The organism is Microbacterium sp. ET2, assembly GCF_030347395.1.
Taxonomy (GTDB): Bacteria; Actinomycetota; Actinomycetes; order Actinomycetales; family Microbacteriaceae; genus Microbacterium; species Microbacterium albipurpureum.
The window spans coordinates 1359719-1470740 of sequence record NZ_CP128170.1; the positions used below are offsets into that span (position 1 = coordinate 1359719).

Sequence of the window (111022 nt, forward strand, 5' to 3'; positions counted from 1 at the left end):
GGTGGGGTCGATGTTGGAGACCTCGGTGCGCCGGGCGAGCGTGGATGCCAGATAGGTCGTCGGCTGAGCACCCGGCGACGACGGGACGCTCACCGGCAGGCGACCGCTCGGGTTGATCCGGCCGCTCAACACGCCCGCGATCGCGCCCGCCCCCTCCTCGCCCGGGAAGAACGCTTCGATCACCGCGGCGGACTCGTCCACCGCGCGACCCAGGGCGTAGGGGCGCCCGGCGAGCAGGACGACGATCGCGGGGATGCCCGCGTCGATCACGGCGTCGAGCAGCTGCTGCTGAGCGCCGGGCAGGTCGAGCGATGCCGCGTCGCATCCCTCCCCGCTCGTCCCGCGCCCGAAGAGACCGGCACGATCACCGAGAGCGAGGACGACCACGTCCGCGGCGCGTGCCGCGGCGACGGCGGCGTCGATGCCGGTGGTCTCCCCGCCGTCGACGCTCGTACCGATCTCGTGATCGACTCTGGCGCCGGGGAACTCTTCGCGCAGCACCTCGAGGAGCGTGGGGATGCGGATGCCCAGCTCCGTTCCGGGATGCTGCGTGACGACGTGGGTCGGGAAGGAGTAGCAGCCGAGCATGGCATACGGATCGTCCGCGTTGGGACCGATCACGGCGATCGACGCCGGTCGGTCGAGGGGCAGCGTCCCGTCGTTGCGCAGGAGCACGATCGCCTCCTCGGCCAGCCGCCGTGCCAGTTCGCGGTTGCGGGGCGGATCGAGATCGACCGTGCCGCGCACGGACTCGGGCGAGGACAGATCCGCCTCGGCCAGGGCCATGGGCACCGCCGACCAGTCTGACGCGAGCAAACCGAGCTGCTCCTTCTGCCTCAGAACCCGCCGAAGAGCCCGATCGACGAGCGCTTCCTCGACGATCCCCTCATCGACCGCACGCCGAAGGGGCTCGCCGAACGTCTTGACGGTCGGCAGCTCGACGTCGATTCCAGCCTCCAGCGCCGCACCCGCGGCATCCCCCCAGGAATAGGCGACGCCGTGGAGGAGCTTCAGGAACGCGACGGAGAAGTAGTCGGCGACAACCGTCCCCTCGAAGCCCCACTCCTCGCGCAGAAGCTCCGTGAGGAGGGTCCGGTCGGCTGCGGTGGGCACGCCGTCGAGGTCGGCGTACGAGTTCATCACACTGCGGACGCCACCCTCCCGAATCGCCATCTCGAACGGCGGAAGGAGCACGTCCTGCAGTTCACGCGCACCGATCGACACCGGGGCGAGGTTGCGGCCGCCCTTGGAGGCGGAGTAGCCGACGAAGTGCTTCAGCGTCGCGACGACGCCTGCCGACTCGAGACCCGACACGTACGCAGTACCGACGGTCGCGACGAGGTGCGGGTCTTCGCCGATCGTCTCCTCGACACGGCCCCACCGCGCATCCCGCACGACATCCAGCACCGGCGCGAGGCCCTGGTGCACGCCGACCGATCGCATGTCGTCACCGATGCGACGGCCCATGCGTCCGACCAGCTCGGGGTCGAAGGTCGCCCCCCAGCTCAGGGGCACGGGGTAGGCCGTCGCACCCCAGGCGGCGAAGCCCGCGAGGCACTCCTCGTGAGCCACGGCCGGAATTCCGAAGCGGGATGCCCCACGAAGGCGCTGCTGCGTCCGCATGAGCGAGAGCGCCGCCACCCCGGCATCGACCGGCTTCGTGCCGAACGGTCGCGTCAGCTGCCCGAGGCCCGCCGGCAGGAGCGCGTCGAGGTCGACGGCCTCTTCGACATCGTGCTGGTGGGGCGCCACGTCGCCGCCCTCAGCCGACGCGCCCACCCACACTCCGTAGAGCTGCGCGAGCTTCTCCTCCAGCGACATGCGAGAGACGAGCAATTCGACGACGCCACCGGTGACGTCGCCGGCGATGGCGTCGGGATCGAGAGCACGTGCTCCGGCGGCGATGCCCTCATCGGCGTCGTTCGGAACCGGAATCGAAAGTTTCATATCTGCGCCTTCACAGTCATGCGATCAGGACGCGCGCCCACGATTCGGACTCACGATCGTACGAAACAGGCAACACGAACACTTCGCGGACCGCTGAGCATTCCGCCGCCATTTTCCCGATCAAGAGGCAAAAAACTTGTGGACTCGGCTCCCCCTCGTCGCTAGGTTAACGTTTACATTACACGCGACAGTTTCGAAGGAGAACTGTGAAAAAGACATTGTCGTCACTTGCCGCTGTGGCGCTCACGGGAGCGGCGCTCGCCGTCCCCGCAGCCGCAACAGCCAATGACGCGACGGCGATCGACCTGCAGCCTGAAAGCGTGCAGCAGACGATCGACGGCTTCGGCTACTCCGCCGCGTTCCAACGCACCCATCGCCTGAACCTCCTCTCCGACGAGAAGAAGGCCGAAGCGGTCGAACTCCTCCTCGGCGACACCGGCGTCGATCCCTCGATCCTGCGGCTCGGGATCGGCGGCCAATCGACCGGGCCCTACGACTGGATGCTGTCCATTCAGCCCGACGACCCCGGCGGGCCGGACGCCGAGCCGAACTACCAGTGGGACGGTTACGACAACGGGCAGGTGTGGTTCGCGCAGGCAGCCGAAGCCGCCGGCGTCGAGTACATCTACGGCAACGCCTGGACCGCACCCGGCTACATGAAGACGAACAACAGTGCAGCCAACGGCGGCACCCTCTGCGGACTGTCGGGAACGGCGTGCCCAGGTGGGGACTGGACGGATGCCTACGCGAACTACCTCGTCGCGTGGGCGGACTTCTATGCCGATGAGGGCGTCGGGATCGACGGGATCGCCTTCACCAACGAGCCCGACTACACCTCGTCCTACGAGTCGATGCGCTTCACTCCGCAGCAGGCGGTGGAGTTCACCAAGACTGCCGGACCGGTCTTCGATGCCTCCGGCTACGACCTCCTGTGCTGCGAGTCGTTCGGCTGGAATCAGGGTAAGAACTATCACAGCGCCATCCAAGAGGACTCCGAGGCTTCGCAGTGGGTGGACGTCTTGACCGCGCACTCGTACGCCAGCCGCTCCGACTCGGCATTCGAGACGGACAAGCCGCTGTGGATGTCGGAATGGGCGGCCTCGGTCGCCGGTCTGACGGAGTTCAACGCGAACTGGGACGGTAACCCGGGCGCAGGCTCGGACGGCATCCGCATGGTCGATCACATGATGGACACCCTGATGAGCGCCAACGCGACCGGATACCTCTGGTGGCTCGGCGTGAGCCAGGGCGGCTCTGGCTCGCTCATGGTGGTCGATCCCGAGAACGACACATTCACGGTGGGTTCGCGCCTCTACGGCATGGCCGCCTTCAGCCGGTTCATCCGGCCAGACGCGGTGCGCTTCGACGCCGTCCATGCGATCGAGGGCGTGAAAGTCGCTGCCTTCGACAACGCCGACGGCAGTCGGGTGGTGCAGGTGCTGAACAACAACACCGCCTCGGTGTCGACGGACATCGACATCGACAGCCAGCCGACCGCGTACCTCAACGACCAGGCAAATCAGCTGGTCGAGACCGAGGGCATCGCGACCACGGCGGACGGACGCACCACTCTCGAGCTTCCCGCTCGATCGCTGGTGACGCTGGTCGTCGAGCCCGGGGCATCCGAGGGCGACGGCGAGGGTATCCCCATCGAGGCGACGGTGCCCGGGCCCGGCGAGCCGGGTTCGCTGTCGCTGACGGTGGCCGACTTCGGAGCGGGAGTCGTGCTCAGCCCCGGCGAGAACGCCGGCGACCGCATCCGCTTCGAGGGCGAGCTTCCCGTCGTGACGGTCACCGACTCTCGCAGCGAAGATCAGGCGGGCGCCGGAGGGTGGGCGGTGTCGGGCCAGTCGAGCGATTTCACCGCCGGCGGCGAGACGCTCGGCGCGGAGCATCTCCAGTGGACGCCCGAAGTGCTCACCCCTCGCCCTGGGGTCAGCGCGGGCGATGCGGTGGCGACGGTCATGAGCGGCGGGCCAGGCCTTGCAGATCCTCAGCGTCTGGGCGACGCCGCCCCAGAGGGGCGATTCGGCTCCACGCAGCTCGGGGCGGACCTCGCGCTCGAAGCCCCGGTGGACACGCCGGCGGGCACCTATGAGGGTGTCCTCACGGTCACCCTCTTCCCCGAGGACTGATCTCCCCACCGGCGCGGCCTGCCTCTGACGCAGGCCGCGCCGGTTCCTCTTCCGCGTACGACCACGGAGCCCCGATGAACGCCACCCACGCTTTCCGCCACCTCGCGGCAGCCTCACTCCTCACGTTCCTGACCCTGGCCTCGCCCGGGTTCGCGGCCGCTGCCGAGAACACCTCCGGCACGACCTGGACGCTGTCCCCCGCCGGCCCCGACGGCGCCGACGAACGGATCTCCCTCCGGCACGTGATGGAACCGGGCGCGAGGGTGGACGACCGCGTCGCGCTGACGAACTTCACCCCCGGGCCGGCGACGTTCGCGGTGTACGCGAGCGACGGCGTGGTGACCGCAGACGGCAACTTCGACCTTCTCCCGCCCGGTGAGACGCCTGTGGACGCGGGCTCCTGGATCGACATCGGCGCGGTCGACGGGCAGGACCCCCTGCCCAATGAGCCCCTCACGATCGAACTGCCCGCGGGCGGCTCGGTCGTCATCCCCCTGACGATCACTGTGCCCGAGAACGCGTCGCCAGGCGACCACCCCGCGGGACTCGTCGCCCAATTCGTCCCCGGCGATGGCGCCGGAGTCGAGATGGCCAGCCGTGTCGGGGTCCGCGTCCATCTGCGGGTCGACGGTCCCGTCGTCGCGTCGCTCGACGTCGATCAGGTCGAGGCCACGTACGAACCATCGTGGAACCCCTTCGCTCCCGGCACGGTGCACGTCGCCTACAGCCTCGGCAATTCGGGGAATGTCCGTCTCGGCGCAACATCCACCGCCACCGTCACGGGGCCATTCGGCATCGCGCCCTCCTCGGCGTCGGCATCCACACGAGAAATCCTCCCTGGGCAAGAGGCCCACCTCTCGTCATCCTTCGACCTCTGGCCGCTCGTGCTCGGATTCGGCGAGGTGCAGGTCACACCGCAGGTCGTCGGCGAGGACGCCCTGGCCGACGCGGGCACGCCGCAGACGGCCACCCTCACGGTATGGACCGTGCCGTGGGCACAGCTGTGCCTCATCGCAGCCGCCGTCCTGATCACCTTCGCCGTGCTGCGTCTGAGACGTCGGTCCGCCGCGCAGACGCAACGTCGCATCGACGACGCCGTCGCCCAGGCGCTGACCGCCGGCGTCCCGGAGACAGGCGAACAGCGTGATCAGTCTTCAGGCGCCCCCGTGGAGGCGCGAACGGCGAGACGCGGATGAAGGGAGCGGTGCATGCCGCCTTCGGGCGTGCCCCCGCGGGCATCGATCCGCTCCAGAAGCAGCTCGACGGCGGCATCGCCGAGCTCCCGCAAGTCGGCGCCGACACTGGTCAGGGGCGGGGAGGCGAGCCCCGTCACGAAGGTGTTGTCGAATCCGACCAGGCTCACTTGATCAGGCACCCGGATGCCCGACTCCGACCACTGCGCCAGCATCCCCAGTGCGACCAGGTCGTTGTAAGCGATCACAGCGGTGGCCTCGGTCCGCAACGCCTCAGCCGCAACCGCACGTCCTCCGGCAGAGGTGGGCACGGCGTCTGCGATCTCCACCAGCACAAGGTCCGGCAGCGCGGCGGCGGCCGCTGCGATTCCTCTCGACCGCCGGGCCTGCGACCACGACGTCGCGGGCCCGCCGACGTAGGCGATGCGGCGGTGGCCGAGACCGTGGAGATGCTCGATCGCGGCTCGGCCGGCGGCGGACTCGTCGATCGTGACCGATGGGGTGGCGGGGCCCGTTTTCCCAAGGTCCCGGTTGATCAGGACGCAGGTGTTCTCCGCCACGACCTCTGCGAGCCGGTCGTCCGAGAGGCGGGAGGAGACAAGGATCAGGCCGTCGATCTGCGAGCGCAGCGCACGGATCTCCTCGTCCTCGACATCGGCGCGCTCGGTCGTGTCCACGACGACCAGGCCGTACCCGCGCTCGCGCGAGGTCGCCTGCGCGCCCTTGGTCATCGACGAGAAGTACGGGTTCTCGATGTCGGGCACCACGAGCGCGATCACCCCCGTCCGGCCGCGACGCAGGCTTGCCGCGGCCCTGTTGGGCCGATATCCCAGCTCATCGATCGCGGCGAGCACCCGGTCACGCGTGTCACCTGAAACGCGATGAGGCTCTCGCAGTGCGCGCGACACGGTGGCGATCGAGACTCCCGATCGCGCCGCGACGTCGTGGACGGTCACCATGTCGAACGGACACCTCACTAGCGGTTCAGGGCTCCATCATCCCAACCTCTAGCGGCGGAACGCACGATGGACACTAGGATAATAACGTTTACATACCCAAGGAGCCCTCCTATGCCGGTCCACGGCGGCGACGACGCCCCCTCTCCCCAGCCGCGACTGCACCCCGATCGCGCCCTCCCGGTGGACCCCGGTGTACGGCGGATCGCGCGCACCATCCTGTCGCGGACAGCCACGCTGCCGATCGTGTCGATGCACGGTCACGTGGACGCGGAGATGCTGGCGCGAGACGAGTCTTTCGCGGACCCGTCATCGCTCCTGGTCTCGCCCGATCACTATCTGATCCGAATGCTCGTCTCGCAGTCGACGACGCCCGGACCGGTTCGCGATTCGGGTGTTCGCACAGTCGCCGACCTCGGTGCGGGGGCGTCGCGTGGTGCGGCCGTCGAGAAGGACCCGCGTGCGATCTGGCGACGCTTCTGCGCGGGATGGGCCGCCCTGCGGGGGACGCCCACCCGCTACTGGCTGGAACATGTGCTGACGGAAGTCTTCGAGGCTCCGCACAAGCCCTCTCCCGACACCGCCGACCTCCTGTACGACCACATCGCCGATCGACTCACCCGACCCGACTTCCGTCCCCGCGCGCTCTTCGAGCGGTTCGGAATCGAGATCCTCGCGACGACCGATCCGGCGACATCGACTCTCGATGCGCACGCCCGCCTGGCAGCCGAGGGCTGGGGGAAGCGGGTCATCCCCACCTTCCGCCCCGACCCACTTCTCGAGCCCGCTCGCGGCGATTGGATGCGGCAGCTCGGGACGTTGAGCAGCAGCGCGGACATCGATGCGCACACGTACGAGGGGTACCTTGCGGCACTCCGGGCCCGACGGCGGGCCTTCGTCGACGCCGGGGCCCGCGCCACGGACCACGGCCACCGGTCGGCGGCGATGACACCCCTGGATCCGACCGATGCCCGCAGGCTCTTCGATGCGGCGCGCGTGGGCGAGATCGACGCCGCGGACGCGGCGGCCTTCACCGCGCACATGCTGTTCCAGATGGCCGAGATGTCCACCGAGGACGGACTGGTCATGCAGCTGCATCCGGGGGTCATGCGCGACCACGATCGCGGTGTCGCCGAGCGATTCGGTCACGACATCGGCTACGACGTCCCGGTCGCGGGTGAGTTCACCCACGCGCTGCGACCAGCGCTCGAGGCGTTCGGTCACCATGAGAACTTTCGCCTGATCGTCTTCACCGTCGACGAGACCCTGTACTCGCGGGGCTCGCCCCGCTCGCCGGCGTCTACCCGGCGCTGCGCCTGGGTGCACCATGGTGGTTCCTCGACACACCCGATGCGATGCGGCGGTTCCGCGAGGCGGTGGGCGACACCGCCGGGCTGCGGAACACCAGCGGCTTCGTCGACGACACACGCGCCTTCTGCTCGATCCCCGCGCGCCATGACCTGTCGCGTCGCATCGATGCAGGGCACCTCGCGCGCCTCGTCGCCGAGCACCGCCTCGATCTCGACGAGGCGATCGAGTCGGCAGCGGAACTGGCCTACACCCTGCCCCGCGAGAGTTACCCCGCACCGCGGCGCCCATCGGCGTCCGAACCCGCCGCCCCCGCCGTTCCCGCGACCGTCCCGCACCATGCCGCGGCAGCAGCCGAGGCGGTCGCGTGACGAGTGCGGCGCGCATCCGCTCAGCGGAGGTCCTTGTCGCCAGTCCCGCCCGGAACTTCGTCACGCTGCGCATCACGACCGACGACGGGGTCGTGGGCCTGGGCGATGCGACACTCAACGGCCGTGAGCTCGCTGTCGCCGCCTATCTGCGTGACCACGTCGCACCCCTGCTCGTCGGTCGCGACGCGCACCGCATCGAGGACGTGTGGCAGCTGCTCTACCGCTCGGCGTACTGGCGTCGCGGTCCGGTCACCATGACCGCTGTGGCGGCGGTCGACATGGCGCTGTGGGACATCAAGGGCCGGATGGCGCAGATGCCCGTGTACCAGTTACTGGGCGGCGCCTCGCGAGACGGATGCCTCGTCTACGCGCACGCCTCCGGCGCCGATCTCGACGACCTCGGCGACTCCGTGCGCGCCCGTCTCGAGGAGGGCTACCGCGCAGTGCGGCTGCAGGTCGCGGTGCCGGGGATGGGCGGGGGGTACGGGATCTCCTCGTCACGCGCCAGCGGCGGCCGATACACCTACGAACCGGCGAAGCGCGCGGGTCTTCAGATCGAGGAAGGATGGGACTCGCGGCGCTACCTGCGCTTCGCTCCCCACCTCTTCGCATGGGCCCGCGAAGAGTTCGGCCCCGAGCTCATGCTCCTCCACGACGTGCACCACCGCCTGACCCCGATCGAGTCCGCGCGCCTCGGGCGCAGCCTCGAGCCCTTCGACCTGTTCTGGCTGGAGGACTGCACACCGGTCGAGAACCAGGAGGCGTTCCGTCTGATCCGGCAGCATACGACCACCCCCCTCGCGGTCGGAGAGGTGCTGAATTCGATCTGGGATTTCCGGACGCTCATCCAGGAGCAGCTCATCGACTTCGTGCGCGCCTCCGTCACCCATACCGGCGGCATCACCCACCTGAAGCGCGTGTTCGAGTTCGCCGCGCAGTACCAGGTCAGATCGGGAAGTCACGGACCCACCGACATCTCCCCCGTCGGGATGGCGGCCGCCCTGCACCTGGGCCTGGCCATTCACAACTTCGGGATCCAGGAGCACATGGCCCACCACGACCTCACCCACGAGGTGTTCCGCACCTCGTACCGATACGCCGACGGGTTCCTCCACCCCGGCAATGCGCCGGGTCTCGGCGTCGAGTACGACGACGCCGCCGCGCAGGCGTTCGCCTATTCGCCCGCGCTTCTGCCGGCCGCGCGCCTGACCGACGGCACCGTCCATGACTGGTGAGACGCGGCCCCGCAGACAACCATCCCTGATCAGATCGAGGAAACAATGACCACGTCCGCATCCCATTTCGAAGCAGTTGCCGACGGGCACCCCATGTGGCTGCCCGCGGCCGTCGCCGGTGAACTCCGCGGCCGCACGGCGACGATCCTCGGCGAAGGCGTGGTGATCGACACGCTCCGCGCCGAGATCGCGCGCGCAGGGATGACGGAGGTCTCCGCGGACGCCGACCTCGTCATCGCTCCATCCGGCACGGTCGAGGACGCACCCGACGGGCTCGGCCCGGAGGCCTTCTTCCACCGCGTCCGCGGAGGTCGGACGGTGATCACCTACGGCGGCCCGAACGGCGGCCTCTACGGGTGGTTCCACCACCTACGCCACCTCGCCTGCGGGAGTGGCGAGGCGGCGGCCACCCACGAACCGCTGCACGAACTGCGCATGCTCGACCATTGGGACAACGTCGCGGTGCACCCCCACATGGGTCAGGTCGAGCGCGGCTACGCGGGCGGATCGATCTTCTACGACGACGGGCGGCTGCGCGAGGATCTCTCCCGGGTCCACGCCTATGCCCGGCTTCTGGCATCCGTCGGCATCAACCGCGTCACGATCAACAACGTCAATGTCGGACGCCGGGAGGCGCGCCTGCTCACCGACGATCTCGGCACGGTCGAGCGTCTGGCGGCGATCTTCCGCCCCTGGGGGATCCGCACCCACCTGTCGATCAACTTCGCCTCCCCGCTGGCGCTGGGGGAACTCGACACCTCCGATCCTCTTGAGCCTGCGGTGCAGAAATGGTGGACGGATGCCGCCGCCCGCGTCTTCACCAGGATCCCCGACTTCGGCGGCTTCCTGGTGAAGGCCGACTCGGAGGGACAGCCGGGGCCCTATGCGTACGGGCGCGACCACGCCGACGGCGCGAACATGCTGGCCCGGGCCGTCGCCCCCTTCGACGGCCTCGTGCACTGGCGCGCGTTCGTCTACAACCATCACCAGGACTGGCGCGACCGCACCACCGACCGGGCGCGCGCCGCGTACGACACCTTCGTCCCCCTCGACGGCCGTTTCGACGACAACGTGATCCTGCAGGTGAAGTACGGGCCTCTCGATTTCCAGGTGCGAGAGCCCATCTCACCGGTCATCCCCGGGATGACGCGCACCCGCGTCGCGCTCGAGCTGCAGGTCACGCAGGAGTACACCGGCCAGCAGCAGCACGCGGTCTATCTCGGACCGCAGTGGAGCGAGATCCTCGCGTTCGAGCCGACCGGAGACGGCACGACCCTCGCTGAGACGGTGCGAGGAGGGATCGCCGCCGTCTCGAACGTCGGATCCGATGACTTCTGGACCGGCCACCCCCTGGCGCAGGCGAATCTCTACGCCTACGGGCGTCTGGCCTGGGATCCGACACTCGACCCGGGGATGATCCTCGACGAGTGGATCGCGCTGACGTTCGGGGCCGACGACCGGATGCGACGAAGCATCCGTTCGATCCTGGATGACTCGTGGCGGACCTACGAGATGTACACCGCGCCGCTCGGGGTGTGCTTCATGGTCAGCCCGCTGAACCGCCACTACGGTCCCGATGTCGACGGCTATGAGTACTCCGCCTGGGGCACCTATCACTTCGCCGATCGCGACGGCGTGGGCGTGGACCGGACCGTGGAGACCGGGACCGGCTTCGCAGGCCAGTACTCCGAACCGTGGGCGAGCCGCTACGAGTCTCTCGACACCGTGCCGGACGAGCTGGTGCTCTTCTTCCACCACGTGCCCTACACCCATCGCCTCCACAGCGGGGCGACGGTGATCCAGCACATCTACGACACCCACTTCGCGGGCGTCGAGCGAGTTGAGGAGATGGCCGTGATGTGGGAGGAGCTCGAGGACCGGGTTCCGTCCGATCTGCATCGCCGCGTCAGAGATCGCTTCACCGAGCAGCGGCGGTCGGCGATCGAATGGCGCGACCAGATCAACACCTACTTCTGGCGGAAGTCGGGCATCGCCGACGAGGTCGGACGCACGATCTACTGACGGCGCTCCCCGCGCCAGCTCTTCGGAGTCGGCGCGGGGGTCAGCCGTTGTCCGCGATGAACCGCTGGGTGATATCGGCGACCATCGGGCGGGCATTCGCCCCCGCGAACGCGGCGAACACGACCGCAGCGAGCGCCAGCATCCAATCGGATCCGAACGCCACGACCGCTGTCGCCAGCACGAGATACGACGCCGAGCCGAGCGTCACCAGCGGCTTGGCGGCCAGGTAGTACAGGGCGAGCCGCGCGAGGTCGCGCGCGCGGAAGCGGAAGAACGACGCGATCGTGAGGGCGTGCGACGCCCACAGCGCCACGACGACGAGGAGCACGATCGCGGCGCCGGTGAAGAAGAGGTCGACGCCGGCGGCCGCACCGAAGGCCACGGTCGTCCCGAGAACGGTGGCGATGGCGAGTGCGGGGACCCAGACCCAGAGCACGTCGCCGACGTTGCGCGCGTACGCCCGCCAGAACCTCGGCCAGACGTTCGGCTCCTCCGCCGTCGTCCGGGCCGCCAACGTGGAGACCGCCGCCGAGAACGCGGGGCCGAGCGGCAGAAGACACAGGGCATACAGCGGGATGTTGCTCGCATCCCGCTCGAGCAGGAGGATCCCCACGAACCCCGGAGCGGAGGCGAGGAGGAAGCAGCCTTCCACGACGAGGTACCAGTAGATCACCGTCGTCGCGCGCCAGAACGCGCCCTGGCGCGGGTCGGGAGACGGTGCGGACGGGTTCACACGCTCCATCCTGCCGGGGCTCGCCCGATCGGCCATCAATCGACCTCGATCACGGCCACGCCGTTGGTGCCCAGGCGCAGCGACGCACCGACGGAGAAGACGACACCGGTCAGCACATCGACCCCCTGGAACGGCGAGGCCACGTCGACCTCGGCCCCGCTGTGATTGAGCACGAACTCGTAGCGACGGCCGTCGACCTCGCGCGTCGTGTGCTCGAGATCCCGTACGTCGGCGAAGACGCCGAGCAGCCCCTGCTCCTGGAGGGCGTGGCGGATCACCCAGTCGACCCCGCGCTGGTCGAGACACGTGCCGACGTACCAGGCCGAGCCGTCTCCGATCCGATTCCGGGTGACCGCGGGGGTGCCCGCGTAGAAGTCCTGCGTGTACGAGCCGACCGACTCGGCACCCTCGGGGATCACCAGATCGAAGACGAGGGATGCCTCGCTGTGCACCTCGTGCTCGCCGGGACGCGAGAGCATCACCGTGTTCGTCTGCGTCGGGGGCAGCGAGTCGGTCTCGTCGACACGCACTCCGACGATCGGCGCGAGGGGACCCGGAACGTCGAGGAGGAAGGCGTTGTCGTCCTCGTCGACACGCCCGGAGAGCACGGTTGTCACGATGGTGCCGCCGCGCCGCGCGACTGTTTCCAGCTGGGCCGCCGTGTCGCCCTTGACCATGTGGAGGAACGGCGCGACCACGACGTCGTAGCCCGACAGGTCGGCGGTGACCGGCACGACGTCGAGCACGGCTCCGGCCTGCCACAGGGCTTCGTGATAGGCGACCATCTGCTTCTCGTACGAGACGAACCGGCTGGGGCCGTCCGAGATCGCCAGGGCCCACCATGAGTCCCAGTCGAAGAGCACGGCGACCCGGGAGGGCGTCCGCGCCCCCAGCAGCCGGTCTCCGACCGCCGCGAGTTCGGCGCCGAGATCGGCGACCTCACGGAACGCGCGGGTGTCGGTGCGGCCGGCGTGGTTCAGCACGGCGCCGTGATACTTCTCCGACGCCCCTTTGCTGTGGCGCATCTGGAAGAACAGCACGGAGTCCGAACCGTGGGCAACCGCCTGCCATGACCAGAGCCTCATCTGACCGGGTCGCTTGACCGGGTTGTAGTCGCGCGTGGACGTCATGGTCGGCGTCTGCTCCATGAGCCAGAAGGGCTGCCCGCCCTTGATGCCCCGCATGAGCGCGTGGCTGAGCGCCTGGCGCGAGACCGGAGACCCGTCGGTGGGGTAGTTGTCCCACGAGGCGAAGTCGAGGTCGTCCGCCCACCGGTGGTAATCCAGGTGACGGTAGATCGCCATCATGTTGGTCGTCGCGGGGAGATCCGAGTGGGCTCGTATGGCCTCCTTCTCCTCGCGGAAGGAGGCCCGGATGTTGTCGGTGTTGAACCGGTGATAGTCGAGGGTGATGCCCTGGAACGCGGTGTGATCGGGGCTCTTCCAGTGTTCGGACAGGATGTTCGGCGGCACGATCTGGCTCCAGTCCGTGAACCGGTGCGACCAGAAGTCGGCGTTCCACGCATCGTTGAGCCGGTCGAGCGTCCCGTACCGGTCTCTCAGCCACAGGCGGAACTCCCCCGCGCACAGCTCGCAGTAGCAGAGCCCGCCGTACTCGTTGTTGATGTGCCACGCGACGACCGCGGGATGATCGGCGTACCGCTCGGCGACCCGGCCGGCCAACGCCGTGGCGAGCCGGCGGTAGTTCGGCGAACTGGCGCAGGCGTTGTGGCGCACGCCGTACCGGTGGCGACGTCCTTCGAAGTCGACGCGGCACACGTCGGGGTACGCCGTTGCCAACCACGGCGGTACGGCGGCCGTGCCGGTCGCCAGGCACACCTTCCGACCCTCGCCCTGTGCCCTCTCGATGATGCGGTCCAGCATGGAGAAGTCGTAGGTCTTCTCGTCGGGCTGTGTACGTGACCAGGAGAAGACACCGACCGTGAGCAGATCGATACCGGCGAGATCGAATGCGCGGTGGTCTTCGTCCCACACCTCCTCGCTCCACTGCTCGGGGTTGTAGTCGCCGCCGTACGGGATCTTGCTCAGGCTGGGAAGTGTCATGGTCGGTCTCTCTCCTCCGCTGACGGGAACGGCCTCGCGTCCTAGCGGACGCGAGGCCGTTGCCGACGGGGTCAGTTGCTCTCGGCGTAGCGCTCCTGCGCGGCGTTGACGATGTCGAGGTACGCGGGCATGTTCATGCCCTCGAGCTCGGCCACATAGTCGTCCCACTCGTCCATCGACCGCTGGCCGAGGATGAATGCCGAGGTGTTCTGCCAGACGTGGTCCTTCAGAGAGGATTGGTAGAGCGAGACCTGCTCACGCTCGATCTCGTTCAGCGGCGCCGGCGGCGGCAGCTCGAGGACGTCCTTCGACGACATCGACTCGACGAAGTCCAGCGCTTCGGGGCGGAGCATCGAACGGTCCAGAGCGACGGTCGATCCGTGCACGAGCGTGAAGACGCCGTTGGAGAATCCGTAGTCGGCCTGCAGGTTCTCCGGGGCGTCGGGGTTCAGACCCATCGCCGTGATGTTCTCGTTGAGAACCCAGGTGTCCTCACCGTCCTTGTCGTAGGTCACACCCTCGACACCCCACTTGGCGAACTCGAGCCCCTCGTCAGAGTAGTACAGCCAGTCGAGGAACTGCAGCATGGCCAGGAAGTTCTCCGAGTCCGCGGCCTCGGACGAGAGCATGAAGCCGCTCACGAGCCGCTGGCCCGACTGGAAGTTGTCGCCGGCCGGACCGGCGGGAACGCGGATCATGCCGATCTCGGCATCCGTGCCGAGCTCCTCGATCGTGGAACGGTAGCGGACGATCTCCTGATCGTTCGTTCCCATCGCCAACGCCTGACCCGACGCGAACTTCTGCAGAGCCTGGTCGTCGTCTTGGGTGATCGCCTCGGGGTCGAGGAGTCCCTCCTCGACCAGCATCGCGTAGTACTCGACCATGTCGCGGTATCCGTCGCTGGCCCCGGCGTACTCGAACTCCTCGCCGTTCCACCACAGACCCTGGCCGAAGCCCCATCCTCCGGTGGTGCCGAAGTTCGGCGACACGAAGCCGAGCGTGCCCTCGATCGGTCCGTTGGCCGACCACCGGTCTGTCATCGGATACAGGTCGGGATACGCCTCCTTGACCGTCCGGAGCTGCTCGGCGAATTCCTCGAACGACTCGGGCTCGAGGCTGAGGCCCAGCTCCTCCCAGATGTCCGTGCGCACGGCGTAGGAGTACTCGGGCCGCGGCTCCTCACGGAAGCCGGGGAAGAGGTAGTACTTGCCGTCCTCCTGGCGCAGGGCGTCGAGGTCGGGCTCCATCCCCCACTTCTCGACCTTGTCCATGTAGTTCGGCATGTACTGGACGAAGTCGCTCGCGGGGAGGATCGCCCCGCCCGCCACGAATGAGACCTCCTGACCCGGATAGGTCACCGAGACGATGTCGGGTGCGTCGCCCGCGCCAATCACGAGTGATTTGCGCTGATCCCACTCCGAGAGGGGAGCGCTGACGATGTCGAACGTGACGTTCTGGTTCGCCTCGAGCTCTTCGAAGAGCAGCCAGTTGTCGTCGATCGGGTAGTTCGGGTGGTCGCGGTAGAACAGACCGAACTCGACGGGCTCGGTCGCGGCGAAGGTGTCTCCCACCCCGTAGTCCTCCATCGCCCCGACATCCTTGCCGGTGAAGTCGAACTCGCCGCCTTCGGCGGTGCCGCCGTCGTCGGAGGCGGCGCAGCCGGTCAGCACCAGGGCGCCGGCGGTGAGCAGCGCACCGGCGAGAACCGCGCCGCGTCGCGCGCGTCCCTTCGGTCGAATCTGCTGTGTCATCGGGATTCCTTTCTGGGGGTGTGGATCGCGTATCTGCGGGTCACTGCTTGACGGAGCCGAGCATGACGCCGGAGACGAAGTACTTCTGGATGAAGGGGTAGAGACAGACGATGGGAAGCACCGTGAGGAGCATCGTCACGGCCTTGACGTTCGCGGCGACCTGCGCGGATTCACCGGAGCCCATGCCTGCTCCGAGAGATTCGCCTCCGGTGGCGGCTGCCAGCAGGTTCCGCAGGTAGACGGTGACCGGATACAGCTCGGATTGATCGAGATAGAGGAAAGCGGTGAACCATGAATTCCAGAACGACACCGCATAGAAGAGCACCATCGTGGCGATGACAGCCTTGCTCAGGGGAAGAACGATGCGAAGAAGGATGCCGTAGGTCGTCAGCCCGTCGATCGCCGCCGCTTCCTCAAGATCTTCGGGGAAGTTCTCGAAGAAGGCCTTCATCACCAGGAGATTGAAGATGCTTATCGCGTTCGGGATCACGATCGCCCAGATCGTGTTCTTGAATCCCAGGGTGTTGATCAGGATGTAGTTCGGGATGAGCCCGCCGTTGAAGAACATGGTGAACACGGCGATGCCGATGAAGAACGCCCGGCCCTTGAGATGCCTCTTCGACAGCGCGTAGGCGAAGGACGTCGTGAGCACCATCGCGATGGCGGTCGCCACGACCGTGTAGACCACCGTGTTGCCGTAGTTCCGCCAGAACAGCGGGTCACTCATGACATACCCGAAGGTGGTGACATTGAACCCCATCGGGATGAGATTCACCTGCCCGGAGTTGATGTACGCCTCGGAGCTGAACGCCTGAGCGATGACGTTCAGGAAGGGGTAGAGGGTGATGAAGCAGATCGCCACGATGAGGACGGCGTTGATCACTCGGAACACCGTGTAGCTGCGGGAGTCCTTGATGCCGCCCTGCATGGAAGGTCGGAAGATCCTGTCGGCGCGCCGCCGGACCGGAGTACGGATGCTGGAGGTCACCACAGGCTCGTCCCCACTGCTCGGCGCGAGATCGCGTTGGCGGAAAGAATCAGAGTCAGACCGATGAGCGCCTCGAAGAGGCCGATCGCCGTGGCGTACGAGAAGTTGCTCGAGATGATGCCGACCCGATAGAGGTACGTGGATATGACATCGGCTGTGGGATACAGCAGGGGGTTGTACAGCAGCAGCACCTTCTCGAAACCGACGGCCATGAATGTGCCGATGTTCAAGATGAGCAGCACGATCATCGTGGGCCGGATGCCCGGCAGCGTGACGTGCCAGATCTGGCGCCAGCGACTGGCGCCGTCGATGCGCGCGGCTTCGTAGAGCTGCGGGTCGATGGTGGTGAGTGCTGCGAGGTAGAGAATGGTCCCCCACCCGACCGTCTGCCAGATCTCGGAGCTCACGTATATCGTGCGGAACCATTCCGGCAGCTGCATGAACGGGATGGCCTCGCCCCCGAAGAACTCGATCCCCTGGTTGATGGAGCCGCGAAGTGCGGTGAGCTGGAGGACCATTCCGGCCACGATGACGATCGACATGAAGTGGGGCAGGTACGAAATGGACTGCGCGATGCGCTTGAAGCGCCGCGACCGCAGCTCATTGAACATCAGCGCGAGGATGATCGGCAACGGGAATACGATCGCGAGCGTCACCCCGCCCAGGATCACCGTGTTCCAGAAGGCCCGCCAGAAGGTCGGGTCGTTGATGAACAGCTCGACATAGCGCAGACCGACCCACTCATCGCCGAACATGCTCCCGCCAGGACGGAACCGGCGGAATGCGATGACATTGCCCGCCATCGGCACGTAGCGGAAGATCAAGAGGAAGATGATCGGAAGGACCAGCAGCGAGTAGAGGCGCCAATCGCGCTTCAGTGCCTTCCGCCAGGTACGGCGCTGCTTGGGCGGACGGGAACGCCCACCGTGGCCGGCCTTGTGATGCTCGTCCTCGGCCTCTTCGCGCAGCTCGATCGCGTCGGCGATGACGACGTTGCTGTTGACGGACACTGCGCTCCTTTGCGGGTGGTCAGCTCTCAGAGAGGCTTGCTGTTTCGAGGGGGAAACTTTCGTCTTCCCCTGCGATACCCGATGACGCTAACCTCTGGAAGGATCGATGTCAACGTTTTCATTCGATCTCGCCTCAGGGATACCGCCGCGTCCGGCGGATCACGAAACGATGGGAGAACCCCCGCAATGGCGCGCTTCGACCTGCCGGAATCACAACTCCGGACCTACCGTCCCGACGTGCCCGAACCTCCGGGCTTCGACTCCTTCTGGCGGGAGACGCTGGCGGACGCCCGTGCGCAGGCCACCGGCATCCGGCGCACTCCCGCGACCGCTCCGCTGGATCTGGTGACTGTGGAGGACGTCCTCTTCCCGGGCTTCGCCGGCGACCGCGTGCGGGCCTGGCTCGTGCTTCCCTCCGGTGCGCCCGAACCGCTTCCCGCCGTGGTGGAGTTCGTCGGGTACGGCCGCGGTCGCGGCCTGCCGCACGAGCGGCTTCACTGGCCCGCGGCCGGATTCGCCCAGCTCATCGTCGACACGCGGGGCCAAGGATCGACGTCGGGCACCGGCGGGCAGACGGCGGATCCCCACGGGGCCGGTCCGGCAACCGCGGGCTTCTTGACCCGTGGCATCGAGAATCCCTTCGACTACTACTACCGACGGGTGTTCACGGATGCGGTACGCGCTGTCGACGCCCTTCGTGAGGTGCCGGAGGTGGATCCGTCGCGGATCGCGGTGACCGGGAACAGCCAGGGCGGCGCAATCGCCATCGCTGCCGCTGGCCTGTCCGAGGGACTCGTGGGCGCGCTTCCGAACGTGCCGATCCTGTGCGACCTCCCCCGTGTGATCGGACTCACCGACGCCGACCCGCACGCCGAGCTCACCAGGTACCTCGCCGTCCACCGCGATGCGACCGAGCGGGTCTTCGACACGTTGTCTTACTTCGACGGCGTCGCCTTCGCCCGCCGCGCGACGGCTCCGGCGCTGTTCGGTGCGGCGCTCATGGACACCATCGCACCCCCCTCGGGCGTCTTCGCCGCCGCGAATCAGTGGGGCGCCGGTGCGGAGACGATCACCTATGCCTGGAACGGTCACGAGGCGGGTGAGGGCGCGCACTGGGTGCACCAGGCGGAGTGGCTGCGGGCACGAGTGCGACAGCTCGCCGCGGCATCGGTGGCCGCCCGATGACGCCGCCCCCTCCGCCACGTCTGACCCGCGACGCGCTCGTCGAGGCCGGTCGCGCCCGTCGCCCCGCGCCCATCAGGATCGTCCACATCGGCATCGGCGCCTTCCACCGCACGCATCAGGCCTGGTACACCTCCCGCGCCGGTGATGCGGAGAACTGGGGAATCGCCGGGTTCACCGGACGCAGCCCTGGGGTGGCCGATCAGCTGGCCGCCCAAGGCGGGGTGTACACCTTGGTCGAGCGCGGGCGGGACGGCGATCGCTTCCATATCGTGGACAGCATCAGTGAAGCGCGCGCCTCCGTGGATCTCGACCGCTTCGTCGCGCTGGTCTCGGCACCCGCGACGTCAGTCGTCAGCATGACGATCACCGAAGCGGGCTACTACCTGGCTGCCGACGGACGTCTCGACACCGATCATCCCGACGTCGTCGCCGACCTGACGGCCCTCCGGGACGGCCGCCCGGGTGTCCTCCACACGCCCGCTGCGCGGCTGACCCTCGCCCTGCGCGATCGAGCCGCCAAGGGAGCCGGTCCGATCGCCGTGGTGCCCTGCGACAACCTGCCCGACAACGGCCGCGCGATCGAGCGTTCGGTCACCGATGTCGCCGTCGCGCTCGGCTGGGATCCCACCGCATGGCAGGTGTCGTTCGTCTCCACGAGCATCGATCGCATCACCCCCCACACGACGCCAAATGACCTTCGCGCGGTCGAGGACGCCACGGGCTTCCGCGACGAGGCCGCGGTGGTGGCCGAGCCATTCTCGGACTGGGTCCTTGCCGGTGACTTCCCCGCAGGACGTCCGCGCTGGGAGGACACCGGCGCGCGCTTCGTCGGCGACATCGCCCCCTTCGAACGCCGGAAGCTGTTGATGCTCAACGGCGGGCATTTAGCGCTCGCGTTCCGAGGTCTACTCCGCGGCTGCACCACGGTGGCCGAGGCCATGGGTGATCCCGCTTGCCGAGTAGCACTCGACCGGTTCTGGGACGAGGCGGAACGCGCCGTCGGAGCCGGCGCGGAGACCGCAGGCTATCGCCGCCAACTCGTCGAGCGCTTCGAGAACGACCGCATCGGTCATCGACTCGACCAGATCGCCGTGGACACCGCCACGAAAGTGCGGCTGCGGGTGCTGCCCGTCCTCTCCGCCGAACGAGAGGTCGGGGGCCTCGCGGACGGTGCGCTCGGCGTTATCCGCGATTGGTCTGTCGGCGCCCGCCGCGGGGCGTTCCCCGCGGGGATCACGCGGCTCGACGATCTGACGTCGGGCGCGACATCGGTCGACCGCGAACTCATATCGGCTGCGATCGTCGCCAGCTGAGCCACCGCATCCATCCGCGAAGGAGACCGCCATGAACATCGAACGCGCCGAAGTGATCGTCACGAGCCCCGACCGCAACTTCGTGACCCTGAAATTGACGACCGACGACGGCCTCACCGGCCTCGGCGACGCCACCCTGAACGGGCGCGAGCTCGCGGTCGTCTCCTACCTGCGCGACCACATCGTGCCGTTGCTACTCGGCCGCGACGCGCACCGCATCGAGGATACGTGGCAGTTCCTCTACCGCAGCGCTTACTGGCGGCGCGGTCCGGTCACGATGGCCGCGATCGCCGCCGTCGACATGGCGCTGTGGGATATCAAGGGCAAGGCTGCCGGCATGCCGGTGTACCAGTTGCTCGGCGGCGCCTCGCGCACCGGGTTGCTCGCCTATGGACACGCCTCGGGCAAAGAGCTGCCGGAGTTGTTCGACAGCATCCGGGCGCACCAGGAGCAGGGATACCGCGCCATCCGTGTTCAGACCGGAGTGCCCGGCCTGACATCGATCTACGGCATCGCGTCGAACGCGACGTACGAAGCCAACACGGATGTGCGCTACGACCACGAGCCTGCCCAGCGCGGAGCGGTGCCTGCACAGGAAGACTGGGACACCCGGTCCTACCTGCGCCACGTGCCCACGGTCTTCGAGGCCGTCCGCCATGAGTTCGGTGCCGAGATTCCCCTTCTGCACGACGCGCACCATCGGCTGACTCCGATCCAGGCAGCGCAGCTCGGCAAGAGCGTGGAATCTTTCGATCTGTTCTGGCTGGAGGACTGCACCCCTGCCGAGAACCAGGAGGCTCTCCGCCTCGTTCGCACGCACACCACCACGCCGCTTGCGATCGGTGAGATCTTCAACACCGTCTGGGACTATCAGCAGATCATCCGAGAGCAGCTCATCGACTACGTCCGATCGGCGGTCACACACACCGGAGGCATCTCCCACCTGAAAAAGGTGCTCGACTATGCCGCTCAGTATCAGATCAAGTCGGGGATGCACGGCCCCACCGACATCTCCCCAGTAGGCATGGCCGCCGCCATGCACCTCGGTCTGTCGATCCACAACTTCGGCATTCAGGAATACATGCAGCACGGGGAGAAGACGAACTCCGTCTTCCGCACGTCTTTCACCTGGGAGGACGGCATGCTCCATCCCGGCGACGAACCGGGTCTGGGCGTGCACCTCGACGCCGATAATGCCGGGCGCTACCCGTACGTACAGGCTTATCTGCCGTACAACCGTCTCGCCGACGGCACGGTCCACGACTGGTGAGAGCGGCCGACGGGACGCGTTCTATGATCACGCAATGAGCACAAGCGGCACGCGCGTCACGCTGGCGCAGCTGGCCGAGGAGGCCGGGGTCTCGATCGCGACGATGTCGAAGGTCCTCAACGGCCGGACGGATGTCGCCTCGGCGACCCGGGCGCGGATCGAGCAGCTCCTCGCAGAGCACGGCTACACCCGCCGTGCGGCCAGCCGACGCAGCGACTACGTCGAGCTGGTCCTCCACGAGCTCGAGCCGAGCTGGTCGGCGGACATGATCACCGGGGTGGAGACCGTCGCGGCGGAAGCGGGGCTGTCGACCGTGCTCACGCTCAGCGGCGACCGGCACGCACCCGGCGACGAGTGGATCGACGGCGTCCTGCGCCGGAGCCCGGCCGCCGTCATCCTCGTCTTCTCGGACCTCGCGCCCGCCCACCGCGACAAACTCAAGCGGCGCGGCATCCCGTTCGTCATCGTCGACCCGTCCGGCGATCCGGCCGCCGACGTGCCGGCGGTCGGATCGGCGAACTGGACGGGAGGCCTCGTGGCCACCCGGCACCTCATCGAACTCGGACATCGGCGGATCGCCGCCATCACCGGACCTTCCGACGCGCTGTGCTCCCACGCGCGCCTCGACGGCTACCGCTCGGCGATGAATGCCGCGGGGCTCCCTGTCGATCCGAATTGGGTGCGCTTCGGCGACTTCCACCCCTCGGGCGGCGAGGTGTGGGCACGTGAGCTCCTCGCTCTCGAGGAACGCCCGACGGCGATCTTCGCGGGGAGCGACCTGCAGGCGATCGGCGTCATCGCCGCGGCACGGGCAGCCGGGCTGGACGTCCCCACCGACCTGTCGGTCGTCGGGTACGACGACATCGCTCTGGCGCGCTGGTTCAGCCCGCAGCTCACGACCATCCATCAGCCGCTGCGCCGGATGGGCGAGGAGGCGACCCGGCTCGCGCTCCGGCTGGGCACGGGCGGCCAGCCGGAAACGCTGCGCATGGATCTCGCCACTCACCTGGTGGTGCGGGAGAGCACGGCGCCGGCGCAGCCGCGACCCGACGCCCGAGCGGCCGTCGAAACTTAAGTGACGTGTTTCGTAACGTTTAGATGAGGAAGGCCCTCACCCCGCTTCTGCGCACATAGGTTTGCGACCACGACAAACCCCGCGCAAAGGAGCGTATTCGTGAGACGACATCGTGCTCGATCCGCTGCAGCCGCCGTCCTGGCAGCCGCAGCTCTGATCGTCGCCCCCCTGTCGGCCGCCTCCGCAGCCGACACCGTCATCGCCTCGGCCGACTTCGAGGACGGCACGACCGGCGATTGGATCGCCAGCGGAGGAGGTGAGAACACCCTCTCCGTCGTCGACCTCGACGGCTCGCAGGTCCTGCAGGTCGCCGACCGCGCCGACGATTTCACCGGCATCCAGAGCCCCGCCGGGATCTTCGAGGCAGGAACGACCTACAGCGTCTCGGCCCGCATCAAGCTGGCCGAAGGCACCGCAGACCAGTCGGCGCGCTTCGTGATGAAACCGGCCTACACGTGGATCGGGCCGACCACCGCCACCGCCGCCGACTGGACCACCATCAGCGGCGAGTACACCATCCCCGCCGACGCGAACCTGCCCGAGCACCAGCTCTACATCGGTACGGGCGACGCCGAGTCGGGGACGTTCACCTACTACCTTGACGACCTCGTCGTCACGGCGCTCGACACCGATCCCGCCGAGCCGACCGAGCCGACCGACCCCGGCACCCCGCCGGTGACCGGTCCGACCGCGCTCTCGAACGACTTCGAAGAGGGCCTCGGCGGATGGGTTCCGCGCGACAGCGGCAGCGGCGCCCCGACGGTGGCGCTCACCAGCGACGATGCGCAGCAGGGCACCCAGGCGGCAGCTCTGACGGGCCGCACCTCGCAGGGCTCGGGCTTCGGCCACGACATCGCCGAGCTCCAGGCCGACACCACCTACGAGGTCACGGCATGGGTGCGCTTCGGCGCTGGTCAGCCGACGAGTCCGGTCTGGCTGAGCCTGCAGCGCGACTACCAGGGGGCGACGACGTTCTCGACACTCGCGCAGTTCGCGGACGTCACCAACTCGGGGTGGACGCAGGTGCGGGCATCCTTCCCTCTCCAGGCGTTCGACACAGGTCTGCTCTACTTCGAGACGGACTACAACGGCACCAACACGTCCGACCTGTACTTCGACGACATCCAGGTGAGCGTCCCCGAGCCCGGCGAGATCCAGGACCTCACGCCGCTCCAGGACACACTGGACGTCCCGGTGGGTGTAGCGATCGACAGCCGGGAGACGACGGGCGTCGCCTCGGAGCTGCTGCTGCGCCACTTCGACCAGATCACGGGTGAGAACTACATGAAGCCCGAGGCCTGGTACGACGCGAACGGCCAGTTCCGCGCCAACCCCGAAGCCGTCGCGCTGATGGACTTCGCCGAGGCCAACGACCTCGCGGTGTACGGGCACGTGCTGGTGTGGCACAGCCAGACGCCGGCGTTCTTCTTCGAGGCAGCCGACGGCTCACCGCTCACCACGAGCGATGGCGACAAGCAGATCCTGCGGGACCGCCTCCGCGAGCACATCTTCAACGTCGCCGAGTGGCTCGCCACCGAGTACGGCGAGTTCGGCGGCACCAACCCGCTGAACGCGTGGGACGTGGTCAACGAGGTCGTCTCCGACGGCTCCGAGTACGCCGACGGCCTCCGTCGAAGCGAGTGGTACCGCATCCTCGGTGAGGAGTTCATCGACCTGTCGTTCCAGTACGCCGACGAAGCGTTCAACGACGTCTACGCCGCCGACGGGACCGACCGCCCGGTGACCCTCTTCATCAACGACTACAACACCGAGCAGTCGGGCAAGCAGGGGCGCTACCTGGCGCTCGTCGAGCGGCTCCTCGAGCGCGGCGTGCCGATCGACGGTGTCGGACACCAGTTCCACGTGAGCCTGGCGATGCCCGTCTCGGCACTGGAGCAGGCGATCACGACGTTCGCCGACCTGCCGGTGACCCAGGTGGTCACCGAGCTCGACGTCACCACGGGAACCCCGGTGAGCGAAGCGCTGCTGATCGAACAGGGCTACTACTACCGCGACGCGTTCCGGGTGTTCCGCGAGAACATCGACGAGCTCTACAGCGTCACCGTGTGGGGCCTCACCGACGGTCGCAGCTGGCGCTCCGCCAACGGCGCTCCCCTGCTGTTCGACGACGCCTACCAGGGAAAGCCCGCGTACTTCGGCGCCGTCGATGAGGAGCTCCCCGCCCGCCAGCGCAGTGCGTTCGTCTTCGGCGGATCGGTGCCGGTGGACGACACCGCGACGACCTCGGCCGAGTGGGAGCGTCTGCCCCTGCTGCCGATCGAGCAGACCGGAGCGTTCCAGCTTCGCTGGGAGCCCGGCACCCTCACCGCGTATGTCGAGGTGACGGATGGATCGATGGATGACGGCGACGGCGTGACCTTCGACGTGGGCGGCCAGCAGTACGCCGTCGCCCGCGATGGGGAGGGCGACGTGTCCGCGTCGGTCACCGAGACCGAGACCGGTTACCGGGTCGTCGCGGCTCTCCCTCTCGGCGACGCCGATCTCGGCGAGGTGGTCCGCTTCGACGTGCGCATCGCCGACGGCGACTCCTCCGCCGGGTGGAACACCGCGGGCGAGCTGGGGAACCTCACGCTCGTCGAGCCGCTGTCCTTCGTCGAGGTCGTCGAGGCGTCGGAGACGCCGACCATCGACGGCGCCGTGGATGACGCGTGGGCCGCCGCGAACGCCGTGACCACCGACCGTCAGATCGAGGGCACCGCCGGTGCCACCGCATCGGTGCGGACCCTGTGGCAGGACAACGCCCTGTTCGTCCTCGCCGAGGTCGCCGACCCGGTGGTCGATGTCTCGGGTTCGGATCCCTGGATCCAGGACTCCGTGGAGATCTACGTCGACGCCGGCAACGTCAAGAACGGCTCCTACCGGTACGACGACACCCAGATCCGCATCAGTGCGGCCGGCGCGGTGTCGTTCGGAACCGGGGACGAGGCGTTCCAGCGGAACCGCGTGGAGTCGCAGGTGACCACCGTCGACGGCGGTTACGTCGTCGAGGCCCGCATCAGCCTGCTCGACTCGGGCGGCGAGGGGACGTTCCACGGTCTGGACTTCCAGGTCAACGACGCCTCCGACGGCGCGCGCACCGGCATCCGCAACTGGGCCGACCCCACCGGCGCCGGCTACCAGTCCACCGCCCGATGGGGCGTGGGAGAGCTGGTCGCCGCGGACGACACCACGCCCACCGAGCCCGGTGAGCCCACCACACCGACCGAGCCGGGCGCACCCGGTGAGCCCGGTACGCCGACCACGCCTCCGGCGCCGGGCGGATCGGACGGCGGCGCGGCGGACGACCCGGGCAACCCGCTCGCCTCGACCGGCGGCGGCCTGCCGATCGGCCTGGGCCTCGCGGGCCTGCTGGCCCTGCTCGCCGGCGCGATCCTCGTGCAGCGGCGACGGGAGCGGATGCAGGGCTGAGGCGCATCGTCCCCCGGGGTGCCCCGCGTCCGTTCGGGCGCGGGGCACTTCCCCTCTCGCAGTGCGGTGCCCCGCGTCCGTCCGGGCGCAGAGCACCCTTCTCCCTACACTGGAGCGATGAGTCTGGTCGGGCCCGGCGGTCGACAGCGGAACCTGTCGACGATCCTGACGCTGCTGCATCGCCTCGGCCCGCTCTCACGGGCGAGTCTCACCGAGGCCACGCGACTCAATCGATCGACGATCGCCGACCTCGTCGGTCAGCTCGTCCGCCACGGTCTGGTGACCGAGCGCGCCCCCGACCCGGCCCGCCGGGTGGGGAGGCCCTCGCCGATCGTCGCGGTCTCGCCGCGGGTCGTCGCGGTCGCCGTGAATCCGGAGGTCGACGCGATCACGCTCGCCGTCGTCCGCCTCGATCAGACGACCGTGATCCGCGAACGCCATGAGGTCGACCGGCCCCCGACTCCCGAGGAGGCCACCGCTCTCCTCGCCGCGCGGTTGGAGGCGTGGCGCCGCGGCGTGCTCGCCGACGCCGCGATCGTGGGGATCGGCCTCGCTGTGCCGGGCCTCGTGCGTGCCTCCGACGGTCTGGTCCGTGACGCCCCCCACCTGCACTGGCGCGATGTGCCACTCGGCGACCTCGTCGCCGAGGCGACGGGCCTGCTCACCCGGGTCGCCAACGACGCCAGCCTGGGGGCGATGGCCGAGCACCTCTTCGGAGCGGCCCGCGGCGTCGACGACGTCGTCTACCTCAACGGCGGCGCGAGCGGCATCGGCGGCGGCCTCATCGTGGGCGGTGTCACGGTGGGGGGCTCCGGCGGGTACGCCGGCGAGTTCGGTCAGAACCGGCCCGGGATCGCCGACGGCGCAGACCGGCTGGCCGCCGACGGCGTGCTCGAAGACGAGGTCAGCAGGTCGCGGCTCCTCGCGGCCGTCGGGCTCGATTCCGCCGACGAGCCCACCCTCGCCGCCGCCCTCGCCGACCCGCCTGATCCCGGCACCCGCGCCGCCGTCTCGGCCGAGGTCGAGCGGCAGCGCCGCATCCTGTCCACCGCCCTCGCCAACGCGGTGAACGTCCTGAACCCCTCCGTGGTCGTGCTCGGCGGGTTTCTGGCGACCATCGCCGACGTGGATGTCGCCGGCCTTCTCGCGCGCGTGCGTGCGCAGGCGATGCCGGCGGCGACCGAAGACCTGCAGCTGCGCCTGGCCTCGCTCGCGGAGGACCGCCTGCTCATCGGCGCGGCCGAAGTCGTCTTCGACGCCCTCTTGGCGGATCCGTCGAGCGCTCTGGAGCTCGCCGGATCCGTCGATGTTGACGCCGAGGTCAGCGCGGCGGCGGTGCCGTCGTCCCCCTGACCACCAACCGCGTCGCCAGCCCCACGTGCGTGGCGTCGAGCGTGTCGCCGTTCATCAGCGCGACCAGCATGCCGGCGGCGGTCGCACCGAGCCCCTGCATCGGCTGACGCACGGTCGTCAGCGACACCGGCCCCTGCGTCGCGTCGGGGATGTCGTCGAACCCGATCACCGAGAGGTCGTCGGGGATTCGCAGTCCCATCCCCGCCGCGACGTCGATGAGGCCGAGCGCGGAAAGGTCGTTCGCCGCGAAGACGGCGGTCGGCGGGCGGTCCTGACCGAGAAGCCCGCGGGCCTGCTCGCGCACCACGTCGGGCTGGTACATACCGACCCGCACGAGCGAGGGGTCGTAGGCGACGCCGGCATCGGACAGAGCGCGACGGTACCCGGCGTCTCGGAGGATGGATGACCGGAGGTCCGGGCGCCCGGCGATGAAGCCGATGCGCCGGTGCCCCAGTTCGAGCAGGTACCGGGTGGCCTCGCGTGCACCGGCGAAGCTGTCGGATTCGACCGTGGGAAGGTCGGCACGACCGGTGTGGGGGTCGACGGCGACGATCGGCACCTCGGCGCTCGCGCCGACCACCGTCGGGGTGACCATGATGACCCCGTCGATCAGCGTTCCGCTGAGCCTGCTGAGCGAACGGCGCTCCCAGCCCTCGCCGTTCTGCTGACGCGAGCCGCTGTACGCCAGGAGATCGTAGTGCGTGTCGCGCAGAGCCCGTCCCACGCCCTTCATGATCTCGGCGCTGAACGGCTCGAAGTCCGCCACCAGCACCCCGATGACGCCGGTCCTGCGCGATCGCATGCTCGAGGCGACGAGGCTCGACTCGTAGCCGAGCTCGGCGACGACCTGCAGCACGCGCTCCACGGTGTCGGGGGCGACACCGTACCGGCCGTTCACGGCTTTGGACACCGTCGCCGCCGAGACACCCGCGGCGCGGGCGACATCGGTGATGGTCGGACGGGAACCCATGGGGGGATGCTAGCGCCATTGAAACTGTTTTCGAAAACGTTTGACACTTTTCCCTCCGTTACGAAGACTGGACGCCGTCCGGGTCCCGACAGCAGCCCGGAATTCGCATCGCACCTCGAGGACCGAGAGTGCACCTCAAGGAAGAGAACAGGTGAATCACATGAAAGCCAGCAGAATCACAGCGGGCGCAGTGTCACTGCTCGCCGGCGCGCTCGTGCTGAGCGCATGCTCCGGCGGAGGAGGCGGCGAGTCCGCTGACGGCAGCGTCGAAATGACGCTGTGGCAGAACTCCACGACGGGCCCCGGCCAGGAGTTCTGGCAGAACGCGATCGACTCCTTCATGGAGGAGAACCCCGGCGTCACCATCGAGATGCAGTCGGTGCAGAACGAAGACCTCGACGGTCTGCTCCAGACCGCGCTGAACGCCGGCGACCCGCCGGACATCTTCCTCCAGCGCGGCGGCGGCAAGATGGCCGACATGGTCAACGCGGGTCAGCTCAAGGACCTCACCGACGTGATCTCCGACGACGTGCGCGCCGAGATCCCCGAAGGGTCCTTCGCGGCGGAGACCTACCAGGACTCGGTGTGGGCCATGCCGCTCTCGGTTCTGCCCGGTGGCTTCTGGTACAGCGAGGACGCCTTCGCCGCGGCCGGGGTCGAGGAGACCCCCACCTCGATCGCCGAACTCGAATCCGCCGTCGAGTCGCTCAAGGAGACCGGCATCGCGCCGATCGCCCTCGGCGCCCAGGACGCCTGGCCGGCCGCTCACTGGTACTACTTCTTCGCCCTCCGCGAGTGCAGCCCCGAGGTGATCGAGGAGACCGGCGACTCGAAGGACTTCAGCGACGAGTGCTGGACGCGCGCCGCCGAGAACCTCCAGGACTTCGCCGCGATCGAGCCCTTCAACGAGGGCTTCCTGACCACCCCCGCCCAGCAGGGCGCCGGCTCGTCGGCAGGCCTCCTGGCCAACCGCCAGGCGGCGATGGAGCTCATGGGCGCCTGGAACCCGGGTGTCATCGCCTCCCTCACGCCGGACGAGCAGCCGCTCCCCGACCTCGCCTGGTTCCCGTTCCCCGAGATCGAGGGCGGCGAGGGCGAGCCCGGCTCGATGATGGGCGGTGTCGACGGGTACTCGTGCGCCGAGCAGGCTCCCGACGAGTGCGTCGACTTCCTGAACTTCATCGCCAGCGCCGAGCAGCAGCAGCTGTACTACGAGGCGTTCCAGTCGCCCCCGGTGAACACCGTGGCGCAGGAATCGGTCACCGAGCCCTACCTGCAGCAGATCCTCGAGGCGTACAACAGCGCCCCGTTCGTCTCGCAGTGGCTCGACACGGTCCTCGGCCAGAACGTCGGCAACGCGCTGAACGTGGCGGTCGTCGACATGCTCGCGGGCAACAGCGACCCCGAGCAGTTCATCCAATCGGTCAACACGGCGGGTGCGCAGGGCTGACATGACCGTTCGCGAGATGTCCACCTCGGACTCCGATCTCGCGCAGCACGACGGGGGCGGCGCCACGCCGCCCCGTCCGTGCGGCGGGACAAGAGTCGTCCGCGCGGCCTGGGCTGGTCCGGCCGCCTCGAAGTCCTCCTCATGGTGGGCCCCGCCGTCATCTTCTTCGTAGGGTTCGTCATCCTGCCGGTGGTGATGGCGGCCTACTACGGCTTCTTCCGCTGGTCGGGGTTCGGCCCCGCCACGGACTTCGTCGGCCTCCAGAACTACTTCGTCATCTTCAGTGACCCGAACTTCCAGGCGGCGCTCGGTCACAACGCCTTCATCGTCGTCGCCTCGCTGGTGATGCAGGGACCGGTGGCGCTGCTGCTGGCGCTGCTGCTGAACCGCAAGATGCGCGGTCAGTCCGTCATCCGAGTGCTGATCTTCGTCCCCTACGTCATCGCCGAGGTCGTCGTCGGCACCGGCTTCAGCCTTCTCCTCGCAACGCGCGGGGCCCTCAACGGCTTCCTCGAGAACGTCGGTCTGGGCTTCCTCGCCGCCGACTGGCTCTCCGATCCCGCGATCGCGATCTGGACCCTGATGGCGATCCTCACCTGGAAGTACGTCGGCTTCGCCGTCATCCTCTTCCTCGCGGGTCTGCAGTCGATTCCAGAGGAGCTGTACGAAGCCGCCGCGATCGATGGGGCGTCGTACTGGCAGATCCAGCGGCGGATCACCCTGCCGCTGCTCGGACCGACCGTCCGCATCTGGGCGTTCCTGTCGATCATCGGCGCACTGCAGCTGTTCGACCTCGTCTACATCATCTGGGGCCAGTACGTCGCATCGGTCGCCGGTACCAACACCATGGCGATCTACATGGTCGCCACCGGCCGCAACGCCGGGAACTTCGGCTACGGAAACGCCGTCGCCGTCGTCATCTTCCTCATCTCGCTGGCCGTCGCCCTGGTCTACCAGCGCTACGTGCTGCGACGCGACACCGCCGGCGCGATCACCGAAAGGGGTGCCGGATGAGCACCATGACCCTCACCACCCGCGTCGCCGGCCGGCGCAGCAAGGGTGCGCCGGCCAAGAAGCTCCCCTGGGGCCCGCCGAGCGTCTACTTCATCGCCCTCGTCGTCATCGGGATGATGCTCGGCCCGGTGCTGTACATCATCATCGGCGGCTTCCGAAGCAACTCCGAGATCACGGTCAACCCGGCTGGTTTTCCCACCGAGTGGCGCTGGGAGAACTACGCCAGCGTGCTGGCGGCTCCGCAGTTCTGGACGCAGGTGGGCAATTCCACCCTCGTGGGGCTGGCGACCACGTTGGGGGCCGTCGCGCTCGGGCTCATGGCCAGCTACGTGATCGCCCGCTACAGCTTCCGCGGCCGTGGCGCGCTGTACGCGCTGTTCGCGGCGGGACTGATGTTCCCCATCACCGTCGCGATCACTCCGCTGTACATCGTGATCCGCAACCTCGGCCTGATGAACAGCCTTCCCGGCGTCATCCTGCCCCAGATCGCGTTCGCACTCCCGGTGACGATCATCATCCTGGTGCCGTTCCTGCGCGCCATCCCCGATGAGATCCAGGAGGCGGCCTACATCGACGGATGCGGGCGTCTGTCGTTCTTCTGGCGGATGGTGTTGCCGCTGTCGATCCCCGGCGTCATCACCGTGGCGATCCTGGCGTTCATCGGCAGCTGGAACGCGTATCTGCTTCCCCTGTTCATCCTGAACAACGAGGCGGCCTTCACCCTCCCCCTGGGTGTGCAGCAGTTCTCCTCGCAGTACTCCGTCGACACCGCACGGGTGCTGGCGTTCACGTCCCTGTCGATGCTCCCCGCGCTGATCTTCTTCAGCCTGTTCGAGCGTCGCATCGTCGGCGGCCTCACCGGCGCCGTCAAGGGCTGACGTCTCGTTCGCTCGTCGACATCGAAGAAAGCAGCATCGTGACCATTCCCCCTGCCCTCTCGGCATCCGATCGCGTCCTGGACCTCGTCCACCGCATGACCCTCGAGGAGAAGCTCGGCCAGCTCGTCGGCTTCTGGATCGATCAGGGCGATGAGGTGGTGGCCCCTCTCGCGGGCGAGATGAAGACCTCGACCCGGTTCGAAGACGCCGTCGTGCACGGCATCGGGCACTTCACGCGCGTCTACGGCACCCGCCCGGTCGATCCCATCGCCCGGGCGGAGTGGCTGTGGAACGAGCAGCGCCGCCTCCAGCGGGAGACGCGGCTGGGCATCCCCGCGCTCGTCCACGAGGAGTGCCTCACCGGGCTCGCCGCGTGGCAGGCCGCGACCTTCCCCACGCCGCTCGCGTGGGGCGCGGCGTGGGACCCCGAGCTCGTGGCAGAGATGGGCCGCCTCATCGGGGGATCGATGCGCGAGCTCGGCATCCATCAGGGGCTTGCTCCGGTGCTCGATGTCATCCGCGACCCCCGGTGGGGCCGGGTCGACGAGTGCATCGCCGAAGACCCCTACGTCGTAGGCACCATCGGCACGGCGTACGTGCGCGGTCTGCAGGACGCGGGGGTGCACGCCACCCTGAAGCACTTCGTCGGCTACTCCGGCTCGCAGGCTGGCCGGAACCACGCACCCGTGCACGCGGGGCCCCGTGAGATGGCGGATGTCTTCCTGCCGCCGTTCGAGATGGCGGTGCGTGACGGTGGCGTGCGCTCGGTGATGAACTCGTACGCCGAGATCGACGGCGTGCCCGTCGCCTCATCTCACGAATACCTCACCGAGCTGCTGCGCGACCGATGGGGTTTCGACGGCGTCGTGGTCGCCGACTACTTCGCGGTGGCCTTCCTGCACACCATGCATCAGATCGCCGCCGATCTCGGCGAGGCCGCACAGCTTGCACTCGAGGCCGGAATCGACGTCGAGCTGCCCACCCTGGACGCCTTCCCCGCACTGACCGAGCGGGTTCGCTCCGGCCTCCTCGACGAAGCGGTGATCGATCGCGCGGTGACGCGTGTGCTCACCCAGAAGGAGGAGCTGGGCCTCCTCGACGCCGATTTCGACACCCCGCCCCGTCAGATCGATCTCGACAGCCCCGCCCACCGCCGCGTGGCGCGCCGGCTGGCTGAAGAGGGGACGGTGCTGCTGACCAACGACGGAACGCTGCCGCTCGCCCCCGACGCGCGTCGGATCGCCGTCCTCGGACCCAACGCCGACAGCGCGGAAGCCCTCATGGGCTGCTATTCGTTCGCCAACCACGTTCTCGCGCATCACCCCGGGACGGAGATGGGCTTCGAGATCCCCACGGTGCTCGAGGCTCTGCGCACCGCACTCCCCGACGCGGAGATCTCGCACGAGGCCGGCTGCGACGTCGAGGGCGACGACCGGTCGCGGATCGCCCCGGCGGTCGATCTGGCGGCGGTGAGTGACGTCGCGGTCGTCGTGGTCGGCGACCGCGCGGGCCTTTTCGGCCGCGGCACAGTCGGAGAGGGCAACGACGTGGAGTCCCTCGACCTCCCCGGCCTGCAGCGCGAGCTCGTCGAGGCGGTCGTCGCCACCGGCACCCCCGTGGTGATGGTGCTCCTGACCGGGCGGCCCTATGCCATCGCGTGGGCGGTCGAGGGCGAGCGGTCCCCCGCGGCCGTCGTGCAGTCGTTCTTCCCCGGCGAAGAGGGCGGCGCGGCGCTCGCGGCGATCCTCACCGGTGCGGTCAACCCGTCGGGCCGGCTGCCGGTGTCGCTCCCCCGGTCGGCCGGGGCGCAGCCCTACACCTACCTGCATCCGCTCCTGGGCGGACCCTCCGACGTCACCAGCGCCGGCAATACACCCGTCCTGCCTTTCGGCCACGGCCTCGGCTACACCTCCTTCACCCGCGAAGACCTCACCGTCGATGGGTCGGTGGTCGCCGGCGCGAGCTTCACGGCGACGGTCACGGTGCGCAACGCCGGCGCGCGGAGCGGCACCGACGTCGTGCAGCTGTACGCGCACGATCCCGTCGCCACGGTCACGCGTCCCCAGGCTCAGCTGCTCGCTTACCAGCGGGTTTCGCTCGAGCCCGGTGAATCGGCGACGGTCTCGTTCGAGGTTCCCACCCAGCGACTCGCCTTCAGCGGGCGCGACCTGACCCGCATCGTCGAGCCGGGCGCGATCCAGCTGTGGGTGGGAGCGTCGGCCGCCGACCGCGAGACGACGGCCGCCCTCGAGATCACTGGAGACGTACACCCCGTGGGGGCGGGCGATCCGCGGATCGCGACCGCGCGCGTCACCCCGGCACCGGCCCCCCGCGACGGGGTGTCGTCCCCCGTGGCCGCAGCCGTCCGCTGACAGGCGAGTGCGCGCGGCCGCCGCACGCGGGCGCGCGGGTATACCCCTGACGCCGGGCCGTCAACCCACTGGGCTGACGGCCCGGTTCGGCGCAGGGTGGAGCGTGAAGGAGGTTGTCATGACTCTTGCTGCACTCCCTCTTCCTGAGGAGACACCGGGCTCCACCCCCGCAGAGCCTGTCGTCCCGACGCCGGACGAACCGACCGCTCCGACTCCGTCGGAACCGAATCCGCTCCTTCCCCCCGAGCGCTCGGCCGCGCCGCTGGGGGTGACCTGAGCATGGGCACGATCTTCTACGGCGGCTCGGCGACCCCCATCCACATCGAGGACCGGGCGTTGTCGCACCTGAAGGTCGTCATCGCCACGAAGCTGCGCCGCGATGAGAGCTTCACCGTCTCGTGGCGGCATCCCGATGACGAGCCGACCGGGCGAAGCACGATCTGGCTGCACCCGTCGATTCCGTTGCGCTTCGTCTTCGACGAGCCGGAGCAGCCGGCGATCAGCCGCGCCTGGATCGACGAGCTGGTGGGCTCGGCGAACTCCAGCGGCGGCATCACGCTGATCACCGACCACATGGACGCTTCCGCCGAGAACACTCCGGCACATATCGCCGAGCTGCGCGCCCTGCCCTGATCCACCCGCGATCGCCGCATACGCTGCCCGGGTCGCTCCCGACATCCCACGCGATCCGCCAGAGGAGCGGCTCGGATGCCCCGCACGCAGTGTTTCGTGACGGGTCGCGCCCGCCACGCCGGCCACCCGAACGCGACCCGTCAAAACATGCGGCTCGGATGCCGCGCACGCAGCGTTTCTTGACGGGTCGCGTCGCCACGCGGCGGCCACGCCCGCCACCGAACGCGACCCGTCAAAACGTGCGGCTCGGATGCCCCGCACAGAGCTTTTCTTGACCGGTCGCGCCCGCCACGCCCGCAGCCCGAACGCGAACCGTCAAAAGATGCGGCTCGGATGCCGCGCACGCAGCGTTATTTGACGGGTCACGGGCGCCACGAGCAACGAACCGCGAGCGACCAGCCAACAGCAACGCGACGGCGCGCCGCTCTGACGCGCGAGAACCGCCGGGGCGGGTCAGCTCAGACCGCGGGGAGCCGAACCCGAGCTCGGCGGGTTCTCCTCCTCGGCGGGCTCGGGCGTGATGCTGAGGCCGTTCGGGCCGCTTGCGGCGAGCATGAGCTCCTCGATCCACAGGCGGTTGATACGGGGGTTCCGACTGCCGAAGAAGTGGAACTGCATCGGCACCGACGGGTGCATCCAGAAGCTGCGCCGTCCGCTGCCATCGCCGATCTCGACGTCGAACATGAAGGACTCCGACCGGCGGAGCTTGTTCATCACGACGATCCGGAGGTGAGCGAGCGTCCGGTCTTCGATGTCAACGGAGTTCGCCATCGTGTCGTAGATGAACCTACCCATGAGGAAATCCTAGTCGGACGGCGCCCGCCGCGGCGCCGACGACCCGGTGCTACAGCGGCTTGCCCCCGGTCACGGCGAGGATGGCCCCGGACGTGTACGACGCGTCATCGGAGGCGAGGTAGACGTATGCGCCCGCGAGCTCCGCGGGCTGTCCGGCACGCCCGAGGGGGGTGTCCGAACCGAAGGAGGTGAGCTTGTCCTCGTCGAAGCCGGTCGCGGGGATGAGCGGAGTCCAGATCGGACCGGGAGCGACGGCGTTGACACGGATTCCCCGCTCACCGACCTCCTGGGCGAGCGCCTTCACGAACGCCACCTGCGCCGCCTTGGTCATCGCGTAATCGATGAGGCCCGGCGAGGGCTGGAACGCCTGGACCGACGAGGTGACGATGATCGATGCTCCCGCCGTCAATCGCGGCAGTGCCGCGCGCGCGGTGAACATCAGCCCGTAGAGATTGGTGCGGAAGACGCGGTCGAACTCCTCGGTCGGGATCGTGGCCAGGCTGTCGCGATCGGCCTGGTACGCGGCGTTCAGCACGACGATGTCGAGGCCGCCCATACGCTCGGCGGCATCGTCGACGATGCTCGTCGCGAATGCCTCGTCGCGCAGATCGCCGACGAGCGCCGCGCCGGTGCGGCCGGCGTCTTCGATGAGCGATACGGTGCCCGACGCATCCTCCTCCTCCTCCGGCATCGCCGTGATGACGACGTCGGCACCCTCTCGCGCGAATGCGATGGCCACGGCGCGGCCGATGCCCGAGTCACCCCCGGTGATGAGGGCGCGCTTGCCGGCGAGCCTCCCGGAGCCGACGTAGCTGTCCTCGCCATGGTCGGGGTCGGGCGCCATCTCATCGATGGTGCCGGGCTGCTGCTGCCCCTGAGGCGGGAAGTCCTGCTCGCTGCGGTCCGACATGGGGTTGCTCCTCGAGGTCGACGGGCGATGTGGTCTCGACGTTCGTCGCAGACCGACACCGGGGCGAGGGGGTTGACAGACGGATGCCGCGGGCTCACCCGCGCGCGGGCGGGCGGTGCGGGATCGGCACGGGGCGGCGCGGTCCACCGCTTCCGCACGAGAGCACCTCCACGGCGGTGCGGAGGACGTCGTCGAGGCGGCCGAAATGGTGCGGTGCGCGGATACCCCGGCCCCAGATCACGTCGACCCCGAAGGCGACGCGCGTCACGATGGCGATCACACCGCTGGGGTCGTCGTCGGGAAGCGAGCGATCGCGCAGCTGCCACGAATCACCGGACACCGACGTGAATTCGAAGAACCTTTCACTGAGGTTGTACATGGCTCTCACCTCGTCTCGATGGTGCGCCGACGAGAAGGGCGTCGCCCAGACCCTTGACAGCAGCGATCGAACCGCTCCCGCCACCCCGCTACCCCGCTACCCCGGGGACCGTCAAGCGGGTGCGAACCGGGCCGCGGCGCGCCAGGCTGGATGACAGCCGCGGTATCGTCCCTCGACGGCGCCGCCCCCGGGAAGGGAAGACCACATGACCACGAACCAGCCGCACGATGACGACCAGACAGCATCCGTGAGCCCGACGCCCGCAGGTGGCGGCGGTGCCGACTCGGGTGCAGCCCCGGCGGTCGCCGCGGAGGGCACGGGCTCGGCAGACGCCGAGGCGTCGAGCCAGAACGACATCGCCGGTGTCGGCCCGCGCGGTGGAGAGTCGGACGGGGCCGCGACGCAGGATGCGCCCCTCGAGGATCAGAACGACGCGACGCTGAGCGAAGAGGTGCGGGGCATCCTCGTGCAGACCCGGGCCGACGTCCAACTGGGCAATGCGCGCGAGGACCAGCTCCGCGACATCCTCTCCCGTCGCCTGCGTGACGCCGGACTCGGTGACGACGTCGACCTCGACGCCCTGGTCCGAGAGGTGGAGAGCCCGTCGGACGACGACACCTCTCCGGGCGTCCACTCCTGATGGACGCCGTCGAGGCGCTCGCGCAGCGCGCCCAGGATCGCGGGGCGCGGTTGGCCGTCGCCGAGTCGCTGACCTGCGGCCTGCTCGCCTCGACCATCGGAAAGGGCGAGTCGGCGCAGGAGTGGTTCGCCGGAGGCGTGATCTGTTATGCGCTCGATGTGAAGGAGCGCCTTCTCGGGCTGGAGCCGGGCACCGATCCGTGCTCGCCCGAGTGCGCCGAGCAGCTCGCGCGCGGCGTGCGGCAGCTCATCGTCGCCGACGTCGCGGTTTCGGTGACGGGCGTCGGCGGTCCGCAGCCGTCGGACGGACATCCGGCCGGCACCGTCTACGTGGGCTGGGCGGATGACACCGGCACCGGCCACCGGATGCTGGAACTCGACACCGATGACCCCGGCGAGGTGCTCGAGGCCAGCGTGGACGCTGCGCTCCACGTCTTCCTCGACCGCCTCGCCTGAGTCCGGGGTGGGGCGGACTACTTCTTCGCGTCCACGGGCGGGAGGTCCTGCAGGTCGCTGCGGTCGCGGAGCGAGTCTCCGTCGTCCACCGCGACCGTGTCGGTGTCGTCCGTCTCAGGGGTGGGCTCGTGGGTCTGCGCGCCGTCGGCTGCGTCGGTCGGGTCGGAGGGCTGAGATGCTGTCGCGTCGCTCATGCCATCCACTGTCTCGCTTTCGCGCGCGCCGGTCGACCCCGTTGACATCCGGGTGGAACCGGGAAAGGTCCGCCCCGTCGCGCGCGCGAGGGTGAGGCGCACGATCCGCACGGGGGGCACGTCGCGCGGCCAGTGGATGAGGACGGTGTGGATGCCGCGACGGAACCTCCGTCGCATCGCCGACGCGTCGGCGAACGGGCGCATGGACATCCCCATGGGAAGCCCCGGAACCAGTCGGATGCGGTGACGCTCGCCGAGGTGGAAGGCGAGGTCGAGGTCGTCGTGCACGTCGGGGTCGTCTCGGTGGACGAGAGGTGCGACGCGCTGCCAGGCCTCCCGGCGGACCGCGAGATTCGACCCCCAGAGCGGCGCGTGGCCGAGCGCCGGCCAGAGCGAGGCGGAGTAGGCGAAGAGATAGACCGCGGCGAGCGGTCGGCGAAGCCACGGGGGTCCATCGACGAAGCGGCCCCCGCCCGTCACGGCTGCGACCTCGGGCTGCGCGTCGAAGGCGCGGACGATCCCGGCCACCCACTCCCTGCCCGGTCGGCAGTCGGCATCCATGCGCGCGATGATGTCGCCGGTGGCCGCATCGAAGGCAGCGGCGTTCGCCCGGGGGATGCCTCCGCCCGGCTCCCGCACCAGACGGGCACCCGCCTCTCGCGCGACCGCTTCGACGTGGTCGTCGGAGCCGTTGTCGAGCACGACGACCTCGTCCGGCGGCACCGTCTGGTCAGCCAGCGCGGTCAAGGCGTGCCGCAGCTCGTCGGCGTCATCCTTCACGGGGATGACGACGCTGATCCGCCTCGGGGGGTTCGGGTGGGCCATCCTTCGACCGTAGAGACGAGCGGGCCGGCGCCGCGGGGGTTTGCGACGGACCGGGGAATCGGATATCGAGACGTGATGTGCCGGACCCACGGGTGGTCTAACATGTGCCCCGACTCATCATGAGCACTTCCACGACATCCGCCGACCCGTCCGCCTCGCGCCCGCCCCGCCCGCGCCGACGGCACTCCATCGCGGAGAAGATCGGGGCGATCGGGCAGAACCGGGCGGCGGCGCTCCTGCTGCTCATCGCCACCGCTGTCGCGGTCATCTGGGCCAACGTCGCGCATGGCGCCTACGAAGCGTTCTGGGAGATGCACCTCACGGTCGGCCTCGGCGACATCCAGCTCGATTTCACGCTGCACGCCCTGGTCAACGACGCGCTGATGGCGATCTTCTTCTTCACCGTCGGGCTGGAGGTGCGGCGCGAGTTCGCGATCGGCGAGCTCACCAGCTGGTCGCGGGCGCTGGTTCCCGTCACCGCGGCGATCGCCGGGCTGGTGGTGCCGGCCCTGCTCTTCGTCTGGATCGCCCTCCCCTCGGGGTACGCGCACGCGTGGGGCGTGGTGATCTCGACCGACACCGCCTTCCTCGTGGGCGCCCTCGCCCTCGTCGGTCCGAGGATTCCCGGGCGACTGCGGATCTTCCTGCTGTCCCTCGCGGTCGTCGACGACATCGGGGCTCTGAGCATCATCGCGCTGGTCTACACCGAGAACTTCACCCCGCTTCCGCTCATCGTCGCCGCGGTGGGTCTTGTGGGCGTCTACTTCACGCGCTATCTGCCCTCGGGCCGGGGGCCGGTGTATGCGACCCTTGCGATCATCGTGTGGCTCGCCTTCCTCGCCTCGGGGGTGCACCCGACACTCGCCGGCGTCGCCATCGCCCTCCTCGTGCCGGTCTATCGTCCCAATCGGCGCGACGTCGAGCACGCGCTGGATCTCGCCCGCACCTTCCGGCAGTCGCCGAACACCGAGTACGCCCGCGCGGCGGCCAACAGTCTGCGCGAGTCGATCTCGATCAACGAGCGCCTGCAGTCCGCCTACGCCCCGTACGTCGCCTATGTCATCCTGCCGCTGTTCGCCCTGGCGAACGCGGGAGTTCAGCTCACGCCCGAGATCCTCGCCGGCGCGATGAGGCTCGGCACTCACCTGGGGTATCGTCATCGGCCTGGTCGCGGGGAAGTTCCTGGGCGTGTTCGGGTCGTCGGCCGTTCTCCGGCTGCTGAAGATCGGTGACTTCGGCCCCGGTCTCACCCTCGACCGGATCGCCGGGGGCGCGGCTCTGTGCGGTATCGGATTCACGATCTCCCTCTTCATCGTCGACCTCGCGATCGACGATGACCTGGCGCAGAACGAGGCGCGCGTCGGCGTGCTCGTCGCATCCGTCCTCGCCTTCGTCGTCGCCACGATCGTGTTCCGGGTGTCTGATGCGATGCACCCGGACATGCAGACGGGCGAGACCCTCGTCCGGCCGGTCGACCCGCGACGCGACCACGTCTTCGGTTCGATGGACGCGCCCTACGAGATCGTCGAGTACGGCGACTTCCAGTGCCCGTTCTGCCTGAAGGCGTCGGGGTCGATCGAGGAAGTCCGGCGCGAGCTCGGCGATCAGCTGCGGTACGTGTGGCGACATGCGCCGCTGACCCAGCAGCATCCCAACGCCCTGGCGGGCGCCGAAGCGTCGGAGGCGGCAGCCCTCCAGGGGAGATTCTTCGAGTTCGAGCGGGGTCTCTTCTCCGACCAGGAGCACCAGCTCCCATCCGACATCGTTCGACTCGCGGCCTCGCTCGGCCTGGATGTCGAGCGGTTCGAACGCGACCTCACCGCCCCCGAGGTGACCGCACGGGTGCGCGACGACATGCTCGACGCCGAGGCGATGAACATCTCGTCCGTGCCGACGTTCTTCCTGGGCGGGCGCCGCCATCACGGTCCCTACGACGCGCAGACCCTCATCCGTTCGCTGCAGGCGTCACGCGCAGAGCCTCAGGGCCCTCGTTCTGACGCGTCGGCTGAGTAGCCTTCTGGGCATGGCCGGTCCGAATCTCGACCCAATCCAATCACCCACCCTCAGCGACGCTCAGTGGGAGCGCCTGACGTCAGCCGCTGAACCGCGGGATGTCGCTGCGGGCGAGTACGTCTTCCGCTCCGGTGAGCGCGACTACCCGATGATCCTCGTCGCCACCGGCGAGGTGGAGGTCGTCCGCGATGCCCTTGTCTGGGCGGATGAGGAGATCCTCGCCACGGTCGGTCCCGGCTCGATCGTCGGCGAGCTCGGACTGCTCAACGGCCAGGCGGCGTTCCTCTCCGCTCGCGTGGCCGAGGCGGGGCGGATGTACTTCCTCCCCCGTTCGCAGCTGCGCCGGATCATGAACGAAGACGACGAGCTGTGCGACATCATCCTGCACGCCCTCTGGGCGCGCCGCGAGAGCCTCCGACGAGGATCTGCGGCGTGGACGCTGAAATTCCTGGGCCGCGACGGATCCAGCGAGTTTCTCGCGCTTCGCCGCTTCGCCGAGCGCATCGACCTGATCCACGCCGCGCACGCGGTGACCGATCACGAGGTGCTGAAGGCAGAGGCATCGGGGAAGACGCTGCAGTTCACCGCGGACGATCTCCCGGTGGCGTTCATCCAGGGCGAGCCCCTCGTTCGGGCGACCCCGGGGATGGTGGCCGACCGGCTGGGGCTCAGCTACCAAGGTCAGGCGGACGAGGTCGTCGACCTGGTGGTCATCGGAGGCGGCCCTGCCGGGCTCGCGGCCGCGATCTACGGGGCGTCGGAAGGCCTGGAGACCGTTCTTCTGGACGCGGTGGCGCCCGGCGGTCAGGCCGCAGCGACCTCGCGCATCGAGAACTTCCTCGGTTTCCCCTTCGGGGTCAGCGGCGGTGACCTCATCGGCCAGGCGACCCTGCAGGCCTTGAAGTTCGGCGTCCGTGTGTACGCGCCCTGCGAGGCGATCGCTCTCGATCAGCATGGCGACGACCTCGACGTGACCCTCGCCGACGGGCGCCGCATCCGCACGCGCAGCACGATCGTCACCTCCGGCGCCAGCTACCGCCGGCTCCAGCTGGACCGGTGGGAGGACTTCGAGCGCGCGGGGATCTACTACGCCGCCACGCCGCTCGAGCTGCGCCAGGTGGCCGAGTCGCCCGTCGTCGTCGTGGGCGGTGCGAATTCGGCGGGACAGGCTGCGCTGTACCTCGCGGCGAACGGGTGCGACGTCAACCTGGTCGTGCGTGGAGACAACCTGTCGTTCCGCATGTCCAGCTACCTGGTCGATCGACTCCTCGAAGATCCGCGCGTCCACGTGCACACGCAGTCGCACGTCGTCGGCCTCGACGGCGACCGCTCCCTCCGCAAGGTCGCCATCGACAGTGTCGGCGAGGTCGACGCGCGCGGCCTGTTCTGCTTCATCGGCGCCGATCCTGCGACCTCCTGGCTCCCCGACCTCGATCGCGACCATGACGGGTTCGTGCGCACCGGTACCGACATCACCGTGCAATCACTCACGAGGTGGCAGGAGATGGGACGGGAGCCTCTGCCGTTCGAGACCTCGCTCCCCCGCATCTTCGCCGCCGGCGACGTGCGGCGGGGCTCGATGAAGCGCGTGGCCGCGGCGGTCGGCGAGGGATCCAGTGCCGTCGCCTCGGTACACCGCGCTCTGGCCGGATGACCGCGCCATCTGTCGAGGGAGAGGGAGAGGGAGAGGGAGACGATGAGTGAGACCGCGATCGATCCGCAGGCGCGCCCGAGCGGCGACGGGTGCCTGGAATGCTCGGAGCACGACGGGTGGTGGGTGCATCTGCGGCGGTGCGCTGCCTGTGGGCACGTGGGATGCTGCGACGACTCGCTCGGTCGCCATGCGACGGGACACTTCCGCGAGACCGGGCACCGCGTCATCCAGAGCTTCGAACCCGGCGAGGACTGGTTCTGGGACTACATCGACGAGCAGATGATCGACGGGCCGGCACTGGCCCCGCCGCAGAGTCACCCCACCGACCAGCCGGCGCCCGGGCCGCGCGGTCGCGTTCCGCTGAACTGGCGGCAGATCCTGCAGGAGCGGTGAACCCGCCCGCTCACGTCGCGTAGGCATCGATGAGGAGAGAGCCCCGGATGCCGCGGAACGCGTCGAGCAGCAGGCCGACGGTCCGCGGGCCGACCGAGGAGATCTGCAGGTCGTGGGGCCCGAGCTTCTCGAGCTTGCCGCTGCGCAGGCGCACGACCTCCCATCCGGCCTCCCGGAGGAGCCGATCTTTGCGCCGGTCGGAGTCTTCGCGGGCGCCGACATGCTCCAGGCCGAAGCCGCCGATCGTGTCGTACTCGACGGCGATGCGCAGCTCGGGGAGGACCAGGTCGGGCCACACCTCGCGGTGCTCGAAGAACGGCCGCGAGACGCGGACCGCCGTGTGACCTCGCGTCACAGCGAGCGCGCCGAACAGCCGCTCGTGCAGTGACGCCTCGGCCGCAGATGCGGGCTTCGGTGCGCAGACGCTCGCGAACGAGGTGCCGGACGGCAGGTCGGGAGTCTTCTCGCAGATACGGCGGGGCCGGGGACTTCGGCGCTGGCGGCCGGAAGGTGCCGGGCTGGAGGGCGCCGTGCGGGTGGGTGCCGTGCGGGTCGGCGGCGTGATCATCGGCGGTGGTGGGGGATCGCCGCCGAGCGGCAGCAGCGCCAGCGCGGGGAATGCGCCACGCCCCGTCGCCGCGTCGAGGCACTCGGGACACCAGGCCGACCGCCGGCGCACCCGCCCGGGGCGGCTCCGCTGCTCGGTCGGGGTGGCCGCGAAGAGATGTCCTGCGTTGCACTGCCACCGCAGCAGAACGTCGGCGGCCGGGGGGATCTGCGACAGCGCGATCCCGGCGTTGAGGTCGGGGTGGTACTGGCGCGCGACAGCCGGGTAGGCGGCCCACGCCTCGCGGTAGGTGCCGACCGCGTACGGCACCTCGAGGCCCCGCGAGAACTGCCGCCTCGCCCACCACAGCTCCACCCTCTCGGCCATGGCCGCGAACCTAGCGCGGGCATCCGACACGCCAGGCCGGATGTCGGAGGTGCGTCCTACCTTTGCGCCATGGGGATCAGACGGCTGATGCCGGGGCCGTGCGTGCTCTGCGGCGAGCGTCGCGGTGATCGCCGGAACGGCGCATGGTTCTGCGCCGTGTGCGCGTGGCGGGTGGGCGATGCGCCCGACCCGGATCTTCCGCCGCCGCGGGTCGACGTCGTGTACTACCTCGGGTACGCCGAGCGGGTGAAGATCGGCACCACCCGTGAGCCTCGCGCACGCCTCCGCGCGATCATGCACGACGAACTCCTCGCCTTCGAACTCGGCGACCGCACGATCGAGCGCTCACGCCACCGCCTGTTCGCGCACCTCCGCGAGGGCGGTGAGTGGTTCACATCCGCGCCGGAGCTGCTCGCGCACATCGGCGCCCTTCCCGGCAGCGCCGATCCCTGGGGCTCGTACGCCCGATGGGTCAGCAGCGCGCACCGGGAACGGCTGTGACCTCCGTCATCCGGCCGCCTCCCAGACATCCCGCGCTTTGAGGGTCCGCACCGTGGTGACGGGTCGCGTCGCGAGCACCACCTTGCCACGGGCGTGGAGTCTGCCCAGATCGGCGTAGGCCTCGGCCACGTCGCCGAGCGAGTAGAGCCCCGACACCAGCAGGGTGAAGGCGCGCTTCTCGGCGAGCTGAGCCACCCGCTCCAGCAGCGACGTCGCCTGAGCGACCGACCCGGGGTCGTCCTGCAGCAGCCGCACCTCGGTGTCTCGACGGTCTTCGCTCGATCGGTAGCGCGAGGGTGAGACCTCCAGATCCTCGGCGAGCGCACGACCGTCCTGCCCGAAGTTGTCGATCATCGCGGTGATGGGCTTTCCTGCCGCCTTGCGGATGCGGTCGGCGATGCCGGCGCCGTACAGCACCGGCTTGATGCCGAGCTGGCGCAGGTAGTCGAAGTTGCGCTCGCCGCACGTGCCGATGACCGTCGCTCCGCGGTGTCGCGCGAACTGCGCCTCCATGCTCCCGACCCCGCCCGCCGCGGCCGACACCACGACGGTGTCGCCCTCCCCGACGCGCACCTGGTCGAGGATGTCGAGCCCCGTCGCCCCTGCGAGGAAGAGTCCGCCGGCGGCCTCCCACGACACGGCGCGCGGCTTCTTCACGAGCGCCGACGTCGACACGGTGATCGCCGAGGCGTGGGCTCCGGCGCGAACGTGCCCCACGACATCCATCCCCCTGGTGAAGCCGTGGACGTCCTCGCCGACGGCGATGATCGTGCCCGCGAAGTCGCTTCCCGAGCGACGCGGGAACGGGTCGTGCGCGAACGCGTCCTCGCGGCCGCTGCGGATGAAGCCGTCGATGTGGCTGATCCCCGCGGTGATGATCTCCACGGTGACCTCCCCGCGGCCCGGCGGGCGGAGCTCGGTGGTGCGCACCTCCAGCACGTCGGCATCGCCTGGACGGTCGTACTCGACCACCGTCGCTTCCCTGAGCTTCTTCGCCATGCCGGTCCCCTTCCACCATCGCCGAGCCGGGTGACCCGGCGGACACCGTCGTCCGCGTCACTGGGTTATTCGGTCCGAACGACGCGAACGGATGCATCGGACGGTGAATCCGCCAGACCTCCCGGGGCCGCGACCCGACGGGCCGGCGGCATCCGTCCGCAGGGACAATGGAGACGGGCTGAAGGAGGATGACGTGAGCGAATCCTGGCCGCTTCTCGGAGACCCGCACGAGGTCACGGGGTTCATCGAGCCGATGGTCTGGGGGCGATCACGGTACACCGTGCTGCGGGTGCCGGCATCCCTCGTCGCCGCCGCCGAGGAGGCGGGCACCCGGCGAGTCGCCGGCCGGCTCGAAGATGTCGCGGTGAACCTCGCGCTCACCCGCGCCCCGGTGATCGATGACACCTTCGTCTGGACCGGGTCCTCGCTCCTGCGCCGCCTTCGCCTGGAGGCCGGCGATCCCGTCACAGGCTGGCTCGCACCGGTCGATCCCGACGAGGTGCCGGTGCCGGAGGATCTCGCCGAAGCGCTCGCGGAGGCGGGGCTTCGCGGGCAGTGGGATCAGCTGCCGCCGGCCACGCGCCGTCGTCAGCTGGTGCCGATCGACGGTGCGGCGACCGCAGCCACGCGGGCCCGACGGATCGAGGCCCTGGTGCGCTCGCTCTGAGACGATCGACCGCACACCCGCGTCGCCTCACGAGACGGCGTGTCAGCGGCGGATGGTGAGATCCATCACGGTCCGCGCCGACGGAAGCGCCCTGTCGACGCGCTCGCGCAGCGGCTCGGGCGCGTCATCCTCGAGCCAGCCGACGAAGGCGGTGCGGTACAGGGCGAACCCGATCGCGGCGAGCAGCTCGGCGTCCGCCCCGGCGAAGCCGCGCGCGGCGATCGCCGCGGCGATCTGCGGCTGCCACGCGGCCTGTTTGGCCAGCTCACGACCCGTCAGAGCGACGTCGGTCTTGATGATCGCGTGCCGCACGCGCAGGCGCGTCCGTTCCGGCTGCATGGTCTCGGCCAACACGCCGAGTGCGTGGCGCATCAGCTCATCGGCGCGGAACGGCGGTTCAAGAGCCGAGATCGCGTCGAGCAGGAGGGGGAGCAGCTCGTCCTCCTCGGTGAAGAGGACCTCCTCCTTGTCACGGAAGTGCCGGAAGAACGTGCGCGGCGTCACCCCGGCCGCCGTGGCGATCTGCTCGACCGTCGTCGCGGCGAACCCTCGCTCGACGAAGAGCGAGACCGCGGCGCCGGTGAGACGCTCGCGGGAGTCCTCGGGCCAACGCGGCATCCACCCACTCTACTCTTGCGTCACATTGTGACATCACTTATCCTGCCGCTATGACATATAGTGACATCACACCCACCGCCCTCCTGACCGGTCCGACCCGAGGCATCGGTCGAGCCGTGCTCCAGCGGCTGCTCACCCACCCCGCGCGCCCTCGCCTCGTGCTTCTGGCTCGCGACCCCGTCGCGCTCGAGGCGGCTGTGGCCACGGCGCACGATGCGGGAAGCGACGCCCGCGGCATCCTTCTCGATCTCGCCGACCTCACCTCCGTCCGAGCGGCGCTCGAAGAGGTCGCCGCCCTCATCCGTACGGGAGATCTCGCCCCGATCGATGCGGCGATGCTCAACGCCGGCGGGCAGTTCCTCGACCGTCGCCACATCAGCGAGCAGGGCTATGAGCTCACGTTCGCCATCAACGTGGTCGCCCAGCATGCGCTGCTCCACGGGCTCGAGCCGGCGCTCAGCCCCACCGGTCACGTCGTACTCGCCGGCTCCTCCACTCATCGGGGCAGGCGTCAGTCGTTCGGCCTCGTGCCCGACCCGATCTGGCAGGAGCCGGAGGAGCTCGCGATCCCCGACGACGCGCCCCGCGGGGCGTTCCGCGCCGAACGCGAGCGCGGCGGCGTCGCGTACGCGACCAGCAAGCTCGCGCTCGTCACGCTCGCCCACCCGTGGGCGGCGCGGCTGGCCGCGACGGGTCGCCGCCTCAATGTTTACGACCCCGGGCTCGTGGCCGGCACGGGCCTCGTGCGCGGCATGCCGGCATACATGGACTGGGTGTGGCGCAACGTCATGCCGGCGATGTCTGTCCTACCAGGAGCCACGACGCCGCGCGGCACCGCCCGCCACGCCGTGGCCCTCGCGCTCGGCGACCGGTACGCCGAGCGGCAGGACGCCTACATCGAGATCGGTCGCGAGACCCGCGCCGAGGCGGTCACCTTCGACGCCGGGCGCCAGGAGCGGCTGTGGTCGTGGCTCGAGACGGCGCTCGGAGCACCGGCTGCGCACCGACAGGTCACCCCTCGCGCTGCGGACTGACACCGTCGCCGACGCGCGACAAGAGGTCGCCGAGACGGAGGAGCTCCGCCTGAGAGAGCCCGCCGAAGTGCCGACGCATCTCAGCGACGACGCCCGCCTCGAAGGCGTCGACCTCCCCCCGCGCCGACGGTGAGAGACGGATGACGCGCGAGCGCGCGTCGGTCGGATGCGGCGCCTGCTCGACGAGCCCCGCGCTCTTGAGCCCGTCGACGAGCTGCGTGACCGCACCGGCGGTGACCCGGAGCCGACCGGCGAGCCGGCTGGGCGTCACGTGCTCGGTGGCGTGCGACAGGAGGAAGAGTGCCTCGAGCTGCGACGCCGTCAGCGTCAGCGCGGCGAAAGGTCGCCGCCGGGCGTCGCCGAGCAGCCGCCCCGCTGACACGACCCCCTCGAGCACCCGGCCGATCGCGGTGTCGCGGTCATCCATCCTCAGGCACTCACGAACGGCATCGTCCCGACGAACGTCCGATCGTCCACCTGCGTGAGGAGGAAGTCCGCGAGGTCGTCGCGACTGATCTGCGTGCTCGCGTTCACGCCGACCCACCCGACGCGGTGACTGCCGGTTCCGGGCTTCTCGGTGAGCCGGGGGCCGCGCACGACCGTCCAATCGAGTCCCGATGCGCGCAGCACGGCGAGGTGGCCCCGCGCGTCGGCGAGCACACGACCCGAGAGCGCCTGCAGAAGCAGCAGGATGACGCGGTCCGCCGCCTTGGGACGGTCGTGCTCGTCGTCGCGCAGCCCGCCACCCGAGAGGGTGACGATGCGGCTGACACCGGCCGCGCGCATCGCCTCGACGATCACGTGGGTGCCGTCGGTCTGCAGGGTGGGGGGTGAGCCTTTCACCTGACCGAACAGGCTGAACACGACGTCGGCGCTCTGCACCGTCTCGGCGACCGCAGCGGGGTCACGGACGTCACCGCGGAGGACGGTGAGACGCGGGGAGGTCACGGAGAGCTTCGCACGGTCGCGAACGAGGGAGCGGACGGTGTGGCCGGCAGCCAAAGCGCGATCGAGCACGCGCCCGCCGGTCTTGCCCGTGGCGCCGAACAGAACGATGGTGGCCATGGTTTTACTTTAGCGACTGAAGCACATGGCAGGGCGATAGCGTGTCAGGCGTGATGGATGATCTGATCCTGGCTGTCGACCTCGGGGGCACCAAGGCCGAGGCCGCGCTCGTTTCGGTCGATGAGCAGCGACGCGGATCTGTGGTGCCCGGCTCCCGGCACCGCGAGTCGACCGGACGCTCCATCGACGTCGACACGCTGGTGGGCGTCATCCGATCCCTTGTCATGAAGACCCGGGATGCGGCATCCCGGCCCATCACGGGCGCCGGCGTGGGCGCCGCCGGACCGATCGATCTCCTCCGCGGGACCGTCAGCCCGCTCAACATGCCGGCGATCGATGACTTCCCTCTGCGCGATCTGGTCGAGAATGCCGCGGGCGTCCCCACGACGCTGCGCTTGGACGGCACGTGCATCGCTCTGGCCGAGCACTGGCTCGGCGAGACGCGCGGGGCGACCACATCCCTGGGCATGGTGGTCTCGACCGGAGTGGGAGGAGGCCTCATTGTGGACGGCCGACTCCTCTCGGGGACCACGGGCAACGCCGGGCACATCGGTCAGATCCACATCGCCGACCCGATCGGAGAAGACGCCGGTCGGCACGGGTCGACGCTGGAGGAGACCGCATCCGGCCCCGCGACCGTCGCATGGGCTCGGCGACACGGGTGGCGCGGCGGAACCGGCGAGGACCTCGCCGCCGCGGTCGCCGCCGGCGACCCCACCGCCGACGCCGCGACCCGGCGCTCGGCCGAGGCGGTCGGGCAGGCGATCGCGAGCGTCGCGGCCCTCATCGACCTCGACGTTGCGGCGATCGGAGGCGGGTTCTCGCGCGTGCGCCCGGATTACCTCGACCTCGTCGATGCCGCCGTCACCATGTGGACCGCGCTCCCCCGCACTCGGCCTGTCATGGTGCGCCCGTCGGGGCTGTCGGCCGACGGACCGCTCCTCGGCGCCGCGGCGCTGCGCGCCCGGGCCGACCTGCTCTGACGCGGCCAGGCGCGCCCGGCCACCCGTCATCCGTCGAGGGTGTGTCGGGCGTGCGGGCGAGCGCGCAAGGGCGGTCGCGGCGGCGGCGGGCGTCATCCGCGCCCACCTCTTCGTTCGTCCGTCACATACGTACGCCTGGGGGGCACCTGGCCGTACATATGCGACGGATGAACGGGGGTGGGCGTGTCCCGGGGCGCACGGAGGCGGGCGAGCCGCCGGGGGGGGGGGGGGGGGGGAGGGGATGACGCCGGTGCGGAGCGTCCGAGACTCACACGTCGTAGTCGACGACGACCCGCTCGGTCGTGGGGCGGGACTGGCAGGTGAGGATGTACCCGGCGGCGATCTCGTCCGGCTCGAGCGCGTAGTTCTCGTCCATGGTGACGGCGCCGTCGACGAGGCGCGCGCGACAGGTGCCGCACACGCCGCCTGAGCACGAGTACGGCGCGTCGGGGCGCACCCGCAGGGCTGCGGCGAGAACCGTCTCGCGCGCATGAACCGGCGACGCGACGCTCGCGCTCTGACCGTCGAGCCGCAGGTCGATGCGGTGCACGGGCTCGTCCGCCCGCGGGCGCGGGGGTCGGGCGACCGGCGAGGCCGGGGAACCTCCGGCGCCGGTCGTGAACAGCTCGAACCTCACGTGCTCGCGCGGCACCCCGGCATCCGAGAGCGCTGTCCGGCACCGGTCGACCAACTCCAGCGGCCCGCACAGGAACCACTCGTCCACCGTCTCCGGCAGCACGACGTGCGAGAGGAGCCCCCGGATGCGCTCGTCATCGAGGCGTCCCGACAGGAGGGGCGCCGACCGCTCCTCGCGGGAGAAGACGTGGTGCACCGCGAGCCGGGTCGGGTAGCGGTCTTTCAGGTCGGCGAGGTCGTCGAGGAACATGACGTCCGCCGACGAGCGGTTGGCGTACACCAGCGTGAACCGCGACGACGTCGATCTGCCGAGCACCGCGGTGGCGAGCGCCATGATCGGAGTGATGCCCGACCCCGCGGCGATCCCGACGACGTGGGCGACGTCGAGCTCGGCGAGCGAGGAGGTGAAGGACCCCTGCGGACTCATCACGTCGATGCGGTCGCCCGGGTGGAGGCCGGTCTGCGCCCACGTCGAGAACCGGCCGCCCGCGTCGCGCTTGATCGCGACGCTGATCGACCCGCGGGCGGGCGGCCGACACAGCGAGTACGACCGGCGAACCTCCTCGCCGTCGAGGTGTGCGCGCAGCGCGACATGCTGACCGGGGAGGAACGCGTACTCGTCGTCGAGCTCTGGCGGCACGGCGAAAGTCACCTCGACCGCGTCGTCGGTGAGCCTGCGCACCCCGCTCACCGCGAGGGTGTGGAAGCGGGCGCGGCGGCGAGCTCCCCCGCCGCGGGCGTTGGCGAGGAGGGTCTCGGCGACGTCGTCGGTCGCCCGGGCGGTGGTCACGGGGCGCTCCTCAGTGGACCTTGAAGTGGTCGAACGGCTCGCCGCATTCCTGGCACTCGTACAGCGCCTTGCACGCCGTCGACCCGAATCGCGACACCTCGCGCGTGTGCAGCGTCCCGCAGCGTGGACACGCCACCCCGAGTATGACCGGGATCGGGCCGCGCACCGCCGCGCGGCCGGTGGGCGGGGCGATGCCGTAGGCGCGCAGCTTGGCCTTTCCGTCCTCGCTCATCCAGTCCGTCGTCCATGCGGGGGCGAGGGTCAGGCGCACATCGACGCGGGCGAAGCCCGCACCGGTGAGGGCCAGCACGACATCGTCGCGGATCGCGTCGACCGCGGGGCATCCGGAATAGGTCGGGGTGAGCGTCACCGTCACGGTGTCGCCGTCGACCCCGACGTCGCGGAGGATGCCGAGGTCGGCGATCGTGAGCACCGGCACCTCGGGGTCGGCGACCGCACCGGCGATCCGCCGAGCGGTGTCGACATCCGGCGCGGGGCGAGCGCCGGGGGCGTCACGGACGCTCACCACGTCGCTCCCGGGTGCGCACGGGCGAGCACCTGCATCTCGGTGAGAATCGCGCCGAGAGCGGGGAACGGGGTGCCGCGGCGGCCGCCTCCGCTCGAAGCCGCGACGTCGGGGCGCTCGAGCTCGGCCTCGGCGAAGACGGCGTCGAGCACCCGGTCGACCTCATCGCGCAGCGCCGACGGCCGCACCGCGATGCCGTCGAGTCGGTCGGTCAGGGGCTCGTCGCGCAAGAGCTCGTCGACATACGGCCAGATGTCCGAGACGGCCACGACCATGCGGCGCCTCGACTCCTCGGTGCCGCCGGCGAGCCGAAGGGTCCACTGCACAGCGTGGTCGCGGTGATACTCGACCTCTTTCACCGCCTTGGCGGCGATCGCCGACAGCGTCGCATCGGCCGAGGATTGCAGGGCGGAGTAGAGCGCGAACTGGTAGCTCGCAGCGACGAGCTGGCGGGCGATCGTGTGCGCGAAGTCGCCGTTCGGCTGGCAGAAGAGCCACGCAGAGCGGAACTGACGGTCGTCGCGCCAGAACGCCAGATCGTCTTCGCTGCGGCCGTCGGCGGTGCCCGCGTAGCGCAGGAGCGAACGGGCGTGGCCGAGCTGGTCGAGCGCGATGTTCGCCAGCGCCACGTCCTCCTCCAGCTCGGGGGACCGAGCCACCCACTGCATCAGCTGCTGCGAGAGGATCAGGGCGTCATCACCCAGCCACAGTGCGTAATCGGCGACGTCGCGCGTGGCCGGCGCGGTGACTCCACCGAGCAGCTCGGCGGCGAGCTCCTGCTCGACGACCTCGACATGCGGACGAGGCTCGACGCGCGGATGAGGCTCGACGAGCGGATGAGGCTCGACGAGCGGACGCGGATCGGTCACAGGTGCGGCACCCCCTCGGAGGCGGTGTAGTACGACGCGTGGCGGAAGTTCTTCCCCGACGCCGACTCGAAGAACGCCCCCTTCGCATCCGGGTCGCTCGTGGTGATCGCCTCGGCGGGCACCACCCAGACCGATGTGCCCTCACCCCGCCGCGTGTAGAGATCGCGCGCGTTGCGCAGCGCCAGCTCGGGGTCGGGAGCGTGGAGCGAGCCGACGTGCACGTGACCGAGGCCACGCCCCGAGCGGACGAACACCTCGAACATCGGCCAGCTCTCGCGGTCGGAGGATCCCGGGGTCGGCATCACGCCACCGCCGCATCGGTGGTCGAGCGAGTGGAGCGAGACGAAACCGCCGCCTCGCGCTTCTGCGCGTAGGCCGCCGCAGCCTCGCGCACCCACGCGCCGTCGTCATGCGCGGCCTTCCGATGGCGCAGCCGTTCGGCGTTGAGCGGGCCCCGGCCGGCGAGCACCTCGCGGAACTCGTCCCAGTCCAGCTCTCCCGTGTGCCAGCGCTGCGCCTCCTCGTCCCACCGGAGCTCGGGATCGGGCAGGGTGACACCCAGGATCTCCGCCTGCGGCACCAGCATCCCGATGAAGCGCTGACGCAGGTCGTCATTCGAAAAGCGCTTGATCTTCCACGCCATCGACTGCGCCGAGTTGGGAGAGGCGTCGTCAGGTGGACCGAACATCATCAGTGACGGCCAATACCAGCGGTTCACCGCGTCCTGGGCCATCCGCCGCTGCTCTGCCGTGCCCTGCATGAGGGTGAGGAGGATCTCGAACCCCTGCCGCTGGTGGAACGACTCCTCCTTGCAGATGCGCACCATCGCGCGCCCGTAAGGTCCGTACGACGCCCGGCAGAGCGGTACCTGGTTGCAGATCGCCGCCCCGTCGACGAGCCAGCCGATGGCGCCCATGTCGGCCCACGTGGGTGCGGGGTAGTTGAAGATCGAGGAGTACTTGGCCGTGCCGTCGATGAGCTGCTGCGTCATCTCGTCGCGGGTGATGCCGAGCGTCTGGGCGGCGCTGTAGAGATACAGGCCGTGCCCCGCCTCGTCCTGCACCTTGGCCAGCAGGATCGCCTTGCGCTTGAGGCTCGGCGCACGCGTGATCCAGCCGCCCTCGGGCTGCATGCCGATGATCTCGGAGTGCGCGTGCTGCGAGATCTGGCGGATGAGGGTGCGCCGGTAGGCATCGGGCATCCAGTCACGGGGCTCGATGCGCTGATCGGCGGCGATGAGCGCATCGAAGTGCTGCTCCTCGGCGGTGAGGTCTGTCATCGTCGACTCCTTTACAGACCGCTCGTTCAGTAATTCTAAGCGCACGCCGCCCCGACGGCAACCCGCGGTCCGCGCAGCCCCGCTCGCCTGTCGCAATCGGCTACGCCCGACCGCATAACGTGACAGACGAACCACCCGCGCTGCGACCCCACACCGCTCGCCTGTCGCAATCGGCTACGCCCGACCGCATAACGTGACAGGCGAGCGGATGCCGCGGGCGAGCGTCAGGCCTCGTCGAGGCGCCGATCGGTGCGGCGGGCGTGCCCGCGGAACTCGGCGACCACCGCGCCCTCGGCGTCGGTCACCGTGACGTCGTACAGCCCGGTCCGCCCCCGCGTCACCCGGTGGTGCGCCTCCGCGGTGAGGACGTCGCCCGGCCGCGTCGAGCGGAAGAAGACGATGTCGGCGCCGACCGACACGGTGACGGGGCCGTCCGGATCGTTGCAGGCGACGGCGAAGGCGGTGTCGGCGAGGGCGAACACCACGCCGCCGTGCGTGATGGCGAAACCGTTCGTCATGTCGTCGCGCACCGGCATCCGGATGACCGCTCGCCCCGGCTCGTCGACGACCACCTCCATGCCGAACGCATGGAAGGTGCGATCGTTCTCGAGCATCCGCCTCACACCGAGGCCCCCTCCTTCGCAACCAGGGTCAGCACATCGTAGGTCGCGACGATCTCGTCACGCTGGTTGCGGATGACCGCGTCCCAGCGCACCTCGCCGTACTCGTCGGTCTCGCGAGGCGTGATCTGCTTGGCGGTGAGGATGACGCGGATCTCATCGCCGGGCGACACCGGCGTGACGAACCGCAGGTTCTCGAGGCCGTAGTTGGCCAGCACCGGGCCGGGCGCAGGGTCGACGAAGAGCCCTGCGGCCCACGACACCAGCAGGTAGCCGTGCGCGACGCGTCCGGGAAAGAACGGGTTGGCGGCGGCGGCCTCCTCGTCCATGTGGGCGTAGAAGGTGTCTCCGGTGAACCGGGCGAACGTCTCGATGTCGTCGAGGCCGACTTCCCGCGTCGCGGATTCGACCTGGTCGCCGATCCGCAGTTCGGCGAGCGACTTGCGGAAGGGATGCACCCCGCCCGGCTGCGCCTCCGCACCGGCGTGCCACACCCCGGTGAGCGCGGTGAGCATCTCGGGCGAACCCTGCACCGCAGTGCGCTGCATGTGATGCAGAACCGCGCGGATGCCGCCGAGCTCCTCGCCGCCGCCGGCGCGTCCGGGCCCGCCGTGCACGAGGTGCGGCACGGGCGCGCCGTGCCCGGTGGAGGTGCGCGCGTTCTCGCGGCTGAGGAAGAGGACGCGACCGTTGAAGGCGGCGATCCGGGTCATGAGACTCCACCGCGACGTCCGGATCGTTCGTCGCGACCGAGGTCACCAGCGACCCGCCGCCGCGGTCGACGAGGTCGGCCGCCTCGGCCAGCGAGGCGTAGGGCAGCACACTGGCGACCGGTCCGAACGCCTCGATCTCGTGGACGGCCGGCGCCGTCGCATCCTCGAACCCGACCAGGATCGGCGAGACGAACGCGCCCTCGGGCGCGAGCCCGACGGAGCCGTCCGCATGCACGACCTCGGTTGCGTCGAGGGATCCGAGGAGGAGCGTCCCCCCGGCATCCTGCAGCGCCCGCACCTGCCGCACCACCTCGTCGCGCTGCTCGAGGGACACCACGGGGCCCATCGTGACCCCGGCGGCCCGCGGGTCGCCGATGACGATCCGCTCGGCGATCTTCTCCTCCAGTGCGGTGACGACGGCGTCGACCGACGACGCGGGAACGATGGCCCGCCGGATCGCGGTGCACTTCTGTCCCGCCTTGGTGGTCATCTCCACCAGCAGCTGCTTCACGTAGGCGTCGAACTCGAGGGTGCCGGGCGCGGCGTCGGGGCCGAGCACCGAGGCGTTGATCGAGTCGGTCTCGGAGGTGAACCGCACCCCGTCGGGGGTCTGCGCGCGCAGGCGCGCGGCGGTGGTCGCACTGCCGGTGAACCCGACGAGGTCGCCGAGCCGCAGCGCGCCGAACAGGTCGGGTACCGGGCCGCTCACGAGCTGAAGCGAGCCGGCGGGGAGCCGTCCGGTCTCGGCGAGCATGCGCACCCACGCCTCGGCGATGTACGCCGTCGGCGAGGCGGGCTTGACCACGGTGGGGACGCCCGCGAGGAAAGCGGGGGCGAACTTCTCCAGCGCCCCCCAGACGGGGAAGTTGAAGGCGTTGATCTGCACGGCGACGCCGGGAAGGCGCGTGTAGACGTGCCGGCCGAGGAACGATCCGTCCTTCGAGAGCGGCTCGACCGGCCCGTCGACGTAGACCTTGGCGTTCGGCAGCTCGCGGCGCCCCTTCGAGGAGTAGGTGAACAGCACGCCGATGCCGCCGTCGACGTCGTTGAGCGAGTCGCGCCTCGTGGATCCGGCGCGCTCGGAGAGGGCGTACAGCTCGTCCTTCCGCTCCTGCAGCACGAGGGCGAACTCCTTCAGCAGCACCGCCCGCTGGTGGAACGTCAGTGCGCCGAGGCTGTCCTGCCCGACGGTGCGAGCGTGGTCGAGCACGGCGGCGAGATCGAGTCCGCGGGTGCTCAGGCGCACCACCGGGTCGCCGGTCGAGGCGTCGCGGATCACCGCGGCATCCGGATCCTCTTCCGGCGCCCACCAGCCGTCGCGGATGTAGCTGGGGAGGATGTCGGTCACGGCGTGCTCCATTCGTAGAAGCCTCGCCCGGTCTTTCGGCCGAGGCGTCCGTCGGCGACCATGCGGCGCAGCAGATCGGGCGGAGCGAAGCGGTCGCCGAGGGTGGCGTGCAGCTCTTCGGCGATGGCGAGGCGGACGTCGAGGCCGACGATGTCGGTGGTGCGGAGAGGTCCTGCGGGGTGACGGTAGCCGAGCTCCATGGCCGCGTCGATGTCGGCCGGGCTCGCGACGCCGGCTTCGACCATGCGCATGGCCTCGAGCGCGAGCGCGAGGCCGAGGCGGCTGGAGGCGAAGCCGGGCGCGTCGGAGACGACGATCGGGGTTTTGCCGATCGCGGCGACCCAGCCGCGCGCACTCTCCACGACTTCCGGCGCCGTGGCGTCGCCGACGACGATCTCGACCAGGCGCGACGCGGGCACGGGGTTGAAGAAGTGCAGCCCCAGGAACCGGGCGGGGCGCGCCAGCGCGCCCGCGAGCGCGGCGATGCCGATCGACGAGGTGTTGGTGGCGAGCACGGCGTCGCCCACGACCGCCTCGAGGCGCGCCAGGGCATCGCGCTTGAGCGCACGGTCTTCGGGCACGGCTTCGATGACGAGCCCCGCGCCCGCGACGTCGGTCACGTCGATGGAGGAATGGACGGATGCGGCGAGCTCGGCCTCCGCGCGGTCGGTCATCCCACGACGGATCGAGTCGCCGATACTGGCCAGGATGCGTCCGCGCGCAGCCTCGGCCGCCTCGGCGTCGCGCTCCACGACCGTCACCTGCGAGCCGGCGAGGACGAACGCGTGGGCGATCCCGGCACCCATGCGTCCGCCGCCGAGCACCCCGACCCGCGGGGGCGCCGCGACGGGGCGGGTCGGGACGTCGGGGCGGGGCGCTGCCTCAGCGGCATCCGTCATCGGGTTCTCCGTTCGAGGAAGGTGGTCATGCGGCGGATCTTCTCCGGGCTTTCGAACAGCTCGGCCTGCAGTTCGTTCACAAGCGCCGGCTGGTCGAGCGGTTCGGTCTGGAGCACCTGTTTGGTGCGGCGGGTGGCGAGGGGGTCGTTGCGGGCGATGCGGTCGGCGAGCGCGTGTGCGGCGGCGAGGAGGTCATCCGCCGGGTGCAGCGACGACACGAGCCCCCACGACAGCGCCTCGTCGGCGTCGAGGATCCGTCCGGTGAGGAGCAGCTCCGCGGCGCGCGCCTCACCGACGATCGCGGGAAGGCGCCAGGTCGCACCAGCGGCGGCGATGATGCCCAGTCCGGTCTCGGGATTGCCGATCTTCAGCGCCGGCGTCGCGATGCGGAGGTCGGCGGCGTAGGCGAGCTCGGCCCCGCCGCCGAGGGCGTAGCCGTGGAGCGCGGCGATCACGGGCATCGGGAGGGCGCGGATGCGGGTGAAGACCGCCTGGTTGATCGCCCGGCGCGCGTCGGCAGCGCGGCGGTCGCGCAGCTCGGCGATGTCGGCGCCCGAGGCGAACACGCCACCCGAGCCGGCGAGGAGGAGGACGCGAGGCTCACGCTCGAGCTCGGCGCAGACCGCGTGCAGCGCGTCGACGGTGGCCTGGTCGATGGCATTGCGCACCTCGGGGCGGTCGAGGGTGACGACGCTCCGGTCGCCGATGTGCTCGACGCGGAGGGGTGAGCGGGTCATCCGGGGCCTTCCGCTTCGTCGCGAATATGTTGCAGACCGATCGTTCAGTAATTCTGTCAGGCGGCGGTGCCGCGTGCAACGATGGGACGGGATCAGGTGCCCAGAGCGCTTCCCCATTTCCGGAGAATCCGGACGAGGGCATCGCGATCAGCCGCATCGAGCGAGGCGAGGAGACGGCGCTCGTTCTCCATGTGCGCGTCGAAGGCGCGGTCGATGAGAGCGCGCCCGTCCTCCGTGAGCGCGACCAGCCGACCGCGGCCATCGACGTCGCTGCCGCGGCGGCGCACGAGCCCCGCCGACTCGAGCCGATCCAGCCGCTTGGAAACGGCTCCGCTCGTGACCATCGTCTGGGCGGCGAGCTCGCTCGGATTGAGCTCTCCGGAGCGACGCAGGGTGGCCAGCACGTCGAACTCACCCTCCCCGAGCCCGAACTCGCGGTAGAGGCCGATGAGCCTGCTCGCGTACGGCGTCGTTGACGCGCGCGAGCCGCCCGATGACCTCGATCGGCGACGTGTCGACATGCGGTCGCGCGGCGCGCCACTGGGACCGGATGCGATCGACGTGATCCCCTCGCGTTTCGGACATGGGTGGATTCTATCTTCCGCAGAAGCTACAATGTCTTCCATGGAAGCTAAATGGCGCTGGCTGCTCGTGACGGCGGTGGCCCCGATCAGCTGGGGTGCGACGTACTTCGTGACCCGGCACTTCCTCCCCGCGGACGCCCCGCTCTGGGGCGCCGCCCTGCGGGCGCTCCCCGCGGGTCTTCTCCTCCTTCTCATCGCGCGGCGTCTGCCGCGCGGCGCCTGGTGGTGGAAGGCCGTGATCCTCGGCATCCTGAACTTCGGCGCCTTCTTCGTGCTCGTCTACCTCGCCGCGCAGCTCCTGCCCACATCGATGGCGGCATCCGTGATGGCGCTCGCGCCCGTCGTGCTGGGCATCATCGCGTGGCCGCTCCTCGGACAGCGACCGACAGCCGCAGCGGGCGTGGCCGTGCTCGTGGGAGTCGTCGGCGCCGTCCTGCTCATCGGTGCGGCCACCGGCGGCATCGATCCCCTCGGCGCGGGGGTGTCGCTCACCGCGCTCGTGCTGTCGTCGCTGGGCGCGGTCCTCACCACGCGCTGGCGCGACGACATTCCGCTCCTGGCCACGACGTCCTGGCAGTTGATCGCGGGCGGCGCAACCCTTTTGGCGGTCGCAATCGTCGTCGAGGGACCGCCCCCGGCCGTGTCGGTGAGCAGTGCGACAGCGTACGCGGCCATCGCGGTCGTCGCGACGGCGCTGGCCTTCCTCTGCTGGTTCGCAGGGCTCCGCCACCTCTCCGCGTCGACCGTGGGCACGGTCGGACTCCTGAACCCGGCCACCGGAGTGGTCCTCGGAGTGGCGCTCGCGGGCGAGTCGCTCACCACACTGCAGATCATCGGCCTCGTGCTGATCGGAGCGGCGATCCTCCTCACGCAGCGCCGCGCTCACCGGCCCGCCCGGCGTCCCTTCTCAGGCGCCCCCGCGCTCGCCGTTCCGGCGAGCGCTGTGCGAGAGTGAGCGGATGACGAGCGACACCGCGGCCGCCGGCGCCGCGCCGCGCGGGCGGCGGGGACGGCCCGGCAACGACCGCGAGCACGTGCTCGCCGTCGCGGTCGCGCTCTTCATCGAAAAGGGGTACGACGCCACATCGGTCTCCGACCTCGCCGACCGGCTGGGAGTGACGAAGTCGGCGCTGTACCACCACTTCTCCTCGAAGGACGAGCTGCTCGGCCTCGCCCTCGACGACGCCCTCACCGCCTTGGAGGGGGTCTTCGATGACCCGGCCGCCGAGGCGGGTGCGCAGCTCGAGCGGGTGATCCGCGGCGCGGTTGCTGTCCTGGTCCACAAGCTGCCGGAGGTGACTCTGCTGCTGCGCGTGCGCGGCAACGGGGTTGTCGAGCAGGCGGCCCTCGAGCGCCGCCGGGCGTTCGATCACCGGGTCGCCGAGGTCGTCACCCGCGCTCAGAGCGAGGGGATGCTGCGCTCCGACGTCGACGCCGCCGTCGCCACCCGACTCCTGTTCGGCATGGTCAACTCGCTCACCGAGTGGTACCGCCCGGGCGGCGCACTCGATGCCGATTCTCTGGCCGACTCAGTGCTCGCCACGGCCCTCGAGGGCCTCCGGCCCCGCCCACTCAGGGAGCCGTGAGGACCGCCGCGACCGAGGGCAGCGCCTCGGGCTGGAGCCGGTAGTACGCCCAGGTGCCGCGCTGCGAGCGGGAGAGGAACCCGGCGCGGGTCAGCACCTTCAGGTGGTGCGACACCGTGGGCTGGGCGAGGCCCAGCGGTTCGATGAGGTCGCATACGCAGGCCTCCTGGTCGGGCGAGGACGCCACGATCGACAGGAGCCGCAGCCTGGCCGGGTCGGCGAGCGCCTTCAGCTGCGTCGCCAGGCTCTCCGCGTCGTCGGGCCCCAGCGGCTCGCGCGTGAGGGGCGCGCAGCACACAGCGGTCGAAGCGTCGATGAGCGGCAGAGCGGTGGCCATACATCGATGCTAATCGATATTGACAATCATCGATAGACCCTCCCATACTGAATCGACGTTCATCGATATGGAAGGTTCCGGGATGACACTCCTCGACCTCGCCCCGCGCACGCGCACGACGCCGCGGCTGGCCACACTCCCCGTCGCCATCATCGGCGCCGGCCCGATCGGACTCGCCGCCGCAGCCCACCTGGCCGAGCGCGGCATCGCGTTCGAGGTCTACGAGGCCGGGTCCGCACCCGCTTCCGGCGTTCGACTCTGGGGACACACCCGCCTGTTCTCTCCTTGGCGCCACCTCATCGACCCGACGGCGCAGCGTCTGCTCGAACGCCACGGCTGGGCGTCTCCCACCGACCTCGACATCGCTCCGACGGGTCACGAACTCGCCGACCTGGTGCTGGAGCCGCTTGCCGCACTCGACGAGATCGCTCCGCACGTGCAGTACGGCACCCGGGTGGTGGCCGTCACCCGCGAGGGCATGGACCGGACGCGCACCGCGGGCCGCGCCGACGCCCCCTTCCTCCTGCGCGTCGACCGCGGCGGTGAGATCGTCGACCTCACCGCCCGCGCGGTGATCGACGCCTCAGGCACGTACACGACGCCGAACCCGCTCGCCTCCTCCGGCCTCGACCCCCTCGGTGCCGCTGAGGTATCCGACCGCATCCTGCACGCCCTTCCCGACGTGAACGGTCGGGATCGCGCTCGGTTCGCCGGCCGCGACGTCACGGTCGTGGGCGCCGGGCACTCCGCGGCGAACACCCTGATCGCCCTGGCGGCCCTGGCCGACGAAGAGCCCGACACCCGCGTGACGTGGCTCATCCGCAACGCCGGCGCCGTCCGCGTCACCACCTCCCCCGACGACGAGCTCGCCGACCGGGCGCGCCTGGGGTCGCGGGTCGACGCGCTCGTCGACACCGGCCGCATCCGCCGCGTCGACTCGTTCGAGATCTCGCGGGTCGCTCCCCACGACGGCGGCGTCCGGCTGCTCGGCACCCGCCGCGGCGACCCTGCGCACCACGACACCGACCTCGTCCTCGCCGCCACGGGGTTCCGTCCCGACCTCGACATGCTCCGCGAGATCCGCCTCGACCTCGACGAGATCGTCGAAGCACCCGCACGTCTCGCCCCGCTCATCGATCCGAATGTCCACACGTGCGGCACGGTCGAGCCTCACGGATTCGCCGAGCTGCGGCATCCCGAACCCGGCTTCTTCCTCGCGGGCATGAAGTCCTACGGCCGTGCGCCGACGTTCCTCCTCGCGACCGGCTACGAGCAGGTGCGCTCGATCGTCGCGTGGATGGCCGGCGACATGGCCGCGGCGACCACCGTCGCCCTCGCCCTGCCGTCCACCGGAGTGTGCTCGACCGACCTCGGAGGTTCGTGCTGCTGATGGTCTCGGTGCGCGCGATGACGGCGGAGGACTGGCCGCGCGTCGAGGCGATCCTCGGAGAGGGCATCGCCGAGGGCGAAGCCACCTTCGAAAGCACGGTCCCGTCGTGGCAGCAGTTCGACGCCGGCAAGATCGCCCATCCACGCTTCGTCGCAGAACTCGACGGCAGAGTGGTCGGATGGGTGGCCGCGTCGCGCGTCTCCGCGCGCGAGGTGTACCGGGGCGTCATCGAGCACTCGGTGTACGTCGACTCCCGCGCCCGGGGCCGCGGGATCGGCGCCGCTCTGCTCCGGGCGTTTCTGAATGCCGCCGACGAGGCCGGGTTCTGGACGGTGCAGTCGAGCATCTTCCCCGAGAACGTCGCGAGCCTGCGGTTGCACGAGCGGGCCGGATTCCGCGTCGTCGGCACCCGCGAGCGGATCGCACAGTCGACGAACGGCCCGCACGCCGGCCAGTGGCGGTCGACGGTGTTCCTCGAGCGTCGGTCATCCGAGAACGGCATCTGAGGACCGCCAGCGCATAGACTTCCGTCTATGGGTACGGGGACGGATGACGCGGGGCTGACCCTCCTCGCCGACCCCACGCGCGCACGGATCGTGCGGATGATGCGGGACAGCACGGATGGACGCGTGCTCGTCGGGCGGCTCGCCGAGGCGCTGGGCCTGCGTCAGCCCACGGTCAGCCACCACATGGCCGCACTTCACGCCGAGGGCATCGTGCGGCGAGAGAAGGAAGGCCGGCGCGTCTGGTACTCGCTCGACGCCGCGCAGGAAGACCGCGTCAGCGCTCTCCTCGGCCCGGCGACACCGGCGGGCGACGCCGACCTGTCGCGCGTCGTCGACGACCTGACGGCCCGCTATCGCGGCGTGTTCAGCCCCGAGACCGTCGCACGCTACGTCACCGACAGTCATCGTATGCTCACGGCGGCCGGGCGGCCCGCGCTCGAAGCCTCGCGCACGGCTTCCTTCGCGGCATCCCGGCTCGATGACCTGACCCGGATCGAGGGTCACGCGCCCGATCGGCCTTCGGTGCTGTTCGTGTGCGTGCAGAACGCCGGGCGTTCGCAGATCGCCGCCGGCATCCTCCGCCAGCTCGCCGGCGACCGGGTCATCGTTCGGACGGCCGGGTCTGCTCCCGCCGCCGACGTGCGCTCCTCGATCGTTCATGCCCTCGACGAGATCGGGGTGCCGATCGGCGGCGAATTCCCGAAGCCGCTCAGCGACGAGGCGGTGCGTGCCGCGGACTGGGTCATCACGATGGGCTGCGGCGACGCGTGCCCGGTCTACCCCGGTCGCCGCTACCTCGACTGGGACCTCGAAGACCCCGTCGGCAAGCCCGCCGCGACCGTGCGCCGCATCCGCGACGACATCGAATCGCGCGTGCGCGACCTTCTTCCGGAGCTCGTGGAGACATCCGTCTAGAAGATTCATAGATCACGGTCTATGCTTTTCTCATCCGCGAAGAAAGGGAGGACCGGATGTCCGCCAAGCCCACCGTCCTGTTCGTCTGCGTCCACAACGCCGGAAGGTCGCAGATGGCGGCCGGCTTCCTCCGCGAGCTGGGGGGCGACCGCATCGAGGTGCTCTCGGCCGGATCCGAGCCGAAGGATCAGATCAACCCCGTGGCCGTCGAGGCGATGGCCGAGGAAGGCATCGACATCGCGGGCCAGCAGCCCAAGATCCTGACCGTCGAGGCTGTGAAGGAGTCCGACGTCGTCATCACGATGGGATGCGGCGACGCCTGCCCGATCTTCCCCGGCAAGCGCTACGAGGACTGGGAGCTGGAAGACCCCGCCGGTCAGGGCATCGACTCCGTCCGCCGCATCCGTGACGACATCCGGGGCCGGATCGAGAACCTGGTCGCGGAACTCGTCCCGGCGAGCGCGTCATGAGCGTCGCGTCCGGGATGCACGGGCTGCTGTCCAACGAGGCGGTCCTCCACCGCGCCGCGCAGCGCCTCGCGCAGAGCTTCACCGGCATGGTGAACGAAGAGACCGTCGAACGGGTGGTCTTCGAGTCGTACGCGGCGCTCGCTCGGACGGCGACGGTGTCCAGCCACCTCCCGAGCGTCACCGAGAAGTTCGCGCGCGACCGGCTGACAGCGCTCGCGCAGTCGAAGGGCCTCATTGCGAAGCCTGTTCCTGAGATCCTCTACGTCTGCGTGCAGAACTCGGGGCGCTCGCAGATGGCCGCCGCTCTCACCCGCCACCTCGCCGGGGAGCGCGTCCACGTGCGATCGGCCGGATCTCAGCCTGCCGCGGAGATCAACGCCCAGGTCGTCGCGGTGCTGGCCGAGATCGGCGTCGAGGTCGGCGACGAATTCCCCAAGCCCCTCACCGACGACGTCGTGCGCGCCGCCGACGCCGTGGTCACGATGGGATGCGGCGACGCCTGCCCGCTCTACCCCGGCAAGCGCTACCTCGACTGGCAGCTCGCCGACCCGGCCGAGCTCGACCTCGAGGGCGTCCGCGCAGTGCGCGACGACGTGCGCGCCCACGTCGAGCAGCTGCTCGGCGAGCTCGCGCCCGGTCTCACGGCGACCTCGGCGTGACCACCGAACTGCCCGACACCGCACCCGGACCTGCGCCGACGGTCGACGGGGCGCCGCCTGCCGTATGGCGGCGCGCCCTGGCGGAGTTCCTCGGCACCGGGCTCCTCGTCGCTGTCGTCGTGGGCTCGGGCATCGCGGCGCAGCGGTTGTCCGCCGACGTCGGCCTGCAGCTCCTGGAGAACTCCCTCGCCACCGCCCTCGGCCTCGGGGTCCTCATCGTGCTGTTCGCACCGGTCTCGGGCGCCCACTTCAACCCGGTCGTCTCGCTCACCGATGCGCTCCTCGGCCGCGCCGACCGATCCGGCCTGCGCGCCCGCACGCTCGGCGTCTACCTGCTGGCGCAGGCGGCCGGCGGAATCGGGGGTGCGATCCTCGCGAACGCGACGTTCGACGTCACGACGTCGATCTCCACGACAGACCGGGCCACTCCGGCGACCCTCCTCGCCGAGGTCGTCGCGACGGCTGGCCTGGTGATGCTCATCGCAGGGCTCACGCGGACACAGCGGTCCATCCCCGTGATCGCGGCAGCCGTCGGCGCCTACATCGGTGCGGCGTACTGGTTCACCAGCTCCACGTCCTTCGCCAACCCTGCCGTGACCCTCGGACGAGTCTTCACCGACACGTTCGCGGGCATCGCACCGGTGTCGGCGATGTGGTTCGTCGGCGCGCAGCTCGTGGGCGCGATCGTGGCGGGGGGCCTTGTCATCCTGCTCTTTCCCGCCGCCGAGCCCCGGGCCGCAACCGCGTCGCACACGCGGTGATCCAGCGTCCTTCGGTTCGCGGTCGATATCTCGACCGCGGGGGCGTCGATCACCGCCGCACGAGCTACGGCGTGTCGAAAGGCGACGGCCCCAGTTCATCGAGAAGCTGCGCCATCTTGGCGTAGGCGCGGTTGCGGTACGCGACGAGCTCGGCGATCCGTTCCGGCTCGATGTCGCGGAACCCCGAGCCGGTCTTCGTGCCGAGCTGCCCGGCAGCGACCCGCCCCGCCAGGATCTCCGGCGTCGCGAAGCGCTCCGGAAACGTGCCCTGGAGCGAGGCGTAGCAGAATGCGTACACGTCGAGGCCCGCCATGTCGGCGATCGCGAACGGCCCGAAGAACGGCAGGCGGAACCCGAAAGTCGATCGGACGACGGCGTCGATGTCCTCCGGCGTGGCCACGCCCTCCTCGACCAGCTGCGTCGCCTCGTGGAAGAGCGCGTACTGCAGACGGTTCAAGACGAACCCCGTGACATCCTTCACGCGCGCCGGCACCTTGCCCGACCCGGCGATGAGCTCCTCGGCCACCCGGATGGCTGCCTCCTCCGTACCCGCGTGCGGGATGATCTCCACCCCCGGCACGAACGGTGCGGGGTTGGAGAAGTGCACGCCGAGGAACCGCTCGGGGCGGGTGACCGCCTCGGCGAGGGCGGCGATGGAGATGGTCGAGGTGTTGCTGCCGATCACGGCCGACGCCGGCGCGGCAGCCGAGATGCGTCGGAGCGTCTCGTGCTTGATCTCGATGCGTTCGGGCACCGCCTCCTCGACGACGTCGGCGTCCGCGACGGCGACCTCGATGCTCTCCGCCGCCGAGATGCGCGAGGTGATGGTGTCGGTCGCGCCGAGCGTGAACAGACCCTGCTCCTCGAACTGCGCCGTCTCGGTGCGGATGCGCTCGAGGTTCGCCGCGGCGATCTCGGCCGTGACGTCGGAGATCACGACGTCGTGCCCGCCGAGGGCGAACACCTGCGCCATCCCTCCGCCCATGTAGCCGCTGCCGACGATCGCGATGCGGCTCATGCGCTCACCTCACGGTCGTAGGCGTCGATCGCGGCGACCTTCGTCGCCGAGGCGGATGACGGATCGAAGCGGTAATCGAGCCACTCGCGGACGAGACGCTTGGCGAGCTCCAGTCCGATGACGCGCTGACCCATCGTCAGCACCTGGGCGTTGTTGCTCAGAACGGAGCGCTCGACCGAGTAGCTGTCGTGCGCGGTGACGGCCCGCACTCCCGGCACCTTATTCGCCGAAATGGCCACACCGAGGCCGGTCCCGCAGATGAGCAGGGCCCGATCGGCCTCGCCCTCCGCGATACGCCGGGCGGCTTCGACCGCGACGTGGGGGTAGTCCGTGTGCTCGTCGCCGCCGACGCCGACGTCGGTCACGACGGCGACGCGGTCATCCGCCTCGAGCAGCTCCTTGAGAGCTGTCTTGTATTCGTAGCCGGCGTCGTCGCTTCCGACGACGATCCGCAGGGTGTCGGTCATCACTGTTCCTTCCGGGATGTCTCGTCCTGCCCGGCGGTGCGGGCGATGGCGATGGCGATGAGGGCGAGCGAGGTTGCTCCCGCGTCGGGGTGGCCCACGCTCTTCTCGGCGAGTGGTCGCGCACGACCGAGCTTGGGGCGGAGGGCCGCTGTCTCCTCCGCCGCGGTCGAGGCGGCCCCCGCCGCCGCCAGCAACGCCGCAGCGGCAGAGTCGCCCGCTCCCAGGCGCTCCTCGAGCGTGCGGACGTACGGGTCGAGCGCGTCGACCATGGTCTTGTCGCCGACCGTCGCGCCACCGCGCGAGGTGACGGCGTCGAGCGCTGCGCGGGCGGCCGCGGCGAGCGCCGCACGGCCGTCGACGCTCTCGTCATCGAGCGCGCGCCCGATCGCCGCGAGCATCGCGCCCCAGAGCGCCCCCGACGTGCCTCCCGCCTTCTCGCTCCACGCATCTCCGGCGGTGGTGAGCATGGGCGACAGGCCGATCGACGGGTCGGCCGCCGTGTGCGCGGCATCGATGCCCGTGCGCATCCCGACACCGTGGTCGCCGTCACCGGCGATCGCGTCGATGCGACCGAGCTCGGCTTCGTTCTCATGGATGACCGCGCGCGCGGCCTCGAGGTAGGTGAGCGCCGCCTCCGCGGCGGCACGCGACCAGTCCGACGCAGCGGCGACCTCGGCAGCGTCCCCCGCCGCGGCGACCTCCTCCTGCTCGTCGACCGGCGCGACCGGGTCGATGGCCCCCTTGCGGTACGCGGGCGTGTACGCCGGCGCGCTCCACAGCGGCTCGAGCTCCTCGTCGAGCCACAGCAGGGTCACGGATGCCCCCGCCATGTCGAGACTCGTGACCAGTTCACCGACCTCCGGCTCGACCACCGTCACGCCCGCATCCCGCAGACGTGCGGCGACGTCGCCGAAGAGGACGAAGAGCTCCTCGTACTTCACCGAACCGAGGCCGTTGACGATGACCGCTGCTCGGTCGCCGCGGGGTTCGGGAACGTCGGCCAGCAGCTCGTCGATGAGGATGCCGGCGAGCTCGACGGAACTCGTGCGGGGCACATCTCGGATTCCGGGTTCGCCGTGGATGCCGAGACCGACCGACATCATCCCCTCGGGCACGGTGAAGAGCGGTTCGTCCGCGCCCGGGAACGTGCACCCGCCGAAGGCGACGCCGAGGGTCCGCGTGCGGTGGTTGGCGTGGCGGGCGAGCCGCTCCACCTCATCGATGTCGTCACCCCGCTCCGCCGCCGCACCCGCGACCTTGAACACGACGAAGTCGCCGGCGATGCCCCGACGCTTGTCGATCTCGTCGATCGGGGCGCTGGCGATGTCGTCGGTGCAGAGCACCGTGCGGGCGTCGATGCCCTCGGCGCGCAGCCGCTCCTCGGCCTCGCCGAAGTGCAGCACGTCGCCGGCGTAGTTGCCGAAGCTGAACAGCACCCCGCCGCCCCGGTGCGCGGCCTTCGCCACCCGGTACGCCTGCCCGGCCGACGGCGAGGTGAAGATGTTGCCGCACACGGCACCGGCCGCGAGCCCCTGCCCGACGACGCCCGCGAACGCGGGATAGTGGCCCGAGCCGCCACCGACCACCAGCGCTACGCTCCCCCGCGGTGCCGGCGCCGCGCGCACGACACCCCCGTCGACAGCCCGAACGAGGCCCGGGTGGGCCGCCGCGAACCCCGCGAGCGCCTCGGAGACGAAATCGGACGGATCGTTGTGGATTCTGGTCATGATGCACCTCTCCGTGCGTGGCCGATCTGTCGCACCCGGCTGTCGCCGCGCGTGTAGCCCGGGCGCTTGGGCAGCACGTGGCGTCGCAGGTAGTCGCGGTTGTCCGCGCAGACCGTCAGTCCGTCGCCGCCGTAGTTCTCTACGCAGATGACGCCCTGGAACCCCTGCTCGATCGCGTACCGGAATGCCCGGCGGTAGTCGATGAGGCCGTACGCCATGGGCGCGGGCACCGCGGTGTACAGGTCGCGCGCGACATCCTCATCTCGGGCGTAGTTCTTCACATGCCAAAAATTCGCGTAGGGGAGGGTCTTCTCCACGACCTCCCACCACGGTTCGATCGGCCGGTGGAGGCGCACGAGGTTGCCGATGTCGGGGTTCAGCCCGACGTTGTCCATGCCGATGTCGGTGACGAGGCGCACCGCGGAGTCGGCTGTGCCGAGAAAGGTGTCTTCGTACATCTCCAGCGAGACGAGGATGCCGAGATCGGCGGCGTGACGGCCCAATTCCCGCAACCGCGCGACCGCGGTCTCCCAGTCCGCCGGATCGTCGCGATGACCCTCGACGGTCCAGAACCACAGCTGCGCCTGCTGCGCGGGGGTCAGTGCCTGGTGGAGGCCGAACGAGACGGTCTCGATCCCCAGCGCGGCGGCGGCGTCGAGCGTGCGGTGGCTGTAAGCCAAGTTCGCTTCACCGCGTTCTCGGTCGATGACACTGCACCGGATGGCGGAGACGGATGTCGGGACGACGCCCTCCGCTGCCGCCACCGCAGCGAAATCGGCGAGACCGCGCGCGTCGAGATCGCCCACGCGAAGCCAGGAGTCGGTCAGGTCGATGCGATCGAAACCGGCGTCGGCGACCTCGACGAGCACTTCCCGCCAGACCTCGGGGCCCGCCTCCGTGACGGAACGTCCGTCGGCGGTGCGCCCGGAGAAGGGCAGCGCGGCGGCGGCGATGGGCCAGTCTTCGGCGAGGAAGTCGGTCATCCTGCGTCTCCTTCGGTGGGCTCGTGCGTGATCGGGACGATCTCGACCGGCGTGACGAGCACCGGCTCCTCGACGACGCGACCGGGTCCGTCGATGGTCAGCTCGGCGATACCGGAGGTGTCGGTGAGCGACAGACCCGCGACGAGTTCGATCCGGCCGGGTTCGACGATGCGGCGACGTTCGAGACCGGTGAACGAGAAGCGGTCGGCGTGGACGTCGAACCGCACGGCAGCGGCATCTCCGGGTGCGAGGTGCACCCGCGCGTACCCCACCAGCTGGCGGACCGGTCGCGTCACCTGCGCCACGGGGTCGGCGGCATACAGCTGAACGACCGTGGCGCCGGCACGCTCTCCGGTGTTGCGCACCTCGACGCTCGCGCGCACGCGACCGTCGGCGGTGATGCGCTCGGTATCGAGCTGCACGTCTCCGAGCGCGAACGACGTGTACGACAGACCGTGCCCGAACGGGAAGGCGGGGGCGATCGAGAGGTTGCTGATGCGGTCGCCGTCCTGCCCGAGCGGCGGCGCGAGGTAGGTGTGCGGGAGGGCATCACCGGTCCGCGGGATCTGCACCGGCAGGTGCCCGCTGGGGTTGACCGCGCCCGCGAGCACCCCGGCGAGCGCCGTCGCACCCTCGATCCCGGGCATGAAGGCCTGCACGATGGCGGCGGCACGGCCGGCGTACGCCCCGAGCGCGTAGGGCCGGCCCGACATCACGACGAGCACCACCGGCGTCCCCGTCGCCAGCACGGCCTCGACGAGCCGTCCCTGCTCACCGGGGAGATCGAGGTCAGGCGCATCCGACCCCTCGCCCGAAGTGCCCCGGCCGAACATACCGGCACGGTCACCGACGACGGCGATCACCACATCAGCGGATGCCGCGGCCTCGACGGCGCGCGCGATCGCGGCGTCGTCGGCGGGTTCCGTGAGAGGGACGCCCGGCTCGACGTGGAGCTCGGCGCCGGGGAACGCGTTCCGGAGCGCCTCGGGGATCGTGACCGCGTCGACGCCGAGGCCCATCTCGGGGTGCCGGGGCATCACGTGGATCGGGTAGGAGTAGGCGCCCATCATGGCGCGGGGATCGTCGGCGATCGGACCGACCACGGCGATCCGACGCACCGAGGACTCCAGGGGAAGGACGCCCAGACTGTTGTCGAGCAGGATGACGGACTCCTCCGCCAGCCGACGGGCGATGTCGCGGTTGCGCGGACTGTCGAGATCGACGTCTGCCGGCTCGGGCGGCGCCCACCCGGCGTCGAGGAGGCCGAGCTCGAGCTTCTGGTGCAGCACGCGGCGCACCGCGGTGTCGATGTCGGACGCCGTGCGGGCGGCGTCGGGGTCATCGTCGTGGAGGAGGCGGTAGGCGGCGATGTCGGGGAGTTCGACGTCGATGCCGGCGTGGAGCGCGAGCCGACCGGCATCCGCCATCGTCTCGGCGACCTGATGCTTCGACTTCAGAAACGCGACCGCCCAGTAATCCGACACGACAGTACCCGCGAAGCCCCACTCGTCGCGGAGCAGGTCGGTGAGGAGCCACCGGTCGGCGGCCGCCGGCACGCGATCGAGCTCGGTGTACGAGTTCATGACGCTCGCCGCCCCGCCGACCCGCACCGCCATCTCGAAGGGCGGCAGGACGAGGTCGCGCAACTCGCGCTCCCCGAGCGATACGGGAGCGTGATTGCGTCCGCCGCGGGAGGTGGCGTGGCCGGCGAAGTGCTTGAGCGTCGCGATGATGCCGCTGTGCTGCAGGCCCTGGACATAGGCGGTCGCGAGTGTGCCGACGACGTAGGGGTCTTCGCCGAGGGTCTCCTCCACGCGACCCCACCGGTAGTCGGTGACGACGTCGAGCACGGGGGAGAGACCGTGGTGTGCGCCGACCGCGCGCATGTCCGCACCGATCGCGGCTGCCATCTCGCGCACGAGGTCGGCGTCGAAGGTCGCCGCCCACGCCATCGAGGCGGGATAGACCGTCGCGCCGTACGTCGTGAAGCCGGTCAGGCACTCCTCGTGGACGACCGCCGGAATGCCCAGACGTGTCTTCTCACGCAGGTGACGCTGGGCGTCCTGCACCTTCTGCATGCCCTCGCGGGCAGTCACGGGCGTCACCCCGAACACGCGGGTGAGATGACCGATCCCGTCACGCACCGCCTCGTCGAATGGGGGCCGGCCACGCGACAGCACATCCTGCATCGGCGCGATGAGCTGCGTCGAATCCCGTGTATCGGCCCAGTAGCCGCCGAGCTGAGCGATCTTCTCGTCGTCCGTCATCGTGGCAAGCAGCGCCTCGATCCGGGTGGACGCATCGAGGGACGGATCAGCCCATTGCGGCCGTTCCGCCCGGCTCGTTGTCCCAGGTGGGACATCCGTCACATCCGTCATCCTTGACTCCCGCATTTGTCGCGCATAACAACAATTGGCGCTTCTAGGTTATCGCGAATCTGTACAACGTTGTCAGAGTGAAGGAGCCGCTGATCGGACGTCACGTCCGCTTAGGGACCTCAGTCGCTCGCGCCGTCGCTCGCGAACCCTCGGCGGAATCGGCGAGCAGACGCATCGATGTGGCGGCGCATGGCGTAGGCGGCGGCGTCGGGATCGCGCGCACCGATGGCGTCGATGATCGCCTGATGCTCGTCGATGGCCTCAGAGGTCACCTGCGCCGAATTGGAAAGCCGGAAGAGGTGGACGTGCGGATGCAGGCGCGCCAGCGAGTCGCGGATGTATTCATTGCGGCCGCCGGCAGCGATGGCGTCATGCAGTTGAGCGTCGATCTGCGAGAAGCGCGCGTAGGACGCGGGGGCGGAACCGTCTCGCTCGTCATCCAGGCGTCGCATCTCGCGCGCCAAGACGGCGAGCTCGTCGAGCTCGGCAGGCGTCATCCGCTCTGCCGCACGCCGCGAGGCTGCCGGCTCGAGGAGAAGACGCACCTCGACCATGTCCTCGAACTGCTCCCGCGTGATCTTCGGACGCACGCGGTATCCCGAGAGATGGTGCCGTACGACGATGCCCTCGGCGTCGAGCCGGTGCAGCGCCTCGCGCACCGGAGTCTGCGACACGCCGAACTCCCGCGCGATTGCGTCGATCGTCAGGCGATCCCCCGGACCGAGATCGGAGTGCAGGATGCGCGAGAGGATCGCCGCGTACAGCTCCGCTCCCATCGGCGGCCGCGCACCCCCCGCCTCGCGGACGGCGGACGACGTCCTGGTGTCGCCTTCGACCATCGGCTCCCCTTCCGTGCCATGGAGCACCGGCATTCGGATCCTATCTGATCTTGCCGCGACGTGGGCGACTTCTCGTCGCCGATCGACGGCAGCACACCACCCGTGCCCCTGGGGAAGGTGGGGAGGGACAAGGCGGACTGACAGATTTCGCGACTTTTGTTGCGGACGTTGACATTCCCCGCGAGGTCCGTCTAGCTTTGCGGAATCAGATCGGATCGGATCAACGGAGATTTCATGTACGCCGCTTTTCGCGCACCCGGAGAGATCATCTTCGGACCCGGCCAGCGACGAGCCATCCCCGCCCAGGCCGCTCTCCACGGAACGAGGGCCTTCATCGTGGCCGACGCGTTCCTCGCCGAGAGTCCGCTGCTGACGGAGTTGGGCGTCGGGCTCGACGCCGCCGGCGTGGCGTGGGAGGTCTTTACGCAGGTCGTCCCCGAGCTCCCGACGCACGCCATCAGCGCCGCATCGGCGGCAGCAGGAGCGTTCGGCGCCGATGTCTTCATCGCAATGGGCGGTGGGAGCAGCATCGACACGGCCAAGATGGCCGCCGTCCTTCTGGCCCACGGCGGCGAGGTCTCGGACTACTACGGCGAGCGCCGCGTGCCGGGTCCCGTCGCCCCGATCATCGCAGCCCCGACGACGGCCGGAACCGGCTCGGAGGTCACGCCTGTGGCGGTCGTGACGGACACTCGGCGGGAGTCGAAGGTGGGCGTCTCCAGCCCTTACCTGATCCCGTCGGTCGCCGTCTGCGACCCCGAGATGACCCTCACCTGCCCTGCCGGGGTGACTGCCGCGTCGGGCGCCGACGCGCTGTGCCATGCGATCGAGTCGTACACCGCGGTCAAGGGCCGCGGTGAACCCACGGACGCGGGACGCGTGTTCATGGGGTCCAGCCTGTTGACGGACACCCTCGCGCTCGAAGCCATTCGGCGGATCGCCCAGGGATTGCCGCGCGCCTATCGGGAGCCGGGCGATCTGGACTCCCGCGCGCAGACCCTCTATGGGTCCCTGCTTGCCGGCCTTGCGTTCGGCACGGCGGGCACCGCGGCGGCGCACGCCCTGCAATACCCCATCGGAGCGGTCACTCGCACTCCGCACGGCGTCGGGGTCGGCCTCCTGCTTCCCTTCGTCATGGAATTCAATCGGTCGGTCCGCGAGGCGGAGCTTGCTGACGTCGCCGCGGCGCTCGGAGCCGGCCCGGCATCTCCCGCCGATCTGGCCCGGCAAGCCCCCGTCCTCGTTCGCGACATCATGCGCCAGATCGGCATCCCCGATTCCCTCGCGGAACTGGGCTTTCCCGAGGACCGCCTGGACTGGGCCGCAGTGGAGGGTGTCAAGGCCCAGCGACTGGCTGAGAACAACCCGGTACCCCTCACCGTCGAGGCAGCACGCCAGATCCTCGATGCCGCGTTCTTCGGAGTTCGCACACCCGCACCCGAGCAGACAGCCGGAGGCCGCCGATGACCCTCACCGCGCACGCACACTTCGATGTGATCGATCCGGCCGACGAATCGATTATCAGCGCAGTCCCCGACCACGGCCCTGCCGACGCAGACCACGCCGTCGAGGCGGCGCGCTCTGCGGCGCCGGCCTGGCGCGCACTTTCCAGCAGGGAGCGCAGCGACGTCCTGCTGCGCGCATTCGACATCATGATGTCGCGCAGGGACGAGCTCGCTGCGCTGATCTCCCGCGAGAACGGAAAGGCGCGAGCGGATGCGCTGGCCGAGGTCACCTACGCCGCGGAGTACTTCCGGTGGTACGCCGAAGAGGCGGTGCGGGTACGGGGTGAGCATTTCGACAACCCGACCGGATCGACGAAGGTCCTGGTATCTCACGAGCCGGTGGGTATCTGCGTCCTCGTGACGCCGTGGAACTTCCCCGCAGCGATGGCGACACGCAAGATCGGCCCGGCGCTCGCCGTCGGCTGCACCGCGATCCTGAAGCCGGCCGCCGAGACGCCGCTCACCGCCTTGGCGATCGCGGACATCCTGGAGGAGGCCGGACTCCCCGACGGTGTGCTCACGGTCCTCACGACGCGCTCGGCCGGACCGCTGGTCGACCGGCTCCTCGAGCACGATGACGTGCGGATGCTGTCGTTCACCGGTTCCACCGAAGTCGGCCGCCACCTGCTCGAACGTGCATCGCGTCGCGTCCTCCGCACGGCGATGGAGCTCGGAGGGAACGCGCCGTTCCTCGTCCTGGGCGACACCGACGTCGATGCAGCCGTGGACGGGGCGCTTCTGGCCAAGATGCGCAACGGCGGACAGGCGTGCACGGCAGCGAATCGCTTCTATGTGCACGACAGCATCTATGACGCCTTCGCCGATGCGCTCACCGAGCGGATGCGCAGTCTGCACGTCGGCCCCGCGAGCGACGCGACCGTCGACGTCGGTCCCCTCGTCAATGCCAAGAGCGTGAGCAAAGTGCGCGAACTGGTCGAGGACGCCGTCCAGCGCGGGGCCCGGGTGCTCACCGGCGGCGAGGCCCCCGACGGCCCCGGGTTCTTCTATCCGCCGACGGTGCTGGCCGACGTCCCCGCAGACGCGCGGATCCTGCACGAGGAGGTCTTCGGGCCGGTCGCGCCGCTCGTGCGCTTCTCGTCCGAGGACGAAGCCGTCGCTGCGGCCAACGCCACCATCTACGGCCTCGTCTCCTACCTCTACACCGACGACCTGCGGAAGGGACTCGCGATCGCCGGACGCCTGGAATCGGGAATGGTCGCCCTGAACCGGGGTCTGGTCTCCGATCCGGCGGCTCCCTTCGGGGGCGTGAAGGAGAGCGGCATCGGCCGCGAAGGTTCCACCGAAGGACTGCACGAATACCTGGAGACGAAGTACGTCGCGACCAACTGGTGAGGTCGCCGAGGTCCACACCGAAGGAAGGCAACAAGCCCATGGAATACGAAGAAATCAAGAAGCTGTACGACGGCCTGCGCGTCTCCGACGTCCGGGACGGCATGGACTGGATCGGACTGTTCAGCAAGGGCAGCGTGTCCCGCGACATCCGACCGCTGTTCGACGGAGCCCGTCTGTGCGGCCCCGCCCTGACGGTCCGGCTCGTCGCGTCGCACGATCAGGCACCGCCCATCTCGCCCGACGAGTACACCGAATGGGCACGCAATCACTGGTACAAGATCAAGCACATCGAGCCCTACGTCAGCGACATCGTCCAGGGCGACGTGGTCGTCATCGAGGCCCCCTACCTGGGCGTCGGTCAGCTCGGCTCCTGGAACACCCTGAACTTCTTCCTCAACGGCGCGCAGGGCGTCGTCAGCTCCGGCGGTGTCCGAGACACCGACGAATGCCGACTGCAGCAGGTGCCGATCTTCACCCAGTTCATCGGCCAGTCCATGACCCAGGGGCGCATCGAGTACCTCGAGCACAACACGCCGATCACGATCGGCGGCCAGCGGGTCAACCCCCGCGACCTCGTCGTGGGTGACGGCGACGGCGTGATCATCGTGCCCGAGGACCGGATCGAAGAGGTCGCGAAGTACGCCCGCCAAGAGGCGGTCAACGACAAGCGCGGCCGCCGAAAGATGTACGAGCAGCTCGGCTGGGCGCTGGACGACACCGTCCAGGTCGACTGAGCGGACGCGGCGAGCGCGGATTCGAAGGAGAAACCATGCGGGTCGGATTCATCGGACTGGGAGACATCGGCATGCCGATGGCCCAGCGCCTCGTCGACAGCGGCTTCGACGTCGTCGGGTCGGACCTGTCGGAGGACAAGTGCGCTCAGCTCCGGAAGGAGGGCGCCTCGATCGCCACAAGCCTCGATGACTTTTCGGACTGCGCCGTCGTCGGACTCGCCGTCCCCGACGACCAGACCGTCGAGAGCCTCCTCGTCGAGGACGGTCTGGTCCGGGTCCTGTCGTCAGCGTCCGTTCTCATCCACAGCACGGTGCTGCCGGTGACTGTGGACAAGCTCGCCGAGATGTCGGCTGACGGGGGCGTGCGTGTCTCGGACGCCCCCGTCAGCGGCGGCGCCGCGCGGGCACGCGACGGGTCGCTCACCATCATGGTCGGAGGCGAGCCGACCCCAGACGCTCAGAAGTACCTCGACGCGCTGGGCACGACGGTCAAATGCGGCCGCCCCGGGGCCGGAGCGGCTGTCAAACTCGCCAACCAGCTCTCCATGCTCGCCGCGCTGGAAGCGCTGTACGAGGGCCTGGCCCTCACGGACGCGTACGACGTGGACCCGGGTGTGGTGCTGAAAACGCTTCAGACCTCCACCGGCGACAGCTGGACGGCGCGGAACTGGGGGTTCTTCGACGACCTCGCCGCGAACTACGATCGCGCCGGTGTCGAGGTCCGCTATCGCCCGTGGAGCAAGGACCTGTGGGACGTGGTCGCCGCCGCGCGCGCAGCCGGCACGTCCGCGCCGCTGGCAGCCCTGCTCTCCCAGACACTCGCCGACGCCGTCGAGCGGCACGCACAGGAAGCGAAGGGACGATGACGGTCCAGCCCGCGATCATCGAGCAACTGCCCGAGCAGGGCTCCTTCGGCTCCGACAGTCTCGCGCCGGATCCTGAACGACGCCGCGCCATGAAGCGCAACCGCCTACGGAACACGCTGTCGGCGTACGGGTTCCTGACGCCGTGGTTCATCGGCATGATCGTCATCACGCTGGGGCCGATCATCGCCTCGCTGTACTTGTCCTTCACCCGGTACGACCTCATCGGGACACCGGACTGGATCGGGGTGGACAATTACGTCCGACTGTTCGAGCGTGACCCTCGTTTCCTGAAGTCCGTCGGGGTCACCATCATGTACACGCTGCTGAGCGTGCCCGGCATCCTGGTGTTCTCGCTCCTGCTCGCGCTCTTCCTCAACCGGGGCCTGCGGTTCCTCGGCGTGTACCGGGCGCTCTTCTACATCCCGTCACTCCTCGGCAGCAGCGTCGCGATCGCCGTACTCTGGCTCCAGGTCTTCGGCTCCAACGGCATCTTCAACGCCGCGCTGAGCATCTTCGGCATCGACGGACGCAGCTGGGTGGGTAATCCCGATACGGCTCTCTACACGATCGTCGCATTGGCGATCTGGACGTTCGGCAGCACCATGGTGATCTTCCTCGCGGGTCTGCGGCAGATCCCGGCGTCGTACTACGAGGCTGCGCAGATCGACGGCGCCAACCGTTGGCAGCAGTTCTGGTCGATCACCTTCCCACACCTCACGCCGGTCATCTTCTTCAACGGGCTCCTGGTGATCGTCAACTCGCTGCAGTCCTTCACCCCGGCGTACGTCATCAGCGGCGGCACCGGCCAGCCGGCCGACTCGCTGCTGCTCTATACCGTCTACCTCTACCAAAAGGGCTTCGTGGACTTCCAGATGGGGTACGCATCGGCCATGGCATGGGTGCTGCTCCTGGCGCTGGGACTCATCACCGGGGGCCTGTTCTGGAGTGCGCGCTACTGGGTGTTCTACGGGGAGGACTCATGACCATCGACACCAACACCTACGCGATCACCACGCGCGGCGACCGTCACCGCCGGCGCCCGCGGTTCCTGCCGACGCGACCGACCCGAAGCAGAGTCCTCTCGGCCTGGGCGCGCCACGCGGTCACGATTGCCGTCCTGGTGATCATGCTCTACCCGGTGGTCTGGATGGTGGATGCCTCGTTCCGCCCGAATTCCGAAATCGGCCGATCTCTGCTGCCGTTCACGGGCTCCTTCACCCTCGAGAACTACGCCGCGGGCTTCACCGCATCGACGACGCTGAACTTCGGCGTGTTCTTCGTCAATTCGTTCATCATCGCGGCACTTGCCGTCGTCGGAAACCTGTTCGCGGCCACGCTCACCGGCTTCGCATTCGCGCGACTGGACTTCCCGTTCAAACGGACACTGTTCGCACTACTGATGGTCACCCTTCTTCTCCCGTACCAAGTGACGATCGTTCCGCAGTACATCCTCTTCAACGAGCTGGGCTGGCTGAACACGTACCTGCCGCTCATCGTGCCGAAGTTCCTCGCGACCGACGCGTTCTTCATCTTCCTCACCATCCAGTTCATCCGCGGACTCCCGAGAGACCTCGATGAGGCGGCGCGACTGGACGGGTGCGGGAATTTCGGCATCTTCCGACGCATCATCCTTCCGCTCCTGGGTCCGGCGATCGCCACCACGGCGATGTTCACCTTCATCGCGACCTGGAACGACTTCCTCGGCCCGCGGCTCTACATTTCCGACACTGCCCGATACACCGTCCCGCAAGGGCTGGTGCAGTTCGTGGACTCGACCGGCGAGTCCTCGCTCGGCGCTCTCTTCGCGATGGCCACGCTGTCCATCGCGCCGCTCATCGGCTTCTTCCTCGCGGCGCAGCGTCTGCTCACTCAAGGGATCGCCACCACCGGCCTGAAATGACTCCGACTCTGACGACGACGTCCCCCAACACCCGATACAGAAAGAGAGAACCATGAAGCAGCAGCTTCGGTACCTGGCGGTCGCCACGGCGGCGTCCGCGACTATCCTCGGACTGAGCGCCTGCGGAGGCGGCAGCGGCGGCGAAGCTGCCGCTCCCGAGGCGACCGGCGAAGTCGCCGGCGAGATCCAGTACTCCTGGTGGGGCGGTCCCGCCCGAAACGAGAAGACGCAGGCCGTCATCGACCTGTACCAGGAGGCCAACCCGGATGTGACGGTCAACGGCACCACGGCGGAGTTCGCCGCCTACTTCGAGACCGCCAGCGTCCAGGCCGCCGGCGACAACCTCCCCTGCGTGCCCCAGATGCAGAACCGTCTGATGGCCGACTACGCCGACCGTGGCGCGCTGCGTCCGCTCGACGATCTCGTCGAGAACGGGACGATCGACGTCTCGGCCATCCCGGAGAGCGTGCTCGACAGCGGACGAGGCTCCGACGGGCAGCTCTACATGATCCCCTACGGCGCTGCGTTCGGCTCCCTCCTGGTGAACACCACCATGGTCGAGGATGCCGGTCTTCCGCTGCCCCCGGAGGAGTACGACTGGGAGTGGCTCGCCGGATGGTTCGGCGATGTGACCGAGGCCACCGGCGCGCCCGCGACGGGGATCGTCGGAAACCAGCAGGACGTTCTCGAAGCGTGGCTGCGAAGCCACGACGCCGACTTCTACGACGAAGGCAGCGTCGGGTTCACGGCGGAGGACGTCGAGGCGTTCTGGGACTATTCGCTCGACCTCCAGGAGAACGGCTACTCCATCTCCGCCGAGCGCGCCTCCGAGACCACGGGACTGCCGCTCGAGCAGAACGACTTCAGCCAGGGAACGCAAGCCACCGTGTTCTGGCCGGCGAACGGTCTCGGCACGGCCCAGGCCACGATCGATCAGGTCGCGCCAGGCAACGTCCTGCAGGCGTTTCCGCTCCCCACGGGCCCCTCCGGCAACGGCAGCGCCTTCTGGCTGTCGGGCCTGTCGATCTCCGCGAACTGCGACAACGTCGCCACGGCTGCGGACTTCATCGACTTCTTCGTCAACGACGAGGAGGCGGCACTGGTGTACGCATCGGACAACGGCGCCAACACGCAGACGGAGAACCTGCAGGCGCTCCTGGACAGCCCTGACACCTCGGAGGCGAAGAGGGCCGAGCTCGAGCTCTACCAGACCCTCGCCGACGCCGGCGTCGCGCCCACCGTGTACGGCACGGGCTACGCGACGCTGTTCCAGCAGGCGGTGACCCGGTACTACCAGCAGGTCTCCTTCGATCAGCTCAGCGTCGAAGAAGCCGCGGAGCAGTTCACCACCGAGGCCCAGGACACCATCGGTTGACGACGCCGGGGGCCGGTGAGATCCGGCCCCCGCTGTCGCCCCCACGGTTCGACGAAAGGAATGAGGATGCAACCCGGCGCCCTCGACGGAATGACGGTGGTCGACCTCACGCAGGTCATGGCGGGACCCTTCTGCACGATGCTGCTGGCGGATTTCGGAGCCGATGTCATCAAGGTGGAGCCCCCCGGTGGGGGTGACCAGACTCGTCATTCGTGGGGTCGCTCCGGCAAAGGCGAAGACGGGCCCGCGTTCTTCGCACTCAATCGCAATAAGCGCTCGGTCGTCCTCGATCTGCGCTCTGACGAGGGTCTCGCCGATCTTCGTCGGCTCGTGGCCGACGCCGATGTCCTCGTGGAGAACTACCGTCCCGGCGTCACGGCTCGTCTCGGGATCGACTATGAGACGCTGCGCGATCTCAATCCGGGCCTCATATACGCCAGCATCTCGGGGTTCGGGCAATCCGGTCCGTATTCGAATCGGCCCGGCTACGACCTCATCGCCCAGGGGATGGCGGGTGTCATGGGGGTGACCGGGCACCCCGACGCACCGCCGGCGAAGGCGGGCGTTCCTGTCGCCGATCTTGGATCCGGGCTGTTCTGCGCGTACGGCATCGCCGCCGCCTACATCCACAAGCTGCGTACCGGGGAGGGGCAGCGCGTAGAGACCTCCCTGTTCGAAGCGGCCCTCGGCTTCACCGTCTGGGAAGCGACGGAGTACTGGGCCAGTGGAGACGTACCCGCCCGCACCGGCTCGTCGCACCGCATGTCGGCGCCGTACCAGGCCTTCCGCACCGGTGACGGGTGGATGACGATCGGCGCCAACAACCAGCGGCTCTGGGGATTCCTGTGCGCTGCCCTCGATGCGCCCGAGCTCGAACTCGACGAGCGGTTCGCGACCAACCCGCTGCGGATGAAGAACAAGCAGGAGCTGGCCGACACCATCGAGTCGCTGCTGGCAGGCCACGGCACGGACTACTGGGTGGAGCGGCTCCTGGCGGGCGGAGTGCCCTGCGGACCGATCCTGGCGTACGACGAAGTCCTGCGCGATCCGCACACAGAGCACCGGGAGATGGTGAAGACGATTCCTCACCCGGTCGAGGGCGAGGTGCAGACCCTCGGCTTCCCGATCAAGATGAGCGGCACTCCCGCAGAGGTCCGCCGGCACCCGCCGCTTCTCGGCGAGCACCAGGACGAGCTTCTGGGTGAGCGGATCCCATGACGGGCACCGTCGATCTCCGCGCCGATCGCGGCGTCGCCACGCTGACCTTCTCGAACCCACGGAGCCGCAACGCCATCGACCGGGCGATGTACGACGCGTTCGAGGGCTTCCTGCGCGACATCCGTGCGGACGAGTCGGTGAGGGCGGTCGTCCTCCGCGGCGCCGACGGTGCGTTCGTCGGCGGCACGGACATCCGCTGGCTGCAGGAGATCACCTCCGGACCGGACGGCGTCGCCTACGAGGCCCACATGCGCCGGGTCCAGGTGGCGCTGACCGATGTGGACGTGCCGATCATCGCCGTCGTCGACGGAGCGTGCGTGGGTGGCGGCATTGTTCTGGCCGCCCTCAGCGACCTCGTCGTGTGCACACCGTCATCGCGCTTCGGCTCGCCGATCGCCCGAACGGTCGGGAACACCCTGTCGCCGACGTCGATCGCGCGATTGAGCGCCACCTTCGGCCGCCGTAACACTGCCGAGATGCTGTTCACCGCCCGGCTCTTCTCCGCGGAAGAAGCGTTGCAGGCGGGTTTCGTCACATCCGTCGTCGACGCCGATGGGGTGGAAGAGCACCTCGACGGGCTGCTCGATGCCATCCGGTCCTGCGCTCCCCTCACCCTCCGATCGTTCCGCCGTCTGTGGCGCCGGGTCGACGCCGTCTTGGCGGATGCGCCCCGAGACGACGTCTACGCGGAGATCTACGGCAGCGCCGACTTCCAGGAGGGCGTTGCGGCGTTCCTCGACAAGCGGCGCCCGTCGTTCGAAGGACGATGATGATCATCGACGCTCACCATCACCTTTGGCCCGCAGATGTGATCGACAGGCAGCCCTGGCGTCCCGCCGACGACGGCGTGCTCCGCCGGGCCTTCGATGCCGAGGAGTGGGAGCGGGAGCTCGACGCCTCCGGGATCGACGGAAGCATCGTCATGCAATCCGTCGACGACGTCGACGAGAACGCCCGCTTGGCGGCGTACGCCCGCACGAGCCCGCGCATCCACGGATGGGTGGGCTACGCCGATCTCGCCTCGCCCGCTGACGGCGTCGCGCAGGTCGACGGCCTGCTCGCCCTTCGAACGCAGGCCGGTGGAGACAAGCTCGTCGGCGTGCGGTGCCTGGTGGGGGCCGATCCGATGGCATGGACGGCGGAACGCGACGGCCGCCGAGCGCTGCTCCGCGCAGCCGACGGCGGACTGGTCTGGGACACGGTGCCGATCACCGACGATCAGATCGACGCGATCTCGGCGGTGGCCCGAGCTGCGCCGCACCTGCGCATCGTCGTCGACCACCTCGCATCCCCGCCGATGTCCGAGGACGGCTTCGGAGACTGGGTGCGGCGTGTGCGCCGCCTCGCCGAGACCCCGAACATTGCGATCAAACTGTCGGTGGGCGTCGCGGTACTGCAGCGATGGGCGTCGTGGGACGACGCCGCACTCCGGCCGTACGTCGATGTCGCACTCGCCGCCTTCGGGCCGTCTCGATGCATGCTGGCGAGCAACTGGCCCGTCGTCCTCCTGCGCGCCAGCCATCGCCAGGCGTGGAACAGCATGGTCCGGGCCGTACGCGACCTCGACGGCGACGACCGGCGCCTGGTCACCGGCGGGACCGCGGCCCACTGGTACGGGCTGGGAGCACACCGATGACCGGCCGGTTGCGGATCGGACTGGTCGGAACCGGCTGGGTAGCCCATCAGCACGTTGCGGGATCGAGGCACGTCGCTGCGGATGACGTGGAGATCGTCGCCGCGGCCGACCCTCGGGGCGATGTACTCGACGACTTCGCCACGCGATACGACATCCCCCACCGCTTCCGCGATGCGACCACCATGATCACCTCGGGAACGGTGGATGCCATCGCCCTGCTCACGCCACCGGCCGTGCGGGCCGAGGTGCTCGAGCCGGCCTTCGCACAGGGCATCCACGTGCTCATCGAGAAGCCGTTCGCCCAGTCCGGAGCCGACGCCGTCACCTTCACCGAAGCAGCCGAGGCAGCCCACGTGACCCTCGCGGTGAGTCAGAACTTCCGCTGGTTCCCGGAGTACCCATGGGTTCGGGCCCAGGTACGCCGGCCGGAGGCGGGGGATGTCACCTTCCTCGAGGCTCGGACCTTTCAGGACAGACCGCAGGCGGGAGGTGTCTGGCGGGCCGAGGAGACGAAGCTCGAGATGGCGATCTTCAGCGTCCACCTCATCGATCGGCTCCGCTGGATCGCGCCGACCGAGCCGGTGGGGGTCCGGGCCCTCACGCGCCGGCGCCGGGGAAGCACTGTGCGAGGCGAGCAGTGGGCATCCCTCCTCGTGGACTTCGCCGGCGGCGGAGTGGGTGTCGTGACGTCGTCCTGGACGAGCCGTCGCCTCCCGACCAACACGTTCCGCGTCGACACGACACACGGATCCGTCGCGGTCCAGCGGAGCGCTCCGATGGCTGGGACGGCGACGGGCGTTGCCGACTTCGACGGCGAGACCCCGCAGGAGGTCGTCTTCAGCGAAACCCGCAGCGGGGAGCACTCGGCACTGTCGTACGGCTCGAGCATGCGCGAGTTCGCACGAGCCATCGCCGAGGGTCGAGACCCCGCCCACAGCGCTCGCGACAACCTCCAGACCATGGGTCTGATGGAAGCCGCCTACCTCTCGGCCGCTCGAAACGGCAGCCCCGTCACCATCGAAGAGGCCTTGCACGGACATGTCGCGCTCCGCTGACGACGCCATCGACGTCGCCCTCATCGGGCTCGGCAACAGCGGCCGGCATTACCACCTCCCGCATCTCCGAGAGGACCCCCGTTACCGGCTGCGTGTCATCGCGACGAGTCGAGCTGACACCTCCCCCGACGTCGACGCCGACGCCGACGCCGACATCGAGTGGGTCCATGGGTGGCAACGCGCTCTCGATGTGCCGCACCTCGATCTCGTCGTCGTGGCCACACCGCATGATCTCCATCATCCGATCACCGCGGCGGCGCTTGATCGGGGGTGCTCGGTGCTCGTCGAGAAGCCCCTCACCGTCACCGTTGCCGAAGCCGATGACCTCATCGCTCGGGCAGCGACCGCGCCCGGCCGACTGTTCGTCCACCATCAACGGCGGTGGGAGGCCGATTTCCTCGCCCTTGAGGAGGTGGTCCGTTCGGGCGAGCTCGGGCGGCCGTGGCGGATCTCCGCCACGCGGGGTCACCAGGGCGAGTACCGCATGTCGACGGCGGAGAAGCCTCACGTCGGCGCTCGGACCGCCGGCTGGGCACACCGGCGCAGCTCGGGCGGTGGTGTCCTGCGGGTGATCGGTCCTCACCCGATCGACCATGTCCTGCGATTAGCGGGATCTCCGCCCCTCTCCGTCCACGCGCGGACCTCGATCGAAGACGGCGAAGACGTCGAACAATGGGCGGGCATCGACCTCGACTTCGCGGAGGGTCTGACCGGACGAGTGGACATCTTCCGCCGTCTCGGTGCGCCCGCCCCGCGTTTCGCGGTGTGGGGCGAGTCCGGAATGGCGATCGCGCCGACCGGCGATCGCGTCGACATCTTCGCCGCGGATGGCACGACCCGGTCCATCCGCGGCCTGACGCCCCCGGGGACGCTGGGCGCAGAGATCTACGACGACATCGCGGCGGCTCTCCACGCGGGTGTGGTGCCGCGGATCACCGTCGACGAAGCGCGGGAGGTCGTCCGCGTGATCGAACTCGCAGAGAGGTCGGCACGTTCGTCGGCCACCTCACGGTCCGCGCCCGGAGAACCGGGCGATCCTCCATCCTGACGCTGTGCGCACCAGCGCTATCGTCGACAGCGTGGTCACACCCTCCGTTCAGCGCTGGGCCGCCTTCTCCTCCGATCCCGCCGGCGGCAACCCCGCGGGGGTCGTGCTGGACGCGGACGGGATGTCGGATGCCGAGATGCTGCGCGTCGCGGCCGAGGTCGGCTACTCCGAGACCGCCTTCGTGACCCGCGGCACCCGGGGCGACCTGTCGCTGCGCTACTTCTCGCCCCTGGCCGAGGTGCCCTTCTGCGGCCACGCGACGGTCGCGACTGCCGCAGCCCTCGCAGAGGTGGCCGGGCCGGGCGCCTACTCGTTCGCGACACCTGTCGGGCTGATCCAGATCACCGTCGACGCCACCGATGCGGACCGTGTGGTGCGCTTCACGAGCGTCGACCCCTCCGTCGAGGACCTCGCCGTCGACACCCGCGCGCGCATCCTCGAGGTCCTTCACCTCGAGGATGCCGACCTCGACCCCGCGCACGCGCCGGCGCTGGCCTCGGCAGGCAACCCGCATCCGCTTCTCGTCGTGCGCTCGCGGGGCGCGCTCGATCGAGTGACCTTCGACCCCGCCGCCGCCCGTGCGCTGATGGATGCCGAGGGCTGGCCGGCCACGATCATCGTCGCGTGGGCGGAGACCGCGGACACGTGGCACGTGCGGAACGTCTTCCCTGTCGGAGCGATCAGCGAAGACCCGGCGACGGGAGCCGGCGCCGCCGCCCTCGGCGGCTATCTGCGAGAGACGCGCGCGGTGACACCGCCGCAGCGCATCCGGATCTTCCAGGGATCGCACGTCGCACGACCCAGCGAGCTGACCGTGGACATCCCCGCCGCAGGTGGGATCGTGGTGTCGGGCTCGGCGGTCCGCCTGCCCGAGCCCGCGACCCTCGCCTGATCCCATACGCCTCCTGGCGACGATCGTCCAGTGCTTTACCCGGCGTTCTGCACACGCCAAGGTGGGACAGTGCCTTCTGCAGACGATCTCGGCGCCTGGGTGGCGCAGCAACGCTGGTATGCGGGCAAAAGCCACGAGCCCCGCTTCCGGCTCCTCGACACCCAGTCGGCGCCTCACGCGACCCGCTACCTGCTGATGGATGACGCCGGCGCTCGGCCGGTGCTCTACCACGTGCCCGTCTCGAGCGTGTCGACGGCCCCCGACACCCCCGCGCTCATCGCCCGGACGGCCGAGGGCTGCGAGATCGACGCGGCGCAGCATCCGCCGTTCGCGATCGCCACCCTCGAAGCCATGGGGGTCGATGTCAGCCGCGTGACGGGGAGCCGTGTGCTCACCGGTGAGCAGTCGAACACCTCCATCGTCTTCGACGAGGACGGTCAGCCCACCGTCATCCTGAAACTGTTCCGCACCCTGCACGACGGGGAGAATCCGGATGTCACGGTGCAGCGCGCCCTGAGCGCCGCCGGCTCGCCGTTCGTCCCGAAGTTCCTCGGCAGCCTGGACGCCGAGTGGCCCGACAGCGGGATGATCGAGGGCGTCGCTCGCGGAACGCTCGGTTTCGCGCAGGAATTCCTCCCGGGTGTCCGCGATGGGTGGGCCATCGCGCTCGAAGCGGCGCGCGACGGGCGCGACTTCACCGACGCCGCGCGTGACCTGGGCACAGCCGTCGCCGGAGTGCACGGAGCGCTCGGTGAGGCCCTCGGTACCGCCGATGGTGGTCCGGAAGCGGTCCTGGCGGCCGGCGTCACGTGGCGCCGCCGCCTGTCGATCGCCGTGACCGAGGTGCCCGCCGTCGCTGACCGCGCCGAAGCGATCGAGGCGGTGTACGACGCCGCGCTCGCCCGCCCCTGGCCGCGACTGCAGCGCATCCACGGCGATCTGCACCTGGGTCAGGTGCTCGCCGTCCCCGGCGCCGGATGGCGGATCGTCGACTTCGAGGGCGAGCCGCTGCGGCCGATGCACGAGCGCGCGGTGCCCGATCTTCCGGCGAGGGATGTCGCGGGCATGCTCCGCTCGTTCGATTACGCGGGCGCCGTCGGAGGAGCAACGGATGCCGCGGCGTGGGCCGCCGCGTGCCGCGCCGCGTTCGTCGAGGCCTATGCCGGCGCTGACGGATCGGTGGGGTTGGATCCGGTGATCCTCCGCGCCCTCGTTCTCGACAAGGCCGTGTACGAGTCGATCTACGAAGCGCGCAACCGCCCGACCTGGCTGCCGGTGCCGCTCGCGGGCATCGACGCGGCACTCGCGGGCTGAACGCCCGGCGGCGTCATCCGATCAGGTCCTCGTCCTCGTCGGGCTCACCGGGCTCGAGGAGGAGGAACACCGCGCCGTAGGCGGGCAGCGACACCGTGAAGCTCTGGAGGTCGTCGACGTGGCCGATCACCTCGCCGGTCGCGGCATCCCGCACTTCCGACCGTCGCGCGAGCTGCTTCGAGCGGACCGTCCCTTCGACCGGTTCGCCGGCGAAGTTCAGCACCGTGACCTGCAGCGGCGCGTCGGGATCGTGCGCGCCGTCATCGAGCCGGTGCACGAGCACGAGCATTCCGTGGTGGGCGACCTCGGGCACATCCACCTGCGTCGCGGTGGCGATGCCGTGTCGGCGACGCAGGTCGATGATCTGCGACAGCCGCGAGGCGAAGGACTCCTCGTCGGTGAACTGCGTCGGGAGAGAGCCGTACAGTGAACGCCCGCGCGGCATGCCGGCCGCGGAACGCGTCGCCTGCGGATCGACGTCGAGGAGGTCGTGCGCGCCCCGCTCGATCCAGCGGGTGTCGCCGGAGGAGATGAGGTCGGCGACCTGACCGGCCGGCACCGTCAGCATGCCGACGAGGTCCCAGCCCGAGAGGGCGAAGACCCCGGGCTGCCAGGCGTTGTAGGCGCACAGCAGCAGATGGGCGTCGCGGATGGCGGGGATGTCGGCGTCGGTGATCTCGTCGAGCCGAGTCGCGCCGCGGGCCGCGGCGATGAGCGAGGTCGTGGTGCAGGCGATGCCGTTCTGGGTGAACACGCGGTTGAAGTCGGCGCTGCCGGTGAGGCTCTCGGTGAGCTCGGCGCGGACGATCTCGGCGAGCTCGCTGCCGCTGATCTCCCGCCCGCGGAAGCGGTACTCCTCCTCGGCGTGTCGAGTCGCCCAGTGGACGAGGCTCGTAGGTGAGCTCGTCGTGATTCTGCAGGCCGTGCACCAGCTGCACCGGCTGCACACCGAGGGCGAGCGATGAGGTGAGCGCGAGGCGCAGGAAGTCGGTGCGTCCGGTCGCCAGGGCGTGGTGGTAGCCGGGGCGTCCGATGAAATCGTAGGAGAGGTCAGCCCCGACCGCCCCGGTGTCGCGGATGTCTTCGATCGTGAGGTTCAGCTCCTGGAAGGTGAAGCCACCGACCTTGCGCACCATGCCGGCGATGATGTGGTTCGCCGCATGGGAGAGCGGGTGCCCCTCCGACCAGGCCGGGAGGCCTTCGGTGCTCTTCTCCACGCCCAGGAAGCCGTTGGCGTCCAGTCGGAGCGCGCTCGTGCCCAGCTCGCCGAGGGAATGCAGGGCGTCGCCGATCACGAGCCGCATGCCCGCGAAGGTGGGGTCGAGCCAGTTGATCGAGGGCTGGCCCTGCTTGAAGTAATGCAGGTACACCCAGCGGCGGGTGACGCCGTCGGGGCCGAGCACCGGCGCCGTCGCGCTCCAGTTGGTCTCCTTCACCCCGGGGGTGTAGAAGATGACGCGCTGCAGGGCGCCGATGATGTAGCCGCGCTCGGCGAGCTCGTGCTCGGTCGCGGGGTCGAGATTGACGCTGTCGACGTCGCCCGGGACGTCGGGGAGGAGCGCCCAGTCCTCTTCGAGGATCTCGACCATGTGGTAGATGCCGGGGTAGTCCTTGAAGCCCATCTCGGCGAGGCGGAAATCGGCGCCCTTTCCGGTGTGGCCCGGGACGATGTCGTCGATGATGCTTCCGCCATGCGTGTCGGCGACGTCGCAGAGCGCGCGGAACTCGTCTTCAGTGCCGAACGCCGAGTCGATCGCGGTGCTGATGCGGTCGAAGTGGCCGTCGACGCTCGGGGTCTCGAGCCAGCCAGCGATGCCGCCGGCGCGCTTGACCGGACCGGTGTGGATGGCGGTGATGCCCACGCGCTCGAAGGCCGACCACAGGGCGTCGTCGCCGAGCGCGGCGAGGAAGGACTGACCGGGCCGGGTGATGAGCGAGATCGGGTACGCGGTGAACCACACGTCACTGGTCGCGATCGCGCGACGCGCATCGGGGCGGGCATAGGGGTTGCGCCACATCGACGGCTGCCCCGACAGCTGCCGGGCCAGCACGTCGGCATCCTTCAGCATCGACTGCCGCACCAGCCACTCGACGTACGACGGGTTCGTGCCGTTCGCGGTGCGGGGGTCGGTCGTGACCCGGCGCACGCGCCCGCCACCCCGGAGGTTGTCGCGGGGCCGCAGCCGCCGCGGGCGGGCGGGGTATCGCTGCTCGTCGTAGCTGATCTCGGGGGTCTCGGGATCAGCGGTGTCGTTGTCGAGTTCCTGGAGGAGGGGGAGGTCGATGGGGCCGGTGTAGAGCTCCTCCGGCTGATACTCGTCGCGCGCCATCCTTCGACCGTACGTACTCGACGCGTCGGATGCGAGGTCTGGCGTGTCGGGCTGTGGACGGGGTAGGGGTCGAACCCGCAACGGCCGCCCCGCCCCGCCCCGGCGGCGGCCGACCGTCCGTCTGGCGTCGAAACCGACCTACCCCGCCGAAACCGATCGCGACGCGATGGGTATCGACGGCGGGGATAGGTTTCGGCGCTGCCAGGGGCGAGGCTCAGCGCACCGCGGCGGTCGCCGTCGCGAGGTGGGTGAGGACGTCGTAGCTGACCGATCCCAGGACGAAGCGGCGAAACGCGCCGCGGCCGTGGGTGCCGACCACGACCAGTCGCGCCGACGCCGCGTGGCGGTTGATCGTCTCTGCCGGGTAGCCGCGCTCCGCACGCGCGTCGATCTGGAGGTCGGGGTAGCGACCGCGGAGCCCCGCGAGGGCGATCGACAGCGTCTCCTCGGTGAGCGCCTGCATGTTCTGCAGATACTGCTCGGGGTACGTGCCGCGGTTGCCCGGTGCGGGAAGCGGCACCCACGCGCCCACGGCGATCAGCGGCTCGTCGAGACGGTCGGCTTCGGCCGCCGCCCAGGCGACCGCGTGCTCCGAGGTCTCGGAACCGTCGACGCCGACGACCACTCCGCGGCGGTCACCGAGATCGAAGTCGGGGACGACGACAACCGGGCACGGCGCGGCGGAGACGATGCGGAAGCCGTGTGGGCCCCGCGTCGCTCCGGCCCGAGGGCCGCGATGGTCGCTGCCGATCACCAGCAGCGCAGCGCCCTCGGCGGCGGCGATGAGCTTCTCGGTCGGGTTGCCGCGTTCGACGACGACCTCGACCTCGAGCCCGGCAGCCCGGAGCCTCGCCGCGGTCGCTTCGGCCCGCTCCCGCATCTCGGTGAGAAGCCGGTCGACGAGGGCATCCTCGCCGACGACACCCACCGCGCCGCCCAGAATCGACACCAGCTTCAGCCGCTGTCGTCGATCGCGGGCGCGGGACGCCGCCCACGCCACCGCGCGGTCGGCCACGGGCGCGTCGGTCAGGCCGACCACGATCACTTCCGGCATCCTCGTCCCCTCTTCCTCTTCCTCTTCCTCTTCCTCTTCCTCTTCCTCACCCCCTCCCCCTCGCCTCCCCCTCCCCCTCCCGGCGAGAGTGCATCTGGGCGACGAGGATTCGGGGTCCACCCGCATTCTCGGCGCCTCGATGCACTTTCGCGGGAGTGGGCTGGGCGGGGAAACGCGCGGCGGGGGGGCGCGGCGGTCAGGAAAGGAGTTTCGCCTTCGCGGCGCTGAACTCTTCGTCCGTGAGGACGCCGCTCTGCTTCAGCGCTGCGAGCTGCTGCAGCCGCGCGATCATGTCATCGCCTCCGCCGGCGGCAGGGGCGGCAGGAGCGGATGCCGCGGGCGCGGCCTGCGGCATCTGTGCGGCCACCGCGGCCTGAGCCGCAGCATCGAGCTGAGCCTGCTGCTGCGCGGCCTGGTACTGCTCCTGCTCGTATTGCGCCTGCGCTTTGCGCTCCCGCGAACCCTGCATCGAGCCGCTCACGGCCGATGCGGTCCCCGCGACCACGGCGGTTCGGGCGGCGAGGCCCAGCAGGCCGGGGCGTCCCATGCGTCGAATCGGCATATCAGTTCTCCTCTGCGTCGATCATGTCGGCTACGGCGTTGACGACCGGGGCGGGGATGCGCTCGGCCGTGAGCACCGTGCCGCCGCTTTGCGCGACCTTCTCGGCGAGGGCCCGCACGTACGTCATCTCGAGAGCCACCAGCACGGCCGAACTGCCGGGCGCGATGAGCTCGGCGAGTTCGTCGATGTCCTCCGAGGCGGTGAGGCCCGCCGCGAACAGCTCGATGCCGTCGATGCCGAGGGCATTCTGCTCCTCGACCTCGATCATCTCGATGTCGCCCTCGGCCGACTTGCGCAGCACGACCAGGTCGAGCAGGCGCACCGCGCCCGACTCGATGATCTCGCGCAGCGCCGCCACGGCGTCGGGGTGAGGCCGATCGCTGTCGAAACCGACCAGATACACCTCCACCGGCCCATACCGGAACTCGACCATCGGGCGTCCTCTCTCATCGCGCCGGGCGCGCGGCAGTCAGCGACGCGGCGATCGATGACAGGCCCCCGGGAGTACCGCCATCCTCTCGCGGAGTGGGCGCCGGGCGCCATCCTCAGATTCCCGGGGGTTTTGGCAACGTCGCCTGGGAGAACGGGGAACGATCGCCGGTCGCCGGACCCGCGGCATCCGTCCGAAGGCAGGATGTATGCATGCGTATCGACGAACTTGCGATCTCGAGCCCCGACATCCCCGACCTGGGCGACGTGCCTGAGCGCTTCTCGGCCGACGGCGGCAACGCCGTGCCACGGTTGGAGATCACCGGGGTGCCCGAGGGCACGCGCGCGCTGGCCGTCATCTCGCACGACCCCGACGCGCCGCTGCCCCACGGCTTCACGCATTGGGTGCTCTACGGCCTGCCGCCGACGGACCAGACCGTCGACCCCGCCACCGCGACCGCGGGCCCGAACGGAGCGGGAAAGACCGGATGGTACGGACCGCAGCCGCCGCAGGGGCATGGCCGCCATCACTACTACTTCTGGGTGTACGCGCTCGACCGCGAGGTCTCGGGCACGCCCAGCCGTGAGGAGTTCCTGCGCGACTACGCCGACGCCGTCATCGAGCAGAACCGGTTCGTCGGGCACTTCGAGCGCTGAGGCCGCCTATCCCCGCGCCATGAGCGCCGTCACGGCAGCGAGGCTTTCGTGATCGTCGAAGTCGTCGCCGATGGCGACGGTGCTGACCCCGGCATCGAGGAAGTCCTGGGCGACGCGGATGGTCATCCCACCGGTCACGACGAACCGCTGATCGGGGAAGGGCCCCCGCATCGCGCGGATCCATGCCGCACCGAGCACGGAGGCGGGGAACGCCTTCACCCAGTGAAGGCCCAGGCGCCGCGCGGCGAGGATCTCGGATGCCGTCGCCACCCCCGGGAGGTGCGGAAGAGACCGTTCTGCGCTCGCACGCACCACGTCGGGGTCGAGTCCGGGAGAGACGGTGTACGCCGCGCCGGCCTGCTGCACCTCGACGAGCTGCTCAGGGGACACGACCGTCCCGGCGCCGACGTCCAGCCCGCGCTCGCGGGCGGCATCAATCACCGCGCGGAGCGTCGGCATCGCATCGCGGCTCTGGACGGGGATCTCGACGTTCCGCACGCCCGCGTCCCAGGCGCGTGTCGCGCGGGCGACCGCGTGCGCGGGCGCGAGGTTCCGGAAGACGCCCATGATCGGCTGGCCGGTCAGAGCCGACGCGAAGTAGGCGTCGGCAGAGGAAGCGGGGGTCACGTCGCCGTCCTTTCAGGAGAGTCCGTCGCGGGGGCGAAGGGCGCAGGGCGGTGGCCCGACCGCACGTCGTCGCGACTGCCGATCGTCCAGGCCGCCGACGCGTGCCCGCGCGACAGCCGATCTCTCGGCGCCTCCCCGCGGATCAGCCCCGCGAGATAGCCGCCGGCGAAGGCGTCCCCCGCGCCGATGAGCTCGACGGGTTCGACCGCGGGTGTCGCGACGAACGTGGCCGCCGCGTGGGTTCCGCTCCGTGCCATCTCATGGGCTCCGGTGGCGCCGTCCTTGACGACGACGAGCGGAACCGCGTCGAGCAGATCGAACACGTCCGTCGCCTCGGGAATGCCCCAGAGCTCCTGCGCTTCGTCGAGCCCGACGAAGACGAGGTCGGCCTGACGCGCTATCCGTGCCAGCGGCTCGGCGGCCTGGGAGACCGGCCACAGGCGCGCCCGGAAATTCACATCGAACGACACCGACACGCCATGCTCACGGCATCCGGCGATGAGCGCATCGACCATCTCCGCCGCCGTGGCCGAGATCGCCGCCGTGATGCCCGAGACGTGAACCCAGCCGACGCGGTTGAGCGGGAATCGCGCGACGTCGGCGGGCGACAGGTGGGAGGCCGCCGAGTTCGCCCGGTAATAGTGCATCACCGACCCGCCGCCGGGGCGCGTGTCCTTGACGTACATGCCGGTCACGTGCTCCGGATCCACGAGCACGCTCGAGATGTCCACGCCACCCCGATCGAGGTCTGCGATCACCTTGCGACCGAAGGGATCCGCGCCGACGCGCGACGCCCATGCCACCGAGACGCCCTGTGCGGCGAGGTGCAGGGCGACGTTGCCTTCGGCCCCTCCGGTGTGCACGGCCAGCCGGGGTGGCTCGGCGTCGGAGGCGAGGTCGCCGAGCGGCAACGTGACGGCGAGCCCCTCCCCCACGCAGAGGACCTCGAAGGCGTCGGGGCGCGCAGTGTTCATACGAGCGGCTCGTCGTGGATCTCGGTGCTGAGGGCCGTGCCGTTGAGGTCGAGGTAGAGCTGACGCTCGGTCACCGACAGCGTCACGGTGTTGCGCCGGGCGAGCGCCGCGACGGCGGCGTCGATGAAGCCCGGGGCGAAGCTGTGCAGCACGATGTCTTCGCCGCGGTGGATCGTCTTCCCCGCCACGCCCGCGCGCACCTTCGCCGGATCGCGGTGGGTGTACACGGTGGTGCGGTCGGCGAGCTTGCTGCCGAAGTGAAGTCGCCCGGCGTCGGGGGCGCCGACCTCGATCCACGCCGTGATGCGACCTGTCGCGTCGCGGATCAGCACGGCGGGTTCCTCGGTGGAGGAGATGCCCCCGCTGAACGCGACGCCCTCTTCGTACTCGAGCAGGTAGGCCAGCACCCGAGTGACCATGTACGCGTCGGTTTCGGACGGATGCCGCGCTGCGCGCACCGTCACCTCGTCGTAGACACCGCGGTCGACATCGGCCAACTGCACCTCGAAGGTGTGCATCACTGCGCCGGCGGCCATGGTCGTCAAGCCTAGGGGGCGGGCGCGCCTCTCACCGAGCGGGCGTGGACGGCCGGGTCAGATGGTGCGGGCGTAGCGGCGGGCGGGCACGCGGCCGTATCCGTCGGTGACGGTGAGAGAGACCGCGCCGGCGATGGCGGCGACGGCGGTGGCAGCGAGGAGCGCGAAGAAGACGACCATGGTCGGACCTTTCAGACAGGGAACGTCGATGTACGGCGAGCCCCGTTGCCCCTACTCGACACTCTCATCGTCGGCCAGCAGACCTTTCAGCACAAGCGCACAGTTCTGCAATGACGTTGTAGCATCGCTTCATGGATGTGCGACGGCTCGACCTGCTCCGCGAGCTGGCGGAGCGCGGCAGCATCACTGCGGTCGCGGCCGCCACGCACCGGACCCCGTCGGCGGTCTCCCAGCAGCTGAAAGTGCTCGAGCGCGAGGCGGGCCTGCCCCTCACCGAGCGCGTCGGGCGCGGCATCCAACTCACCAGCGCCGGCCACGCGCTCGCCCGAACTGCGGGCGAGGTGGCCGTCGCCCTCGCGCGAGCCACGTCCCTCTGGGACGAGTTCCGCAATCACCCGAGCGGCGAGGTGCGCCTGGCCACGTTCCCCTCGGCGGGCCAAGTGCTCCTCCCGCAGGTTCTGCAGGAGGTTTCGCGCACCCCCGGGTTGATTCTGTCGTGCGCCGACGGGGATCACGAGCTCCTGGACTTCCCCTCGCTCACCGCCGACTTCGACATCGTGCTCGCGCACTCCCTCCGCGGCGCGCGGGCCTGGGGCGGGCGAGGTCTGCGCGTGGTCCCGCTCATGACCGAGGCTCTCGACATCGCCCTCCCGGCCGACCACCGCCTCGCCGGCCGCAGCTACCTCACGGCCGGCGACGTCATCGACGAACCGTGGATCGGGGTGCCGATCGGGTTCCCCTTCGAACGCATCCTGCATGACATCGAAGAGGCCGCCGGGAGGCGGGCGACGATCTTCCAGCGCATCAGCGATCTGCGGATGGTCGAAGCGTTCGTGGCCGCGGGATTCGGAGTCTCCCTCATCCCCCGCTCCACCTCGGGCGGGATCGACCCGAGTCGTGTGGCCCTCAAGCCCCTGCGCGGGGTGGACGCCGAGCGAGACATCGTCGCGCTGCTGCGCCCCGACACCGCCGAGCGCCTCGCGGTGCGCACGGTCCTCTCCATCCTCCAGGCGAAGGCCGCCGAGATCGAAGCGGTCCACGCCGCAGTCTGATCCGCCAGGGTCTCGTCGCAGGGTGAAGGTGGCTCACCGGCGGTGGTCGACGACCTCGGGGAGTTCGCGCACCGGCACCACGACGATGTCCTGCACCTTCCAGTCCAGGTCGATACAGGCCCGGCGGGCGTCCTCGAGGGTGTCCAGCGACGGCGTCCGCCCTCGGCGGGGTACGACGAAAGCCTCGATGTGGAACACGTGACCCTCATCCCGCACGCGGCTGCCCGCGTCATCCACCCATCGCAGGCTCCGGAGGTAGTCGTCGACGGCGATCGCCACCGGATGCGGCTTCTTGTCGTCGAAGGTGGTGGCGCGGGCATCCATCAGATCGGTGACGGCCGCCCCCATGTTCCGGAGACCGTCCCACAGGATGCTGGCGGCGATGAAGACGGCCGCCGCACCGTCCAACCACCAGACCCCGAGGCCGATGCCGGTGACCCCGACGATGGATCCGACCGCGGTCATCCAGTCGGCCTTGTTCATATCGGCATCGGCGTACAGCACTTTGTCGTGCAGCTCTTCGGCCAGGCGCATCTTGGCGCGCCCGATGAACACCGGCGGGAGCGCGATCGCGGCCATGACGCCGATCATGAGCCAGCCGAGCCAGATCGTCACACCGAACACCTCGACCGTGCCGATCGTCGGATGCTCGAGCAGGATGAGCCCGATGGCCGAATCGACGATGAGGTACGTGCCCATCGTCGTCAACGCGACCGCAGCCACGAGGTGTCCGACGGCGACCGAGCGATGCTGACCGTAGGGATGCTTGGCGCTCGGGAGGGCACGACTCACCCGCACCGCCACGAGGAAGGCGATCGGCGGCAGGAAGGAGAGGAGGTCCTCGATCCAGGCGGCCTTCATCGCCTGCGAGTTGCCGAGGACGAGCCCCACCAGGGTGACCGACACGACGAGGAACCCGATGGTGATCCACTCGAGGCGGATCGCCTGCCGCAGCACCTCGCGCTGACGCTTCGGGAGTTCGGTGTGTCCGAACCGCACCGTCTGGCCGGTCATCGGTGGCCCTGCTCGACGTGGTCGGAGAGGAAGCGCTCGAGCTCGGACAGGAAGGCGTTCTCGCCGAGCGGGACGAGCATGACCAGCATGTGCGTGCGTCCCTGGTCGTCGACAACCTCGCGGTAACCCCGCGTGACGCCGGCCTTGTCTGTCCACGGTGTCTTGTCGGTGATGCCACCGGCCACGAGGTCGAGCGTCCCGTCCTCAAGACCGCGGACGAGCGTCTCCTCCGGGCCGACGGTCCAGTCCACGTCGGCCTCGAGGGAGTCGGCGAACGCGCGGATCGCATCCGCCTCATCACCCTTCGGCTCATCGCCTGCGACGTCCATCAGATCACCGTTCGGCGTGACACCGGCGTGCAGCACGTCGCCCCGCACGTCGACCAGGGTGCCGTCGGGGTCGGCCGGCATCAGCGGCTGGCCGCACCCCGCGAGAAGCAGGATGACGCCGAGGGCGGCGGCCGAGAAGGCTCTCCGTGTGCGCATGACGACTCCTCTCACAGGCCCGGGAGGCGAAGCGGTCTGGAGCGGTCTTCCCGGCGCATGCGGGCCCGGACGCCACCGGTCACCGTCGCGCCTGCCACCGTCGGCTCGTGGATCGCCCCCGCTGTGTGGGGGGCCGCATCGCCCAGCCGCGCTTCGACGCCGGCGATCCGCGCTGACACCCGATCGACCGCTCCCGGGGCGAGACGTGCCGACAGGAGGGCGAGCCGCGCTTTGGGTCCGACCGGACGCCACGGACGAGGTCGCACGCAGGAACGGACGATGGCATCGACGACGGGGCGCGGACTGCTCATCGCCGCCATGCGCAGCGAATGACCGGTGCGGTTGCCGGCGCGGTTCCAGAACGGGGTGTCGAGCGCCCACGGGAGGATCGTGCTCACATGGATGCGCCGGTGATCGCCTGACAGCCGAAGCTCTTGGCGGAGGGTGCGCCCGAAGGCGGTGACGGCGGCCTTCGACGCCGCGTACGAGGCCTGGTACGCCAGAGGTGCAACGCTCTCGACCGAACCCAGATTGACGAGCACCCCGCCGTCGGCCTGCGCCCGGAACTGTCGGAGGGCGGCGTGCGCGCCGTAGATCATCCCGTTGACGTTGACGTCGATCACACGCGCGTGATCGACGACCGGCACCTCCCAGAACGGTCCGACCGCGCCGATCCCGACGTTGTTGACCCACACATCGATTCCGCCGAAATGCGCGACGGCCGCATCCGCGAGCCGTTCGACGGCAGAGGCATCGCTCACATCCGTCGGCACAGCGACTGCGGTGCCGCCGGCAGCGGCGATACGGGCGACCAAATCGTCGAGCTCCTGCTGGCGGCGGGCCGCCACGACGACGCTCGCTCCCGCCCTGGCCACCTCCCACGCCACTCCCCGCCCGACCCCGGTGGTGGCGCCGGTCACGACGACGGTCTTCCCTTGGAGCTGCTTTCGATCGACCACGCCCTCATCGTGCGCGTCTCCGCAGACATGGTCACGGGTCTTGTCAGACGACGTCGAGATGGCTAGTCGCAGCGTCGCGGCATCCGCCTTAGCCGTGCGACCCGGCGAAATCAAGTCCCGATCGATGTTTCTGCCCGCCGTCGCACAATGCTTCCTTCGCGACACCCACGAGCCACGGGAGTACCTCATGACCAGCGACACCACGGCGCAAGACCGCGCGAACACGGCTGCTCCCGATCCGGAAGCGCCGGGCAAACCCGACTCGCCCGACGACCTGCACAAGCGGTCATGGAAGTACGTGATCGGCAAGACGGCGCGAGAGTTCTCGTCGGATCAGTGCACCGACATCGCCGCCGCCCTCACCTACTACGCGGTGCTGTCGATCTTCCCGGGTCTGGTGGCCATCTTCTCGCTCCTGGGAGTGGTCGGACAGGGGGATGCTGCGGCGAGCACGGTGCTCGGCATCCTCGACCAGGTCGCTCCCGGCGACACCGCACAGGCGCTTAGCGGCCCCATCGAGCAGCTCGCCGGGTCACCGGCCGCAGGATTCGCCCTCGTCACCGGCCTGCTCCTCGCCATCTGGTCGGCGTCCGGGTATGTCGGGGCGTTCAGTCGCGCGATGAACCGGATCTACGAGATCGACGAGGGGCGCCCGTTCTGGAAGCTGAAGCCCGGTCAGCTTCTCATCACCGTGATCGGCATCGCTCTCATCGTCGTCTGCGTGGTCATCCTGGTCGTCTCGGGGCCGGTCACCGAGGCGGTGGGTGAGGCCCTCGGTCTCGGTGAGGTCGTCCAGACGGTGTGGTCGATCGCGAAGTGGCCGGTGCTGGCCTTCATCGTGGTGCTGATGGTGGCGATCCTGTACTACGCGACCCCCAACGCGAAGCAGCCGAAGTTCCGATGGCTCAGCATCGGCGCCCTGCTGGCGATCGTGGTGCTGGTGCTCGCCACGACCGGCTTCGCCTTCTACGTCGCGAACTTCTCCAATTACGACCGCACGTACGGGTCGCTCGCCGGCGTCATCGTCTTCCTGCTGTGGCTGTGGATCGCCAATCTCGCGCTGCTCTTCGGCGCCGAGTTCGATGCGGAACTGGAGCGAGGCCGCCAGCTGCAGGGCGGCATCGCCGCGGAGGAGGACATCCAGCTGCCGCCGCGGGACACCCGGAAGAGCGACAAGGCCGCCGAGAAGGAGCGTCAGGATGTCGAGGAGGGCCGTCGTCTTCGCACCGAAGCCGGCCGATCACCCGAGGAATGACCGGAGCGTTCGCGCGTTGCGGACGGCGTGGCCGGCGCCGTCGTTGTTGAAGTAGGCGTACACCTCGCGCCCCTGGCCCTCCCACTCACGAATGCGTGCGGCCCACCACGACAGATCGGCGTCGGAATACGAACCGGCGTAGAGCGCGCCGGTGTCGGGTCCGTGGAGCCGCACGTAGACGAGCGGCGCCGTGGCGCGGAGGATGCACGCGAGCCCCGCCCCGCTCATGACGCAGTAGGCGGCCCCTCGACGTTCGAGCAGCGCGAAGACGTCGTCGTCATGCCATGACGGATGCCGGAACTCCACGACCGGCCGCATCCATGCCGGCGTCTGCCGCAGGAACCAATCAAGACGGTCGTCGTCACGCGGCATGTCGGGCGGCAACTGCACGAGCAGCGGGCCGCGCCTGTCGCCGAGCGCGTGGAGGCCTGGCGCCATCCGCTCGAGCCACACCTCGGCCTGGAAGAGCTTCCGTCCGTGCGTGAGTCCGCGAGGCGCCTTCACAGCCATCTGGAATCCCGGCGGAGTCCGCTCTCTCCACCCGGCGAAGGTCGTCTCACGCGCCCAGTGGTAGAAGGTCGCGTTGACCTCTACCGTGTCGAACTCACCGACATAGTGCGCGAGCCGATTACGGGAGGCGAGACCTGGCGGGTAGAGCACACCGTTCCAGTGGTCGTAACTCCACCCCGACGTCCCGATCAGCGCCATCTTCCTAGGGCGCGGCGGTCACGCCACCGAGCCCCACGCGATCGACCCGGCGGTGATACCGCATGCCCGCCATCCCTCCGAGGACGGCGCCGACCAGAGCGACGATCACCGCGCCGACGGCCGTGAGGATGCCGGTGAGGGTCGCCGTCTCAGGTGTGACGGGGATGCGTGGGAAGCTGTCGAGCGCCGTCAGGATGTCCCACTGGCTGCCGGCGACCGGTCGCGTGTCGCGGCGATCCTCGCCGTAGCCGTCGTGGGCGTCGGGGTGAGAGGTCATGCGGGGACGGTAGCGAGGGCTGTTCGCCCTCGTCTCCGGGGTTGCGGGTTCGCCTGTCGCGTCGTACTCTCGCGCCCGCCCTACGCGGAGCGCTCGCGCGTGCGGCTAGCGATCGCGTCGCGATTTGGCAAGGGGGATCTGCGTTCCCACCGTCATGCGTAGGAATGGCGGTCATCCCGTTCGGATCGGGCGGGTCGGAAAGGAAGAGCGATGTCGAACTACGACGACACGAGTGTGTCGGGACCGAACGGTGGCGGATCGATGGGCTCGCCGGGCACGGTCGACACAGCCAAGCGCGAGGCATCGGATCTCGCGCACACCGCTGGTGATCAGGCGAAAGGCGTCGTCGACGCGGCGAAGAGCGAAGCCTCGTCGGTCGCCCACGAGGCGAAGTATCAGGCCAAGGATCTGTTCGCCCAGTCTCAGCAGGAACTGAAGGATCAGGCCCGTACCCAGCAGGAGCGGGTGGCGGGTGGCCTTCGCGCGGTCGGCGGCGACCTTCAGAGCATGGCCGACGGCGCAGCATCCGATTCCCTCGCTGTGGACCTGGTGCGCCAGGTCTCGACACGGGTATCGCTGGCATCGGACTGGCTCAGCGAACGGGAGCCGGCCGACGTGCTGAAGGAGGTCAAACGCTTCGCGCGGCGCCGCCCCGGGGTCTTCATCCTGAGCGCCGCGATCGCCGGGATCGTGGTCGGGCGCCTGACGAGGGCGTTGGCGACGAACGCCGCCGAGGCGAAGGAGTCGGATGCCGCTCCGGCGACCGGTGCGCCCGCCGCCGCGCCGGTGCCTGACGCGGCCCCCATGACGCCCCCCGCCGGTGGCGCCGAGGAGGGGCTGTCCGTCGCGGAAGAGACCCCGATCTACGCCCAGTCGGCCGGTGCGACACCACCGCGGACGGCCCCGATGGCGGACGCGCCGATCATGGACCCCTACACGGAGGACGGCGATGTCCGACGCGACTCCGTCTGAGCAGAAAGCGGCAGCGACGTCGCTCGGCGACCTGCTGGGCGAGGTGACGAGAGACCTGTCGACGCTGATGCGCCAGGAGGTGGCGCTCGCCAAGGCCGAGCTGAAGGAGTCCGCCGGCAAGACCGCCAAGGGAGCAGGTGAGCTCGGCGGCGCGGCGTATGCCGCGATGATGGCGATCTTCTTCCTGTCGGTCGCGCTGTGGTGGGCGCTCGCTCTGCTCGTCGGCGGCGGCTGGTCGGCCGTGATCGTCGCTGTGATCTGGGCGGCTATCGCTCTGATCCTGTTCTCGGTCGGACGGACCGAGATGAAGAAGGTGCAGGGTGCTCCGCAGACCGTGGAGACCCTCAAGGAGATCCCTGAAACGCTGAGAAGGAATGAGGAGAACCGATGAGCGATTCACCGGAAGCGATCCGCGCTGACATCGAGCGCACGAGACGCGAACTGGGCGGCGACGTCGACGCCCTGGCGGACAAGGTGTCGCCGGCGAAGATCATGGAGCGGCGGACGAGCGCGGTGAAGGACGCCGTCGGCTCGGTGCGCGACCGGATCATGGGAGCCGCGGATGACGCGGGCTCGACCCTGTCGGATGCGGGTGGGGCCGTCGGATCGGCGACCGACCGCGTGGCGGCGAAGGCGGAGGGCAACCCGTTGGCGGTGGGCCTCATCGCCTTCGGCGTCGGACTCCTGGCAGCCTCGTTGATCCCGGCGTCATCGAAGGAGAAGGAGATCGCCGGCACCGTCAAGGACAAGGCGCAGCCGCTCGTCGACGAGGTGACAGAGGTCGCGAAGGAGGCGGGGGCGCACCTGCGTGAGCCCGCCAAGGAGGCGGCGGCTGCGGTGAAGGAGTCCGCGGCCGAGTCGGTGGACGTCGTGAAGGACGAGGCCGCTTCTGCCACTTCAGAAGTCAAGGATCAGGCCGACACCTCCCGTCAGCACCTGGCGGGCTGAGGGACGGCGAGAACACGGATGGTGCCGGCAAGGCCGGGCCGGCACCATCCGACGTCAAGGAGATGAGGACCGTTGCGACGACTTCACTACTCAGGCAGCTACGTACTGACCTCGGACGAGGTGAGCAGAGCGGTGTTGCGCTACGCCCGCGCGCTGGCGGATACCCACACATCGGATGTCGTATCCATCCCCATCCTCGAAGAGGGCGGGTCACACGGATCAGCCCACTTCTTGATCGGGCCGGCAAGCCAGCTGTATTCGACCCCGGTTTCGGAGCCGATCCACGAGATCAACGACCCCGAGCTCGTCGAGGAGTTGCAGCGGCGCACGAACCGCCTGCAGCCTTCCGTCGCGGAGTGGCCGGACATGATGCACACCGAGGATGCGGGCTACGGGGAAGAGGACTTCTGACACAGCCGTGCGCTATCACCGGGTCACCGGGCGGTCAACCTTCTTGCGTCCATCCGGTCGCAAGTTCAGCGTGGAAGTATCCCCCTTTTGTGAACACCGAACCCCAGGAGGTGCCGGGTGGGAAAGTTCATCTATGACGGTCTGGTGAAGGTCGACTTCGAAGATCGCCTCCTCCTGCACCTGCAGATGGTGATCGCTGCCAAGCTCCGGCGAGGCGAGGCCTTCAACTTCACCTGGAAGGACGACAGCAGCATCGGTGACGGCCGCACCACGGTGTGGGTGCACCCGCGATGCTCGATCGTCTACAAGTTCTACGGCAGCCGTCGACCCGCGATCAACCGTGCGTGGATCGAGGCGCTCGCCTACACGGCCAATGCCCCGACGGGTCTCTACATCGTTCCCGAACCGCAGACCGACCAGCTGCGTCTGGACGAGGCAGGCGCCATCTGATGAAACGGATCGACATCATCTACGGCGGCCAGCTGTTCAGCGTCGGCGGTCGCACGCCCGGTGATCTCACCCGCGAGATCACCCAGGCTGTGGCCGACGGCGGCGGATGGCTGACTGTCAACGACGGCGAGGGCGAGCGTCGGGAGGCGCTGCTGTTCATCGGCCCCGGGGTGCCCATCGCCGTGGTGCCGATTCCGGAGCCGCCGGAAGAGTTTGAGGCTGGGGACTGAACTCGTCGCCCCCTTGCGCTTTGGCCGGGTCGCGAGCACGGTGGAAGAAGAAGGATCCGCCGTGCCATCGCGTGCCGTGGTGGCCGAAGGTCAGTGGACTGGGAGAGATGCTCCCGCCCCCGGACCACACCTCTCATGCCTCGCGGGAGCTCAAGGTGCATACACTGTGGGCAGATTCAACTACGAGAACACGGTGAAGACCGAATTCAACGACCGCCTCCTCGCTCATCTTCAAAGGGTGGTCTCCGCCAAACTCCGCCGGGGCGAACCGTTCCTGCTGTCGTGGCGAGAAGATCCGAGCACGGGCATGGGCCGAACGAGCGTCTGGATCAATCCCCATTCGGCGCTGTCGTTCACGTACTTCGGCAGTCGCCAGCCGAGCATCAATCCTCGCTGGCTTGAGGCCCTCGCCTACGCCGCCAACCAGCAGACCGGGCTCTACGCCGTGCCCGAGCCGCCGGCCGATGAGAACGGGCACGTGGAGCGGGAGTTGGTCGAAGCGGGGCGCGGGTGAGAACCGCTTGCCGCGGTGTCGCCGGCAGGTGAGGCGGCAACTCGGCCACCGGACGCGGGCATGGTCGGCAGCCGTCGCGGGTTCACCTCGAGTCCGTACTTCATGATCGTCACGCTCGGGTCACTGAGCGCGGCGATGGCAGCAGCGAGTCCTGCGATCGCCAGCTTCTCGCCCGGGCACCGGTGTCCGGTGCGCACATCTCCGCCGCCGTGCGGCACGAATGCCGGCATCGCCTCGTAGTCGGAGATGCCGAAGAACCGCTCGGGCAAGAATTCCGCAGGGCGGTCCCAGGAAACGTTGTCCGTGTCGGTCCCGAGGATGTCGAAGACGACCCGTCCGCGCCGGTCGACGCGTTGACCGTCGACCTCCACGGTGCGCTTGGCCCATCCCGGCAGCATCGGAACGAAGGGGGCGGTGCGCCGCACCTCCTGTGCGAAGGCGGTCGCAGCTCCGCCTCCCACCAGCGTTTCGCGCTCGTCGGTCTCGGCGGCGATGCGCGCCCGCCACTCCGGACGGGCATGGAGCTCCTTGGCAGCGAAGGCGACGAATCGCGCCACCGCGATCATGGGGCGGAGGCTGTTCTGCAGCTCCACTCCCGCCAGCCGGGGCGCCAGCAGCGCGCCCTCCTCGTCGCGATGCCTCGCCCACTCGTCGAGGGCCGTTCCCGGCCGGGGCGTGAGCTCGGCGTTTCGCACGGCTTCGATCAGGCGGGTCGTGTGACGGTCCGACCACCAACGATTCGCCACGGCAAGGAGAAAGGCGGGTGAGTACGGCGCCCCGAAGCCATCGACGATCTGCGCGAGCCGCCCCGCCCACCGGGTGTGTGCCGCCGATGTACCCGGCACATCCGCCCAGCGCATGACGGCACGCCCGAACGCTCCGACTGCCGCCGTGTATGCCGACCGGCGCCCGCCAGCACGCCAGTCCGACAGCTCGGCGCGCCATTCGCCGTCGAGGTGTCGGGTCATCCGTTCCACCTGATCGTCGTCGTACGCGAGGTCTACGAACGTGCTCTTGCGGTGACGGTGACTCGCGCCGTCGAGGCTATGGACCGACCCCGCCCCGAAGAGCACCCGCTGAACGATCGCGGGCATCGCGCCGTGGCGGGCGACGTTCTCCTCGTCGTAGAAGGTCGCGACCCCCTCGGCGCCCCGCACGAGGATGGCGTCACGTCCGAGAAGCGTCATCGGCGCCGCACGGCGCCCAGGCTCGACGCGCTGCCAGATGTGGGAACTCAAGCGGTATCCGCGGGTCAGCAGTCCGATCGCATCGTCCATGAGTCCTGCCTACCCTCACAGTGGCGGTTGCGCCGTGGGGGTATCACCGCGGCGAGGCGTGTGATACCGCCGCCAGGAGCCGAACGATCACGCGGGCCATCTCGACCTGACCGGCCGCGAACGGGTGAAGACCGTCGATATGGAAGAAATCGTCGTCGGGGCGGACAGCCCCGTGGAGATCCACGGCCGCCGGGTCCAGGCGTCGGATGACTGCGGCGAGCTCGGCGAGGTCTTCAGGTTCGTTCCACTCACCGCCTTCCCTCCGAGTCGCAACGGGTCCGGGGTCCGCCGGCGGTGGAGTGATGAAGGTCACGACGCGGACTCCGAGCTGACGGATGAGAAGCTCCCGGATCAGCCCGAGGTTGCGCTCGGACTCCGATGGGCTCGCCATCCTCGCCCCGACGCGCGACCCGAGGCGACGGGTGTCGTTCGTCCCCAGCATGACGAGAGCGTGCGTCGGCGACAGAGGTGCCGCGAAGGGCAGGCTGTACAGCGTCTCCGCCGTCGTCCGCCCCGGGACGGCGCGGTTGAGGACCGTGATGCGGGGCGAGGTCCTCCGAAGGACAGCCGCCAGGATGTTCGCCCACCCAGCGGCGTCCGCCGAGATGGAGTCACCGACGATGAGGATGCGCTCGTCCGCGTCGAAGGGAAGGCGTGAGACATCATCGGCGAACGCGGCGTCGGCGAGGAGCTGATCCGCGACCCCCTCGACCTGGTCGCTCAGCGCGAGACGGAGGGAGGCGAGGCGCCCCTCATCGATCCCGAGCATCGCCGCGACAGTGGCATCCTGATGCGCCGGCGGGGTCCCCAGGGAATCCAGAAGCGGCGCCGACGACAACCCGATGCCGCGCACGTACCGGACGAGCATCTCGTGTTCGATGTCCATCTCTCACCTCACAGACTTGATGGGGAACACCGCTGCTCCCGCCGCGAGGACGACGACGACGGCGAGCGCCCAGATTCCGATGTACTGACCCCCGAGGATCGCGACCACCGCGCCCGCCACGACGGGTCCGATCGCCTGCCCGAGGTTTCCCGCGGCCGTCGCCAGCCCGAGATCGCGACCGGCCGCCGCGCGGTCGGGCAGGACATCGATGAACAGCGCCTGATCGACCACGATGAAGGTTCCGAGTCCGAGTCCCCCGATGATGGCCTGGATGAACAGGGCCGGAAGGGCGGGCCACAGAAGGGGGACGAGGAACGACGCCGCCATGAGGATGCAGGCCACGACCACGAAGGGCTTCCGACGCTTCAGCCGATCTGACAGGACACCGCCGACGTACATGGCGATGAGCGTTCCCGGGAGGGCGGCGAACTGGATGATCGGCGCGACCTGCGCCGCCTGTTCCGCCGACAGTCCCGGCCGCACGTAGCTCTGGAGCATGTAGATGGAGTAGATCGTCGCCATGCCGTAGCAGAGGAAGAACAGGACCTTCGACATCCAGGCCCACCGGTAATCGTGGTCGCGCAATCCGGCGATGTAGGCAGCCGCTGCGGTGCGGAAGCGCAGCCGCGGCACCGTCATCTCCTGCGACGAACGGTCGCGGGAGATGAAGACGAAGGAGATCGCCGGAAGGACGAGGATGAGCGCGATCGGGTAGTAGACCGCGAGCCCCATGGCTGCGAAGAGGCTTCCGGCGATCACCGACCCGATGATGATGCCCACGTAGGAGATCAGGCCCGTCACGGCTGAGACCAGTCCGATCCGCTCCCCCGGCACGCGGTCGGCGACGGTGGCGCCGAGCGGCCCGGTGGCGGTGTTGACGGCCGACTGCACGATCGACCACGCGATGACCAGGAGCGCGATGGTGGGCACGATCGGCATGAGGGTCGTCAGTGCCGCGCCCACCACGATCCCGCCGACGATCCACGGCGTCCGGCGACCGAACCGCGATCTGGTCCGATCGGACAGCATCCCCACGATCGGCTGGATCAGCATCGTCACGAAGACACCCACCGAGGTCACGAGCGAGAGATCGACCGCCCGGCGAGCGTCGTAGCGCGAGAGCAGCTCGAGCAGCCGCGACTCCTCTGCGCTCGGGCTGTGGCTTCCGGCGGTCACCTGCGCCTGCAGGTCGGTGAGGGCCTGCAGGTTCACGCCGGCGTCGGCACCCGTGAAGATCTCGCCGGCGACGATCTGCTGCACCTGCAACGGGAGGAGGACCGTGAGCACCGCACCCCACAGGACGGTCGTGCCGAGGCTGGCGAGGGCGTACGACCCCACGTACCGGCGGAATCTCGCGGTGCGTGGGACATACCGCGGAGAGAGCGATCGCTCCGGCGCGGTTTCGATGTGGGACATGAGAACTCCGTTGTTTCCCCGGCGCGTCGTCGCACCGGCGTCGATGGTGATGAGAGTGGATGCCGCGGCATCCGGGTCAAGGTGACGTCGCCGATCTATCAGGCGACCGAGACGGGCTGGTCGGCGCGTGCGCTCTTCGCTTCGCCCGCCACCTCCTCTGCCAGTCGAGTCGCTGCTCGCCAGGCAAGGGCGACCGTGGTGAGCGTCGGGTTGGAGGCTGTGGCGGTCGGGATGACGCCGTTGCCGCCGACGTACAGATTTCGCGTGCCCCACACCCGCAGCTCGGGGTCGCACACCGACTCTCCGTCGTCGACGGCGCCCATTCGCACCGTGCCCTGGTAGTGGAGCGACGACCCGCCCGCAGCGAGCTCAGGGGCCTCGAGCGCCGCGCCGATACGGTCGGCGACCGCGATCGACGTCGAGCGCATCCGCTCGATCAGCGCCAGGTCGTCGTCGGTGCGGGAGTAGCGGATGTTCATCCGGGGCATCCCGTAGAAGTCATGCTCGGTCTCGCTGAACTCGACGGCATCGCTGTACTGGATGTCTTTCGCCCCGTAGCACGCGACGATCGCCAGCCGTGATGCGGTGTCGTCCCCCAGACCGTCGCCGTCTCCCAACGCGATCTTGAACGCCGAGTTGGCCAGAGCGATCGCGCCGACCTGGAAGCGCCTGCTGTCGGAGAACGGCGCGAGGACGCTCAGGACGTTCGACGGATCGGTTTCGAAGGCCTCCGGGTCGAACTCATCGGACAGTGCGACGAAGGTCGCCATCTGGAAATGCTCGTTGAGGTGGCGGCCGAGCGCCGGTGGCCGGATGCCGGAGGCGAAGAGCAGCTGCGGGGTGCGGAGTCCGTCCGCGCACACCACGACGTGATCAGCGTCGACCCGGTATTCCTCGCCCGTGACGCGGTCTTCCAGCACCACACCACGGGCGACGCCGTCGCCGTCGACGAGCACCCGCTTCGCGAGCGTCTCCGCGCGGAGTTCGAAGCCGGGCGCCGTGGCCTCGAGCTCGCCGAGGATCGCGCCCGTGCCCGCGAACCTCACCGAGCCGTCCTCCCATCGGGTCGATGACGGCATGAACCCGGTGGGTGTCACATCGGGGCCATCCAGAACCTCGGCGATCGCACGCCGCAGGGCCTCGGGCAGGCCCTGGCCGGGGACCGCCGGCTTCTGCGTGCCGAGAAGCTCCTCGGCACGATCGAGCGCGGCCTCCATCTCCCCATCGGAGAAGAACGTAACGCGCTCGGACTGCTGGGGGCGGGGGCTCGATGTTCCCCAGTGGATGCCCATTCCCCCGACCCCGCTCGCCATACTGGCGGCCGGGAGCCCCACCTCCCCCGGCGCCAGGTCGGGGCGGGGGTCGACGAAGAAGAGACCCGGAAGCACCGTCTGCCGGAACTCCATGCTGGGGTCGATCCCCGAGGCGATGTCCGACAGTGCGGTGGCGCGCACGACTCCGGCGTCCGGTCCCTGGGTGAGCAGCTGAGCTGCAGCTCGCTCCTCATCGGTCATGTTCTGACTGTGCTCGCCTCGAGTCCCGGGGATGACCGGGCCGACCTCGACCATCAGCACGCGGGCACGCGGCACGCGCTCGCAGATCGTTCGCGCGTACGTCGCACCGGCGGGGCCGGAGCCGACGATGAGGACGTCGACGTTCTCGACTTCACGTGTCATCGCAGCGTCCCCTCTCAACGTCCGACGGCGATCGTCGAGGCCGTCTCGCCGATCACGCGAGCCGTGGCCGCCCAGGGGTCGACGCCCGAGCCCTCGTACTCGATGGTCAGCCACCCGTCGTAGCCCGCTCGGGCGAGGATGCCTAGAGCGCGCGGCAGGTCGACCGGGCCGACCCCCGTCGCCTCCACCCGATGCGCTTTGACGTGCACCAGCTCGGCACGGGCGGCGAGCGCTTCGACACCGTCGTAGAGCGAGGTGAGGTCGAGATCCTCGAGGGGATCGGCGACCTCGGTGCCCCGCTCGGCGAACATCGCCGCCATCAACGGCTGCATCAGCGCGTCGAAGTTGCCGAGATCGAGCAGAAGTCCCAGGTTCTCGGGGCCGACCGCGTCGAGGAGGGCCGTCATCCATTCGGGGTCGCTGGAGGGGCCACCGTGATTCTCCACGAGGAGCCGGATGCCGCGTTCATTCGCGTACTGACCGAGCGACGTGAGGGCCTGCACCAGATGGGCCGGCGGGCGCCCGCCGTGGTGGGTGGTGAAGGGAGATCCGGGGTTGACCCGGACGAAGCGGAAGCCCAGCGCCGCCAGAGCGTCGATCCATCTCTCGAGTTCGATGACGTCGGCGGTGCGCCGGGCGTCGTCGGGTTGGAGGAGGTCTCCGACGTCGACGGCCATGTTGACCAGGGCGAGGCCGGCGTCGCCGGCGCGCTCGGCGAAGGAGGCGAGGGCAGGATCGTCCGGCCCCGCGAAGTGGAATGCCACCGCCTCGACACCCGTGACCGGGTAAGCGCCGGCCACGCGCGCGGGAACGTCGACGATGTCGATCACCTTCGGGAAGTCCTGGGAGAACGTCTGGGCGTTGCCCTCGACGTCGGTGAAGTCGACCGAGATCGGTCCGAGATGCTCGCGCACGCTGTACGCGGAGACGGAGATCGGGTTCATGGGAACACTCCTTTGTATTGTCGCGACCGCGAGGGTGTCGCACCCGTTCGGTAGTGACTACCACTATGGGGTCGAACCCGTTCCGTGTCAAGAAGTGGAAGTGACTTCCATTCGGATGTGCGCCCGTACGATGGAGGCATGGGACTCCGCGAGATGAAGGCCGCACGCACCCGCCGTCAGATGGCGGATGCGGCATTCGAGCTGTTCCGGCGGGACGGCTACGACGAGACCACGATGGAGCAGATCGCAGAGCGCGCCGAGGTCGGCACGACTACCCTCTACCGCTACTTCCCCACGAAGGACCAGCTCCTCCTCGACCCGTTGCTCGAGGCCATCGATCCCGTTCCCCACCTGCGCGCACGACCCGAGGACGAGCCGCTCGCGGAGGCGATGGGGGCGGCCCTGGTGGCATCCGCGAATGCCTTCGACGGCGCCGACGAGCGGATCGTCGAACTCCGTCGACTCGTCGACCACGCCGCATCCGTCCGCGCCAAGCTGTGGGACCGGTATCAGGCGCTCCGTGACGATCTCGAGCTCGCCATCGCGCACCGGA

General features: G+C 69.5%; 110 protein-coding genes and 3 pseudogenes (2 of these 113 cut by a window edge). 61 read left to right on the forward strand and 52 right to left on the reverse strand.

Annotated elements, in window-relative coordinates:
* On the reverse strand, positions 1 to 1947 hold the 5' portion of the coding sequence (locus tag QSU92_RS06620; RefSeq protein WP_289265387.1) for a beta-xylosidase/alpha-l-arabinosidase. The gene continues 465 nt to the left of window position 1, outside the view; only the first 1947 of its 2412 coding nucleotides appear in the window; it begins with the start codon at positions 1945 to 1947; the stop codon falls past the left edge of the window.
* A gap of 206 nt (positions 1948 to 2153) precedes the next feature.
* Between QSU92_RS06620 and QSU92_RS06625 the strand changes: the two genes are divergently transcribed.
* Together QSU92_RS06625 and QSU92_RS06630 are read left to right on the forward strand one after the other, a co-directional pair.
* A complete protein-coding gene (locus QSU92_RS06625) occupies positions 2154 to 4082 on the forward strand; it encodes a glycoside hydrolase family 30 protein (protein WP_289265388.1) in 1929 nt (642 codons plus the stop codon).
* Between the two features lie 74 nt (positions 4083 to 4156).
* A complete protein-coding gene (locus tag QSU92_RS06630) occupies positions 4157 to 5278 on the forward strand; it encodes a hypothetical protein (protein WP_289265389.1) in 1122 nt (373 codons plus the stop codon).
* Here the strand turns inward: QSU92_RS06630 and QSU92_RS06635 are convergent.
* On the reverse strand, positions 5230 to 6234 hold the full coding sequence (locus QSU92_RS06635; protein WP_289265390.1) for a LacI family DNA-binding transcriptional regulator: 1005 nt from the start codon (positions 6232 to 6234) through the stop codon (positions 5230 to 5232). The genes QSU92_RS06630 and QSU92_RS06635 overlap by 49 nt on opposite strands.
* Positions 6235 to 6483: 249 nt before the next feature.
* Here QSU92_RS06635 and QSU92_RS17495 point away from each other — a divergent pair.
* From QSU92_RS17495 to QSU92_RS06650, 4 genes and pseudogenes are all read left to right on the forward strand, one after another.
* Positions 6484 to 7434, forward strand: a pseudogene (locus QSU92_RS17495) (glucuronate isomerase); the annotation flags it as partial.
* 152 nt (positions 7435 to 7586) lie between these two features.
* Positions 7587 to 7910 (forward strand): hypothetical protein, encoded by a 324-nt coding sequence (locus QSU92_RS17500; protein ID WP_333783452.1) that lies wholly within the window; start codon positions 7587 to 7589, stop codon positions 7908 to 7910.
* Positions 7907 to 9145, forward strand: a complete 1239-nt coding sequence (gene manD / locus QSU92_RS06645; protein ID WP_289265391.1) for a D-mannonate dehydratase ManD — start codon at positions 7907 to 7909, stop codon at positions 9143 to 9145. The genes QSU92_RS17500 and manD (QSU92_RS06645) overlap by 4 nt, the downstream gene beginning before the upstream one ends.
* 45 nt (positions 9146 to 9190) lie before the next feature.
* Complete coding sequence (locus QSU92_RS06650; protein ID WP_289265392.1) at positions 9191 to 11167, forward strand: alpha-glucuronidase; 1977 nt, start codon at positions 9191 to 9193, stop codon at positions 11165 to 11167.
* A 40-nt stretch (positions 11168 to 11207) separates the two neighbouring features.
* On the opposite strand, the gene QSU92_RS06655 is transcribed toward QSU92_RS06650, so the two are convergent.
* The 5 genes from QSU92_RS06655 to QSU92_RS06675 all read right to left on the reverse strand — a co-directional run bounded on the left by QSU92_RS06655 (position 11208) and on the right by QSU92_RS06675 (position 17670).
* The gene (locus QSU92_RS06655; protein ID WP_289265393.1) at positions 11208 to 11900 is read right to left on the reverse strand and encodes a YesL family protein; all 693 of its coding nucleotides are present in this window, start codon (positions 11898 to 11900) and stop codon (positions 11208 to 11210) included.
* Positions 11901 to 11935: 35 nt separating this feature from the next.
* A complete protein-coding gene (locus QSU92_RS06660; protein WP_289265394.1) occupies positions 11936 to 13963 on the reverse strand; it encodes a beta-galactosidase in 2028 nt (675 codons plus the stop codon).
* A gap of 71 nt (positions 13964 to 14034) precedes the next feature.
* Positions 14035 to 15714: an ABC transporter substrate-binding protein gene (locus QSU92_RS06665; RefSeq protein WP_289265395.1), complete on the reverse strand. Its 1680-nt coding sequence runs from the start codon at positions 15712 to 15714 to the stop codon at positions 14035 to 14037.
* 40 nt (positions 15715 to 15754) lie between these two features.
* Complete coding sequence (locus QSU92_RS06670; RefSeq protein ID WP_289265835.1) at positions 15755 to 16642, reverse strand: carbohydrate ABC transporter permease; 888 nt, start codon at positions 16640 to 16642, stop codon at positions 15755 to 15757.
* A 56-nt stretch (positions 16643 to 16698) separates the two neighbouring features.
* Entirely contained in the window at positions 16699 to 17670 is a 972-nt protein-coding gene (locus QSU92_RS06675; protein ID WP_289265836.1) for an ABC transporter permease, read from the reverse strand.
* A 228-nt stretch (positions 17671 to 17898) separates the two neighbouring features.
* Between QSU92_RS06675 and QSU92_RS06680 the strand changes: the two genes are divergently transcribed.
* The 6 genes from QSU92_RS06680 to QSU92_RS06705 all read left to right on the forward strand — a co-directional run bounded on the left by QSU92_RS06680 (position 17899) and on the right by QSU92_RS06705 (position 27337).
* Positions 17899 to 18897: an acetylxylan esterase gene (locus tag QSU92_RS06680; protein WP_289265396.1), complete on the forward strand. Its 999-nt coding sequence runs from the start codon at positions 17899 to 17901 to the stop codon at positions 18895 to 18897.
* Complete coding sequence (locus QSU92_RS06685; RefSeq protein ID WP_289265397.1) at positions 18894 to 20210, forward strand: mannitol dehydrogenase family protein; 1317 nt, start codon at positions 18894 to 18896, stop codon at positions 20208 to 20210. The genes QSU92_RS06680 and QSU92_RS06685 overlap by 4 nt, the downstream gene beginning before the upstream one ends.
* 31 nt (positions 20211 to 20241) lie before the next feature.
* On the forward strand, positions 20242 to 21480 hold the full coding sequence (gene manD, locus QSU92_RS06690; protein WP_289265398.1) for a D-mannonate dehydratase ManD: 1239 nt from the start codon (positions 20242 to 20244) through the stop codon (positions 21478 to 21480).
* Positions 21481 to 21514: 34 nt separating this feature from the next.
* A complete protein-coding gene (locus tag QSU92_RS06695) occupies positions 21515 to 22555 on the forward strand; it encodes a LacI family DNA-binding transcriptional regulator (RefSeq protein ID WP_289265399.1) in 1041 nt (346 codons plus the stop codon).
* Between the two features lie 99 nt (positions 22556 to 22654).
* On the forward strand, positions 22655 to 25984 hold the full coding sequence (locus QSU92_RS06700; RefSeq protein ID WP_289265400.1) for an endo-1,4-beta-xylanase: 3330 nt from the start codon (positions 22655 to 22657) through the stop codon (positions 25982 to 25984).
* 117 nt (positions 25985 to 26101) lie between these two features.
* Entirely contained in the window at positions 26102 to 27337 is a 1236-nt protein-coding gene (locus QSU92_RS06705) for an ROK family transcriptional regulator (RefSeq protein ID WP_289265401.1), read from the forward strand.
* Here QSU92_RS06705 and QSU92_RS06710 read toward each other — a convergent pair.
* On the reverse strand, positions 27306 to 28307 hold the full coding sequence (locus QSU92_RS06710) for a LacI family DNA-binding transcriptional regulator (RefSeq protein ID WP_289265402.1): 1002 nt from the start codon (positions 28305 to 28307) through the stop codon (positions 27306 to 27308). The genes QSU92_RS06705 and QSU92_RS06710 overlap by 32 nt on opposite strands.
* 160 nt (positions 28308 to 28467) lie before the next feature.
* Between QSU92_RS06710 and QSU92_RS06715 the strand changes: the two genes are divergently transcribed.
* The 6 genes from QSU92_RS06715 to QSU92_RS06740 all read left to right on the forward strand — a co-directional run bounded on the left by QSU92_RS06715 (position 28468) and on the right by QSU92_RS06740 (position 34654).
* Entirely contained in the window at positions 28468 to 29757 is a 1290-nt protein-coding gene (locus QSU92_RS06715; protein WP_289265403.1) for an ABC transporter substrate-binding protein, read from the forward strand.
* 141 nt (positions 29758 to 29898) lie between these two features.
* The gene (locus tag QSU92_RS06720) at positions 29899 to 30771 is read left to right on the forward strand and encodes a carbohydrate ABC transporter permease (RefSeq protein WP_422880417.1); all 873 of its coding nucleotides are present in this window, start codon (positions 29899 to 29901) and stop codon (positions 30769 to 30771) included.
* Positions 30768 to 31649 carry a carbohydrate ABC transporter permease gene (locus QSU92_RS06725; protein ID WP_422880419.1) on the forward strand — a complete coding sequence of 294 codons (882 nt, stop codon included), beginning with the start codon at positions 30768 to 30770 and terminating at the stop codon, positions 31647 to 31649. Before QSU92_RS06720 ends, QSU92_RS06725 begins: the two co-directional genes overlap by 4 nt.
* Before the next feature lie 95 nt (positions 31650 to 31744).
* Positions 31745 to 34021 carry a beta-xylosidase/alpha-l-arabinosidase gene (locus QSU92_RS06730; RefSeq protein WP_289265838.1) on the forward strand — a complete coding sequence of 759 codons (2277 nt, stop codon included), beginning with the start codon at positions 31745 to 31747 and terminating at the stop codon, positions 34019 to 34021.
* Between the two features lie 118 nt (positions 34022 to 34139).
* The gene (locus QSU92_RS06735; protein ID WP_289265404.1) at positions 34140 to 34298 is read left to right on the forward strand and encodes a hypothetical protein; all 159 of its coding nucleotides are present in this window, start codon (positions 34140 to 34142) and stop codon (positions 34296 to 34298) included.
* Between the two features lie 2 nt (positions 34299 to 34300).
* On the forward strand, positions 34301 to 34654 hold the full coding sequence (locus QSU92_RS06740; RefSeq protein WP_289265405.1) for a DUF7882 family protein: 354 nt from the start codon (positions 34301 to 34303) through the stop codon (positions 34652 to 34654).
* 453 nt (positions 34655 to 35107) lie between these two features.
* Here the strand turns inward: QSU92_RS06740 and QSU92_RS06745 are convergent, their stop codons facing one another.
* The 3 genes from QSU92_RS06745 to QSU92_RS06755 form a co-directional block, all read right to left on the reverse strand.
* Positions 35108 to 35449, reverse strand: coding sequence for a DUF7882 family protein (locus QSU92_RS06745; RefSeq protein WP_289265406.1), 342 nt, complete (start codon positions 35447 to 35449; stop codon positions 35108 to 35110).
* A 49-nt stretch (positions 35450 to 35498) separates the two neighbouring features.
* Entirely contained in the window at positions 35499 to 36359 is an 861-nt protein-coding gene (locus tag QSU92_RS06750) for an SDR family oxidoreductase (protein WP_289265407.1), read from the reverse strand.
* A 94-nt stretch (positions 36360 to 36453) separates the two neighbouring features.
* On the reverse strand, positions 36454 to 36738 hold the full coding sequence (locus QSU92_RS06755) for a hypothetical protein (RefSeq protein ID WP_289265408.1): 285 nt from the start codon (positions 36736 to 36738) through the stop codon (positions 36454 to 36456).
* A 205-nt stretch (positions 36739 to 36943) separates the two neighbouring features.
* On the opposite strand from QSU92_RS06755, the gene QSU92_RS06760 reads away from it, so the two are divergent.
* A complete protein-coding gene (locus QSU92_RS06760; protein ID WP_289265409.1) occupies positions 36944 to 37378 on the forward strand; it encodes a hypothetical protein in 435 nt (144 codons plus the stop codon).
* Positions 37378 to 37833: a CinA family protein gene (locus tag QSU92_RS06765; protein ID WP_289265410.1), complete on the forward strand. Its 456-nt coding sequence runs from the start codon at positions 37378 to 37380 to the stop codon at positions 37831 to 37833. The genes QSU92_RS06760 and QSU92_RS06765 overlap by 1 nt, the downstream gene beginning before the upstream one ends.
* Positions 37834 to 37850: 17 nt before the next feature.
* On the opposite strand, the gene QSU92_RS06770 is transcribed toward QSU92_RS06765, so the two are convergent.
* Complete coding sequence (locus tag QSU92_RS06770) at positions 37851 to 38852, reverse strand: glycosyltransferase family 2 protein (protein WP_289265411.1); 1002 nt, start codon at positions 38850 to 38852, stop codon at positions 37851 to 37853.
* Positions 38853 to 38971: 119 nt separating this feature from the next.
* Here QSU92_RS06770 and QSU92_RS06775 point away from each other — a divergent pair, with 119 nt between their 5' ends.
* Genes QSU92_RS06775 through QSU92_RS06790 form a run of 4 tightly spaced genes read left to right on the forward strand, consistent with a single transcriptional unit; the run spans position 38972 to position 42912 of the window.
* Positions 38972 to 40084, forward strand: coding sequence for a Na+/H+ antiporter NhaA (locus QSU92_RS06775; protein WP_289265412.1), 1113 nt, complete (start codon positions 38972 to 38974; stop codon positions 40082 to 40084).
* On the forward strand, positions 40041 to 40865 hold the full coding sequence (locus QSU92_RS06780; RefSeq protein WP_289265413.1) for a DsbA family protein: 825 nt from the start codon (positions 40041 to 40043) through the stop codon (positions 40863 to 40865). The genes QSU92_RS06775 and QSU92_RS06780 overlap by 44 nt, the downstream gene beginning before the upstream one ends.
* A gap of 10 nt (positions 40866 to 40875) precedes the next feature.
* Positions 40876 to 42519 carry an FAD-dependent oxidoreductase gene (locus QSU92_RS06785; protein ID WP_289265414.1) on the forward strand — a complete coding sequence of 548 codons (1644 nt, stop codon included), beginning with the start codon at positions 40876 to 40878 and terminating at the stop codon, positions 42517 to 42519.
* A gap of 42 nt (positions 42520 to 42561) precedes the next feature.
* On the forward strand, positions 42562 to 42912 hold the full coding sequence (locus tag QSU92_RS06790) for a UBP-type zinc finger domain-containing protein (RefSeq protein WP_289265415.1): 351 nt from the start codon (positions 42562 to 42564) through the stop codon (positions 42910 to 42912).
* Positions 42913 to 42922: 10 nt separating this feature from the next.
* On the opposite strand, the gene QSU92_RS06795 is transcribed toward QSU92_RS06790, so the two are convergent.
* A complete protein-coding gene (locus tag QSU92_RS06795) occupies positions 42923 to 43846 on the reverse strand; it encodes a PDDEXK family nuclease (protein ID WP_289265416.1) in 924 nt (307 codons plus the stop codon).
* Between the two features lie 69 nt (positions 43847 to 43915).
* On the opposite strand from QSU92_RS06795, the gene QSU92_RS06800 reads away from it, so the two are divergent.
* On the forward strand, positions 43916 to 44347 hold the full coding sequence (locus QSU92_RS06800; RefSeq protein ID WP_289265417.1) for a GIY-YIG nuclease family protein: 432 nt from the start codon (positions 43916 to 43918) through the stop codon (positions 44345 to 44347).
* 6 nt (positions 44348 to 44353) lie between these two features.
* On the opposite strand, the gene QSU92_RS06805 is transcribed toward QSU92_RS06800, so the two are convergent.
* The gene (locus tag QSU92_RS06805; RefSeq protein WP_289265418.1) at positions 44354 to 45346 is read right to left on the reverse strand and encodes an NADP-dependent oxidoreductase; all 993 of its coding nucleotides are present in this window, start codon (positions 45344 to 45346) and stop codon (positions 44354 to 44356) included.
* Between the two features lie 193 nt (positions 45347 to 45539).
* On the opposite strand from QSU92_RS06805, the gene QSU92_RS06810 reads away from it, so the two are divergent.
* Positions 45540 to 46013, forward strand: a complete 474-nt coding sequence (locus QSU92_RS06810; protein WP_289265419.1) for a YdeI/OmpD-associated family protein — start codon at positions 45540 to 45542, stop codon at positions 46011 to 46013.
* A gap of 42 nt (positions 46014 to 46055) precedes the next feature.
* Here QSU92_RS06810 and QSU92_RS06815 read toward each other — a convergent pair whose 3' ends face one another.
* Positions 46056 to 46631 (reverse strand): TetR family transcriptional regulator, encoded by a 576-nt coding sequence (locus QSU92_RS06815; protein ID WP_289265420.1) that lies wholly within the window; start codon positions 46629 to 46631, stop codon positions 46056 to 46058.
* Between the two features lie 50 nt (positions 46632 to 46681).
* Between QSU92_RS06815 and QSU92_RS06820 the strand changes: the two genes are divergently transcribed.
* Entirely contained in the window at positions 46682 to 47665 is a 984-nt protein-coding gene (locus QSU92_RS06820) for an SDR family NAD(P)-dependent oxidoreductase (RefSeq protein ID WP_289265421.1), read from the forward strand.
* On the opposite strand, the gene QSU92_RS06825 is transcribed toward QSU92_RS06820, so the two are convergent.
* Together QSU92_RS06825 and QSU92_RS06830 are read right to left on the reverse strand one after the other, a co-directional pair.
* Complete coding sequence (locus QSU92_RS06825; RefSeq protein ID WP_289265422.1) at positions 47643 to 48092, reverse strand: MarR family winged helix-turn-helix transcriptional regulator; 450 nt, start codon at positions 48090 to 48092, stop codon at positions 47643 to 47645. The two genes, QSU92_RS06820 and QSU92_RS06825, sit on opposite strands and share 23 nt — an antisense overlap.
* A 2-nt stretch (positions 48093 to 48094) precedes the next feature.
* Positions 48095 to 48730: an NAD(P)-dependent oxidoreductase gene (locus QSU92_RS06830; RefSeq protein ID WP_289265423.1), complete on the reverse strand. Its 636-nt coding sequence runs from the start codon at positions 48728 to 48730 to the stop codon at positions 48095 to 48097.
* A 53-nt stretch (positions 48731 to 48783) separates the two neighbouring features.
* Between QSU92_RS06830 and QSU92_RS06835 the strand changes: the two genes are divergently transcribed.
* Complete coding sequence (locus tag QSU92_RS06835; RefSeq protein ID WP_289265839.1) at positions 48784 to 49713, forward strand: ROK family protein; 930 nt, start codon at positions 48784 to 48786, stop codon at positions 49711 to 49713.
* Positions 49714 to 49981: 268 nt separating this feature from the next.
* Here the strand turns inward: QSU92_RS06835 and paaE are convergent, their stop codons facing one another.
* The 10 genes and pseudogenes from paaE to QSU92_RS06885 form a co-directional block, all read right to left on the reverse strand.
* Complete coding sequence (paaE, locus tag QSU92_RS06840; RefSeq protein WP_422880420.1) at positions 49982 to 51139, reverse strand: 1,2-phenylacetyl-CoA epoxidase subunit PaaE; 1158 nt, start codon at positions 51137 to 51139, stop codon at positions 49982 to 49984.
* 10 nt (positions 51140 to 51149) lie between these two features.
* Complete coding sequence (gene paaD / locus QSU92_RS06845) at positions 51150 to 51665, reverse strand: 1,2-phenylacetyl-CoA epoxidase subunit PaaD (RefSeq protein WP_289265424.1); 516 nt, start codon at positions 51663 to 51665, stop codon at positions 51150 to 51152.
* The gene (paaC, locus tag QSU92_RS06850; protein WP_289265425.1) at positions 51662 to 52534 is read right to left on the reverse strand and encodes a 1,2-phenylacetyl-CoA epoxidase subunit PaaC; all 873 of its coding nucleotides are present in this window, start codon (positions 52532 to 52534) and stop codon (positions 51662 to 51664) included. Before paaC ends, paaD begins: the two co-directional genes overlap by 4 nt.
* Entirely contained in the window at positions 52531 to 52836 is a 306-nt protein-coding gene (paaB, locus tag QSU92_RS06855) for a 1,2-phenylacetyl-CoA epoxidase subunit PaaB (RefSeq protein WP_289265426.1), read from the reverse strand. The genes paaC and paaB overlap by 4 nt, the downstream gene beginning before the upstream one ends.
* Entirely contained in the window at positions 52836 to 53813 is a 978-nt protein-coding gene (gene paaA, locus QSU92_RS06860; RefSeq protein ID WP_289265427.1) for a 1,2-phenylacetyl-CoA epoxidase subunit PaaA, read from the reverse strand. Before paaA ends, paaB begins: the two co-directional genes overlap by 1 nt.
* Positions 53814 to 54037: 224 nt before the next feature.
* Positions 54038 to 54427, reverse strand: a complete 390-nt coding sequence (paaI, locus tag QSU92_RS06865) for a hydroxyphenylacetyl-CoA thioesterase PaaI (RefSeq protein WP_289265428.1) — start codon at positions 54425 to 54427, stop codon at positions 54038 to 54040.
* Between the two features lie 5 nt (positions 54428 to 54432).
* Positions 54433 to 56506 (reverse strand): annotated as a pseudogene (gene paaZ, locus QSU92_RS06870) (phenylacetic acid degradation bifunctional protein PaaZ).
* Complete coding sequence (locus tag QSU92_RS06875) at positions 56491 to 57393, reverse strand: 3-hydroxyacyl-CoA dehydrogenase family protein (RefSeq protein ID WP_289265429.1); 903 nt, start codon at positions 57391 to 57393, stop codon at positions 56491 to 56493. The pseudogene paaZ and the gene QSU92_RS06875 overlap by 16 nt, the downstream one beginning before the upstream one ends.
* Positions 57390 to 58130 (reverse strand): enoyl-CoA hydratase/isomerase family protein, encoded by a 741-nt coding sequence (locus QSU92_RS06880; RefSeq protein WP_289265430.1) that lies wholly within the window; start codon positions 58128 to 58130, stop codon positions 57390 to 57392. Before QSU92_RS06880 ends, QSU92_RS06875 begins: the two co-directional genes overlap by 4 nt.
* A 92-nt stretch (positions 58131 to 58222) precedes the next feature.
* Positions 58223 to 58651, reverse strand: a complete 429-nt coding sequence (locus tag QSU92_RS06885) for a MarR family winged helix-turn-helix transcriptional regulator (RefSeq protein ID WP_333783454.1) — start codon at positions 58649 to 58651, stop codon at positions 58223 to 58225.
* A gap of 103 nt (positions 58652 to 58754) precedes the next feature.
* Between QSU92_RS06885 and QSU92_RS06890 the strand changes: the two genes are divergently transcribed.
* Together QSU92_RS06890 and QSU92_RS06895 are read left to right on the forward strand one after the other, a co-directional pair.
* The gene (locus tag QSU92_RS06890; RefSeq protein ID WP_289265431.1) at positions 58755 to 59669 is read left to right on the forward strand and encodes a DMT family transporter; all 915 of its coding nucleotides are present in this window, start codon (positions 58755 to 58757) and stop codon (positions 59667 to 59669) included.
* 4 nt (positions 59670 to 59673) lie between these two features.
* Complete coding sequence (locus QSU92_RS06895) at positions 59674 to 60300, forward strand: TetR/AcrR family transcriptional regulator (RefSeq protein ID WP_289265432.1); 627 nt, start codon at positions 59674 to 59676, stop codon at positions 60298 to 60300.
* Here the strand turns inward: QSU92_RS06895 and QSU92_RS06900 are convergent.
* Positions 60287 to 60637: an ArsR/SmtB family transcription factor gene (locus QSU92_RS06900; RefSeq protein WP_289265433.1), complete on the reverse strand. Its 351-nt coding sequence runs from the start codon at positions 60635 to 60637 to the stop codon at positions 60287 to 60289. The two genes, QSU92_RS06895 and QSU92_RS06900, sit on opposite strands and share 14 nt — an antisense overlap.
* Before the next feature lie 82 nt (positions 60638 to 60719).
* Between QSU92_RS06900 and QSU92_RS06905 the strand changes: the two genes are divergently transcribed.
* Genes QSU92_RS06905 through QSU92_RS06930 form a run of 6 tightly spaced genes read left to right on the forward strand, consistent with a single transcriptional unit; the run spans position 60720 to position 65338 of the window.
* Positions 60720 to 62027, forward strand: a complete 1308-nt coding sequence (locus QSU92_RS06905) for an NAD(P)-binding domain-containing protein (protein ID WP_289265434.1) — start codon at positions 60720 to 60722, stop codon at positions 62025 to 62027.
* Positions 62027 to 62533, forward strand: coding sequence for a GNAT family N-acetyltransferase (locus tag QSU92_RS06910; RefSeq protein ID WP_289265841.1), 507 nt, complete (start codon positions 62027 to 62029; stop codon positions 62531 to 62533). The genes QSU92_RS06905 and QSU92_RS06910 overlap by 1 nt, the downstream gene beginning before the upstream one ends.
* Positions 62534 to 62560: 27 nt before the next feature.
* Positions 62561 to 63448 (forward strand): metalloregulator ArsR/SmtB family transcription factor, encoded by an 888-nt coding sequence (locus QSU92_RS06915; protein ID WP_289265435.1) that lies wholly within the window; start codon positions 62561 to 62563, stop codon positions 63446 to 63448.
* Positions 63449 to 63504: 56 nt separating this feature from the next.
* On the forward strand, positions 63505 to 63918 hold the full coding sequence (locus QSU92_RS06920) for an arsenate reductase ArsC (RefSeq protein WP_289265436.1): 414 nt from the start codon (positions 63505 to 63507) through the stop codon (positions 63916 to 63918).
* Complete coding sequence (locus QSU92_RS06925; protein WP_289265437.1) at positions 63915 to 64577, forward strand: arsenate reductase ArsC; 663 nt, start codon at positions 63915 to 63917, stop codon at positions 64575 to 64577. Before QSU92_RS06920 ends, QSU92_RS06925 begins: the two co-directional genes overlap by 4 nt.
* On the forward strand, positions 64574 to 65338 hold the full coding sequence (locus QSU92_RS06930) for an aquaporin (protein WP_289265438.1): 765 nt from the start codon (positions 64574 to 64576) through the stop codon (positions 65336 to 65338). The genes QSU92_RS06925 and QSU92_RS06930 overlap by 4 nt, the downstream gene beginning before the upstream one ends.
* Positions 65339 to 65402: 64 nt before the next feature.
* On the opposite strand, the gene QSU92_RS06935 is transcribed toward QSU92_RS06930, so the two are convergent.
* The 6 genes from QSU92_RS06935 to QSU92_RS06960 all read right to left on the reverse strand — a co-directional run bounded on the left by QSU92_RS06935 (position 65403) and on the right by QSU92_RS06960 (position 72750).
* Positions 65403 to 66356: a 3-hydroxyacyl-CoA dehydrogenase family protein gene (locus tag QSU92_RS06935; protein ID WP_289265439.1), complete on the reverse strand. Its 954-nt coding sequence runs from the start codon at positions 66354 to 66356 to the stop codon at positions 65403 to 65405.
* Positions 66353 to 66823: a ribose-5-phosphate isomerase gene (locus QSU92_RS06940; protein WP_289265440.1), complete on the reverse strand. Its 471-nt coding sequence runs from the start codon at positions 66821 to 66823 to the stop codon at positions 66353 to 66355. Before QSU92_RS06940 ends, QSU92_RS06935 begins: the two co-directional genes overlap by 4 nt.
* Entirely contained in the window at positions 66823 to 68550 is a 1728-nt protein-coding gene (locus tag QSU92_RS06945; RefSeq protein ID WP_289265441.1) for a dihydroxyacetone kinase family protein, read from the reverse strand. Before QSU92_RS06945 ends, QSU92_RS06940 begins: the two co-directional genes overlap by 1 nt.
* Complete coding sequence (locus QSU92_RS06950; protein ID WP_289265442.1) at positions 68547 to 69533, reverse strand: sugar phosphate isomerase/epimerase family protein; 987 nt, start codon at positions 69531 to 69533, stop codon at positions 68547 to 68549. The genes QSU92_RS06945 and QSU92_RS06950 overlap by 4 nt, the downstream gene beginning before the upstream one ends.
* Entirely contained in the window at positions 69530 to 71800 is a 2271-nt protein-coding gene (locus QSU92_RS06955) for a glycoside hydrolase family 3 N-terminal domain-containing protein (protein WP_289265443.1), read from the reverse strand. The genes QSU92_RS06950 and QSU92_RS06955 overlap by 4 nt, the downstream gene beginning before the upstream one ends.
* Before the next feature lie 230 nt (positions 71801 to 72030).
* Positions 72031 to 72750 carry a GntR family transcriptional regulator gene (locus QSU92_RS06960; RefSeq protein WP_289265444.1) on the reverse strand — a complete coding sequence of 240 codons (720 nt, stop codon included), beginning with the start codon at positions 72748 to 72750 and terminating at the stop codon, positions 72031 to 72033.
* A gap of 234 nt (positions 72751 to 72984) precedes the next feature.
* On the opposite strand from QSU92_RS06960, the gene QSU92_RS06965 reads away from it, so the two are divergent.
* The 14 genes from QSU92_RS06965 to QSU92_RS07030 all read left to right on the forward strand — a co-directional run bounded on the left by QSU92_RS06965 (position 72985) and on the right by QSU92_RS07030 (position 87646).
* Positions 72985 to 74217, forward strand: a complete 1233-nt coding sequence (locus tag QSU92_RS06965) for an iron-containing alcohol dehydrogenase (RefSeq protein WP_289265445.1) — start codon at positions 72985 to 72987, stop codon at positions 74215 to 74217.
* Entirely contained in the window at positions 74214 to 75608 is a 1395-nt protein-coding gene (locus QSU92_RS06970; protein ID WP_289265446.1) for an NAD-dependent succinate-semialdehyde dehydrogenase, read from the forward strand. Before QSU92_RS06965 ends, QSU92_RS06970 begins: the two co-directional genes overlap by 4 nt.
* 38 nt (positions 75609 to 75646) lie before the next feature.
* Positions 75647 to 76342: an RraA family protein gene (locus tag QSU92_RS06975; RefSeq protein WP_289265447.1), complete on the forward strand. Its 696-nt coding sequence runs from the start codon at positions 75647 to 75649 to the stop codon at positions 76340 to 76342.
* Between the two features lie 35 nt (positions 76343 to 76377).
* Positions 76378 to 77208 (forward strand): NAD(P)-dependent oxidoreductase, encoded by an 831-nt coding sequence (locus tag QSU92_RS06980; protein WP_289265448.1) that lies wholly within the window; start codon positions 76378 to 76380, stop codon positions 77206 to 77208.
* On the forward strand, positions 77205 to 78191 hold the full coding sequence (locus QSU92_RS06985; RefSeq protein ID WP_289265449.1) for a carbohydrate ABC transporter permease: 987 nt from the start codon (positions 77205 to 77207) through the stop codon (positions 78189 to 78191). The genes QSU92_RS06980 and QSU92_RS06985 overlap by 4 nt, the downstream gene beginning before the upstream one ends.
* Positions 78188 to 79108, forward strand: a complete 921-nt coding sequence (locus QSU92_RS06990) for a carbohydrate ABC transporter permease (protein WP_289265450.1) — start codon at positions 78188 to 78190, stop codon at positions 79106 to 79108. The genes QSU92_RS06985 and QSU92_RS06990 overlap by 4 nt, the downstream gene beginning before the upstream one ends.
* 52 nt (positions 79109 to 79160) lie before the next feature.
* A complete protein-coding gene (locus QSU92_RS06995; RefSeq protein WP_289265451.1) occupies positions 79161 to 80483 on the forward strand; it encodes an ABC transporter substrate-binding protein in 1323 nt (440 codons plus the stop codon).
* Between the two features lie 66 nt (positions 80484 to 80549).
* Positions 80550 to 81701 (forward strand): CaiB/BaiF CoA transferase family protein, encoded by a 1152-nt coding sequence (locus QSU92_RS07000; protein ID WP_289265452.1) that lies wholly within the window; start codon positions 80550 to 80552, stop codon positions 81699 to 81701.
* Positions 81698 to 82471 (forward strand): enoyl-CoA hydratase-related protein, encoded by a 774-nt coding sequence (locus QSU92_RS07005; RefSeq protein ID WP_289265453.1) that lies wholly within the window; start codon positions 81698 to 81700, stop codon positions 82469 to 82471. The genes QSU92_RS07000 and QSU92_RS07005 overlap by 4 nt, the downstream gene beginning before the upstream one ends.
* Entirely contained in the window at positions 82471 to 83337 is an 867-nt protein-coding gene (locus tag QSU92_RS07010) for an amidohydrolase family protein (RefSeq protein WP_289265454.1), read from the forward strand. Before QSU92_RS07005 ends, QSU92_RS07010 begins: the two co-directional genes overlap by 1 nt.
* Entirely contained in the window at positions 83334 to 84392 is a 1059-nt protein-coding gene (locus QSU92_RS07015; protein ID WP_289265455.1) for a Gfo/Idh/MocA family protein, read from the forward strand. Before QSU92_RS07010 ends, QSU92_RS07015 begins: the two co-directional genes overlap by 4 nt.
* The gene (locus QSU92_RS07020; protein ID WP_289265456.1) at positions 84376 to 85440 is read left to right on the forward strand and encodes a Gfo/Idh/MocA family protein; all 1065 of its coding nucleotides are present in this window, start codon (positions 84376 to 84378) and stop codon (positions 85438 to 85440) included. The genes QSU92_RS07015 and QSU92_RS07020 overlap by 17 nt, the downstream gene beginning before the upstream one ends.
* A gap of 4 nt (positions 85441 to 85444) precedes the next feature.
* The gene (locus tag QSU92_RS07025; protein ID WP_289265457.1) at positions 85445 to 86332 is read left to right on the forward strand and encodes a PhzF family phenazine biosynthesis protein; all 888 of its coding nucleotides are present in this window, start codon (positions 85445 to 85447) and stop codon (positions 86330 to 86332) included.
* Between the two features lie 69 nt (positions 86333 to 86401).
* Positions 86402 to 87646, forward strand: coding sequence for a phosphotransferase (locus QSU92_RS07030; RefSeq protein WP_289265458.1), 1245 nt, complete (start codon positions 86402 to 86404; stop codon positions 87644 to 87646).
* A gap of 13 nt (positions 87647 to 87659) precedes the next feature.
* On the opposite strand, the pseudogene treS reads toward QSU92_RS07030, so the two are convergent.
* The 4 genes and pseudogenes from treS to QSU92_RS07050 form a co-directional block, all read right to left on the reverse strand.
* Positions 87660 to 89976 (reverse strand): annotated as a pseudogene (gene treS, locus QSU92_RS07035) (maltose alpha-D-glucosyltransferase).
* A 214-nt stretch (positions 89977 to 90190) separates the two neighbouring features.
* Entirely contained in the window at positions 90191 to 91030 is an 840-nt protein-coding gene (locus QSU92_RS07040) for a universal stress protein (RefSeq protein WP_289265459.1), read from the reverse strand.
* 196 nt (positions 91031 to 91226) lie between these two features.
* Complete coding sequence (locus tag QSU92_RS07045) at positions 91227 to 91592, reverse strand: SHOCT domain-containing protein (RefSeq protein ID WP_289265460.1); 366 nt, start codon at positions 91590 to 91592, stop codon at positions 91227 to 91229.
* A 1-nt stretch (position 91593) separates the two neighbouring features.
* On the reverse strand, positions 91594 to 92025 hold the full coding sequence (locus QSU92_RS07050) for a DUF6325 family protein (RefSeq protein ID WP_289265461.1): 432 nt from the start codon (positions 92023 to 92025) through the stop codon (positions 91594 to 91596).
* A gap of 209 nt (positions 92026 to 92234) precedes the next feature.
* Here QSU92_RS07050 and QSU92_RS07055 point away from each other — a divergent pair, with 209 nt between their 5' ends.
* Positions 92235 to 92678, forward strand: a complete 444-nt coding sequence (locus QSU92_RS07055) for a YbhB/YbcL family Raf kinase inhibitor-like protein (RefSeq protein WP_289265462.1) — start codon at positions 92235 to 92237, stop codon at positions 92676 to 92678.
* A gap of 6 nt (positions 92679 to 92684) precedes the next feature.
* On the opposite strand, the gene QSU92_RS07060 is transcribed toward QSU92_RS07055, so the two are convergent.
* The 4 genes from QSU92_RS07060 to QSU92_RS07075 are packed head-to-tail and all read right to left on the reverse strand — an operon-like array spanning position 92685 to position 94995.
* The gene (locus QSU92_RS07060) at positions 92685 to 93305 is read right to left on the reverse strand and encodes a bifunctional 4-hydroxy-2-oxoglutarate aldolase/2-dehydro-3-deoxy-phosphogluconate aldolase (RefSeq protein WP_289265463.1); all 621 of its coding nucleotides are present in this window, start codon (positions 93303 to 93305) and stop codon (positions 92685 to 92687) included.
* Positions 93302 to 94279 (reverse strand): sugar kinase, encoded by a 978-nt coding sequence (locus QSU92_RS07065; RefSeq protein WP_289265464.1) that lies wholly within the window; start codon positions 94277 to 94279, stop codon positions 93302 to 93304. The genes QSU92_RS07060 and QSU92_RS07065 overlap by 4 nt, the downstream gene beginning before the upstream one ends.
* Positions 94276 to 94815 carry a YaeQ family protein gene (locus QSU92_RS07070; protein WP_289265465.1) on the reverse strand — a complete coding sequence of 180 codons (540 nt, stop codon included), beginning with the start codon at positions 94813 to 94815 and terminating at the stop codon, positions 94276 to 94278. Before QSU92_RS07070 ends, QSU92_RS07065 begins: the two co-directional genes overlap by 4 nt.
* Before the next feature lie 57 nt (positions 94816 to 94872).
* Entirely contained in the window at positions 94873 to 94995 is a 123-nt protein-coding gene (locus tag QSU92_RS07075) for a hypothetical protein (protein WP_289265466.1), read from the reverse strand.
* A gap of 131 nt (positions 94996 to 95126) precedes the next feature.
* On the opposite strand from QSU92_RS07075, the gene QSU92_RS07080 reads away from it, so the two are divergent.
* Positions 95127 to 96047: a LysR family transcriptional regulator gene (locus QSU92_RS07080; RefSeq protein WP_289265467.1), complete on the forward strand. Its 921-nt coding sequence runs from the start codon at positions 95127 to 95129 to the stop codon at positions 96045 to 96047.
* A 33-nt stretch (positions 96048 to 96080) separates the two neighbouring features.
* Here QSU92_RS07080 and QSU92_RS07085 read toward each other — a convergent pair whose 3' ends face one another.
* The 3 genes from QSU92_RS07085 to QSU92_RS07095 are packed head-to-tail and all read right to left on the reverse strand — an operon-like array spanning position 96081 to position 98505.
* Entirely contained in the window at positions 96081 to 97061 is a 981-nt protein-coding gene (locus QSU92_RS07085) for a cation efflux transmembrane domain-containing protein (protein ID WP_289265468.1), read from the reverse strand.
* Positions 97058 to 97546, reverse strand: coding sequence for a type 2 periplasmic-binding domain-containing protein (locus QSU92_RS07090; protein ID WP_289265469.1), 489 nt, complete (start codon positions 97544 to 97546; stop codon positions 97058 to 97060). Before QSU92_RS07090 ends, QSU92_RS07085 begins: the two co-directional genes overlap by 4 nt.
* Positions 97547 to 97557: 11 nt before the next feature.
* Positions 97558 to 98505 (reverse strand): SDR family NAD(P)-dependent oxidoreductase, encoded by a 948-nt coding sequence (locus QSU92_RS07095; RefSeq protein ID WP_289265470.1) that lies wholly within the window; start codon positions 98503 to 98505, stop codon positions 97558 to 97560.
* 187 nt (positions 98506 to 98692) lie between these two features.
* Here QSU92_RS07095 and QSU92_RS07100 point away from each other — a divergent pair, with 187 nt between their 5' ends.
* On the forward strand, positions 98693 to 99760 hold the full coding sequence (locus QSU92_RS07100; RefSeq protein WP_289265471.1) for a YihY/virulence factor BrkB family protein: 1068 nt from the start codon (positions 98693 to 98695) through the stop codon (positions 99758 to 99760).
* Here the strand turns inward: QSU92_RS07100 and QSU92_RS07105 are convergent.
* Together QSU92_RS07105 and QSU92_RS07110 are read right to left on the reverse strand one after the other, a co-directional pair.
* On the reverse strand, positions 99746 to 100468 hold the full coding sequence (locus QSU92_RS07105; RefSeq protein ID WP_289265472.1) for a DUF72 domain-containing protein: 723 nt from the start codon (positions 100466 to 100468) through the stop codon (positions 99746 to 99748). The two genes, QSU92_RS07100 and QSU92_RS07105, sit on opposite strands and share 15 nt — an antisense overlap.
* Positions 100469 to 100472: 4 nt before the next feature.
* Entirely contained in the window at positions 100473 to 100745 is a 273-nt protein-coding gene (locus QSU92_RS07110) for a hypothetical protein (RefSeq protein ID WP_289265473.1), read from the reverse strand.
* A 210-nt stretch (positions 100746 to 100955) separates the two neighbouring features.
* Between QSU92_RS07110 and QSU92_RS07115 the strand changes: the two genes are divergently transcribed.
* The 7 genes from QSU92_RS07115 to QSU92_RS07145 all read left to right on the forward strand — a co-directional run bounded on the left by QSU92_RS07115 (position 100956) and on the right by QSU92_RS07145 (position 104270).
* Positions 100956 to 101717: a hypothetical protein gene (locus tag QSU92_RS07115; RefSeq protein ID WP_289265474.1), complete on the forward strand. Its 762-nt coding sequence runs from the start codon at positions 100956 to 100958 to the stop codon at positions 101715 to 101717.
* Complete coding sequence (locus QSU92_RS07120) at positions 101695 to 102108, forward strand: phage holin family protein (protein ID WP_289265475.1); 414 nt, start codon at positions 101695 to 101697, stop codon at positions 102106 to 102108. The genes QSU92_RS07115 and QSU92_RS07120 overlap by 23 nt, the downstream gene beginning before the upstream one ends.
* The gene (locus QSU92_RS07125; protein WP_289265476.1) at positions 102105 to 102665 is read left to right on the forward strand and encodes a DUF3618 domain-containing protein; all 561 of its coding nucleotides are present in this window, start codon (positions 102105 to 102107) and stop codon (positions 102663 to 102665) included. Before QSU92_RS07120 ends, QSU92_RS07125 begins: the two co-directional genes overlap by 4 nt.
* A 72-nt stretch (positions 102666 to 102737) precedes the next feature.
* Positions 102738 to 103076, forward strand: a complete 339-nt coding sequence (locus tag QSU92_RS07130) for a hypothetical protein (protein WP_289265477.1) — start codon at positions 102738 to 102740, stop codon at positions 103074 to 103076.
* A 117-nt stretch (positions 103077 to 103193) separates the two neighbouring features.
* Entirely contained in the window at positions 103194 to 103526 is a 333-nt protein-coding gene (locus QSU92_RS07135; protein WP_289265478.1) for a DUF7882 family protein, read from the forward strand.
* On the forward strand, positions 103526 to 103756 hold the full coding sequence (locus tag QSU92_RS07140) for a hypothetical protein (protein ID WP_289265479.1): 231 nt from the start codon (positions 103526 to 103528) through the stop codon (positions 103754 to 103756). The genes QSU92_RS07135 and QSU92_RS07140 overlap by 1 nt, the downstream gene beginning before the upstream one ends.
* Before the next feature lie 166 nt (positions 103757 to 103922).
* Positions 103923 to 104270 carry a DUF7882 family protein gene (locus QSU92_RS07145; protein ID WP_289265480.1) on the forward strand — a complete coding sequence of 116 codons (348 nt, stop codon included), beginning with the start codon at positions 103923 to 103925 and terminating at the stop codon, positions 104268 to 104270.
* Here QSU92_RS07145 and QSU92_RS07150 read toward each other — a convergent pair.
* From QSU92_RS07150 to QSU92_RS07170, 5 genes are all read right to left on the reverse strand, one after another.
* Positions 104195 to 105547 carry a cytochrome P450 gene (locus QSU92_RS07150; RefSeq protein WP_289265481.1) on the reverse strand — a complete coding sequence of 451 codons (1353 nt, stop codon included), beginning with the start codon at positions 105545 to 105547 and terminating at the stop codon, positions 104195 to 104197. The genes QSU92_RS07145 and QSU92_RS07150 overlap by 76 nt on opposite strands.
* A 43-nt stretch (positions 105548 to 105590) precedes the next feature.
* Positions 105591 to 106433, reverse strand: a complete 843-nt coding sequence (locus QSU92_RS07155) for an SGNH/GDSL hydrolase family protein (protein ID WP_289265482.1) — start codon at positions 106431 to 106433, stop codon at positions 105591 to 105593.
* Between the two features lie 3 nt (positions 106434 to 106436).
* Positions 106437 to 107849 carry an MFS transporter gene (locus tag QSU92_RS07160; RefSeq protein WP_289265483.1) on the reverse strand — a complete coding sequence of 471 codons (1413 nt, stop codon included), beginning with the start codon at positions 107847 to 107849 and terminating at the stop codon, positions 106437 to 106439.
* 98 nt (positions 107850 to 107947) lie between these two features.
* Positions 107948 to 109525, reverse strand: coding sequence for a GMC oxidoreductase (locus QSU92_RS07165; RefSeq protein ID WP_289265484.1), 1578 nt, complete (start codon positions 109523 to 109525; stop codon positions 107948 to 107950).
* A 14-nt stretch (positions 109526 to 109539) separates the two neighbouring features.
* Positions 109540 to 110469, reverse strand: coding sequence for a sugar phosphate isomerase/epimerase family protein (locus QSU92_RS07170; protein ID WP_289265485.1), 930 nt, complete (start codon positions 110467 to 110469; stop codon positions 109540 to 109542).
* Between the two features lie 138 nt (positions 110470 to 110607).
* Between QSU92_RS07170 and QSU92_RS07175 the strand changes: the two genes are divergently transcribed.
* Positions 110608 to 111022: the 5' portion of a TetR/AcrR family transcriptional regulator gene (locus tag QSU92_RS07175; RefSeq protein WP_289265487.1), read on the forward strand. Its footprint extends 179 nt past the window's final position; 415 of the gene's 594 nt are visible here — the first part of the coding sequence; it begins with the start codon at positions 110608 to 110610; its stop codon lies off the right edge, out of view.

Coding starts and splice junctions, on each gene's coding strand:
- QSU92_RS06630 (WP_289265389.1), top strand. CDS start 4,157: ATGAACGCCACCCACGCTTTCCGCCACCTCGCGGCAGCCTCACTCCTC.
- QSU92_RS06635 (WP_289265390.1), bottom strand. CDS start 6,234: ATGGTGACCGTCCACGACGTCGCGGCGCGATCGGGAGTCTCGATCGCC.
- QSU92_RS17500 (WP_333783452.1), top strand. CDS start 7,587: ATGCGGCGGTTCCGCGAGGCGGTGGGCGACACCGCCGGGCTGCGGAAC.
- QSU92_RS06650 (WP_289265392.1), top strand. CDS start 9,191: ATGACCACGTCCGCATCCCATTTCGAAGCAGTTGCCGACGGGCACCCC.
- QSU92_RS06660 (WP_289265394.1), bottom strand. CDS start 13,963: ATGACACTTCCCAGCCTGAGCAAGATCCCGTACGGCGGCGACTACAAC.
- QSU92_RS06665 (WP_289265395.1), bottom strand. CDS start 15,714: ATGACACAGCAGATTCGACCGAAGGGACGCGCGCGACGCGGCGCGGTT.
- QSU92_RS06670 (WP_289265835.1), bottom strand. CDS start 16,642: ATGCAGGGCGGCATCAAGGACTCCCGCAGCTACACGGTGTTCCGAGTG.
- QSU92_RS06680 (WP_289265396.1), top strand. CDS start 17,899: ATGGCGCGCTTCGACCTGCCGGAATCACAACTCCGGACCTACCGTCCC.
- QSU92_RS06685 (WP_289265397.1), top strand. CDS start 18,894: ATGACGCCGCCCCCTCCGCCACGTCTGACCCGCGACGCGCTCGTCGAG.
- manD (WP_289265398.1), top strand. CDS start 20,242: ATGAACATCGAACGCGCCGAAGTGATCGTCACGAGCCCCGACCGCAAC.
- QSU92_RS06695 (WP_289265399.1), top strand. CDS start 21,515: ATGAGCACAAGCGGCACGCGCGTCACGCTGGCGCAGCTGGCCGAGGAG.
- QSU92_RS06705 (WP_289265401.1), top strand. CDS start 26,102: ATGAGTCTGGTCGGGCCCGGCGGTCGACAGCGGAACCTGTCGACGATC.
- QSU92_RS06710 (WP_289265402.1), bottom strand. CDS start 28,307: ATGGGTTCCCGTCCGACCATCACCGATGTCGCCCGCGCCGCGGGTGTC.
- QSU92_RS06715 (WP_289265403.1), top strand. CDS start 28,468: ATGAAAGCCAGCAGAATCACAGCGGGCGCAGTGTCACTGCTCGCCGGC.
- QSU92_RS06720 (WP_422880417.1), top strand. CDS start 29,899: ATGGTGGGCCCCGCCGTCATCTTCTTCGTAGGGTTCGTCATCCTGCCG.
- QSU92_RS06725 (WP_422880419.1), top strand. CDS start 30,768: ATGAGCACCATGACCCTCACCACCCGCGTCGCCGGCCGGCGCAGCAAG.
- QSU92_RS06730 (WP_289265838.1), top strand. CDS start 31,745: ATGACCCTCGAGGAGAAGCTCGGCCAGCTCGTCGGCTTCTGGATCGAT.
- QSU92_RS06735 (WP_289265404.1), top strand. CDS start 34,140: ATGACTCTTGCTGCACTCCCTCTTCCTGAGGAGACACCGGGCTCCACC.
- QSU92_RS06740 (WP_289265405.1), top strand. CDS start 34,301: ATGGGCACGATCTTCTACGGCGGCTCGGCGACCCCCATCCACATCGAG.
- QSU92_RS06745 (WP_289265406.1), bottom strand. CDS start 35,449: ATGGGTAGGTTCATCTACGACACGATGGCGAACTCCGTTGACATCGAA.
- QSU92_RS06750 (WP_289265407.1), bottom strand. CDS start 36,359: ATGTCGGACCGCAGCGAGCAGGACTTCCCGCCTCAGGGGCAGCAGCAG.
- QSU92_RS06755 (WP_289265408.1), bottom strand. CDS start 36,738: ATGTACAACCTCAGTGAAAGGTTCTTCGAATTCACGTCGGTGTCCGGT.
- QSU92_RS06760 (WP_289265409.1), top strand. CDS start 36,944: ATGACCACGAACCAGCCGCACGATGACGACCAGACAGCATCCGTGAGC.
- QSU92_RS06765 (WP_289265410.1), top strand. CDS start 37,378: ATGGACGCCGTCGAGGCGCTCGCGCAGCGCGCCCAGGATCGCGGGGCG.
- QSU92_RS06770 (WP_289265411.1), bottom strand. CDS start 38,852: ATGGCCCACCCGAACCCCCCGAGGCGGATCAGCGTCGTCATCCCCGTG.
- QSU92_RS06775 (WP_289265412.1), top strand. CDS start 38,972: ATGAGCACTTCCACGACATCCGCCGACCCGTCCGCCTCGCGCCCGCCC.
- QSU92_RS06785 (WP_289265414.1), top strand. CDS start 40,876: ATGGCCGGTCCGAATCTCGACCCAATCCAATCACCCACCCTCAGCGAC.
- QSU92_RS06790 (WP_289265415.1), top strand. CDS start 42,562: ATGAGTGAGACCGCGATCGATCCGCAGGCGCGCCCGAGCGGCGACGGG.
- QSU92_RS06795 (WP_289265416.1), bottom strand. CDS start 43,846: ATGGCCGAGAGGGTGGAGCTGTGGTGGGCGAGGCGGCAGTTCTCGCGG.
- QSU92_RS06800 (WP_289265417.1), top strand. CDS start 43,916: ATGGGGATCAGACGGCTGATGCCGGGGCCGTGCGTGCTCTGCGGCGAG.
- QSU92_RS06805 (WP_289265418.1), bottom strand. CDS start 45,346: ATGGCGAAGAAGCTCAGGGAAGCGACGGTGGTCGAGTACGACCGTCCA.
- QSU92_RS06815 (WP_289265420.1), bottom strand. CDS start 46,631: ATGCCGCGTTGGCCCGAGGACTCCCGCGAGCGTCTCACCGGCGCCGCG.
- QSU92_RS06820 (WP_289265421.1), top strand. CDS start 46,682: ATGACATATAGTGACATCACACCCACCGCCCTCCTGACCGGTCCGACC.
- QSU92_RS06825 (WP_289265422.1), bottom strand. CDS start 48,092: ATGGATGACCGCGACACCGCGATCGGCCGGGTGCTCGAGGGGGTCGTG.
- QSU92_RS06830 (WP_289265423.1), bottom strand. CDS start 48,730: ATGGCCACCATCGTTCTGTTCGGCGCCACGGGCAAGACCGGCGGGCGC.
- QSU92_RS06835 (WP_289265839.1), top strand. CDS start 48,784: ATGGATGATCTGATCCTGGCTGTCGACCTCGGGGGCACCAAGGCCGAG.
- paaB (WP_289265426.1), bottom strand. CDS start 52,836: ATGCCGACCCCGGGATCCTCCGACCGCGAGAGCTGGCCGATGTTCGAG.
- paaA (WP_289265427.1), bottom strand. CDS start 53,813: ATGACAGACCTCACCGCCGAGGAGCAGCACTTCGATGCGCTCATCGCC.
- paaI (WP_289265428.1), bottom strand. CDS start 54,427: ATGCTCGAGAACGATCGCACCTTCCATGCGTTCGGCATGGAGGTGGTC.
- QSU92_RS06875 (WP_289265429.1), bottom strand. CDS start 57,393: ATGACGGATGCCGCTGAGGCAGCGCCCCGCCCCGACGTCCCGACCCGC.
- QSU92_RS06880 (WP_289265430.1), bottom strand. CDS start 58,130: ATGACCCGCTCACCCCTCCGCGTCGAGCACATCGGCGACCGGAGCGTC.
- QSU92_RS06885 (WP_333783454.1), bottom strand. CDS start 58,651: ATGTCGACACGTCGCCGATCGAGGTCATCGGGCGGCTCGCGCGCGTCA.
- QSU92_RS06890 (WP_289265431.1), top strand. CDS start 58,755: ATGGAAGCTAAATGGCGCTGGCTGCTCGTGACGGCGGTGGCCCCGATC.
- QSU92_RS06895 (WP_289265432.1), top strand. CDS start 59,674: ATGACGAGCGACACCGCGGCCGCCGGCGCCGCGCCGCGCGGGCGGCGG.
- QSU92_RS06900 (WP_289265433.1), bottom strand. CDS start 60,637: ATGGCCACCGCTCTGCCGCTCATCGACGCTTCGACCGCTGTGTGCTGC.
- QSU92_RS06905 (WP_289265434.1), top strand. CDS start 60,720: ATGACACTCCTCGACCTCGCCCCGCGCACGCGCACGACGCCGCGGCTG.
- QSU92_RS06910 (WP_289265841.1), top strand. CDS start 62,027: ATGGTCTCGGTGCGCGCGATGACGGCGGAGGACTGGCCGCGCGTCGAG.
- QSU92_RS06915 (WP_289265435.1), top strand. CDS start 62,561: ATGGGTACGGGGACGGATGACGCGGGGCTGACCCTCCTCGCCGACCCC.
- QSU92_RS06920 (WP_289265436.1), top strand. CDS start 63,505: ATGTCCGCCAAGCCCACCGTCCTGTTCGTCTGCGTCCACAACGCCGGA.
- QSU92_RS06925 (WP_289265437.1), top strand. CDS start 63,915: ATGAGCGTCGCGTCCGGGATGCACGGGCTGCTGTCCAACGAGGCGGTC.
- QSU92_RS06935 (WP_289265439.1), bottom strand. CDS start 66,356: ATGAGCCGCATCGCGATCGTCGGCAGCGGCTACATGGGCGGAGGGATG.
- QSU92_RS06940 (WP_289265440.1), bottom strand. CDS start 66,823: ATGACCGACACCCTGCGGATCGTCGTCGGAAGCGACGACGCCGGCTAC.
- QSU92_RS06945 (WP_289265441.1), bottom strand. CDS start 68,550: ATGACCAGAATCCACAACGATCCGTCCGATTTCGTCTCCGAGGCGCTC.
- QSU92_RS06950 (WP_289265442.1), bottom strand. CDS start 69,533: ATGACCGACTTCCTCGCCGAAGACTGGCCCATCGCCGCCGCCGCGCTG.
- QSU92_RS06955 (WP_289265443.1), bottom strand. CDS start 71,800: ATGACGGACGACGAGAAGATCGCTCAGCTCGGCGGCTACTGGGCCGAT.
- QSU92_RS06960 (WP_289265444.1), bottom strand. CDS start 72,750: ATGGTCGAAGGCGACACCAGGACGTCGTCCGCCGTCCGCGAGGCGGGG.
- QSU92_RS06965 (WP_289265445.1), top strand. CDS start 72,985: ATGTACGCCGCTTTTCGCGCACCCGGAGAGATCATCTTCGGACCCGGC.
- QSU92_RS06970 (WP_289265446.1), top strand. CDS start 74,214: ATGACCCTCACCGCGCACGCACACTTCGATGTGATCGATCCGGCCGAC.
- QSU92_RS06975 (WP_289265447.1), top strand. CDS start 75,647: ATGGAATACGAAGAAATCAAGAAGCTGTACGACGGCCTGCGCGTCTCC.
- QSU92_RS06980 (WP_289265448.1), top strand. CDS start 76,378: ATGCGGGTCGGATTCATCGGACTGGGAGACATCGGCATGCCGATGGCC.
- QSU92_RS06985 (WP_289265449.1), top strand. CDS start 77,205: ATGACGGTCCAGCCCGCGATCATCGAGCAACTGCCCGAGCAGGGCTCC.
- QSU92_RS06990 (WP_289265450.1), top strand. CDS start 78,188: ATGACCATCGACACCAACACCTACGCGATCACCACGCGCGGCGACCGT.
- QSU92_RS06995 (WP_289265451.1), top strand. CDS start 79,161: ATGAAGCAGCAGCTTCGGTACCTGGCGGTCGCCACGGCGGCGTCCGCG.
- QSU92_RS07000 (WP_289265452.1), top strand. CDS start 80,550: ATGCAACCCGGCGCCCTCGACGGAATGACGGTGGTCGACCTCACGCAG.
- QSU92_RS07005 (WP_289265453.1), top strand. CDS start 81,698: ATGACGGGCACCGTCGATCTCCGCGCCGATCGCGGCGTCGCCACGCTG.
- QSU92_RS07010 (WP_289265454.1), top strand. CDS start 82,471: ATGATCATCGACGCTCACCATCACCTTTGGCCCGCAGATGTGATCGAC.
- QSU92_RS07015 (WP_289265455.1), top strand. CDS start 83,334: ATGACCGGCCGGTTGCGGATCGGACTGGTCGGAACCGGCTGGGTAGCC.
- QSU92_RS07020 (WP_289265456.1), top strand. CDS start 84,376: ATGTCGCGCTCCGCTGACGACGCCATCGACGTCGCCCTCATCGGGCTC.
- QSU92_RS07040 (WP_289265459.1), bottom strand. CDS start 91,030: ATGCCGGAAGTGATCGTGGTCGGCCTGACCGACGCGCCCGTGGCCGAC.
- QSU92_RS07045 (WP_289265460.1), bottom strand. CDS start 91,592: ATGCCGATTCGACGCATGGGACGCCCCGGCCTGCTGGGCCTCGCCGCC.
- QSU92_RS07050 (WP_289265461.1), bottom strand. CDS start 92,025: ATGGTCGAGTTCCGGTATGGGCCGGTGGAGGTGTATCTGGTCGGTTTC.
- QSU92_RS07055 (WP_289265462.1), top strand. CDS start 92,235: ATGCGTATCGACGAACTTGCGATCTCGAGCCCCGACATCCCCGACCTG.
- QSU92_RS07065 (WP_289265464.1), bottom strand. CDS start 94,279: ATGAACACTGCGCGCCCCGACGCCTTCGAGGTCCTCTGCGTGGGGGAG.
- QSU92_RS07070 (WP_289265465.1), bottom strand. CDS start 94,815: ATGGCCGCCGGCGCAGTGATGCACACCTTCGAGGTGCAGTTGGCCGAT.
- QSU92_RS07075 (WP_289265466.1), bottom strand. CDS start 94,995: ATGGTCGTCTTCTTCGCGCTCCTCGCTGCCACCGCCGTCGCCGCCATC.
- QSU92_RS07080 (WP_289265467.1), top strand. CDS start 95,127: ATGGATGTGCGACGGCTCGACCTGCTCCGCGAGCTGGCGGAGCGCGGC.
- QSU92_RS07085 (WP_289265468.1), bottom strand. CDS start 97,061: ATGACCGGCCAGACGGTGCGGTTCGGACACACCGAACTCCCGAAGCGT.
- QSU92_RS07090 (WP_289265469.1), bottom strand. CDS start 97,546: ATGCGCACACGGAGAGCCTTCTCGGCCGCCGCCCTCGGCGTCATCCTG.
- QSU92_RS07100 (WP_289265471.1), top strand. CDS start 98,693: ATGACCAGCGACACCACGGCGCAAGACCGCGCGAACACGGCTGCTCCC.
- QSU92_RS07105 (WP_289265472.1), bottom strand. CDS start 100,468: ATGGCGCTGATCGGGACGTCGGGGTGGAGTTACGACCACTGGAACGGT.
- QSU92_RS07110 (WP_289265473.1), bottom strand. CDS start 100,745: ATGACCTCTCACCCCGACGCCCACGACGGCTACGGCGAGGATCGCCGC.
- QSU92_RS07115 (WP_289265474.1), top strand. CDS start 100,956: ATGTCGAACTACGACGACACGAGTGTGTCGGGACCGAACGGTGGCGGA.
- QSU92_RS07120 (WP_289265475.1), top strand. CDS start 101,695: ATGTCCGACGCGACTCCGTCTGAGCAGAAAGCGGCAGCGACGTCGCTC.
- QSU92_RS07125 (WP_289265476.1), top strand. CDS start 102,105: ATGAGCGATTCACCGGAAGCGATCCGCGCTGACATCGAGCGCACGAGA.
- QSU92_RS07140 (WP_289265479.1), top strand. CDS start 103,526: ATGAAACGGATCGACATCATCTACGGCGGCCAGCTGTTCAGCGTCGGC.
- QSU92_RS07150 (WP_289265481.1), bottom strand. CDS start 105,547: ATGGACGATGCGATCGGACTGCTGACCCGCGGATACCGCTTGAGTTCC.
- QSU92_RS07155 (WP_289265482.1), bottom strand. CDS start 106,433: ATGGACATCGAACACGAGATGCTCGTCCGGTACGTGCGCGGCATCGGG.
- QSU92_RS07160 (WP_289265483.1), bottom strand. CDS start 107,849: ATGTCCCACATCGAAACCGCGCCGGAGCGATCGCTCTCTCCGCGGTAT.
- QSU92_RS07165 (WP_289265484.1), bottom strand. CDS start 109,525: ATGACACGTGAAGTCGAGAACGTCGACGTCCTCATCGTCGGCTCCGGC.
- QSU92_RS07170 (WP_289265485.1), bottom strand. CDS start 110,469: ATGAACCCGATCTCCGTCTCCGCGTACAGCGTGCGCGAGCATCTCGGA.